Genomic DNA, 115,343 nt, shown 5'->3' on the forward strand with positions numbered 1-115,343 from the left:
TCACGGACGCGTTGTCGTGTTCAGCAATAACCAGGATCGCCATCTTCAGATCACCTTCGCTTCGTTCTTCAGTTTCTCGACGAGCTGCGCGACGTCCGCAACACGCACGCCGGCGCTGCGCTTCGGCGGCTCGGCGACCGACAGGGTCGCCAGACGCGGCGCGACATCGACGCCGAGGTCGGCGGGCTTCACCGTGTCGAGCGGCTTCTTCTTCGCCTTCATGATGTTGGGCAGCCTCGCGTAGCGCGGCTCATTGAGGCGCAGGTCGGTGGTGACCACTGCCGGCAGCTTCATCTCGAGGGTTTCGAGACCGCCGTCGATCTCGCGCATCACGGTCGCGACGCCGTTGCCGAGGGTGACCTTCGACGCGAAGGTCGCTTGCGGCCAGCCCATCAGCGCGGCGAGCATCTGGCCGGTCTGGTTGGCGTCGTCGTCGATCGCCTGCTTGCCGCAGATCACGAGCTGGGGTTGCTCCTTCTCGCACAGCACTTTCAGGAGCTTCGCCACCGCCAGCGGCTGGAGCTCGACATCGGTTTCAACGAGGATGCCGCGGTCGGCGCCAATCGCCATCGCCGCGCGCAGCGTCTCCTGGCAGGCGCCGACGCCGCATGAAACGGCCACGACTTCGGTCGCCGCGCCCGCTTCCTTCAGACGCACCGCCTCTTCCACTGCAATCTCGTCGAACGGGTTCATCGACATCTTTACGTTCGCGATATCGACGCCGGTGCCGTCAGCTTTCACTCGCACCTTGACGTTGTAATCGGCAACCCGCTTCACGGGGACCAGCACCTTCACGATATGTTCTCCAATTCGAAGATTGAGCATTGATGCGCCGCCGGACGGGCAGGCGAGAGCGTGCCGCGAGACCCACTCGGGGCCCCGCTGCGCCCTTCAAACGTATTCAAGAACTACTCGGGAAACTTCACGCGCACGCGCTCGCTCGTCGCCACCGCCTGACAGCTCAGCGTCCAGGCGCGAGCTAGATCGCGCGCGTCGAGTACTTCGTTGTGCCGCAGATGCACGCTCCCCTCCTGTACTTGGCACATGCACGACGCACACATGCCGGCCTGACAGGAGAAAGGCGCGGCCACGCCGCTGCGCAGCATCGCATCGAGCAACGTTTCGCCGGGATCGCAGGCCAGCGTATGTGACTGTCCGTCGAGCGAGACTTCAAGCGTTGCGGCAACGGCGGCACCGTCCGGGACGGCGCTTACCTTGGCGGTGGGGACATCATCCTCGTCCGGCAGTGACACGAATCGCTCGACATGGATGCGCTCGTCGTCCATGCCGATCGCCTCCAGCGCGGCGACCGCTGCATCCATGAAGGGCCCGGGACCGCAGATGAAAGTCTCCGCGCCGCCCCACGCCCTTGCAAGCTCGGCGAGTTGCGCCGCCGCCGGCACGCCCTGTACCGAGTCGAGCCAGTGGATCACGGACAGGCGCCCCGGATGCGCGGCGGCCAGATCCCTCAACCGCTCGCGAAAGATCACCGATTTCTCGTCGCGGTTCGCGTAGACGAGGAGCAGCTTCCCCTGCCCCTGTGCGAGTGCCGAACGCAGGATCGAGAACACCGGCGTAATGCCGCTGCCGCCTGCAAACAGCACGAAGTCACCCTGCAGCGAGCGCGGCGAGAATACGCCGGCGGGCGGTATCGCTTCGAGCACATCCCCCGCGGCGACCTTCTCGCACAGCCAGTTCGACGCCCGCCCGCCGGCGACCCGCTTCACCGTGACGCGCGGCCGCGTATCCAGCGTCGGCGCGCTCGACATCGAATAGCAGCGCAGCACGTTCCGCCCGCCGACCGGCACGCGCAGGGTCAGGAACTGACCGGGGCGGTAGGCGAAGCTCGCGGCGAGCTCGGGCGGGATGTCGAAGACGAAGGACCGCGCATCCGGCGTCTCCTCGACGACTTCCGCGACGCGCAGCGCGTGGAAGCGGGGCTGCGCGGCGCTGATGGCCGGGGCCTCGAGTTCAGACGAAAGGATCTGCATTAGGCATCCCCAGCATCACCATGCCGAACGCGCGGGCGTAGGCGTCGCTGTTGTTGGCGACGTGGCCCCGCGCCTGGTGGATGTCGCGGAACACACGTTCGATCGGATTCGTCTTGTAGAGGCCCGACGCCGCGCAGGCGCGCAGCAGCTCGGCGACGCCCGCCGCACACAGCTTTGGCACGAGCGCGGCCTGCGCGCGCTGCAGCAGGCGCTCCTCGACCGGCATCCGTTCGCCGCTGTGCGCGTATTCGACGATGCGCGCGTAGTTGCGGAAGAGCACGAGCTTCAGCTGGTCGGACGTCATCATCGCCTCGGCCACAACGAGCTGCGCATTCACGTCCTCGGCGGTCTTCGCCCCGTGCTTGCCGACGTGCGCGGCGGAGCGCTCGCGGAAGTGCGCGATCGCTCCGTCGAAGGCGCCGATGCAGGCCGACGACACGGCGCGCTGGAACACCTGCGTGAAGGGGATGCGATACAGCCAGCCGGGATTGGCGGCGCGGCCCGGACAGCCGGCGTCGCTGTGGTCGTTGGTGCGCTGCGTGCGATGCGCCGGGACGAAGGCGTTGTCGACGACGATGTCGTGGCTGCCGGTCGCGCGTAGGCCGAGCACATCCCAGTTGTGCTCGACGCGGAAATCCGACTTCGGCAGCAGGAAGGTCGTATGTTCGAGCGCGTCCGAGCCGTCTGCTTTCGGCAGCAGGCCGCCGAGGAAGATCCAGTCGCAGTGCTCGACACCGCTCGAAAAGCCCCAACGGCCCGACAGCCGGTAGCCGCCCTCGACCGCCTCGGCCTTGCCGACCGGCATGTAGGTCGAGGCGATCAGCGTCGCCGAATCCTGGCCCCACACGTCCTGCTGCGCAGCATCCGGAAAGAGCGGTAACTGCCAGTTATGCACGCCGATTACGCCATAGATCCAGGCCGTCGACATGCAGCCTTCGGCGAGCGCCATCTGCACGCGGTAGAACACCCGCGGATCGAGCTCGAAACCGCCCCAACGCTTCGGCTGCAGCACGCGGAAGAGGCCCGCCGCCTGCATCTCGCGCACCGTCTCGATTGGCACCATGCCGGCGCGCTCGGCGTCGGCGGCTCGTGCAGCAAGACGCGGCGCCATTTCCCTGGCAAGCGCCACGAGTTCGACCGCCTTGTCGGTCATGTACTCCTCCGCGGCGCCCTGCCCCTCGACATTGTTCATCACGCCCATCTGCTCGCTCCTGTGCATGGCCGTCCACCGGACCGTTCCGGCGGGGCTGAACCGTTCATGGCGGCAAGATTTCCACACGCCGTCGAGGCGCTCATCGTCTGAACGGACTAACGCGAACGCACTGCCCACTGCGCGTCGCCCGGTACGTCAATTAACCACTTTGGACGATGCCGGGCCCCGGGCACCGTCGAAGAATGGGCGCCACAACACGGCCATCCGCCATGCAGCGACCGGCCGAATCCCGACGGAGACCAGCCATGAAAACAGTGTTCGGCCTGGGGATCGCCACGCTCGTCGGCCTAGCCGGCGCGTATGCGTTCTCGCCCCGCGACATCCCCCCCCTGCAGGAGACGCGCATCCCGGTCCAGCGGATGCAGATCAACGGCATCGCCCAGACCCGCGCCGGACTCGTCGCCGCGGGCGAGCTCGGCCACATCCTCGTATCCGACGACGGCGGCAAGCGCTGGTCGGACGCCCGCCTCGCCATCGATCGCCAGGCGCTGATCACGCGGCTGGTGTTCGCCGACGACGCCAACGGCGTCGCGGTCGGCCATGAAGGCTGGATCCTGCGCACCGGGGACGGGGGCGCCACGTGGTCCGAAGCCGCGTTCGACGGCAGCGACGGCGAACCGCTGATGGACGCCGCGCGCCTGCCCTCCGGCACCTGGCTCGCCGTCGGCGCCTTCGGCCGCGTGCTGCGCTCCGCGGACGACGGCCGCTCCTGGGAGCGCCACGAGATCCCCAATCTCGGCGACCGCCACCTCAACGGCATCGCCGCTTCCGCCGACCGCAAGCACTGGCTGATCGTCGGCGAATCGGGCCTCGCGATGCGCTCGTCCGACGGCGGCGAGCACTGGACGACGGTCCAGCCCTTCTACGACGGCTCGCTCTACGGCGCGATCAGCGTCGACGCCTCCACCTGGATCGCCTACGGCATGCGCGGCAGCGTCTTCCGCAGCACGGACGGCGGTGCGAACTGGGCGCGCCTGAACGTCCCCGCACCCGTGTCCTTCTACTCCGCCGCGCTCGCGCCGGACGGCGAACTGCTGCTCGCCGGCCAGGGCGGCATCGTGCTCGCGAGCCGCAACGGTGGCGCGAGCTTCAGTCAGATCGGCAAGGACGACCAGGAAAACCTCACCGGCATCCTCGTCCGCAGCGACGGCAGCGTGCTGCTCGGCAGCGACGGCGGCCTGCGCGCCCGCGCCCTCGCCGCGCCCACCGCCCCCGTTTCCTCCCTCCCAACCCGCCAGGAAGCCAGCTGATGACCACCGTCGCCTCCCCCTCCCGCACCGACGCCGTGGTCGCGGTCCTCGCCCGGCTGCTGATCGCCTGGCGCAAGCCGCTGGGCCTCTTCTTCCTGCTGCTGACGCTCGGCCTCGGCGCCTCGGCGCTGCACACGCGCCTCGACCCCGGCTTCAACAAGCTGATCCCGATGAAGCACCCCTACATGGCGGCCTTCCTCGAATACGGGGCGAGCTTTTCCGGTGCCAACCGCATCATGGTCAGCGTGCAGTGGAAGGGCGAAGGCGACATCTACAACGCCGAGTTCCTGCAGGTGCTGCGCAAGGTCACGGACGAGGTGTTCTTCACCCCCGGCGTCAATCGCAGCGGCGTTCGGTCTCTCTTCACGCCGAACGTGCGCTATATCGAGGTCACCGAGTCGGGCTTCACCGGCGACGTGATCATCCCCTCGCGCTTCGAGGCGAACGAGGCGGGCCTCGCGCAGATCCGCTCCAACGTCGCGAAGTCCGGCGAGATCGGCCAGCTCGTCGCCAACGACCTGCGCGCCGCGATGGTGCAGGCCGACCTCCTTGAAGTGAATCCGCAGACCGGCCAGAAGCTCGACTATGCAGAGGTCGCGGGCAAGCTCGAGGCGATCCGCGCCGAATTCGACAACGCGCACATCGACATCCAGATCGTCGGCTTCGCAAAAGTCATGGGCGAAGTGATGGACGGCCTGATGACGGTGGTCGCTTTCTTCGCGATCGCCTTCGCGGTGACCTCGCTGCTGCTGTGGCTCTACTCGCGCTCGTTGAAGCTCACCGTGCTCGCGATCGCCGTCGCGCTCCTGCCGGTGATCTGGCTGCTCGGCCTCCTGCCGCTGCTCGGCACCGGCATCGACCCGATGTCGGTGCTGGTGCCCTTTCTGATCTTCTCGATCGGCGTCTCGCATGCGGTGCAGATGACCAACGCGTGGAAGCAGGACGTGCTCGCCGGCCAGAGCGCGATGCAAGCGGCCGAGGGCGCCTTCCGCAAGCTCGCCGTGCCCGGCACCGTCGCGCTGCTCGCCAACGCGCTCGGCTTCATGGTGATCATGGTCATCGACATCCCGATCGTGCACGAGCTCGGCCTCACCGCCTGCCTCGGCGTCGCGCTGATGATCATGACGAACAAGATGTTCATGCCGATCATCCTGTCGCACCTGCGCCTCGAAAGCATCGCGCTGAAGGGGCCCGCCGAGCACGGCGGACGGCACAGCATGTGGTGGGCCGTCTCCGCGCTGTCGCAGCCGCGCCCGGCGCTGGCGAGCTTCGCGGTGATGCTCGTGCTGCTTGCCGCCGGCACCTGGTACTCGCGCTTCCTGCAGACGGGCGACGTCGGCGCCGGCGCGCCGGAACTGCGCGCCGAATCGCGCTACAACCGCGACAACGCGACGATCATCAGCAGCTACTCGATCGGCATGGACGTGCTATCCGTCTATGCAGAGACGACGAACCTCGAGGAAGCCTGTCTCAACTGGGAGGTGATGAACGCCATCGAGCGCTTCGACCTGCGCCTGCGTGGCGTCGACGGCGTGCAGTCGGTGACGACGGTCGCGGGCGGCGTGAAGCTCTTCGTCGCCGCCAACAACGAAGGCAATCCGCGCTGGGCGGGTCTGCAGCGGGGCGAATCGGCGCTGCGCGCGGGCAGCGGCGCCGCGAACCCGGAACTGGGCCTCAACACCGAAGGCTGCCACACGATCAACCTCGTCGTGTATCTCAAGGACCACAAGGGCGCGACGCTCAAGCACGTCGTCGGCGAGATCGAGAAGTTCATCGCCGAGGAGCACACGCCCAACATCCGCTTCCGCCTCGCCGGCGGCAATGCGGGCGTCGCGGCGGCGACCAACGAGGCCGTCGAGCACGCCGAAGTCCAGATGCTCGCGTCGATCTTCGCCGCGATCACGCTACTGTGCTGGCTCACCTTCCGCTCCTGGCGCGCGGTGCTGTGCGTGATCGTGCCGCTGATCCTCGTCACGATCCTTTGCAACGCGCTGATGGCGCTCCTCGGCATCGGCCTCAAGGTCGCGACGCTGCCGGTGATCGCGCTCGGCGTCGGCGTGGGTGTCGATTACGGCATCTACATCTACGAGCGCATGGCACACGAGATGGACGAGGGCCTGCCGCTGCGCGAAGCCTTCTACGAGGCGATGCGCCAGCGCGGCACGGCGGCGGTCTTCACCGCGGTGACGATGTCGATCGGTGTCGGCACCTGGGCCTTCTCCGCACTCAAGTTCCAGGCAGACATGGGCGTGCTGCTCGCCTTCATGTTCCTCGTGAATGTGCTCGGCGCGATCTTCCTGCTGCCGGCGCTTGCGGTCTGGCTCGACGTGGACCGCCAGCAGCGCCGCGCTGCCGCCCAACCGAAACGTCCGGCCGTCGTAACCGCCTCGCCATCATCCGAACTGGGTATGCGCGAAAAACCCGCGCTTCGCACAATGTCCATGCACTGAACGAGGAGACCTCCATGGCTACATCGAAAGACTACCGGCTCGGCGAATACGCCTTCCCGCGCGGCTGGTTCATGATCGCGGACGCTGCCGAACTCGACACCCACCGCCCGCTCGCGGTGCGCTTCTTCGGCAAGGATTTCGCGCTCTACCGCGGCCGCGCGACCGGCAAGGTCGTGCTGCTCGACGCCTACTGCCCGCACATGAAGACGCACCTCGCGGCGTCGAACGGCACCTCCTACGTCGTGCGCGACGGCGGCGGCACCAACATCGAGGGCGACGCCATCCGCTGCCCCTACCACGCCTGGCGCTTCGGCGCGGACGGCAAGTGCGACGACATCCCCTACCACCAGGGGCCGATCCCGGCGAATGCCTGCGTGAAGTCCTGGACCGTCGTCGAGCGCATGGGCGCCGTCTGGGTGTGGCACGACCCGGAAGGCAGCGCGCCCGAATGGGATCTGCCTTCGCTGCCGCAATGGGACGATGCCGGCTGGGTGCGCTGGAAGATCGACCACCTCGGCATCCTCAACCAGCACCCGCAGGAGGTCTGCGACAACATCGCCGACTACGGCCACCTCAACCCGATCCATGGCTCCATCGTCGAGCGCTACGAGAACGAATTCCGCGGGCACACCGCCGTGCAGCGCCAGTCCGGCCCCCATCGCACGCTCGTCGGTGTCGCGGGCGTCAATCCCGTGCTCGACACCGTCACCACCTACCACGGCCCCGGCGTGCTGATCTCCTACCTCACCGGCATGTTCAACTCGATCATGATGATCGCACACACCCCTGTCGAAGACGGCTCGATCAAGGTCTGGCACGGGCTGATGGTGAAGTCACCCAGCGGCAGCGCCAAGGTGTCGGTCACCGATGTGGTCGCGGCCCGCCAGTTCCAGGCCACCGCGCTCGAAGCCTTCTCCCAGGACTTCGAGATCTGGCAGAACAAGGCCCCCTGCACGAGCGGCCTGTTCATCCCCAGCGACGGCCCCTTCATGAAGGCGCGCCTCTGGTACAAGCAGTTCTACAACCCGCGCGCGATGCGTGCGGAATTCCTCGATCAGTGCGAAGGGACCTACGTCCCGAAGGGCGTCGCGCCCTACTCCGAACCTGCTGCTGTCTGACCTGCTCCTCTCTCCCCAGTCAGCAGTTTTCCCCGGCCTGCCAGTCAGGCCGTTTTTTTGTCCCGACCTGCCCCCCAGGAGCCCCCATGCCCCTCGACCCCCAGGCCCAGGCCGTCGCCGCCGCGCTCGCCGACTTCCCCCAGCCCGACTACGCGACGCTCACGGTGCCCGAATACCGCGCAATGCTCGCGGCCTTCCCGCCCCCGCCGCCCGTCGACGTCCCGCTCTCCGCCGTCGAAAACCGCACGCTGACCGGCGCCGCGGGTCCGCTCCCCTGCCGCCTCTATCGCCCGCAGGCGATCGGCCCGCTCCCCGTCACCGTCTTCTTCCATGGCGGCGGATTCGTCAGCTGCGGGCTCGACACCCACGACACCCTCTGCCGCTATCTCGCCGCCCGCTCGGGCTCGCTCGTCGTCTCGGTCGACTACCGCCTCGCCCCCGAACACCGCTTCCCCGCCCCGGTCGACGACGCCGTCGCGGCAGTGCGCTGGGTGCACGACCATGCCGACGAAATCGGCGCAGAGGCGACCCGCATCGTCGTCGCAGGCGACAGCGCCGGCGGCAATCTCGCCGCGGCTGCCGCCAAGGTGCTGCGCGACGGCGGCCCGGCCATCTGCCATCAACTCCTGCTCTACCCCGTCATCGATAGCGCCTGTGACTCCGCGTCCTTCCGCGAACTCGCGCAGGCGCCGATGCTCACCGCCGAGATGATGCGCTGGTTCTGGCGCCACTACCTGCCGGACGCCGCCGCCGGCAACGACCCGCGCGCGTCGCTCCTCAACGGCAACCTTGCCGGACTTCCCCCTGCAATCGTCATCACCGCCGAGGAAGACCCGCTGCGCGACGAAGGCGAAGCCTACGCGCGCGCGATGGAAGACGCCGGCGTCCGCGTCACGCTGTGCCGCTGGGGCGGCCAGTTCCACGGCTTCGCGAGCCTGCTCGGCACGCTCAACGCCGCGCGCGAGGCGCTCGATTTCACTGCGACGCTACTCGCGAAAGCCCTCGCAAAGTAAGCCACCGTCCTCACCCAAGCGGACGATGTCGTCCCAAAACCCTCGGCCCAGAATGGTCGCAAGACCACCCAGAGGAGACAGCAACATGTCGGAAACACAGCATCGGAAACTCCGCGTCGCCGTCATCGGCGCGGGCATGGCGGGCATCCTGGCCGCGATACGCCTCAAGCAAGGCGGCCGCCACGACGTCGTCGTCTATGAAAAGGCCGACCGCATCGGCGGCACCTGGCGCGAGAACACCTACCCCGGCCTCAACTGCGACGTGCCGGCCCACGCCTACACCTATTCCTTCGCACCGAACCCGGACTGGAGCAGCTTCCTCGCCCCCGGCCCCGAGATTCAGCGCTACTTTGAGAACGTCGTCGACAACTTCGCCATCCGCCCGCTGATCCGCTTCAACCAGGCGATCACCAGCTGCATCCATCGCGACGGCCGCTGGAACATCGAAACCTCCGGCGGGCTGCACGACGAAGCGGACATCGTCATCGCCGCCACCGGCGTGCTGCACCACCCCAGCCCCCCCGCCATCACCGGCCTCGAAACCTTCGCCGGCGACCGCTTCCACACCGCCCGCTGGGACCACTCCGTCCCGCTCGACGGCAAGCGCATCGGCATCATCGGCAACGGCTCGACCGGCGTGCAGATCGTCTCTGCCCTCGCCGGCCGCGCCGCCAAGATCACGCACATCCAGCGCACCCCGCAATGGATCATGCCGATGCCGAACGACCCCTACACCGACGAGCAGCGCGAAGCCTTCCGCCAGAACCCCGCGCTCATCGACCAGATCCGCTACGGCGAGCAATACACCTCGCTCGTCCGCCGCTTCACCGACGGCGTCTCCGACCCCGACTCGACGCAGATGGCCGAGATCGAAACGGTCTGCCGCAACAACCTCGAAGCCAGCGTGCAGGACCCGGAACTGCGCGAAAGACTGCGCCCCAACTACCGCGCCGCCTGCAAGCGCCTCATCTACTCGCCCGACTACTACCAGATGGTCCAGCGCCCCGACGTCGAAGTCGTCGTCGGCCGCATCGAACGCGTCGAACCCGAAGGCGTGCGGATGGTGGACGGCTCGCTGCACGAACTCGACATCCTCGTCCTCGCCACTGGCTTCCACGCCAACCGCTTCATGCGCCCGATGACGATCCAGGGCATCAACGGCGCCGACCTCGAAACCTTCTGGTCCCGCAACCCGACCGCCTACCTCGGCGTCGCCATGCCCGACTTCCCCAACCTCTTCCTGCTCAACGGCCCCACGGGGCCGGTCGGCAACTTCTCCCTGATCGATATCGCCGAGCGCCAGTGGGCCTACATCGAGCAGCTCATCGCCCAGGTCGAATCCGGCAAATGCCGCGCGGTAAACCTCAAGACGGAAGTGATGCAGGACTACGACCAGCGCCGCGTCGAAGCCGCGAAGAAGACCATCTTCGGCTCTGGTTGCGCCAGCTGGTATCTGGATGCGAACGGGGTGCCGGCGACCTGGCCGTGGAACTACGACGCGTTTGCGACCCAGACGGCGGCGCCGAAGCTGGAGGAGTTTGAGTTGATCGGGTGATTGCTGCGCTCGATCATCGAAAACAAGAACGCCCGCGCCTTGTGCCGGGCGTTTTTGTCCCTGGCAGGCGATCTGCGCGGCATGTACGATGTTCCCGTGCAGCAGACCACTCGCCGGTCTGCGCCGATCGGCATGACAGCCAACCAACTCTCCTGCGGCCTCCTGGTGATCAATGAATGCGGTGCCCTTCTTGTCGGTCACTCGACGGGGGCTGCTCATTGGGACCTCCCTAAGGGGCTCATCGAAGCGGGAGAAGACCCGATGACATGTGCCCTCAGGGAGGCACGGGAGGAATTCGGGCTCGACTTCGGTCCGGAGCGCCTCATCGACCTGGGTCGCCACGCATACTATCGGGGGAAAGACCTGCACCTCTTCGCCGTTGGCACTTCCTCCGCCGAGACTCGCCTCGAGCTTTGCCACTGCATCAGCTACTTCGAACACTACACGACGGGGCAACGCGTACCGGAAGTCGATGACTTCGCCTGGGCCGACGATGCGCAGTTGGACACGATGCTCGCGAAAAGCATGCGACGGCTGCTGCTGGACAAGGCCCTACTGTCGCGTGCGCGAAACCTGGTAAGGATTTGATTGAGCCGCCAACGCACGTGCTGACGGAGCGTCTGAACCGCCTGTCGCTTGCGGACAGTGAAGGACGCGTAGTGAATACTTCACTGATGCGGTTCCGGACGAGCCGCATTGAGTCGCAAGGGCTCGTCCGGGGAAAGGCGAAGAACTTCAGCAGACTTGGAACAGACCTGCTGCCCCCATTCCTCCCCCGATGCACATCGACACGACAACATAACGCACCCCACGCCGCCGCCCTTCAAGCAGCGCATGCCCCACCATCCGCGCGCCGGACATCCCGAAGGGGTGGCCGATGGCGATCGCGCCGCCGTTCACGTTCAGCCTGTCGTTCGGGATCTCCAACCGATCGCGGCAGTGGAGGACCTGGCAGGCGAAGGCTTCGTTGATCTCCCACAGCCCGATGTCACTCACCTTCAAATTGTGGCGTTCGAGGAGCGTGGGGATCGCGAAGACGGGACCGATGCCCATTTCGTCCGGGGCGCAGCCGGCCACGGCGATGCCGCGGTAGATGCCCAGGGGGGCGATGCCGCGGCGGTCGGCTTCGGCGCGGCTCATCAGGAGTGCCGCGGAGGCGCCGTCGGAGAACTGCGACGCGTTGCCGGCGGTGACGTATTCGCCTTGCTGCACCCACTGGCCGTCCTTCCAGACGGGTTGGAGCTTGGCAAGGTCCTCAAAGGTGGTCGAGGGGCGGTTGCACTCGTCGCGGGTAGCGACTACGTCCTCGTGGCCGGTCGGCTTGCCTTCCTTGTCGAACAAGAGCTTGTGCGCGGCGAGCGGGACGATTTCGTCATCGAAGAGGCCGGCGGACTGGGCGGCGGCCGTGCGTTGCTGGCTCTGCAGGGCGTATTCGTCCTGGGCGCTGCGCGAGATGCCGTAGCGGCGCGAGACGATCTCGGCGGTTTCGAGCATCGGGATGTAGGCGGCGGGCACGACAGCCTTGGCGGCTTCCGATTGGGCTCGGTAAGTATTCTTGTGCTTGGTCTGCGTCAGCGACAGCGATTCGACGCCGCCGCCGATGGCGATCTTCATCTCGCCGGCAAGGATGTTTTTCGCCGCAACGCCGATCGCCATCAGGCCGGAGGCGCACATGCGGTCGAGCGCCATGCCGGGCACGGTGTCCGGCAGGCCGCCGGTGTAGGCGCACAGGCGGCCGATGTTGTAGGCCTGGGTGCCCTGCTGGACGGCCGCGCCCATGATGACGTCCTCGACGGCGGCGGGCTCGATGCCGGCACGCTCGACGACGGCGCGGACGACGTGGCCGCCGAGCACGGGGGCTTCGGTGTCGTTGAAGGCGCCGCGGAAGGACTTGGCGAGCGCGGTGCGCGCCGTGGAAACGATGACGGCTTCGGTCATGTCGGGTTCTCTCTGCTCAGGAATTGAAGACGTAGCGGCTGATGGTGTCGACGACGCAGCCGGGGCGCTCGCTGCCGTCGATCTCGATCGTGACGCGGACGGTCGATTGCACGGGAGCATCCGCGCCCTCGCCGACGCGCTCGACCTTCAGGACCTCGCCACGGCCGCGGATGCGCGCGCCGACCTTGACCGGCGCGGGGAAGCGCACGCGGTCGCAGCCGACATTGATGCCCATCTTCACGTCGTCGACGCGGATGAGCTGCGGCAGGAAGAGGTTGCCGAGCGCGAGCGTGAGGTAGCCGTGGGCGATGCAGGCGCCGAAGGGGCCGTCCTTGGCGCGGGCGGGGTCGACGTGGATCCACTGGTGGTCGCCGGTCGCGTCGGCGAAGCGGTCGATGCGGTCCTGCGCGATCTCGATCCAGTCAGTCGCGCCCAGGTCGCACCCGGTCGCGGCGAAGAGTTCGTCGGCGCTGGAGAAGACGGTCGTCATCGCGGCCTCCTCAGGCCCGCTGCGAGCTGACCGACAGCACTTCGCCGGTCATGTAGGACGCGTAGTCGCTGGCGAGGAAGACCATCACGTTGGCGACTTCCCACACTTCGGCGGCACGGCCGAAGGCTTCGCGCGACGCGAGCTGGGCGAGGAGTTCCTCGCTGGAGGCCTTCTTCAGGAAGTCGTGCAGCGCGATCGACGGCGACACGGCGTTGATGCGCACGCCATGCTCGGCCGCTTCCATCGCGGCGCAGCGCGTCAGGGCCATCACGCCGGCCTTCGCGGCCGCGTAGTGCGCCTGCCCTTTCTGCGCGCGCCAGCCGAGCACGGAGGCGTTGTTGACGATCGCACCGCGCCGGCGCGCCTCCATGTGCGGCAACATCGCGCGCGTCATGCGGAAGGTGCCGGTGAGGGTGATGTCGAGCACGCGGCTCCATTCGTCGTCGCTCATCTCGGTGACGCGCTTTTCGCCGCCGAGGCCGGCGTTGTTGATGAGGACGTCGACGCCACCTACGCGCGCTTCGGCCGCGGCGACGAGCGCCTGCACTTCTTCCTCGTTCGTGACGTTGCAGAGCTGGCCCCACACCTGCTGCAGGCCGGTCTCGGCCCTGAGGCGGGCGACGGCTTCCTCGAGGCGGCGCGGGTGGATGTCGGAGATCATCAGCGCGCGGCAGCCTTCCTCGGCGCACTTGCGGGCCGCGGCGAAGCCGATGCCGGCGCCTGCCGCGGCGGTGATCAGGACGGATTTGCCGGCGAGGAGCTGGTGGCCGGGGACGTAGGGGGGAGCGGAGGGAGTGTCTTTCACTGCGGGTACCTCGGGGATGGTCGCGGGGTCGCGGGGCGGGCGAACGCTTCAGGCCGGCACGGGCTGGCGCGGTTCGCCGGCGACGGCGGAGATGAGCCGCGTGCGGGTGACGACGATCTTCCAGTGCCCGTTGATGCGGCGGTATTCGTCGGCGTAGACGAGGCCCAGGCGGCGCGTCGCGCCCGTTTCGGCGTCGACGTTGAAGTAGGCGAGCGCCCAGCGTCCGCGTGCGCTGTCGGCGTCGACGAGCTCGATCTCGGGATTCGCGCCGTGGTGGCTGTCGAGCACGCGCGGGTGGCAGGCGAGCGACTGGTAGAGGGCGACGAAGCGGTCGCGGTCCTCGAAGCGGCCGACGCCTTCGTAGTCGACCACGATCGGCCCTTCGGCGAAGCAGTCGCGGATGGATTCGACTTCCTTCAGGTCGCAGGCGTTGAGGTAGCGGTGCTTGAGTTGGCGGATCGCCTCCAGGGCTTCGAGGCGGGCGATGCGGTGTTCGATGTCCATGCGATGCTCCTAGCCGACGCGGGCGGGATGTACGGTTTTCGGGGCGCCGAGCGAGTCGCGCCACGAGGGCGGCTGACGGTCTTCGGTGTCGCGGATGCCGTAGCGCTGGGCGAGTTCGGCGCTGATCAGCGTCTGGCCTGAGAGCATCGCGAGCTCGGGATCGCGCCACAGCGCGTGGATGACGCGGCCGTTGAACTGGGGCGTTTCGGCGACGGCGAGGAACTGCCAGTACTCCTCGCCGCGGTCGCTTCCGGCAAGGGCGCTGCGCTGCGTGAGCTGCGGGCCGAGCCACAGCGAGACGGCCGCGACGTCCCGTCCTTCAAAATCGACGGCCATGTCGGCCGCCATCTTGTCGCAGCCGGCCTTCTGCGCGCCGTAGGCGGGGCCGTGCATGTAGCAGCCGGCACCGTAGGACGAAGTGAAGGCGACCAGCGCCTGCTCGGCGCGCAACAGCAGCGGCGCCGCGTAGTAGCTTGTGACGTAGGCCGAACGCAGGCCGACGTTGAGGATTTCGGCGAGCGAGAGCGGCTTTTCCCAGAAGGGGCCGGGGGCGATCAACGCGTCGTCGATGTGGGCGGCGTTGTTCACGAGGATGTCGAGCCGGCCCTGTTCGCGTTCGATGCGGTCGAAGAGCGCCTGGACTTGTGCGTCGTCGCCGTGATCGCAGCGCACGGCGATGCCCTGCCCGCCCGCGTCCGTGACCGCCTGCGCGCTGTCGAACACCGTTCCGCTCAGCACTTCGCCGCGGAAGCGGCCATCCCCTTCGCTGGTGCTGCGGCCCGTGACGTACACGGTCATGCCCGCGGCGCCGAGGGCTTCGGCGATGCCGCGCCCGACCCCACGGCTCGCGCCGGTGACGAGCGCGACGCCGGCTGTCTTGCTGTTGTCAGTCATCCCGATCTCCCTTCAGCTGCCCCAGACCTTCTGCGCAGGCACCGCCTCGCCGAGGAGCGCCTCCACGGCCGCCCCGGCCTCGGCGGGCGTGAGCCGCGCGCCCTTGTCCTGCTGCGGGCCGGTGCACCATCCGTCGCACACCGAGATGCGCCCGCCCTGGGTCTCGAAGACCTGTCCGCTAACATGCGACGAGGCTTCGCTGCCGAGCCACACGACGAGCGGCGCGACGTTCTCCGGCGCCCAGGCGTCGAAGCCGGCTTCGGGCGCCTTCACGACGTCGGGCATCGCGGTCTCGGTCATCGAGGTGCGGGCCGCCGGCGCGAGCGCATTCGCGGTGACGCCGTAACGGCCGAGCTCGGCCGCCTGCACGAGAGTCAGCGCGGCGATCCCGCCCTTCGCGGCGGAGTAGTTCGACTGCCCGACGGAACCCTGCAGGCCTGCACCCGAGCTCGTATTGATGATCCGCGCGGCGACCGGCTTGCCCGCCTTCGCGAGGTCGCGCCAGCGTTTGCCGAGGATGTTCGCGAGGCAGAAATGACCTTTCAGGTGCACGCGCATGACCTCGTCCCAGTCCTCCTCGGAGAGGCTCACGAACATGCGGTCGCGCAGGATGCCGGCGTTGTTCACGACCACATGCACTTCACCGAAGGCGTCGAGCGCGGCGTCGACGATCCATTGCGCGGTCTCGGTGCGCGTGATGTCGTCGTCGTTGGCGATGGCCTTGCCGCCCGCGGTGAGGATCTTGTCGACGACCGCTTCGGCGGCGTCGCGGCGGATGTCGTTGACGACGACGTTCGCGCCCTCGGCCGCGAAAGCGAGCGCGTAGGCGCGACCGAGGCCACCGCCCGCGCCGGTGATGATGACGGTGCGTCCGTCACAAAGTCCCATGCTGTTCTCCTGTTAAAGCCGTTCGACGATCGTCACGTTGGCTTGCCCGCCGCCTTCGCACATCGTCTGCAGCCCGTAGCGGCCGCCGCTGCGTTCGAGTTCGTGCAGCAACGTGGTCGCGAGCCGTGCCCCGGTAGCGCCGAGCGGGTGGCCGAGGGCGATGGCGCCGCCGTTCGGGTTCGTACGTGCCGGATCGCAGTCGAGTTCGCGCTGCCAGGCCATCACGACGGAGGCGAAGGCTTCGTTGATCTCGACGGCGTCGATGTCGGCCATGCGCATGCCGGCCTTCTTCAGCGCGGCGCGCGTCGCGGGGATCGGCGCGGTGAGGTGCCAGATCGGGTCGTCGCCGAGCACGGTCATGTGGTGGATGCGGGCGCGGGGCGTCAGCTTGTAGCGCTTGAGCGCGGCTTCCGAGACGACCAGCAGCGCGGCCGAGGCGTCGCAGGTCTGGCTCGACACGGCGGCGGTGATCGACGGGAATTCCGGGCCGACCGGTTCGAGTTCGGCCATCTTGTCGAGCGAAGTGACGCGCGGCGTCTCGTCCGTCGCGACGCCTTCGCAGGGCACGATCTCGCGCTCGAAACGGCCTTCGGCGATGGCGGCGAGCGCACGGCGGTGGCTCTCCAGCGCGAAGGCCTCCATGTCGCGGCGGCTCAGCTGCCAGTGGTCGGCGATGCGTTGCGCGGCGTGGAACTGATTCACCGGCGCGTCGCCGAAGCGAGCCTTCCAGCCCTTGCTGCCCGAGAACGGGTCGGGGAAGCCCAGCGGCTGGCCGGCGAGCATGGCGGATGAGATCGGGATCTGCGTCATCGTCTGCACGCCGCCGACAGCGATCACGTCCTGCGTGCCGCTCATCACCGCCTGCGCGGCGAAATGCAGCGCCTGCTGCGAGGAGCCGCACTGGCGGTCGACGGTCGTGCCGGGCACGTTGAGCGGCAGTCCGGCCGCGAGCCATGCGGTGCGGGCGATGTCGCCGGCCTGCGAGCCGATGGTGTCGACGCAGCCGAAGATCACGTCGTCGTAGTCCTCGGCGGGGATCGCGTTGCGCTCGACCAGCGCGCGCAGCACGTGCGCCCCGAGGTCGATCGCGTGGACGTGGGCGAGACCGCCCTTGCGCCGGCCGGTCGGGCTGCGCAGGGCATCGACGATGTACGCTTCGCGGGAAGCCTGGGTCATGCTTGAACCTCGAAAGTGTGGCCGGGGCCGAGTGCGGCGCCGTCGGCCAGGATCGCCTCGGCGAGGCGGGATTTGTGGAAGCCGCGGTCGCCCCAGGACGCATCGAGCGCCCAGGCCCGCTTCATGAACATCTGCAGGTCGACCTCCCACGTGTAGCCCATCGCGCCATGCACTTGGATGCCGTGGCGCGCAGCGAGCCAAGCGGCGTCGCAGCAGGCGAGCTTGGCGTGGGACACGCGCACCGAAGCTCCCGGCTCGCCATGGGCGAGCGCGTAGGCGGCGCGGTAGAGCACGGGCTTCGCGAACTCGATCGCGGTCGCGACGTCGGCGAGGTGGTGCTTGACCGCCTGGAAGCTGCCGATCGGTTTGCCGAACTGCTTGCGCTGTGCGGCGTAATCGACGGCGAGGTCGAGCATGCGCCGCGCGAGGCCGAGCGCTTGGCCGGCGACAGCCAAGGTGCCGCGGTCCAGCGCATCGGCCCACAGCGCGCGCCCGGCTTCGCCGTTGGCGACGCGCGTCGCGGCGGTCGGCGACCAGCTCACGCGGCCGAGCCGGCGCGACAGGTCGATGCTCGCACTCACCGTGACGTCGACCTCGGCGCGCGGCACCGCATGCACTTCGTCGCCGTGTGCGAGGAGCAGCAGGTCGGCCGAACGGGCGTCGGCGACGAGCGGATTGACCGGGTGGCCGACCGCGACACGGATGTCGCCGACGGCGATCTGCGAGAGCCAGCGGTCACGCGCCGGAACCTCGGACGGCAGCGCAGCGACGAGCCCGGCCGCGACGTAGGCGGTGTCCGCGAGCGAGTCGGGGATCGCGTAGTAGCCCAGCTCCTGGGTCATCAGCGCCCAGGCGACGTCGTCCATGCCGAGCCCGCCCTTGTCCTCGGGCACCGACAGCGCGGTGAGGCCCTGCGCCGCGAGCCGGCTTCTCAGTTCGGGCGAACGCCCGGAGTTGCTCTCCCAGACGCTGCGCAGCATTTCGGGAGCCGCCTCGGTCATCAGGAAACGGCCCACCGCGTCGCGGAAGGCGAGCTGATCGTCGGTAAAGGTAAAGTCCATGGCCAGCCTCGGCTTATTTCGGCAGGCCGAGCATCCGCTCGGCGATGATGTTGCGCTGGATCTCGTTGGTGCCGGCATAGATCGAACCGGCCTGTGCGAAGAGGAAGCCGTCGAGCCAGCCTGCGGCGTCCGCATCGGCCGCGTGCGGCGCATCGGTCATCAGCTCGGCGCGCGGGCCAAGGATGCGCATCGCGGTCTCGTGCATCCGCAGGTCGAGCTCGGACCAGAAGATCTTGTTGGTGCTCGCCTCGGCGCCGATCCGCGCGCCCTTCGCGAGGCGCCCGACGGTGTGGTAGGCGGCGAGCGCATAGGCTTCGGTGTGGGTCCAGGCGGAGAGGACGGCGTCGCGGAGGCTCGGATCGCGGTCCGCGGTCGCGCGGTTCGCCTTGTAGAGCTCGACCAGCCGGCGCGCCGTGTATTGGTAGCGGGCGGGCGAGCGCAGCAGCAGGCCGCGCTCAAAGCCGGCCGTGGCCATCGCGACGTGCCAGCCCTCCCCTTCGTCGCCGATGCGGTTATCGACCGGCACCTTCACGTCGTCCAAGAAGATCTCGGCGAAGGCGGGCTTGCCGTTCAGCGCCTGGATCGGACGGATCGTCACGCCCGGCGCGTCGAGGGGCACGAGGAGGTAGGACAGCCCGTGATGGCGGCTCGATGCCGGATCGCTGCGGAAGAGACCGAACAGCCAGTCGGCGAAGATCGCGCGCGTCGACCAGGTCTTCTGGCCGTTGAGCACGTAGTGGCTGCCGTCTTGCGAAAGGATCGCCTTGCTGGTGATCGCCGCCATGTCCGAACCCGCGTTCGGCTCGGACCAGCCCTGCGCCCACATGTCTTCGCTCGCGGCCATCCGCGGCAGGAAGCGGTTGCGCTGGGCCTCGGTGCCGAACTCCATCAGCGTGGGGCCGAGCAGCAGTTGGCCGTTCTGGTTCACGCGCATCGGGGCGCCGGCGCCGTAATACTCCTCCTCGAAGATCAGCCATTCGATGAGGTCGCAGCCGCGCCCGCCGAGCGCTTCGGGCCACATCACCATCGACAGGCGCGCGTCGAAGAGTCGGCGTTCCCAGTCGCGATGCTGCTCGAAGCCCTCGCGCGTGTCGCAGCTCGCGAAGGGCTCGCGCGGCAGGTTGTTCGCGAGCCAGGCGCGCACTTCGGCGCGGAAGGCCCGCTGCTTGGGGGTGTAGGCGAGATCCATGGCGTCCTCAGAACTGGGCTTCGCGCTTCTCGACGAAGGCGCGACGGGTTTCCGCGGAATCGGGGCTGGTGTAGGCCTGCAGCGTGAAGCCCTGCTCCCAGCGGTACTTGTCCTCGAGATTGCCGTCCTCGATGCCGTTGAGCGCCTCCTTCGCGATGCGGATCATCGCGGGGCTCTTCGCGGCGATCTTGCGGGCGATCTCCAGCGCCGCCTCGCGCAGCGCGGCCTTCGGCACGACGCGTTCGATGAAGCCGTAGCGCTCGGCATCGCGCGCGCCGATCTTCTCGCCGGTGAAGAAGAGGTAGCGCACCTTCTGCACCGGGAAGAGGCGTTGCAGATGCGCGCCGCCGCCCATCGCGCCGCGATCGACCTCGGGTAGCGCGAAGGTGGCGCAGTCGGACGCGACGATGATGTCCGCCGCGCCGGTGATGCCGATGCCGCCGCCGAGCACGAAGCCGTGCACCGCGACGACGACCGGCACGGCGCAGCGATGCACCGACTTGAAGGTCGCGTAGTTGCCGGCATTCACGGCGACGATGCGTTCGGGATGGGCGTCGAGTTCCTTGATGTCGACGCCGGCGCAGAAGCCGCGCCCTTCGGCGCGGATCACGATCACCCGCACCTCGGGGTCGGCGCCGAGTTCATCGATGTGCCGCGCGAGCTCGGACCATTCGCTGCTGTCGAGCGCATTCACCGGCGGCTTGTCGATCACCAGCTCGGCGATGCCGTTGTCTGTCGTGGTGTGGAAAGCTTGTCTCACTTGCGTCTCCGGTTTCTGTTTTGGGGTGGCGGCTCAGCGCACGATCTCAGCGACCGACCTGGGCGATGCGGCATCGAGCCGGCCGTAGAGTTCGGCGAGGCAAGCCTGCGCGCCGGCGGCGATGCCGTGGATGACGTCCTCGCAGCTCTCCAACCGGCCGATCGCCGCCGCGACCTGGCCGCTAGGCAGGATTCCCTCGTCGGGACGGCCCTCGACCATCGAGCGCTGCAGCAGCACCGGCTGATTGGCGGACATCACGGTCTGCGAGACCGCGCCCGGGTCTTCCTTCAGCGCACGGCGCAGCACGCCGAGCATGTGACCGGCGCTCATGCCGGTCTGGCGCTTCCACTGCCACGCGCTCTTCAGCGCGATCGCGAGGCGCCCGGTCGGACTCGCCGCTTCGAGCCGGTGGATGAAGGGGTTGTCGATCATGCGGTGGCGCATGCCGTCGACCGCCAGCGTCACGCGGACCTTCTGCGGGTCGTCGACGGCGACGTAGCGCTGCAGCGTCGCGGGCGGCGTCGGCGAATCGGTGGTCATCAGGAAGCGGGTGCCCATCGCGATGCCTGCCGCGCCAGCCGCGAGCGCCGAGGCGAGCCCGCGACCGGTCGAATAGCCTCCCGCGGCGATCACCGGGACCTTCACCGCATCCAGCACCTGCGGCAGCAGGATCGTGGTCGGCACGCCACCGGTGTGGCCGCCGCCCTCGCCGCCCTGGATTGTGATCATGTCGGCGCCCAGCTCGACCGCCTTCACCGCATGCTTCACCGCTCCGACGGTCGGGATGCACAGCACGCCGGCTTGCTTGAAGCGCGCGATCGTCTTCTTGTCCGGCCCGCGGCCGTAGCTCACCGCACGCAGCCGGTAGCGGATCGCGAGATCGACGCACTGGCCGGCGTTCTCCTGGAACATGTGGAAGTTGAGGCCGAAGTTGCTGCCGCCGGTCGCGGCGATCACCTTGCGGATCTCGTCCTCGATCTTGTCGGGAGCGATCGTCGCCCCGGCGAGGAAGCCGAAGCCGCCCGCCTGGGTCGTCGCGATCACGAGATGCGCGTCAGCGACCCAGCCCATCGCGGTCTGCACGATCGGAAAGCGGCAGCCCAGGCGCTCGGTGAGCGGCGTGCGCAGCAGCGCCGAGTAGTCACGGTTGTCGCGGCTCATTTCACGCCCTCCGCGGCCGCTTCCTTGTTCGCGCTCGCCATCGCGCGGGCGTCGTAGCCGCCCAGGTGGTCGCCGGACAGCAGTTCGTTGTGCGTGTGCGCGAAGTGGTGCCACGCGAACGCGGCGTCCATCGCCGTGCGCTTGCCCTGCAGGTCCTCGACGTGGTTCACCGCCTGCTTGGTCAGCGCGAGCCCCATGCGCGGCTGCTGCGCGATGCGCGCGGCGAGCGCGTAGGTCGCCTCCTCCAGCCCGGCGCGCGACACGACGCGGTTCACCATCCCCATCTGCCAGGCGCGTTCGGCCGGCATGCGCTCGCCGGTGAAGAGCAGCTCCTTCGCGAGGCGGGGGTTCAGCTCGTAGGCGTGGGCGAAGTACTCGACGCCGGGGATGCCCATGCGCACGACCGGGTCCTGGAAGAAGGCGTCCTCGGCTGCGACGATCAGGTCGCACACCCACGCGAGCATCAGCCCGCCCGCGACGCACGCGCCCTGCACCATCGCAATTGTCGGCTTCGGCAGATCGCGCCAGCGCCGGCACATGTTGAGGTAGACCTCTTGCTCGCGGGCGTACAGGAACTCGCCGCCCGGCTTGTTGGTGTGATCCCACCAGAGGTGCACGCGCTCGAAGGACTTGCGGACGTCGCGGCCCGGCGTGCCGATGTCGTGTCCCGCGGAGAAATGCCGGCCTTCGCCACGCAGCACGATCACCTTCACCGCATCGTCGTCGACCGCACGGCGGAAGGCGGCATCCAGCGCATAGGTCATCTGCGAGTTCTGCGCGTTGTTGAAGTCCGGCCGGTTCAGCGTGACGGTCGCAATGCCGTCGATGACCGCGTACTTCACCGGCTCGTCGGTCTCGTAGTCGGCGCCGTCGCCGCAGCGGGCGAAGGGCCGGTCGTTGGGGAGGGCAGTCATGTTGTGCGTCCTTCTTGTGACGCCGCCTTACGCGGCGCGGATGCCCGGGGGATTGCCCTTGAGCTGCGCGGCGCGCAGGTCGTGCGGGTCGAGACGGCGGATGATCGCGAGCTGCTCGGCCGTCGGATGCGGCGTCTCCGCGATGTCGGGCGCCGCGATCAGCGGGAAGCCCGTCTTCTCCTGCACCTCGCCGCAGCTCACGCCCGGATGCAGCGAACGCACCCGCGCCGCCCGGCCGGGACCGTCGAAGTCCATCACGCACAGATCGGTGACGACGCGGCGGATGTCCATCAGGTCGCGGCGCACGCCGTCATCCCAGCGCTCGGGCTTGAAACCGACGCCGGACACCATATCCACCTCGCCCGCCACGAACACCCGCGGGCTGTGATTCGGCACGAAGAAGGAATTGACGTGGTTGATGCTGTTGCCGGGCAGGCCGCGCACGCCGAGCATCGCCGCCTTCGGCTTGCGGTAGTCGCCGACCACCGAGAGGTTGGTCTGGCCCCAGCGGTCGATCTGGGTCGGTCCGATCATCGCGTGCCGCCGCCCGCCCCACACGCATTCGAAGATGCGCTCGAAGGACATGTAGCCCGAATACTTCGGCACGTAATCACCACGCGGCCCGAGTGGAACCGGCTCCTCGACGAGGTAGGTCTCGCTGTCGGTCATCAGCAGCGCCGGCCCGTGCGTGAGCTTCGCGAGGCTCGCGCCGAGGCGCGGGATCACGCCGATGCCGGAGGCGAGCACCTCGCCGTCGCCGCGCCACACTTCGGACGCCGCGACAATCATCAGCTCGGCCAGCGAAAATTCGTTCTTGTCGCTCATTCGGCGGACTCCTCAGAAAACCGGCAGCGGCAGGCTGCCCATGCGCTCGACGCCGCCGTTGCGGGCCTGGTACGCGGCTTCGCCCCCGGCTACGAATTCCTCGACATAGGCCGGCCAGCCGCCCTCCTCCGCCGCGCTGGCGACGTAGCGCTTGAAGTGCCCCATGTCCCAGCCGTAGTCGGGCGCGCAGGTCGTCGGATGCGCGCCGCAGGGGGCATGCACGACGCCCTTCACGAGATAGCGCTCGAAGGTGTTGCGCCGCGCCGTGTCGCCGTCGAGCGCGAAGCGTTCCTCGACGCGCTCGGCCGACACATAGCAGGCGTCGGCCGCGCGGGCGAAGAGGTGGTCGAAGTAGGGATCGCCGCCGAGGATCAGCGTGTTGCCGAGCCGGTCCGCGACGTTCACATGGACGAAGGCGACGTCGAGCTTGAGCGCCGGCATCGCGAGCAGCACTTCGCCGTCGTCGTAGGGCGACCTCACCGTGCGCAGCTCGGGGTTGAGCCGCGTCACGTCGGTCGCGAGCCCGCAGCGGGTCGGCAGGAAAGGCAGTCGCATGCCGGCCGCGCGCAGCCCCCACTCGAGCATGCCTTCGTCGAGTTCGAGCAGCTCCAGCCCGCCCGCTTCACGCAGCTTGCGGTACCACGGCTCGAGCGGGATCGCGTCCAGGGTCGCGAAGCCGAAGATCAGCTTCTTCACCTTGCCGGCCGCGCACAGCATGCCGACCTCCGGCCCGCCATAAGCGACCACGGTCAGGTCCTTCACGTCCGAGCGCAGGATCTCGCGCATAAGCGCCATCGGCTTGCGCCGCGGCCCCCAGCCGCCGAAGCCGACCGTCATGCCGTCGCGCAGCCCGGCGACCGCGTCGGCCGTCGTCATCCTCTTGTCCATGTCGTCTCTCCCTCAGGCCGCCTGTTCGCGCCGGCCGGCGCCGAAGTCGTGGCCCCAGATGCTGACGCGCGTGAATTCGAAGGCGTTGTGCCGCTGCCAATCGACCTGCAGCCCGCCGTAGCCGAATTCGAGGTCGAAGCCCGACGGCGTCTTCATATAGAAGGAAATCATCCGGTCATTGAGGTGCTGGCCCAGCGACGCCGACAGCGGCACCTTGTGCGCGATACGGCGGTCGTGGGCGCGCCCAACCTCGGTCATCGAATCGACCTCGACCATCACGTGCACGCAGCCGCTCGGCACCGGGTATTCCGCGATCGCGAGGCTGTGATGGCGCGCGTTGTTGCAGTGGAGAAAGTGAATCCGCAACGCCGGCGCGGACGGATCGGGGCGGAAATTGAAGATGTCCGACAGGCCGAAACCGAACACGTCGCGGAAGAAGGCGATCGTCGCGTCGAAGTTCGGCGCCGGCAGCACGGTGTGGCCCAGGCCCATGTCATCGGTCAGGAAACGCGGCACGCCTTGGGGCGACACGAAGGGCTGCAGGTCCGAACGATGACCCCAGCCGAGTTCGTGGCGATTGCCGGACGGATCGAGCACGACCGCGATTGCCTGCATCCCGCGCTGCTCGACGAGCGCCTTATCCGCGAGCTCGTAGCCGACTTCGGCGCGGTCGAGCGTCTTGAGCGCATCATTGAAGGCGCGCTCGTCGGCCAGTTCCCAGCCCGAGGCGACGTAGCGCCGCTCCGCGCCCTCGACCACCAGCATGCGGAAGGGCCGCTCGTCCATCTTCACGTACAACCCGCCGTCCGGCGCCAGGGACGTCGTCATGCCGAGGACGTCCTCCGCATAGCGCTTCCACTCGCCGAGGTCGTTCGTCTGCGTGACCAGGTAACTCAATGCGCGGATGTCGATCATGCTTGCTCCCTAGGAATTGCCGATACGTGGGAGGCATTGTGCGAAGCCCGCGCAAGCGCCTCATCGTCCATTGGGATTAAGCAGCGGGGGTGGCGAACCTTCAGAATCGATGAGTCTTTCGGACGGACAGCCGCCGCCTCCGACAGCGCCGCAGAAGCGCGCCAGGCAGGACTCGGACGACGCCCAAGCGCCGCGACGTCGACGGGCAGGAACGCGCCGTCGACCTACGTCCGACACTCAAATCGGATCAGATGGATTGCGTCCCGCCGGTGCCTCAGCGCCCGGCCATGCGCTCGAAGAACTGCTGGACCGACGTGGTGGAAGCCAGCATCTCGCCGCCGCAATACGCCGACGGCGAAGCACAGCCATCAGCCGGGAAATCGGAAAGCATGTCGCCCTGTCGCCGCATGGCGCTATCGACGGCATTGAGCAGCATCAGCACCGCTCCAAAGATGAAGAGCCTGGCGATCATCGCACCCTCCTCCGACTCCGCAGAGTCGCTGTCTCTCTCACTGGATTTCTTGTCGTATCGCGCGTCGCCGGCAGCTCGCCTGCCCGCTCGCGGACCCGTTGCGGAGATGTCTGCACGGGTGAAGCGATCTTGTTCCCGCTCGGGTACGGTCGCATCACACAAACGGACTATGGGAGGCCGCCTTCGTCCGAACGGACGATGCCCGCGGGTGGGCGCGGCGGGACGATGCGGTGGAACTCCGCCACAACATCCCTTACCTTCCGGAGCCCCACCGATGTCCCAGCAAGACTTCCCGCTTCCAATCGACCAGTTTGTCGAACTCACGAAAGGCCTGAACAAGGGTTTGCGCCTGCACTACCTCGACGTCGGCCAAGGCCCGGTCGTCGTCTGGCTGCACGGTAGCGGACCCGGCGCCAGCGGCTACAGCAACTTCAAGGGCAACTACCCGGAATTCGCCGCGGCCGGCTTCCGCAACCTCGTGCTCGACCTGCCCGGCTTCGGACGCTCGGACAAGCCCGCCGACATCAAGTACGACCTCGGCTTCTTCGTCGACGCGCTGTCCGGCTTCCTCGACGCCCTCGGCATCGACCGCTGCACCCTGCTCGGCAATTCCCTCGGCGGCGCGATTGCGCTGGGTCTCGCCCTCGAACGTCCAGCCGTCGTCGAACGCCTGATCCTGATGGCCCCCGGCGGCCTGGAAGAGCGCGAAGCCTACTTCCGCATGGAAGGCATCCAGCGCATGGTGCAGACCTTCGCCGCCGGGCCGATGGGCATGGAGGAGATGCGGCACGTCATGAGCCTGCAGGTCTTCGACCCGGCGCTGCTCGAAGACGCCCTCCTCGCCGAACGCGCCGCCGTCGCCCCGACCCAGCCCGCCAACCTCTTCTCGACGATGCTCGTGCCGAACCTCAGCTCGCGACTCGGCGAACTCCAGGCGCCGATCCTTGGCTTCTGGGGCACCGACGACAAGTTCAACCCAGTGCGCGGCGCAATGACGCTACTGGAGAACGCGCCCCACGCGCGCGTCGTCATGCTCAATCGCTGCGGCCACTGGGTGCAGGTCGAACACCGCGAGCTGTTCAACCGGGCCTGCGTTGACTTCATGACAAAAGAGTAATCACAAGCGCACCGGTCACGCCGTCAATACGGCGTCCCATCCTTGTGCGATTACGACAGGCGGTTTGGGCTCTATGCCATAGCTCGGGTTTTTCGGACGTTCCTGATGTATGATATTTGGTTACTCAAACCAGATTGACACGGGGCACTTCGCTGCCCCGGACCGCTCATGAACCGCCTTCTCGACCTGATTGCCGGCGGCGCCGGCTGGCGCCAGACCGACCGCCTGCTGACCCTGACCACACCGCTCGGCCCTGATGTCCTGCTCGCCGAAACGGCCACCATCGTCGAAGCCCTCGGCCCGGTCCTCGATCACGCCGGCTTCCGCATCGAACTGACTGTACTGAGCGCCGATGCCGAACTCCCGCTCACCGCGCTATTGGGCCAACCGGCACGGCTCGATCTGCAGACAAGCGCCTCACGCACACTGCTTCGCCCCTTCCACGGCCACATCACCCGTGTCGCACGGCTCGGTGCCGACGGTGGCTTCGCGCGCTACCGGCTCACGATCGAGCCCTGGCTGAGCTTCCTCGCTCACACGCAGGACAGCTACCTCTTCCAGGACAAAACCCTCGTCGAAATCGTCGACGAACTCTTGGGCGACTGGAACGGAAAGGGCAAGCTCGTGCCCGCCTGGCGCTGGGAGCTGGCCGATCCCGACGTCTATCCAAAACGCGGCATGACTTGCCAGTACCGCGAGAGCGACCTCGCCTTCCTCAAGCGCCTGCTCGCCGAAGAAGGGCTCTTCTGCTGGTTCGAGCATCAGACCGACACCGGCGACACGCTGGGATCCCACACCCTCGTCATCGCCGATCACAACGCCGCCTTCACCGACAACTCGCAGGCCCGCGCGCGCTTCACCCAGTCCGGGGCGACGCTCGCCGAAGACGGCATTGACCGCTGGCACAGCCTCCGGCAACTCGACACAGGCACCACGCAGGCGAGCAGCTGGGACTACCGCAGCCTCTCCACCCGTCCGCAAGCCGCCCCGAGCGCGACCGCAAACAGCATCGCCCGCTCGATCGTCTCGTGGGACGATCCGGGCCCCTACGCATGGCCGACCGCGGCGCACGGCGAGCGGATGATCGAGCGCCGCCAGCAGGCGATCGACGCGCGGCTGGAGCAATACGTAGGCGCCGGCACCGTACGGACCGCCGCTCCCGGTACCAACTTCGACCTCGCCGATCACCCCGAACACGACCGCGACCTGCCCGATCGCCGCCGGTTCGTGATCACCGCGGTGACCCATCGCGCGCGGAACAACCTCGCGACGCCGCCCGAACAAGCGTCGGCCGAACGGAACGCAGTCGACCTCTATCGCAACGAAGTCCGCGCCGTCCGCGCATCCGTGCCGTGGCGCCCTGTCGTCGCTGACGCCCACGGCCGCCGCATTCATCCCCGCCCGACGGTCTCCGGCCCCCTCACCGCCATCGTCGTCGGCGACGGTTTTAACGCCGGCGAGCCCGCCCCCACTCACACCGACCGCGATCTCCGCATCCATGTGCAGTTTCCGTGGCAACGCGGCAGCCGATCGGCGAGCCGGCAGCTGCATCCGAGCGGCGCCGACAACGCGCCGGCCCATGCCGGTCTTGGCGTCTGGCTGCGCGTCCTCAGACCGATGGCCGGCGCCAACTGGGGCGGACACTTCACGCCGCGCCCCGGCCAGGAAGTGCTCGTTGCGTTCCAGAACGGCAACATCGACCGCCCCGTCATCATCGGCGGCCTCTACAACGGACAAGGTCAGCCCGACGCGGCCGGCAACCGCATCGGCAGCACCACCCAGGGCGCCACCGCCAACGCACCGGCGTGGTTCGCCGGCGAAACCGACCCCGCCCACACGCACGGCGCAAGCCTCTCCGGCATCAAGACGCAGCAACTCTCGGCCAGCCGCGACGGACAAGGCGGCTACAACCAGCTCGTCTTCGACGACACCCCCGGCCAGTCGCGCATCGAACTCTCGACGACGGAATACGCGAGCCGCTTACAGCTCGGCCACCTCAAACAACAAGCCGACAACGCGCGCCTCGCGAACCGCGGCCACGGCGCCGAACTCGCGACCGAGGCCGCCATCGCCCTGCGCGCCGGCAACGGCCTTCTCGTGAGCGCCGATGCTCGATCGGGCGGAGCGGGATCGCATCTCGACAGCCGCGAAGCGATCGCTCAGACCGAGGACGCCCAAGCCCTCGTCCTCACGCTCGCCGACGTCGCCCACAAGCAGAAAGCCGCCCTCAAGGGCGACGAAACAGCCGACAAGCTACCGGCAAGCGTCGCGCTGGGCCACGCCGCCAAAGTCCTCGCCGCCACAGAGACCCGGCAGGCCTCCGTTGACACCACCTCCAGGGATTCGAGCAGCTTCGCTGCCACCCGCGGCGGCACCGGCACGGTCGCCGCGTGGTGCGAACCGAGACTCCAGTTCAGCGCCCCGGCGGGTATCGCCCAACTCACCCCCAAGAACCAGATCCTCACCGCCGGCGGCAGCCTCATCGCCGCAGCCGGCCAGGACATCCAACTGGTCACCCAGGGTCGACAGAGCGTCGCCGTCAAGGACGGCCTCGCCCTCTTCACGGTCGGCAAGGCCACCAAGGGCGCCAAGCCCAACACCGAGACCGGCATCCACCTGCACGCCGCGAGCGGCCAGGTCAGTGTCCAAAGCCAGAGCGGCAAGACCCTCGCCGCGGCCGACAAGACGGTCACCGTGGCCAGCACCACCGCCTCGGTGATCGCGAGCGCCAAGCAGCACCTCCTCGCCACCGCCCAAGGGGCCTACCTGCGGATATCGGGCGGCAATATCGAACTGCATGCGCCGGGGAAGGTGGAGCTCAAGGCGAGCATGAAGAATTTGACGGGGCCAGCGAGTGTGGCAGTTGTCCTGCCGAGCTTTCCCGTATCGCAAATGGAAGAGTCCGTATCTCAAACGGACGAGTCCTTCACGGCAGTTTTTGATATCGGAAGTCTGACTCACAACGACCCTTCCTTGCTGCGCACGAACTTTGAGGTTTGGACGCGCGGCGAGCAGCCAGAACTGATTGCCAGGGGCGCTCTGGATGAGCTCTGCCGCAGCTTTGTGGTGCGCACAAAATCTGCTGAACCGGTTGAATTGCTGGCAGGCGAGGGGGAATGGATGGATTTCATCGATAGTCTGGAGAACGTACGCGAATTGGGAGAACTTGCATGAGTGCGTGGGAAGATTTCCTGGAACGGATGGCGCAGGAAATCCGGTCCCGCCTGGATGGCGGCGTCCCTTTGCCTGCCGCAACCGGTGAACCTTCCACCTCCACGCCGGGCAGAGTCATGGTTTGCTTCGTCAATCGATACATGAATCCGCTCGATGGCGTGAAATATAAAATCCGCTTCGACGGCCAGGAGTTGGCCGGAATCACTTCCGAGCAAAGTCATTGCATCGAACTTCAGCCTAGAACGCTCAGACCGATACAGGTGTCGGTCTGGTCGCGGGAGCGCAACGCCTACAAAGCACTGGACCCTGTGACGCCCCTGCAAGGCCAGCCCGTACTGGTTCGCAAGCGCCTCAACACCCTCAAGGTGCTGGGCGAAACGGATGAACCAAACAGCCCGCAGACACCGCAGCCCCGACCGCAGGCTCCGCGGCCGGCGCCGCCGCCGGGAACGTCGCCGGAGAACAACCAGGGTATTCACCCCCCAACCGCAGAGCGCGACGAGCGGGGCAACCCGTTGTTTCCGGCCGAACGGCCCGTGCCTGGCCAGATTACGGTCACGCAGCTGCGCACGATCTTTCCGAAGATCCAAGGTGGAGCGCCGACCGATGCGCACTTACGGGCGGTGGCTGACGAACTCAATGCCGATCTCGCGAAATACAAGCTCGACACGCCTGTGCGGCGTGCGCACTTCTTCGGGCAGATCAAGCGCGAGGCCGGGGCGACGCTTTCCGGTGCGGCGGAGTGCCTCAACTACAGTGCAGACGACCTCAAACGCTTCAGTTACTACAAGCAACACCCTAACGAAGCACAAATCGATGGTCGAACTGTCACCACTCTACCCAACGGTGCCAAGCACACCAAACCCGCTAATCAAGAGACGATCGCGAATAGCATATATGGCGCGCAAGGATTGGGGCCGACCCTAGGCAATGTAGAAGCAACAGATGGTTGGCGCTTCCGTGGGCGGGGGATGAAGCAACTGACGGGACGTGACAACTACGCCAGATTCACCGCTAGGCACCAGGTAATCTGGGGCGGCAATACTAACTTTTGTGCGCAGCCCGAACTGGTTTCCCTGATGCCCTACGCCATCCGTTCGGCGGTCTTCTTTTGGCTTGATAAGAAGTGCTGGCGGCCTGCCGATGATGGCATCACCGATGACGCCATCGATGCCGTCACTCGAATCGTAAACGCAGGTGAAATCGCAAATCACAAAAAAGGCGTCTATAGAGACCCGGGGAAAGACCCGGTACTGCTGCGGCGCAGTTACGTCAAGCTGGCTCACGCCGCATTTATTTGATTGGAGGAATCGCCCTTGCGGCCGCAATATTCAATCGTTCTTCCTTTTGTGCTGATGTGCCTTGCGACTGCTCACTCGAGCGCAGAAGTAGTGCTAGATAAAACTTTTGATGTCAAGCCGGCCATCCTGCCGATCGAGAAATTTATTAAGAGCTACGCTACGCCACGCGCCAAGGGAACGTTCAATTACAACATATGGGTTCAGAACGGCCGCATGCGCGGAGGCAATTCTGTTTTTGGATGGAGGGTTTCCGGGAAGAGGTATGTGAGCGCGATCGCGTGGTATACGTCGAATCTAGATCCTCTACCAGACTGTGATGACAATTCTTACGACTGTGACTGGATAGTAGATCGCCACACTATTTGCCATCTATTCCTATTCGACGCGGACACCTTGACTCTGGCCGGCGTCACCCCACTCAACCTTGCGCGCGACCGCCGCCTGTTGAAAGGCAAGCCCCGTTGCCAAGACGTGAAGGCGATGTCCGTCGCGGAGGTAGTGCCGGACACTATGCTAATTACCCTTGGATATTCCGACAGCGCGGAACCTGCGGAGACCCGTTACGACCCACCGGAGTTCGTCACCACCGTCGCCTTGCACTTCGATCCGACTCCCGGTGTGCTGCGCGTCGAACAACGGGACAAGTGCCTGGGCAACCCGAACGGTTTAAAAACGATTGCCGCAGCTCGCAAGAAACTGCGCGAGTGCGAGGCGGAGAAAGCCCGGGCGCAATAGCACTCCGACAATCGATACCGTCCCAGCGCAAACGGCCCCGAATCTCTCCGGGGCCGTTGTCTCAAGCGCCGATCGCAGGCGCCCCAGTTCTCTGCGAGTAACTACTTCCCCGCCTGCCGCAGCGCATCCACCGTCATCATGTGATCCTTCAGCCGATCCCCGTTGAGGATCGGCGGAGTACCCTCGTTGGTCAGGCGGTCAGCCATGTAGGCGCCCGAGACGAGGTCGTGGTACAGGGCGACACCGGCGTGGAAGACCTTGGCGTCGTAGGCGTAGTAGGTGTTGAGCATGTTGGTGCGCCACAGCTGGCCGCGGGCATCGTAGTTGTCGGCGAGCACGGCGATCCAGCTGTCTTCGTCGATGTACATGACGCGCTTGGCGTACTGGTGGCGATAGCCTTCCTTCAGCGTGCCTTCGAGCACCCACACGCGATGCAGCTCGTAGCGCATGGGCTCCGGGTTGATGCTGCCGGGCTGGAGCATTGCCTTGTAGGTGTACTTCGGGTCCTCCAGACGGTAGGCGTTGTAGGGGATGTAGATCTCGCGCTTGCCGGCGAGCTTCCAGCTGTAGCGTTCGCCCGAACCGTTGAAGAGGCGGTCATCGTCGACGGTGCGGAAGCCGCCCGGGCCGAGCGGCATGTCGAAGCCGTAGCCCGGGGACTGGCGCACGCGGCGGGTGCCCGGGTTGTACTGCCAGGCCACCGTCGGATTGACCTTCTCGTTGAAGAAGGAATGCGACAGGATGACCTCGCCCTTGTTGCGCTCGGGCGCGAGGATGCTCAGCTTCGCGTAGGCGAAGAGTCCGTCGCTGGGCTTGCCCTCGGCATCGGGGTGGTTGGTCGGCGCCATGATTTCGTAGCGCACCTTGCCCCATGCGATGTTGCCGTTCGGATAGACGACGGCCTGCTCGAACGTCGCATCCTCCTGGTACACGCGTAGCGGAAGCTTCATGTTCCACAGCAGCTCGTCGCCGGTCTTGGGGATCGGGAAGGGGATGCCGCCGTTCATCGATTTCACGCCCATCGCGTCATCGACGACTTCGGCCGTGACCGCGTTCTTGCGGGTCGTCTCGCAGTTCCAGTCGGCATAGCGGAAATCGCGATGGCTCGGGTAGACCGGCATGCTGAAGCTGTCCGGGTATTTTTCGAGGAGGGCCTTTTCGCCGGCGGAGAGGCGATCGGCGTACTGGGCCGCGTTCTTCGCGGTGATCGTGAAGAGCGGCTTTTCCACGGCATACGGGTCCGCATAGCGCTTGCCCGCGGCCGCTTGCAGACCGGGCACGGCACCGAGCCATTTGCCGCCGAAAGCGGGAATGGAGGCATCCTTGTTGGCGCCCTTCTCCGCGCCGAAGCACGTGAGGTCCTTGCCGAGCTGGGCGGCTTCAGCCGCGGAGAGTTTCGCCGACGCGCCCTGGGCGAACATGCCGAGCGCCGCTGCCAGCGGGAGTGCGATGCGCAATGTGGTCGAGTTCATGATGTCCGTGCTCCTTGCTCAAAAGCTGTACTTCGCGCTGATTGCCACATAGTCCCGGTCCGCGAGCGGACGGGCGGCGAGGTCCGCCTTGCCGAGGAAGGCGTTGTAGCTGACCCCGAGTTCCAGGTTGTTCAGGTACTTGAAGTTGGCGCCGATGCTCATGCGCTTGTCGCCCTCGCCGACGAGCCCGCCGAAGGCGCCGGCGACGGCCGCCTTGCCCTTGACCTGATGCGCGAAGGACACCGGCAGGGTCATGTCCCAACCTTCGAAGATGTTGTTCCACGTCGGCGTGATCATCAGCTGGTAGGCCCAGGCGTTGCGGTCGTTGGTGAGCTTGTCGAAGCGCATGCCGGCGAACTGGAAGTCCTCGATGTCATTCACGTGCAAGTAGCCGACTTCGCCGACGAAGGTGGTCTGATCGGAGAAGGAGCGCGGGCCAAGGATGTAGAGCGCCGAGAGCTGCGCCTGGGTGGCCTTCGCGCGCGTCGCGACCGGTCCCAGCATGCTGTCGACGAGGACGGGCACGCCATCCTTGTAGCTGACTTCGCCGGCGACGTTGAAGTCGCCCATCCGTGTCGAGAAGCTCGCGCCGGTCAGCTTGATGTCGTCGAAATAGACGATGTTGTAGCTGGTCGGGAACGGCCCCGCGAAGTTCATGACGACGTTGGGATTCTTGTCGTGGTAGCGCAGGTGGTAGAGGCCGATCTCGGTCTCGTCGGTCACCGCCATGCGTGCGCTGAGGCCCCACTGTCCGCTGTCGGAGGGCTTCAGGTCGCGGGCGCGCGGGATGTTGAAGCCCGGTGCGGCGCGGATGAATTGGGCGCCGGGGCCGACGACGTCGGTGTAGGAGAAATAGCTGCCGACGGGGTCGAGCTCGGTCGGCGCGTATTCGTACTGGTAGTACGCGGCGAGGCCGAAACCCGGGGTGATCTGCCACTGGGCGGAGGCCTGACCAACGGGCAGCAGGATGTCCTTGACCTCGGTGCCGGGCACGTTGGCCTTGGTCGCGTCGGCCGGCGATTGCGCGCCGGCGATGTTCGGGAAGAACAGGCTCTCGCCCCACTGCACGACCTGGCGGCCGACGCGCAGGTTGAGCATCGACTCACCACCGGTCTGGAAGCTGCCGTAGACGTAGGTGTCGAGCAGGCGCGAGCGGCTGCCCGAGAGGTAGCGTGCGCGGTTCGTGAACTCGTCGTTGTCGCCGGTCTTGTTGACGGTGCCCGGCGAGTCGTTGTCGTTGCCGTGGCGATAGACGTCGTCGTAGAAGCTGCTCGAACGGACGAAGAGGCCGTAGTTGCGGTACTTGATGTCGGCCTCGGCGAGCAGCGCGACTCGGTTGTTGATCAGGCTGCCGCGCTTGAAGTTGCGGTCGCCGTCGTCGCTGTTCGCCGTCGTCGGCAGGCCGGTCGCGGGGTCGATGGGGCCATCGACCAGCGCACGCGCCGGCTTCTGCGTCCGCACCGCAGCGCCGTAGCTGAGGTTCAGCAGGTAGTCGACGGTGATCTCGTCGCCGATGGTCGTGGAACCGGCCCAGGCGGGCAGGCCGATCGACGTCAGGGCGAGCGCGAGCACGGTGCGCCGGATGCCCGTCTGTCGACCGCGTTGGCCAGGTGTTCCCAGCTCGTAGTTCATTGTCGCTGTCTCCTTCGTGTTGCGTGTGGAATCTGTCGGGGCGAGAGGCAGGGAGTGAATGGGCTCACTGCCCGGTGACGTGCAGCGCGTTGAAACCGGCCATCATTCCGCCGTCGACGACGAACTCCGAGCCGGTGCAGTAGGACGCGTCGTCGGAGGCGAGGAAGGCGATCATCTTCGCGACCTCGTCGGGACGGCCGACGCGCGGGATCGGGATGTGGGCGTGCGCGGCGTCCATGTCGATGCCGGGCGTGCGGACCATGTCGGTGTCGATGCCGCCGGGATGGACGGAGTTGACGCGGATGTTGTAGCGGCCGAACTCGATCGCCGCGCATTTCGTCATGCCGCGCACGGCGAACTTGCTCGCGACGTAGGCGCTCGCGCCTCCGATGCCCTGCAGGCCGCCGACGGACGAGGTGTTGACGATCGCACCGCCGCCCGCCGCCTTCATCGCCGGCAACACGGCCTGCATGCCGAGCCAGCACCCGAGCTGATTGACGGCGACGACCTGGAGGTATTCCTCGGCGGTCATCGCTTCGAGCGCGCCCCAGCGCAGGATGCCGGCGTTGTTGACGAGCACGTCGAGGCGGCCGAAACGCTCCTGCGCGGCCTTGACCGCCGCGGCCCACTGATCCGCCTTCGAGACGTCCAGATGCTGGTACGCGACCGCCGCGCCGAGTTCGTCCGCGAGCCGCTCGCCTTGCGCGTCGAGCACGTCGGTGATCAGCACGCACGCCCCTTCGGCGGCGAAGAGCCGCACCGCTGCATCACCCTGACCGCGCGCGCCACCGGTCACCAACACCACTTTTCCTGCAAAACGGCTCATCAGGTTTCTCCTGTTCGTCAATGAGTCCCCCTGTCGGGGCGAGACCGATGGCAACGCGATGACCACCGATGGGCGCATGTTCCGCAATGCGCCCGGGGCGGACATCACCCATCTGAACTAGTGCGAGCGGAGGAGATGGAGCCGGCCGGGACGTAGTCCGAGCAGACGATGAGGCGGGGTTGGGGTGCGTTCAGGATGCGCCAGGAAGCAACCCCAACCGAGGAGACACAAGATGGAGAAAGTCGTATACGTCGTCTGGCGCGATTCCGCGACCAGCCCCGAAGCCTTTCGCGAGCGCCTGCGCAACGGCGTCGCCGACAAGCTGCTGACGCTCGGCGCACGCGGCGTGCAGGTGAATGTCGCGGACGATGCGGTGCAGCCGGCGGCGGGACTGCGCCAGGTGCGCACGCGGCCGCAGATGGAAGGTCTCGTCAGCGTCTGGATGGACAGCGCGATCGAGCAGTTCCGCAAACCTTTCGACGAGGCGATCGAGGCCGTGAGCGCGCGCATCGCGGGCTATCTCGTCACCGAATCGAACCCGATCCGCAACACGCGCTTTCCGCCGAAGCCGGGCGAGCGCACGGCGGGCTTCTCGCAACTCGCCTTCCTCAAGCGCCCGCCGCGCCTCACGCACGAGGCCTGGCTGGACGTGTGGCACAACAGCCATACGCAGATCGCGGTCGACACGCAGGACAACTTCCAGTACGTGCAGAACGTCGTCGTGCGCCCGCTGACCTACGGCGCACCGGCCTTCGATGCGATCGTCGAGGAATGCTTCCCGGCCGCGGCGATGACCGATCCGCATGCCTTCTTCGATGCCGTCGGCGACGAGGAGAAGTTGCAGCGCAACGTGCAGGCGATGATGGACAGCTGCCACCGCTTCATCGACTTCGACAAGATCGACGTGCTGCCGACGAGCCAGTACGTCGTCAAGGCGCCGGCCGCCTGAAGGGAGACGCCAGTGATCGAATTCCGGAACAAGACGATCCTCGTGACCGGCGGCGGCGCGGGGATCGGGCGGGCGACGGCGGAGCTTTTCGGCAAGGCCGGGGCGCGCGTCGTCGTCGCCGAAATCGATTCGGCGCGTGCCGCGGAGGTGCGGCAGGCGCTGGACGCGGCCGACGTGCAGAACCTCGTCGTCGAGACCGACGTCACGAGCAGCGAGCAGCTGGCCGATCTCGCGCGGCAGATCGATGCGCGCTTTGGCGGGCTCGACGTGCTCGTGAACAACGTCGGCGACTTCCTCGGGATCGCGAAGCCTTTCGACGGCTACAGCGACGACGAGATCGAGCGGCTCTACGCCGTAAACCTGCGCCAGATCTTCGGCGTGACCCGCACGATGCTGCCGCTGCTGCGGCGGAAGGCGCCGGGCGCGAGCATCGTCAGCGTGTCCTCGATCGAGGGCTTCCGCGCGATCCCGAACTGCAGCGTCTACGCGGCCTTCAAGGCGGCGATCACGGGCTTCACGAAGAGCCTCGCGCTCGAGCTCGGGCCCGCCGGCATCCGCGTGAACCTGATTGCGCCCGAGACCACCGAAACGCCGCAGGTGCCGGTCGGCCTGATGATCGCGCCCGAGCATCGGGCGCACATCGAACGCTGGATCCCGCTCGGCCGTTTCGGCACGCCGGCGGACATCGCCGGCACCGCCCTCTTCCTCGCGAGCCCGCTCGCGGCGTGGATCACCGGCACCTCGGTGCACGTCGACGGCGGCGCGCTCGCGGCGGCGGGCTGGTACCGCGACCCAAAAGGCTTCTGGACCAACATCCCCGTTGTCACGGGCAACGGCTTCAACTACTGACGGCATCCCCCAACAAGGAGACACTATGAAGATTCTCGTCATCGGCGGTACCGGCCTCATCGGCGGCCACGCGGCCTTGAAACTGCGTGCCGAAGGCAACACGGTCACCCTCGCGGCGCGCAAGGCGCCCGCCTCCATCAGCCCGCTCGCGGAATTCGATCTGCTGCAACGCGACTACATCGCGGGCGATTTCACGAAGGAAGATCTCGCGCCCTTCGACGCGATCGTCTTCGCCGCCGGCAACGACATCCGGCATCTCCCGCCGGGCACCGACGAAGCCGCGCACTGGGAACGCGCGAACGTCGAGGCCGTGCCGCGCTTCTTCCAGCTCGCGCGCGACGCGGGCGTACGGCGCGCGGTGCTCGTCGGCAGCTTCTACCCGCAGGTCGCCCCGGCGCTCATCGAGTCCAGCCCTTACGTCCGCTCCCGCCATCTCGCCGACGAGCGTGTGCGGGCCCTCGCGACGCCGGAGTTCCGGGTCTGCAGCGTCAACGCCCCCTTCGTCGTCGGCACCGTGCCCGGCCTGCACATCCGCATGTTCGAGGTCTACACGCAGTACGCCGAAGGCAAGCTCACGGGAATGCCGGCCTACGGCCCGGCCGGCAGCAGCAATTTCATCTCGACCAGATCGCTGTCGGAAGCGATCTGGGGCGCGCTGCAGCGCGGCGAGGCGGGCAAGGCCTACCTCGTCGGCGACGCGAACCTGAGCTTCGCGGAGTATTTCGGGTTGTTCTTCCGCGCGGCGGGCAACGAGCAGCCGGTGCCGTCGCTCGACCAGGAGCATCCGCTGCTGCCGGACATGGCGATCTATACCGGCCGGGGGAATCTCGTCTCGTACGAGCCCGATCCAGAGGAGTTGGCCTTGTTGGGCTATGCGCGCAACGACGTCGAACGCACGGTTCGTGAGGTGGTGGCGCAGTATCGGGTGGTGCAGTAGAGGTAGGTCGGCGGCCCTAACAGAAGGGGCCGCCGGTCCTGACTGCTCACAGCGACGAAATCAACTGCGCGTTATCGATCCGCAGCTCCGCCCCGTTGATGAAGCGCGACTCGTCGGATGCGAGGAAGAGCACGAGCTTCGCGACGTCCTCCGGCTGGCACATGCGGGCCATCGGGTTCTTGCCGATGCCGAGCGCCTCGGGGTCGAGGCCGGGGGCGATGGCCTGGGTCATCGGCGTCCAGATGCCGTCGGGGTGCACCGAGTTGCAGCGGATCTTGTAGCCGCTGCGCTTGCAATGCACGGCAACGCTGCGCGCGAGCGCCGTGACCGCCCCTTTCGAGCCGGTGTAGGCGGCCATCATCGGCAGGCCGCCGAGCGCAGCGACCGAGGACATGACGATGATGGAGCCCCCGGCGGCGTTGTGCTTCATCGCCTCGACGCCGTACTTGCAGCCCAGGAAGTAGCCGTCGGCGTTGGTCCGCATCACCCGGCGCCAGGTGGCGAGATCGGTCTCCTCGATCGATCCGACCGGGCAGATCGCCGCGTTGTTGACCAGCACGTCGAGCCGTCCGAAGGCTTGCTGCGTCGCTTCGATCGCCTGGCGCCAGTTTTCCTCTTCGCCGACGTCGTGGCTGACGAAGATCGCCTGCTCGCCGATCTCGCGCGCGAGTTCGCGCCCGGCGTCCTCGTTGATGTCGGCGAGCACCACGCGGGCGCCTTCGGCCGCGAGCAACAGCGCGTCCGCCTTGCCGACGCCGCTCGCCGCGCCCGTGATCAGGGCAACTTTGTCTTTCACTCGATTCATGTGTTCCTTCCCTATTTCGCCACTCATTTCGCCGAACTCCCGCCGCGCGCGATGCCGCGCAGTACGTCCTTCACGGTGTCCTCGCCGTACATCAGGCCCATCGCGTCGTCGAGGACGGGATGCCGGCGCAGCTCGTTGCCGCCATCGACCGCAAAACTCTGACCGGTGACCCACGCCGATTCCGGGCCTGCGAGATAGCGCACGGCGCCCGCGATGTCGGTCGGTTCGCCGAAACGGCCGAGCGGGATCTGCTCGGCGAACTTGTCGAGCAGCGCGGGTGAGCCGAAGAGCGCGCCGGTCGCGTCCGAGCGCGTGAGTCCCGGTCGCACGGCATTGACGCGAATACCGGCGGGCGCGAGTTCTTCCGCCGCGCCACGCACGAAGGCCTCCAGGCCCGTCTTGGCCGTGCAGTAGGCGGAAAGCCAACGGAAGTTCATCCTCGCCGCGGTCGACGAGATGCAGACGATCGCCCCGCCGCCCTTCTCGGCCATCATCGGCGCCGCGTGGCGCACCATCAGGAAGGCGCTGACGATGTTGAGTTCGAGCTCGGCGCGGAAGCTGTCGGCGTCGTGCATCAGCAGCGGCCGGAAGCCGCCGCCTCCTACGGTGGGGACGGCGATGTCGAGGCGATCCTGCATCGCCCAGGCCCGCTGCAGCGCGGCCTGTACGTCGTCGGCCTGACCGGCGTCGCCGGCGTGGCATTCGATGCGGGCCCCGGGCAACTCGTCACGCAGGGCGTCGCGCGTGCGCTCCAGCGCGTCGCGCCGTCGGCCCATGAGCAGCAACGCGGCGCCATCACGTGCCAACGATCGTGCGGCTGCCGCACCGATTCCGCCCGCGCCACCGGTCACGATGGCGGTCTTGCCTTCAAGAGGTCGTTTCGTTTCCATGGCTCACCCCTGCAGCGGAAGATCCTGGGTCCAATCGACGACGAGCTCGCGCTGTGCGAAGCGCCACTCGCCGCCATCCAGTACCAGGCGGTCCTGATAGCGGACGCCCCAGTCGAGCTTGCGCTTGGCGCCGTCACGCTCGTAGATGTGGCTCGCGACGCAGTAGGTCTCGGCGTTCGCCGACGCGCCGTCCAGGGTCACGAGCTGGTTGTGGACGTGATGCTGGGTCGTGCTGTACTGGCCCAGCGCGCCCATGCCTGCGAGGATCGCCACGTGTCCGTCCATGCTGAACCCGGGGCCGCGGATGCTCGCGCCCGGCGCGAACAGCGCCTCCAGCGCCGGCCAGTCGCGCCGGTCGACCGCCCGCGCGTATCGGCACGCGAGTTCGTAGATGTGTTGCTTGTGATCCGCTTCAGCCATGCTTTTGTCTCCTCGATGGGCGCAGATGCGCGAAGTTGTCGGGACGAATCGCGTCCATCCCGTCACTCGCATCGTGGAGTCGTCGGCTTAGGCGGGCATCGCACGTTCGGACTATTAGCCCGCCGACCCAGTACATCCGTTCGCCCTGACCTTGTCGCGGCTCCGCAGGGCTTCGACACCGGGGCTAACGGATGAAGCCACGTCAGGCGCCGTGCTGCGCGCCGACCGCGAGGAAGGCCGGCCGCTCGCCGCCACCGTGCAGCAGCAGGTTCACGCCGCTCGCATAGCTCGCGAGCGGCGAGGCCGCATACAGGCAGGCGTTGCCGATGTCTTCCGGAGTCGCTAGGCGTCCGGCGGGGATCGTGCTGGCGACGGCAGCAAGCCCCGCGTCATTGCCGTAATGCAGATGCGACTGCTCGGTGTGCACGAGTCCCGGGCTCACTGCGACGACACGCACCTTCGGCGCCCACTCCACCGCGAGCGACTGCACGAGCGACAGGATCCCCGCCTTCGCCGCCCCGTAAGCCGCCGTGCCGGGCGACGGGCGGAGCGCGGCGACGCTGGCGATGAAGATGATCACCCCGCCCTCGTCCTGCCGCTGCATCGTCGCGTTCGCGAGTTGCGCGACGTTGAGCGGCGCGATCAGGTTCAGGCGCAGGATGCTCTCGTGGAAGCGCGGCGATGCGGTGTCCGCCAGCGCGAAGGGTGCGCCGCCGGCGTTGTTCACGACGACATCGAGCCGGCCGTGCTTGTCCCGTATGAGGTTGAACAGCGCCTGCAGCGATTCGAGGTCGCGCACGTCGGCCGCGACGAACAGGGCGCGCGCGTCACCCACCGACGGCAGCAAGTCGGGCGCGCTGCGCCCGCACACCAGCACTGTGGCCCCGGCCGCGAGAAAGCAGCGCGCGATGCCCGCGCCGATCCCCTTCGTGCCGCCCGTCACGAGCACGACCTTGCCGTGGTAGTCGAGCGCCTGCTGCGGCGACGGCAGGCTCCCGTTTGATCGATTCGTCATCGATGTCTCCCTTCGGATTTTCACGGCTCGACTCTATCGATGCGCCCGACGCCCCTCGTCGTCTGAACGGACGATGAGCGCGGGCGGCGCCATGCGGAACATGCGAAGTGATCCGATCCGCTCGTTCAGCGGAAATGCGAGGAGACCTTTGACGATGCCCACCTGCCCCGACGACATCCTGATCCTGGAACATCCTTCCGAAGGCGTTGCGCTGCTCCGCCTCAACCGCCCGGACGCCGCCAACGCCCTGAGCCCCGCACTTCAGAAGCGGCTTGCCGACACCTTCACGACGCTTGCAGACGAGCCGTCGGTGCGCTGCATCGTCATCGCCGGCAGCGACAAGGTATTCGCCGCCGGGGGCGACATCGACAGCATGGCGGGCGTCGGCCCGATCGACATCGTCCTGCGGCGCACCGAACGCCTGTGGGCGCCGATCCGCGACTGCCCCAAACCGGTGATCGCCGCCGTGCGCGGCCCGGCGTTCGGCGGGGGCTGCGAACTCGCGATGCTCGCTGACATCATCGTCGCCGGCGAGAGCGCGCGCTTCGCGCAGCCGGAAATCCGGATCGGCATCATGCCGGGCATCGGCGGCACGCAGCGCCTGGTGCGCGCGGTCGGCAAGGCCAAGGCGATGCGGATGGCGCTGAGCGGCGCGCCGATCACGGCACAGGAGGCCTGGATCGCGGGCCTCGTCAGCGAGGTCGTCGCCGACGACAAGGTGATGGAGTCTGCGCTCCAACTGGCCGCCCGCATCGCCGCGATGCCGCCGCTCGCGGCCGAACAGATCAAGGAAGTGATCCTCGCCGGCATGGACGCGCCGCTCGACGCCGCACTCGCGCTCGAACGCCGCGCCTGCGCCCTGCTCTTCGCCTCTCGCGACCAGAAGGAAGGCATGCAGGCCTTCCTCGAAAAACGCCCGCCGCGCTTCGAAGGGCGGTGACCCTCGGGCGGGCCGTCTCAAGCGGCGACGAAGCCCGCCCGCAGCTCGCTCTTCAGCACCTTGTTCGACGCATTGACCGGCAGCGCCGGCAGGAAGCGCACGTAACGCGGCACCTTGTAGTTCGCCATGCGTTCGCGCGCCCAGGCGATCAAGCCGGGCTCGTCGAGTCGCTCGCCCGCCCGCAGCACGACACAGGCGCAGCCGACCTCGCCCATGCGCTCGTCCGGCACGCCGATCACGGCGACCTGCGCGATCGACGGATGGCGAGTCAGCCCCGCCTCGATCTCCGCGGGATAGCAGTTGAAGCCGCCAACGATGAACATGTCCTTCAGGCGATCGGTGATGCGCAGATATCCGCGCTCGTCGAGGATGCCCACGTCGCCTGTGTGCAGCCAGCCGTCGGAGTCGATCGCGTCGGCGGTCGCGGCCAAGTCCTCGAAGTAGCCGCGCATCACGTGGAAACCGCGCACGCAGACTTCGCCCGCCTCGCCGGCCGGAAGGGGCCGATTCTCGGCATCGACGATGCGCACTTCCGTGCCGGTAATCGCGCGCCCGCTCGTCGTCGCGACCGTCTCGGCGTCGTCGGCAGGATCGCAGATCGTCGCGACGCCGCCGCACTCGGTGAGCCCGTAGGCCGTCGTGACGACCTCGAAGCCGAGTTCCTTGCGCATGCGCTCGATCAGCACCGGCGGGATCGTCGCCGCGCCGGTGATCGCGACGCGCAGGCTGCCCAGGTCCGCTTCCGCCAAGCGCGGATGTGCGAGCATCGACAGGTAAAGCGCTGGCGGTCCCGGCAACACCGTGACGCGATCCGCCTCGATGCGCCGGAACACGGCCTCGGCGTCGAACACCGGATGCGGAAGGATCGTCGCGCCGGCGATCAGGCAACTGACCCACCCCGCCTTGTAGCCGAAGGTGTGAAAGAAGGGATTGACGATCAGGTAGCGGTCGCCGGGACGCAAGCCGAGCGCGCCGACGTAGCCGGTGAAGGCGCGCAGCACCTGGCCGTGGGCGCACATCACGCCCTTCGGGCGCCCGGTCGTGCCCGACGTGAACATCAGGTCGGAGAGGTCCTCCGGCGTCACGGCCAGCGCTCGTGAGCAGGCGATGTCCTGCGGCACCTCGTCCGCCCGTGCGACAAATTCGTCCCAATAGAGATCGCCAGCCCGCGCGGGTTTCCCGTCGCCGATCACGACGACCCGCTCCAGCGTCGCCGGGCGCTCCGCTTCGAGCATCGCCGGGTAGTCGCAATCGAGGAACCGACCGACCGCGAACAACAGTCGCGTACGACTCCGCGCGAGGATGTCCGCGGCCTCCAGCCCCTTCATCCGCGTGTTCACCGGCACCATCACCGCGCCCGCGCAGTGCGCGCCGAGCGCCGCGAGGATCCACTCAGCGCGGTTCGGCGCCCAGATCGCGACGCGGTCGCCGGGCTCGATGCCTGACGCGATCAGCGCACGCGTGACCGCGAGTACCCGCTCGGGCAACTCCGCGTAATCGAGGCGCAATCCTTCGTCCTCGATCGCGATCCTGCCCGCGTGTCGGCTCGCCGCCGCGAACACCAGCGCCGGCAGCGTCAGCGCATCATCCGTCGAAGCGCTCTCCGCACGCATCACAGCACTCCCGCGAGATGTCGCGCCGCGAGGTAGCCGAAGGTCATCGCCGGCCCAAGCGTGCCGCCCGCCCCCGGATAGCTCGGCCCCATTACGGCTGCCGAGCAGTTACCGATCGCATAGAGACCGGGGATCGCCGACCCATCACGCAGCAGGACCTGCGCCTCGGCGTTGGTCAGCAGACCGCCCTTCGTGCCGATGTCGCCCGCGTCGATCCGCATCGCGTAGAACGGGCCCTTGGTCAGCGGCGCGAGACAGGGATTCGGCTTGACCTGGGTGTCGCCGTAGTAGCGGTCATAGACGTTGTCGCCGCGGCCGAAGTCCGGATCCTGGCCAGCGACCGCGCCTTCGTTGAACTTCCGCACCGTTTCCTTCAAGCCGGTCGCATCGATACCGATCCGGACGGCGAGCGCGTCGAGCGTCGCGGCCTTCCAGTAGACGCTCCCCGCCCAGCACGGGTCGAGCCGCTCGTCCGGCTGGATCTTGCCCGGCATCAGCGGCCCCATCGCATAGTGACGGCGGAAATGCGCGTCGAAGATCGCCCAGGCCGGCGTCGATTTCCCGCCGCTCGCCGGGTTGTCGGCGTACATCGCGGCGACGAACTCCAGATACGGCGCGGCCTCATTCACGAAACGCCGGCCCTGGCCGTTGACGACGATCGCACCCGGGAAAGCCCGCTCGGCGAACACCGCGCGCGGCTTTTCCTCGCCAGGTACGCGGATCGTCGGCGCCCACCAGCCGTGGTCGAGCAGATCGGTCGCCGCACCCACGGCGATGCCCGCCTCCAGCGCCGCACCGGTGTTGCCACCGGGCGGAGTCGCGCTCCACGCGGCCTTCGTCGGCTGCGGCAGGTACTTGTCGCGCAGGGCCTGGTTCTGCTCGAAGCCGCCGGAGGCGAGGATCACGCCCTGCCGCGCCTGGACCACGACGTCTCGACCCTCGCGCCGCAGCCGCACGCCGGTCACGCGCCCGCCCTCATGCACGAGTTCGCGGAACTCGGTCTGCAGCCACAGCGGCACGTTGCGATCCATCAGTGAGCGGCGCAGCGATGCGACCAGCGCGCCACCGAGACAGGCATGACGATCGCGTCGCGTGCGCCGCCGCCAGCGGAAGTCGAAGTGGTAGCGCGCCATCAGCCCGACCACCGTCCGCACCCAGCCGGGCTCCTTCGCCACGACCTTGTGCGCCTGCCGCGCGGTCCACGACACCTTCCCCATCAGCAACGTCGCCGGGGAAGGCTCGCGCATGCGCTCCAACTCGTCGCCGAGCACGCTGGTGTCGAAAAGCTCGGGGTCGAGCGAACGCCCGCCGGGGAGCGCGCCAGGCAGATGCGGGTAATAGTCCGGATACTTCGGCGCGACCGCGTAGCGCACGCGGCTGTTGCGTTCGAGCTGCTCGATCATCTTCGGCGCGTGATCGATGTAGGCCTGCAGGCGGCTCTCGTCGACGCGTCCCGCGGTCGCGGCCTTCAGGTAGTCGAGCGCCTGCCCGCGGCTGTCCCGCCCGCCGATCGCGGCGAAATGGGGGTTGTTGGGAATCCAGATCCCCCCGCCGGAGATCGCCGAGGTACCGCCGTAGCGGTCGCTCTTCTCGACGACCAGCACCGACAGTCCGTAATCGGCTGCGAACACCGCGGCCGTCATCGCGCCCGCGCCGGAACCGACGACGATCACGTCGAACGCGGTCTGAGTCTCGTTTTGTGCCGCCACGCCAAATTCCTCCGATGGGCAATCTGGCGAGGATGATGGGGTGTGGCCCTCCCCGCCTACATCACCCACGCGGACTATGGCCAGAGCCGGCGAAAGACTTAGTCCCGATGGGTGATGACCGCAAACGCCGGCCCTGCCAGCATCCGTCCACCTGCGCACCACGCTGCGCACAACGTCTGCGAGGAACCCATGCCGGCTAGCGCATCCCCCTTCGATCCCTTGACGCTCGGCCCCGTACGCCTGCGCAACCGCTTCATCCGGGCCGGCGCCAACGAAGGCATGACCGTGGAGGGCGCGCCGAGCAAGGCGCTCGTCAAGCACCACCGCGACGTCGCGGCCGGCGGCGCCGCGATGACCACCGTCGCCTACGGCGCAATCAGCGAAGTCGGCCGCACGTTGCCGAACCAGCTCTGGCTGCGGCCCGAGATCCTGCCCGACCTGCGCGTGCTGACCGACGCCGTGCATGCCGAAGGCGCGGCCGCGTCAGTCCAGATCACGCACGGCGGCTCCTTCGTCACCGGCTGCAAGGTCAAGGGGGCGACGATGAGCGCGTCGTCCGGCATCAACCAGGCCGGACTGCTGGCCGGCAACTGGTTCCAGCGCGCGATGACGCCCGCCGACATGGAGCTCGTGACGCAGCAGTTCGTCACCGCCGCCCGCCTGTGCCGCGAAGCCGGCTTCGACGCGGTCGAGCTGCACATGGGCCACGGCTACCTGCTCAACCAGTTCATCTCGCCGCTGTCGAACAAGCGCCGCGACGCCTACGGCGGTGACGCCATGCGGCGCGTGCGCTTCCCGGCCGAAGTGCTGCGCCGCGTGAAGGACGCGGTCGGGCGCGACATGGCCGTGCTCGCGAAGATCAACGTCGCGGACGGCGTTCCCGGCGGCGCGACCGTCGACGACGCGATCGTCACCGCCCGGGCGCTCGAAGCGGCCGGCGCCGACATGCTGGTGCTGTCGGGCGGACGCAATATCGAATCGGTGTGGTTCATGTTCGGCAGCAATCACGACCTCGACGAGATGATGAAGGTGCTGAAGGCCATCCCGGGCAGCGGGCTCGCGCGCCTCGCCACCAAATTCATGATGGGCCGCGCGCCCAAGGTCGAATTCCGCGAGCTTTACTTCCTCGAGCTTTCGCGCCGCATCCGCGCTGCGGTCAAGGTGCCGCTCGGCTACCTCGGCGGCGTGAAGTCCCTCGCCGCGGCCGAGGCCGCCACCACGGAAGGCTTCGACGCGATCGTCCTCGCCCGCGCGCTGATTCACGATCCGGCCCTGGTGAACAAATTTCGCGACGGCACCCTCGCCGTCTCCGGCTGCACCAGTTGCAACCGCTGCGTGCCCTACATCTACCACCCGGCCGGCACCTGGTGCGTGATGAACCCGCCCAACGAGCTCGCACTCAACCAGCTGCGCGCCTCGGCCTGAAAGCAAAAAGTTACCCCAAGGAGAAAAGACATGGACTTCGCCAACAAGGTCGCCGTCGTCACCGGCGGCGCCTCCGGAATCGGGCTCGCGAGCGCCGAATGGTTCGCCGAACGCGGCGCCGCCGTCGTACTGCTCGACTACAACGACGAAACCGGCCGCGCTGCCGCCGCAGCCCTCACGAACGCCGGCCGCGACGCCAGCTTCATCCGCACCGACATGCGCGACCCGGCCCAGGTCGAACGCGCCTTCGAGGCCGTCAAGGCCCGCCACGGCCGCGTCGACGCCCTCGTCAACGCCGCCGGCGTCAGCCCCGTTCCCACGCCCGTCCACGAATACAGCCTCGATGCCTGGGACCAGGCCATCGGCATCAACCTCAGCGGCACCTTCTATGCGATTCGCTTCGCCGTGCCGCTGATGCTCGCCGCGGGCGGTGGCGCCATCGTCAACATCGCCTCGATGATGGGCGCCGTCGCCCACCCCGGCGGCGCGGGTTACGTCGCCAGCAAGCACGGCGTCGTCGGCCTCACCAAGGCCGCCGCCCTCGACTACGGCCGCCGCGGCATCCGCGTGAATGCCGTCGGGCCGGGTGTCGTGAAGACGCCGATGACGCGCATGGTCACCGACAACGAACAGGTCTCGCAGATCATGACGGCCGCGACACCGCTCGGGCGCTTTGCGGAACCGGCGGAGATGGCGTCGCTGATCGGTTTCCTGTGTTCGGACGGCGCGAGCTTCATCACCGGCGCGTTCTACCTCGCGGATGGGGGATACATCGCGCAGTAACGCGCGCGCGGGCGGTCGTTTGCGGCCGCCCGCCCGAACCGCCTTCACCGCCCTGCCGCACACCTCCCCGCCTGTCGCCCGAAGAAGCTCGCGTCCCCGATCGACATCCCCGAGCTATAACCCTCGCCCCAACGCGGCAGACCGCAGGCAGTACGCCCGGCAGCGTAAAGGCCGGAGATCGCCTCGCCGTCAGCATCGAGCACTTCCCCGGTCGGGCGTGTCGCGAGTCCGCCGAGCGTGAAGGCGCAGGCGGGAAAATCTTCCGGGCAAAAGCTCAGCGCGGCGAAGGGTGCTTCGGTGAGCGGGCGCAGCCATGTCGCGTTCTTGTGGAAATACGGGTCGCGGCCTTCGGTAGCGTGGCGGTTGAACTCGGCGACAGTGCTCGTCAGCGCACCGGCCGGCAGCGCGAGTTCCGCTTCGATGTCCTGCCAGGTCTCGCCGACCGCGGCGATGTGGATGTCGGGGAAGAACTCGGGGCGAGCGAAGATGGGGTTGTCGACGAGGAGCCAGGCGCGGCGGCCCGGCTGACGCAGGATGTATTGGCTGACACGGCCGTGGTAGGCGTCTTCGTTGATGAAGCGGCTGCCGCGCTCGTTGATGAAGATGCCTTTGACGAGGGATTCTGGTGGAAAGAAAGGCAGCGTCGTGAAGAACTGGTCCATGTGGATCGCGGCCGCCCCGACGCCGATGCCCATACGGATGCCCGAGCCGTCGTCGTTGCCGGCCGAGACTTCCATCGTGCAGGAGAGCGCGGCCGGGGCGTAGCGGCCGACCATTTCGCGGTTGCTGATGAAGCCGCCGGCGCAGAGGATGACGCCGCGACGTGCGCGCACATAATGCGGCCGGCCGTCGATGCGCACGACGAGGCCGCCGACGCGGCCGTCCGCCTCGACGATCAGCGCCAGGGCGCGGCTGTTGTAGTGGGCGATGGCGCCGAGCGAAACGGCCTTGTCGACGAGGCGCTCCATCATGACCTTGCCTGCGCCCGCGCCGGGCATCATCGCAGTGTGGCCGCGTGGGGCAGGTTTCGCCGCCGCGGAGAACGGCCAGGCCGTCTCGCTGCCCGACCAGACGAGCGTGTCGTCGGTCATCGGTTCGAGCCATTTGCCGGGCAGGTAGCTGCCCTTGTATGGCACACCCTGCTCCTGCAGCCAGCGGAAGTGCGCGGCCGCGTTCTCGGCATAGAGCCGAACCCGTGCCTCGTCGGCCCCCGGACCGCCCGCCATCATCAGGTACTTGAAGAGATCTTCGGTCGAATCCTCGAAGCCGGCCGCACGCTGCACCTCAGTGCCACCGCTGCCGCCGACGTAGACCTCGCCGCCGGACAGCGCGGCACTACCACCCGCGGCCGCGGCGGCCTCGAACACCACCACCTGCGCGCCGGCACGCGCAGCTTCGATTGCGGCACAGGCACCGGCCGCGCCGAAGCCGACGATGACGACGTCGGCTTCCAGATCCACGTGGGGAACGTCTTCGGCGCGAACGGGACGCGCGGGGGAAAATTTCGTCTGCATGATGGGCCCTCAGCGCGGCATCGCCAGCGCGCGCTCGGCAATGATGTTGAGTTGGATCTCGTTCGTGCCGGCGTAAATCGTGTCGGCGCGCGAGAAGAAGAAGACTTGCTGCAGCCGGCGGACGGCATCGTCGTCGGAGCGCAGATCGCCCGCAGCACCGAGCACGTCCATCGCAAGCTGGCCGAGATCGCGGTGCCAGTTCGACCACGCATACTTGTAGATCAGCGTCTCCGGCCGCGGACGCGAGGATTCGGCGCTGCTCAGCATGCGGGTGGCGTTGTGGCGCAGGCCTTCGAGGCCGATCCAGGCGTCGGCGATACGCTGACGCACGACCGGATCGCGCGCAGCACCATTTCCGCGGGCGACGTCGACGACGAGCTGCAGCTCGTGGATGAAGTGCATCTGCTGGCCGAGCGTCGAGGCGCCGCGCTCGAAGCCAAGGAGCGCCATCGCGACCCGCCAGCCGTCGCCGGGCGCGCCGACGACACAGCCGGCATCGGTCTTCGCGCCGTCGAAGAACACGGCGTTGAACTCCGCCTCGCCGGTCATCTGGCGGATCGGCTGGATCTCGATGCCGTCCTGGGCGAGCGGCACGAGCAGGAAGGTGAGCCCCTCACGCCCGACCGAGCCGGGCGTGCTGCGCGCAAGCACGAAGATCCACTCCGACTCGTGGGCGAGCGAGGTCCACACCTTCTGCCCCTGGATGCGCCAGACGCCATCCTCCTGCCAGCAGCGCGTCGTGATTGCCGCGAGGTCCGAGCCCGCGCCGGGTTCGGAGTATCCCTGGCACCAGAACTCGCGCCCCGCGCGGATGCCCGGCAGGAAGCGACGCTGCTGCTCGGGCGTGCCGAGCGCGATCAACGTCGGCGCGAGCAGGGTTTCGCCGATATGGCCCGTGCGGCCGGGACCGCCTGCGCGGACGTATTCCTCGTGGAAGGCGAGCTGCAGGGATAGCGGCAGCTCGCGACCGCCATGCGCCTCGGGCCAGCTCAGGCCGATCCAGCCGCCGCTCGCGAGCTCCTGCTCCCAGGCCTTGCGCAAGGCGGGGAAAGCTTCCTCGTCGCCCGGGCCGCCGCGATGGCGCAGGCAGGCGAACTCGCCGGTGAGGTGCTCCGTCATCCAGCCGGCGACTTCGGCGCGGAAGGTTTTTTCGTTCATCGATTCCATCCTCATGCGGCGTCGAGCAGGCTGGCAGCGACTTGCTCGCGCCATGCGCTCGCGCCTCCGAACCAGCCGCTGCCCCACTGGGCGCGCTTGAAGTGCAGCTGGGGGTCGTATTCCCAGGTGAAGCCGACGCCGCCGTGCAGTTGCACGGCCTCCTGCGCGCAGAAGCGGTAGGCGTCAGTCGCAAGGACTCGAGCGACGGCGCAATCGCGCTGCAGCGCGCCGTCGTCGAGGCGATCGACTCGTGCAGCGATACCACGTACGGCGGAGCGTGCCGTTTCGAGCTTCACCATCATCTCGGCGCAGCGATGCTTGACTGCCTGGAAGCTCGCGATCGGGCGGCCAAACTGGAGGCGCTCCTTCGTGTAGGCGACGCTCAGGTCGAGACATTGCGCCGCGCCGCCGACCTGCTCCGCCGCGAGATGGAGGGCGCCGACGGCGACAGTGCGGGCGAGCCCTGGATCGAGGAGTTGCGGCGTGTCGATGCGACCCGACGCTTCGAGCCGCACACCGCGGAAGTGCCAGGCGGACTGGGGACGCGTTTCGTCCCAGACGGAAAGAGGCACGCGTTCGAGCCCGACGGCGTCGGCACCGACCTCGAAGAGGCCGGCGCTGCCATCGTCGAAGCGGGCGGCGACGAATGCCAAATCGGCGCTGTCGCCGTCGAGAACCTGCAAGGCGCTGCCGTCGAGCATCCAGCCGGCGCCATCACGGCGCACGCGGATCGGCAGTTCGGCCGGCGCCCACACCATGCCGGGCGCGAGGATCAGCGTCGCGCGCCGTTCGCCGGTCGCGAGTCCGGGCAGCAGCCGGGCACGCGCGGAAGCGTCGGCCGCGTGCAGCAAGGCCGTCTGCGCCAGCACGACGCTCGCGAGAAAGGGCGAACGCAGCAGGCGACGCCCCATTTCCTCCATCAGCAGCGCGAGTTCGACCGCGCCGAGCCCGAGTCCGTCGAATTCCTCAGGGACCTGTACCGCGGGCCAGCCGAGTTCGCAAAGGCGCCGCCACAACTCGCCATCCTCCGACGGCGGTTTGCGGGCGTTGCCGAACTCGGCCAGAAAAGACGCCGCAGTCTCCTGCAGCACGAGTTGTTCGTCGGAAAGAAGCACACCGTTTTCCATGGTCAGAATGGTTCCCGTTTGGGGCTTGTCGGAAACCATTCTGGGCAGGAAGCGCGGCCCTCACATCGTCCGAAAGGGTGATGGGAGCAGCCTCGCCGGTGGCGATCAGGTGAGGTGCGCGACACCGTTCAGCAACAGCCGCACGAGCTCGGTCTGACGCGTGACGCCGGTCTTCGCAAAGATCGCGCGGAGCTGGCAGCGCGCGGTGTTGCGGCTGATCGACAGGCGCTCGGCGGCCTCGTCGACCGTGAGCCCTTCGAGGAGGCGCAGCGCGAGCAGCGTCTCGGCCGGGGTCAGGCCGTAGAGGCGCTTCATCGTGGTTTGCGAGGCCTCGACCTTGGTCTCAGGGTCACGGATCACAACGACTGCAGCGGGACGCACGGACGACTCGGACCACTCGGTCAACGGCGCCGTACGCACGACGATGCCGAGGCTGGGCCGCCCCGAAGGCCGCGTCAGCGACATGCCGGCGACGAGGCTGGGCGTACCGCGCGCACCGCCGATGACCTCTGCGATCAGCTTGTGCAGCTCGCTGTTCTCGTTGCCGTAAGTCGCGTGGAGGCCGTCCTTGGCGACGCGAAGACCGTCATTTTCGGCGAGGATCTCGTCGGCGGCGGCATTGGTCTTGAGCACCCGGCCCTTCTTGTCGAGCAGCACCGCGCCGATCGCGAGCCGCTCCAGCGTGCCGGCGTAGAAGCGCCGCTCCGCCTCGACGAGATCGAGCGCCGAGCGCAACTGCACCGCGGCCTTCAGGTGCGCAAGCAACAGCGTGCAGATCGCCATCTCGCGCTCCTCGAACGGTACTGCCCCCTCGGGGCGAGTGACGCGCAGGCGACAACAGGGCGACTCGCTTCCGCCAAGGTCGGCACCCATGTAGTGGCGGATGTCGAGCGGCTTGAGGAAATCCTGGTAGTAGGCGCTCTCGAGCCATTCCTTCTCGTCGACCAGTTCGTTGAGCTGGACCATGCGGTCGACGGGCAGATTCACGAAGGGATCAAGGGCGTAGAAGTAGGTCTCGTAGGTCGCCGCGATCGCAGGCTGCGCGACCCCCGCGAAGACCACCAGGTAGGGCTGCTCGGACGTCACCGGCCGCAGGATCAGCGTCACGTAGTTCGCGTCGAGATGGCCCATCATCGCGTCGAGCAGGCTCGTCCACGGCACCTCTTCGCGGGCCCCCTCGTAGGTGAGGCGCACGAGTCGGTCGTAAGCCGAAAGTGTCAGCCCGGATCGGGCAAAGGTCTGTTCGAAATCGAACTCGGGCGACGTGACGGCAGGGCGTACTTCCCCTGCCCGGGGCCATGCCGTCCGCGGCATGTAAGCCAGGGCATCGGTGTTCATCGTGTCTCTCCGTTCCACCACGGCGCGGTTGAACCGCGCTCGAATTGTGTCTTTGAAGCTGCGTCCTGCACGTAAGGGACGCCCGGATCAGACGGAGGAAAACCGCTGCCTTCCCACCGATCGAGCTTCCTTAAATTCATTAAATGACCATTTTCGGACGCTCGTCAACACGGCATTGCAGCGACCCGACCGACGCCTTCCGGGTTAATCCATTGGGACGATGCCGCGCGATGTCGCGCCGGGAATACTTGCCTCACAGCGTTTGGCGCACCCGAGGCAAGAAATGACAACGACCTTCGACCGGCAGTCCTTCCGGGCCGCACTCGGCACCTTCACGACCGGAGTGACGATCGTCACGACGCGCGCCGGCGACGGCAGCGCGGTGGGCATCACGGCCAACAGCTTCAACTCGGTATCGCTCGAGCCGCCGCTGGTGCTGTGGAGCCTCGCGAAGAATGCCCGCAGCCTCGCCGCCTTCGAAAGCGCCGGCCAATGGAACGTGCATGTGCTGTCCGCCCAGCAGGAAGCCCTCTCAGGCCGTTTCGCACGCCAGGGCGAAGACAAGTTCGCCGGCATCGAGCTCGACGAAGGCGTCGGCAGCGCGCCGCTGCTCAGGGATTGCACCGCGCGCTTTCAGTGCCGCACGGCGAGCAGCTACGACGGCGGCGACCACGTGATCTTCGTCGGCGAAGTGCTGGCCTACGACCGCAGCGAACACCCGCCACTCGTTTTCCAGGGCGGCCAATACGCACTCGCCGCGCGCAAGCCACGCGACGAAATCCGCCTTGGCGCCGCCCCCTCGCCGGACTGCTGTTACACCGAGGACCTCCTCGGCTACCTGCTCGGCCGAGCCCACTACCAGATGCTGCACCGGCTGCGGCGCCTGCTCGACACCGACGCGCTCGACGAGCGGACCTTCTTCATCCTGTCCGTGCTGTCGATCCGCGACCGGCTGACGCTTGCCCAGATCGACGGCTTCATCGCTTACACCGGCATGCGGGCGAGCGAAGCCGCGATCGGCGCACTCGTCGCCAGAGGCCTCGTCGCGCCTGAACTCGCGGACGGCCAGGTGCGCTACCTGCTGACCGCGGAAGGCCGCGCGGCGTCGCTGCGCCACATTGCGCTGGCGAAGGCCGTCGAGGCCGAGATGACCGACAAGCTCGGCGCCGGCGATGCGATGGCGCTGAAGCTCCTCCTCAAACGGCTGGTCGCGAGCAGCGATCCCGGCGCGCCCGACCTGTGGGCGGCGAACTGAATCCTCCAATCCCTCTTTCCCCGACGAGGTTCCCGATGAAGATACTCGACACATTCAGGCTCGACGGCCAGGCGGCGATCGTCACCGGCGCCGGACGCGGCATCGGACAGGCGATCGCGCTGGCCTACGCCGAAGCCGGCGCCGACGTCGTCTGCGCCGCACGGACGCTAAGCGAGGTCGAAGCGACCGCTGCCCGGATCCGCGCCCTCGGTCGCCGCGCCGTCGCGGTGAGCTGCGACGTGACCAACTTCGGCCAACTCGGACGGCTGGTCGATGCAGCGATGACGAACTTCGACCGCATCACCCACCTCGTCAACAACGCCGGCGGCACCGGGCCGAACGACCCGCTGACCACGACGCCGGAAACCTTCGAGAACGTGCTGCGCTTCAACCTCACCTCGGCCTGCGAGCTCACACGCCTTTGCGTGCCCTACATGCGTGAGTCGGGCGGCGGCAACGTCCTGAACATCACCTCGGTTGCCGCCCGCTACGCCCAGCGCCACTTCAGCGCCTACGGCACGGCGAAGGCCGCGCTCACGCAACTGACGCGGCTCCTCGCGCAGGACTTCGCGCCGATCGTGCGCGTCAACGCGGTCTCGCCCGGCCCGATCCTCACGGATTCGCTCGCAGGCGTCCTCACCGGCGACATGCGCCAGGGCATGGAGCACAACACTCCGATGAAGTGCCTCGGCGAACCGCGCGACATCGCCGCCGCGGCGCTGTATCTCGCGAGCCCCGCGTCGCGCTGGGTCACCGGCAAGATCATCGAGGTCGACGGCGGCGCCGACTCGACCGTGTGGCCGGGCTGAGCCGAGCATGGACCGGAACCTGATCCCCATTCTCGGCGACGAGCTGTACGCCGCATTGCGCGCCCGCCGCACCCTCGCGCCGCTCACCGCGCGCCATCCCGATATCGGCATCAACGACGCCTACCACGTCTCGCTGCATCTGCTCGAACGCCGGCAGGCCGACGGCGAACGGCTCGTCGGCAAGAAGATCGGCGTCACGAGCAAGGTCGTGCAGGAGATGCTGAACGTGCATCAGCCGGATTTCGGCTTCCTCACCGATGCGATGCATTACGCCGACGGCAGCACGATCGATATCGCCGCAGCCGGCCTGATCCAGCCGCGCGCCGAAGGCGAGATCGCCTTCATGTTGAAGCACGACCTCAAGGGACCCGGCATCACGCGCAAGGATGTACTCGCCGCGACGGCTTGGGTCGCCCCCTGCTTCGAGATCGTCGACTCGCGCATCCGCGACTGGCAGATCCGCATCCAGGACACCGTCGCCGACAACGCCTCCTGCGGCGTCTTCGTGATCGGCGAACGACACACCGACCCCGCCGGCATCGACCTTGCCGCGGTGCGCATGCGCCTGTTCCGCAACGGCGAGCCCGCCGGCGAAGGGCTCGGTGCCGCCGTGCAGGGACATCCCGCCGAAGCGGTCGCATGGCTCGCGAACACGCTCGGCGCCTTCGGCATCCCCTTCCTCGCCGGCGAAATCATCCTCTCCGGCTCGCTCGCCCCGCTCGTCACCGCACATGCGGGCGACCGCTTCACGATGGAAATCGACGAGCTCGGCGGCTGCTCGGTGGCCTTCGCGTGATTGTCCGATTGCGGCGCCGCGGCGGGGCCGCTCCCTCCTCCCGCGCCCACCCCGCCGCGCGCCGCAACCCGGACACCACCCGCCAAGACGAACCCCCAACCCAGAGAGAACGATCATGAAAAAAATCCGATGCGCCCTGATCGGGCCCGGCAACATTGGCACCGATCTCTTGGCGAAGCTGCAGCGCAGCCCCGTCTTGGAGCCGGTCTGGATGGTCGGCATCGACCCCGCGTCCGACGGCCTCGTGCGCGCCCGCGAGCTGGGGCTCAAGACCACCGCCGAGGGCGTCGACGGCCTGCTGCCGCACGTCAAGGCGGACAACATTCAGATCGCCTTCGATGCGACGTCCGCCTACGTGCATGCCGAGAACAGCCGCAAGCTCAATGCACTGGGTGTACTGATGATCGACCTCACGCCCGCGGCGATCGGCCCGTACTGCGTGCCGCCCGTGAACCTCAAGGCGCACCTCGGACGCGGCGAGATGAACGTGAACATGGTGACCTGCGGCGGGCAGGCGACGATCCCGATGGTGGCCGCGGTCTCCCGCGTGCAGCCGGTCGCCTACGGCGAGATCGTTGCGACCGTCTCCAGTCGCTCGGTGGGACCGGGCACGCGCAAGAACATCGATGAGTTCACGCGCACCACGGCCGGCGCGGTCGAAAAGGTCGGAGGAGCCGCCAAGGGCAAGGCGATCATCATCATCAACCCCGCCGAGCCGCCCTTGATCATGCGCGACACGGTGCATTGCCTGACCGAAACGGAACCGGATGAGGCCGCGATCACGGCGTCGATCCACGCGATGATCGAAGAGGTCCAGCAGTACGTGCCGGGCTACCGGCTCGTCAATGGCCCGGTCTTCGACGGCAAGCGGGTGTCGGTCTTCCTCGAAGTCGAAGGCCTTGGCGATTACCTGCCGAAGTACGCCGGCAACCTCGACATCATGACGGCCGCGGCCGCCCGCACCGCCGAGATGTTCGCCGAGGAAATCCTCGCCCAGCGCCTCACCCTCGAACCGCGCGCCGCCACCGTGGCCGCCTGACCGGAGACCAACATGAACCTTCGCGGCCAAAAAATCACCGTCCACGACATGACCCTCCGCGACGGCATGCACCCGAAGCGTCACCTGATGACGCTCGACCAGATGAAGACCATCGCCTGCGGACTCGATGCGGCGGGCGTGCCGCTGATCGAAGTCACGCACGGCGACGGCTTGGGCGGCTCGTCGGTGAACTATGGCTTCCCGGCCCACACCGACGAGGAATATCTCTCCACTGTGATCCCGCTGATGCAGCGCGCGAAAGTCTCGGCGCTGCTCTTGCCCGGCATCGGCACCGTCGATCACTTGAAGATGGCGCACGAGTTGGGCGTCTCGACGATCCGCGTCGCGACCCACTGCACCGAGGCGGATGTCTCCGAGCAGCACATCGCGATGGCGCGGAAACTCGGCATGGACACCGTGGGCTTCCTGATGATGGCGCACATGAACAGCCCCGAAGGGCTGGTCACCCAGGCGAAGCTGATGGAGTCCTACGGCGCGAACTGCATCTACATCACGGATTCGGCCGGACACCTATTGCCCGACACGGTGAAGGCGCGCATCAGTGCGGTGCGCGAGGCCTTGAAGCCCGAAACCGAGCTGGGTTTCCACGGCCATCACAACCTCGCGATGGGGGTCGCGAACTCGATTGCCGCGATCGAAGCCGGAGCGACCCGGATCGACGCCGCTGCCGCAGGGCTCGGCGCGGGCGCCGGGAACACGCCGATGGAAGTGTTCGTCGCCGTGTGCGAGCTGATGGGCATCGACACGGGCGTCGACGTCTTCAAGATTCAGGACGTCGCCGAGGATCTCGTCGTGCCGATCATGGATTTCCCGATCCGCATCGACCGCGACGCGCTGACCCTCGGCTACGCGGGCGTCTACGGCTCCTTCCTGCTCTTCGCGAAACGCGCCGAGAAGAAGTATGGCGTGCCGGCGCGCGAAATCCTCATGGAGATGGGCCGCCGCCGCATGGTCGGCGGGCAGGAGGACATGATCGAGGACACTGCCCTTAACCTCGCCCGGCGTCCCCGTGCCCTGGCCTGACTCGTCCGGCGTCTGAACCAGCGGAAGCGCTACTGAAGGAGTTCAGGGAGACGGAGAGGCTTGCCCCCCGGGCACTCGGCGGGGGCTCGGTGCCCACCCCCTTCAGTGCCCAACTGGCTTTTCCGGATGGTAGCGCTCGGCGTGCAAGCAGCCGGTGGCTGCATGAGTCACGGAGCATCTACTCTTCTGCACCAGCGTCCACGTGAGGCAGCAGAAGGATCTTTCCATGCCTGTCTCGACTGAATAGGGCCTGTACAGCGTCTCTTGCGCTAGCGAGGGGAAACGTGATGATCGCGGGTGACAGAAGATGGCCGCGGGCAGCCATTGAAAATAGCGAGCTGCGTATGCGCCGAGCCCGTTCCGGCCGGTTGGACAGGAAATACCGGATATCGACCCCATGCAAGGTGGCGTTCTTGAGGAGTGCCAGGTTGACCGGAAGCGACGGAATCGCTCCGCCCGCGAAACCAATGACGAGATATCGACCGCCTTTGGCCAATGATCGAAATGCAGGCTCGAACATGTCGCCACCTACAGGGTCGAACACGGCATCGATGCCCTCGGGCGCCAGCTGCTTGAGCGCTTCACGCCAATCTGGAAGACTGTAGTCAATCGCATGCACCGCGCCGAGTTCACAGGCCGCCTTGCGCTTGTGTTCGCTGGCAGCTGCGGCAATCACGCGTGCGCCGGCACGCACGGCAAGCTGGATGGCAGCCGAGGCCACTGCGCCTCCTGCACCGAGTACCAACAACGTATCGGCGGCAGTCAATCGTCCCTGATCGAACAGCGCATAGTGTGCCGTCTGGAAATCAACCAGCATGGCCGCTGCGATGGGCAGAGGAAGTTCATCCGGCACCGTATCGACGTCTGCGGCATCGACGACAACGTATTCCGCGAAACCGCCCCCGAGTTGCCACGTGACGACCCGTTCTCCGACGGCCGGCACCGTCACGCTTGGACCGACTGCATCGACGACGCCGGCAATTTCGCCGCCCGGCACATAGGGCAAGGGCGGTTTGATCTGATAGAGGCCCTGCATCATCAAACCGTCGACGAAACCCAGCGCCGTCGCTTCGACGCGAATTCGCAGTTGACCGCGAGCTGGTTCGGGGAGAGCCTGGTCCACGATCGCGAACGAGTCGATATCAAAACGGGTACCCAAGAAACTCTGCATTGCTGACCCCTTGTATCGGATTTTCATCGCCAGTCGCGCAACTAGCCTGCCAATTTCGTAATGGCCTCGCGGCTGCCCGCTTGCTCCCGCAGGCGGAACTTTTGAATCTTTCCTGTGGCAGTCTTGGGCAGTTCGCCGAAAACGACACGACGCGGGCATTTGAAGTGTGCCAGCCTTTCTCGACAGAACGCGATGACGTCTGCGTCCGTTATCCTCGATGCGTCGGCCTTCAGTTCGATGAAAGCACAAGGCGTCTCACCCCATTTCTCATCCGGCTGAGCGACCACGGCGGCATACAATACGCCCGGCATGCTGTAAATGACCTCCTCCACTTCTACGGAGGAAATGTTCTCTCCGCCGGAAATAATGACGTCCTTCGAACGGTCCGTGATTTGCATGTAACCGTCAGGATGGACTACGGCCACATCTCCGGTATGGAACCAACCACCTGCGAAGGCCTTTTCCGTTGCTTCGGGATTTTTCAGATATCCCATCATGACGGTATTGCCGCGGACCAGCAGCTCGCCAGTGGTCTTGCTGTCGGCAATCACCGTCTCAAGTGTTTGAGAGTCGGCCACCGACATGTTCTCCAATGCCGCCGCACGTACGCCCTGACGCGCTTTCAGGCGTGCTTGTTGCTCCGCCGGCAAATCATCCCACTCGTCGTGCCAAGCGCAACTGATGGGGGTACCGGAGATCTCGGTAATTCCAAAAACATGGTCGACGTCGAAGCCCAGGGAGCCCACTGCATCGAGAACTGCCGCCGGCGGAGGCGACCCTGCAGTCAGAACGCGCACACGACGCGGAAGCGGCTTACGTTCCGATTCAGATGTGCTTGCGATGCCCGCCAGAATAATGGGCGCCGCACAAAAATGATCGACCCCATGTTCGGCAATGGCAGCGAGAACCGTGGCAGCATTGACCTTGCGCATGCAGACATGCGTTCCTGCCGCAGCGGTAATCGCCCATGTGAAGCACCATCCATTGGCGTGGAACATTGGGAGTGTCCACAGGTAGATCGGTGCGCGAGGGAGCGGCCAGTTCGTCATCTGGACGAGGCTCATGAGGTACGTTCCCCGGTGGCTAGGAACAACGCCCTTTGGATCGCCCGTCGTGCCTGACGTGTAGTTCAATGCAATCGGTGTCCACTCATCAGTCGGCCAGCAACCGGCGAATGCCGGATCACCGCTGGCCAGCAGCGACTCGTAATCGGTTTCACCGATGGCGGGGCCATCAGGTGCTTCGTGATCGTTGATATCAATCACACGCGGCGGATTGGGGACCGACTGCAAAGCTTTCTGAATCAGCGGAGCAAATTCGCGATCGACCAACAAGAGTTTGCATTCACCGTGGCGCAAAATGAAAGCAACACCGTCGGCATCGAGGCGGCAGTTGATCGCGTTAAGGACGGCGCCGGCCAGGGGAACCCCAAAGTGAGCCTCAAGCATGGCTGGAGTATTCGGCGCGATGATGGATACCGTGTCGCCCGATTCAATTCCCAGTCGAACTAGCGCCGACGCGAGACGATAACAACGCTTACGGGTTTCCGACCAGGTCTGCGTAAAGCTCCCGTGGATGATGGCGGTCCGATTCGGAAAGACGTCAGCGGTCCGGTCGAGGAACGACAATGGCGTCAACGGAACGTGGTTTGCCTTATTTTTCTCGAGGCCGTGAGAGTACGCTCTTGCGCTCATGGTCTTGTCTCCTTTTATTCTGTGTAGAAGGTCGTGAAATCGGTGACCGATGCGCGATCGGTCACCAGAGAGTTCTCAACGCAGTCCGGATCCGCGTAGCCGAGACTCATGCCGCAAACAAGCATGTGCGTTTCGGGAAGGGCTAGTTCGTTGGCAATCACGCGGTGGAACTTGTTGAAGGCCTGTTGCGGGCAGGTATCGAGACCGCGCGCCCGGGCAGCCGTCATGATGTTTTGCATGAACATGCCGATGTCCAACAGGCTTCCTTCGCCCATGACTCGGTCGACGGTGAAGAACAACCCCACTGGCGCGTCAAAGAAGTGGTAATTGCGCCCGTGTTGCGCATGCATCCGCTCCTTGTCACCTTTCTCGATTCCTAGCAGTCCATATAGACTCCAACCGACATTGCGACGGCGCTCCAGATAGGGCGCAACCCATTCATGCGGGTAGTAATCGTAGGGTTCTTCCAAGGCGGAACTGCGTCGCGGATCGTCATTGATCTTTTTGATCGCAGAAGACAGGCGGGACTTCATCACGCCTGTCACAACATGCACATGCCACGGCTGCAGATTGACGCCGGTGGCACTGAAGCGGGCGACGTTGAGGATGGATTCGATCTCCTCGCGAGGAACCGGTGTGTCGAGGAACGCTCGCACGCTGCGTCGCGTGATGAGCGCCCAGTCGACGGCTCGACGCATGTCGTCAAGTGAGGCAAAAGGCGGAGGAGATAGACGGTTCATTTCTTGCTCGCATTCAGAATCAATCTTCACGAAGTGATCCAATGTTTCTGGAGGAGGGAGCGCGTACGTGCCGCACTCCCTCCTCGCGTCGTTGCTGAAGGCGCGATGCGCGGCAGAGACCTCAGTCCCGTAGACCAGCCGTTGCAGTCTCCATCAGCGCCCTGCTTACACGTGATGACTCGGCGCGAGCCTGATTGATCAGCGTCACTGCAAGCGCGCCGAACAGGCCAGCCAGGGCGATCGCCAAGAAGTTTTGCTCAAGCGGCAACTTCAGAGATACGAGCCAACCGATAAGTACAGGCGCCACGATTGCACCGATTCGACCCACACCGGAAGCGAAGCCAACGCCGGTTGATCGAATCGCGGGGGGATAGAAGTCGCCGGCGTAGGCATACGCAAACAACTGAGTACCGAGCGTCGACGCCCCGACAATGAATACGACGACAAACAGCAACTCGGTCGATTTGGTGTACCCCATTGCTGTTAGCGCTACTGCCCCCACGGCATAGAAGGCAATCAGCACACGCTTGATGTTGACCTTGTCACTCAGCCAGCCACCAAGGACTGCGCCAGCGATGGCCCCGACGTTGAAGACAATCACGAAGTTCAGTGCCGAACCCAAGGTGTATCCGGCCATCGCCATCAATTTGGTCAGCCATGAGCTGAGTGCGTAGACCATGAACAGACCTGTCATGAATGCAACCCAGATCATCGCGGTACTAAAGCCGCGCCCTTCTTGGAAGAGGCGTCGGACCGGAGCATCCTTATTGCTGCCCGCTGAGGAGTCAGCAAACTGTTCGCGGCCGCTCAACGGATATTCGGGTAGCAGACGCTTCAACAAGCGGCGCAACTCTTCGTGGCGGCCGTTCTTCGTCAGGAAGGCCATTGATTGCGGCATCCATTTCATGATGAACGGAATCAGCGCCACAGGCAGGCCCGCGGCAAAAAACACCGACTGCCAGCCGTAGCTCTCGATAAGCTGCTTGGCAGTCAGCGCGACCAGAATTCCGCCAATGGAATACCCCGCAAAAACCAGAGTCACCAGTCGTGTCCGCAGGACGTTTGGCGAAAACTCGGCCATCTGAGCGGTGACGATCGGCAAGACTCCGCCGATCCCAAGGCCCGCGATGAATCTCGTTACGCTGAAGGTGATGGGATCGTTGGTGAGCCCTGCGGCTGCCGTGAACAGACTGAAGAGCGCAACGCAAACGCAGATCATTGCAGGGCGGCCAAATCGGTCGGCCAGCGTACCGAGCGAAATGGCCCCGATCATCATGCCAAAGAGTGCGGATCCGGCCATGATGCCGGCACTGGTGGCGTCGACTCCCATGTCCTTCATAATCGATGGAAGCGCCGCGCCGACTACCGCAAGGTCATAGCCGTCGAGGATCAGCATCAATACACACCAGAACAGCACCAAGCCGTGGAAGCCATTGAATTTGGCCTTTCCGGCGAGTGCGTGCACGTCTATTTGGTTCATCTTGCCTCCTTTGGATTGACGTCGTGGGCTTTGCCCACACCGACTCCAACGGCGCCCTCAATGGGACAGTCTTGTGGTGACTCGTATTGGCCGTTGGTTTGTGCTAGCAGAAGTGTCGGCGCCACCGAGCAAGCGGTCGATGTCCAACAACTTCAACTTGGATGAGGTCGTTGAACACCCAGGGTCGTTCGCGCTCGCATCGGAGGAAGCAGAGAGCGGTAATCGACGTCGTGCGCCACAATTCAGGCGCGCAAGCGAACGCAGACCATTACCGGCGGCTCCGGGAGGAAACCGCGCAGTAATTCGGAGAAATCATTTGAGGACGAGCAAGACCCGCTTTGCCGACTTGAAGCGTCGGACGTCCTATTAAGGATCGGTCAGTCTGTCGCCGCCCCCTTGCCATGTCGGTAGATTCCCGGACTTGCTCCAGTCCATTTGCGGAAGGCACGATGAAAGGCGCTGGTCTCCTGAAATCCGGTCTGTGCAGCGACCTCAGCGACCGTGAGCGAACTGTTGGACAGCAGTTCGATGGCGACGTCGCGCCGCAACTCGTCCTTCAGGCGCCGATAGTTCGTGCCATCCGCCGACAGGCGGCGCTGCAGCGTCGCGCATGACATGTTCAGTGATGGCGCCAGCGCGTCGAGATCGGGCCACTCGTCTGGGAGTTGGTTTCGCAACCGGCGCCTTATCAGCGCCGTCGTGCTGGATTCGTTGCGGTACTTCACCAGGATGTTTGCCGGGGTGGCCTGTAGGAATGCGCGCAGGGTAGCTTCCGTTTCCGTCACTTTCAGGTCGAGAAAACTGCGATCGAACCGGATCAGGGTTTCCGGTGCGGAGAAGGTCACTTCTTCGCAGAAGCGCAAGCGGTAGTCGCTGTCGTCGACCGGCGCGGAAGCGCGGAAACTCATTTCTATCAATGGAATTCGCCTGCGTGCGAGCCAGCACGCTAGGCCGTGCACGAGGATGAACCACGTCCCATAGGCGTAGAGGCGGCGTGTCGGTCCTCGATCATGCAGCACGATGAGGGCGTGCTCGCCGTCGCAGCGTAGCTCTCCATACATATCGTCAAGGACTACGCGAAGAAATCTCAGCATTCGACGCAGCGCATGCTCCAGATTTTCGGCATGGAGAGCCGAGTGGCACATCAGCGCGTAACTGCCTCGACGCATTGGATGGCTATCCAAGCCGAAGAATTCGTCGTCCATCAGATCGGCCAGAGCCGCCCACAGGCGGGCAAAGGCTAGCGCCGGTACGCGGGCTCTTGGGGAGTTCAGCAATTCGCCCGCAATACCAGCACGATGCAATGCGGCATTTACGTCCAGATTGCGTTGTGTAGCCGCAAAAATCGCTTCACGCACCAAACTGATCGAGGTTGTGCCTTTGTCTTGAGCCTCAGTCATGGGTGGGTTCCAGCTGCAGAAGTGCAGATGATGTTAATCGCTGTCGTTGGAAAACTCAGCACGGACCGGGGACGTTGCTATCAATCGACCTCCATCGATGGCGTGCTCGAATCTATCAGGTGTCCGAAAGGCTCATGCACGAAGACGTCTGCGGGCATGGGCGGGCTCCAGCCGGCCTCCTAGGATAACGAACAACCGAATGACGACTACGATTGCTTCCGCCATGAGCATCCGGCGGGTTTCAGGTAGAGCGGCCTCAAGGGTGGGAACTCCGAAAAGCAGGGGAAGGACCGGATGTGGCCGTTAGTGCCAGCTCGGTCGTGTCGCTCCAAAGGCCCCGTTGCTACGGCGAGTAGCAGCTTCCCCTTCGGGAATGCGCTGTCCACAGTGCCGATGTCGATGTGGTGGGTGAAATTGTCGGCAGATCGCGCTCCGGCGCAGCGTCGATCGAGCGCTACGACCTGCATGACCGAAGGCCCGCCCAACGATCGGAACGGTCTCCTCATCTGCGCTGACCTGCGTCGCCGCCCGCACGACGCCATCGCCAACAATCCCGCGGCTACCGTCAGCCGGAACCCGCCCGGCCCCCTCACCCGAAAGGCACCACCCCAAACAACACCGCATGCAGGTGGCGCGCAAACACGAACCACATTCCCGCCCCGCCGGCCACCGCCAGCGCATCCCAACCCAGCGCTCCTTCCCCCCGCACCACCCGCTGCGCCCGGTCGCGCCGGCGTGCGGCGACGAAGCTCGCGATCGCCCACACCAGGAAGCAGCCGAACAGCAGCAGGTCGGCGAGCGCGCCGTTGGCGAACAGGTGCGCGAGCGCCCAAAGCTGCACGCCGATCACCATCGGGTGGCCGAGCTTCGCCCGCAGTCGCGTGCCGGGCACGTAGGCGGCGGCGATCAGGATGAAGGCGGGCAGCGTCAGCACCGCAGCCAGGTGCCGCGTCCACGGCGCCGGCGCCCACAGCACGAGCGGGTCGAGCCGCGCCGCGCCGTAGCCCCACACGATCAGGCCGAGGCCGATCGCGGAAGCGAGCGAGTAGGCAAGCTTCCATTTCGCCAGGCCATAGTGGGCGATGTACTGGGTACGGTTGTCCTCGGCGAAGATGCGCGCCGAATGGGTGCTGAAGAACAGCAGCAGTCCGAGGATCAGGGCGGTCATGCGGGGTTCTCCGGGCGGGTTGTGAGGGGGGCGTCGGCGCCGGGCGCCGCGGCCGCAGGCGGCGCTACTTCGCAGACGACCGCGTCGCCGATGCGCAGCACGCCGCCAATAAGGACGCGCGCGGCGACGCCGCCGTGGCCGCGCATCGCATTGTAGCCGCCGGGGCCGAGCGCCTCCTCCATGCGCGAGCAGGGCTCGCAGACGCCGGTGAGCTCGAGCACGACCTCGGCGCCGATGCGAAGCACCAGCGGCTGGTCGCGGAACAGCGTGCGCGCGGCGAGCAGGTTGAGGCCGGAGACCACCAGGTTGCGCCGCAACAGCGCCGGATCGACCTCGTCGCGGCCCGCCAGCGCTGCGACCGCCGTCAGATGCTCGGCCTGGATCAGGGTCAGCTGGCGCTTGCCGCCGCCGCGGCCGGAGGCGGCGCGGTGGTCCCCGGCGAGTCCGCGGCCCGCCAACGCACGCGCCTCGCTCACCGACTGCGCCGCGGCCCGTCGCGCCGCACGCAACAGGATCGCCTCGAGCCGGCCGGCGTGGGCGAAGCGGCGTGTCAGCGTGCGCAGGTAAACAGGCTCGGCAGCGGAGGCGGCGGCGGAACGGGCAGGCGGCATGGCGGTCAGTGCGGATGAAACACGGCGAACGCATCATCCTACTGCACCAGCCGTCCCCCGCCCCCAGCGCACACAATGATTCCAATCCACGCACTGCTCGCCCGCATCCGCTGGGTGGCTGGACCGCGTCGCGAGCCTCGCTTCGCGTCCGGCATTTGAAACGCATTGCCGAGCGCTGGACGCTCGACGAGTTCGCCGTGCCGCCGCTTGTTCGAGGAACTCGTGGAGTTCCTCTACCGCGAGGACCGCTTCATGCGGGGCGAACTCGTGCTACGCGATCGCCTTCTCCTCCCCGGCGACGTCCGCACGCCGCTGCTCGCTGTCTACGATCCCGACAGCCGGATCGTGCCGCCTGCCTCGCTGCTCGACTTATGCGCACTGGCCGGCAGCGAGGAAATAGAGGCGATCCGTTATCACGGCGATACCGGCGCTCGCACTGCGACATGTCGGCGCCCTGGTCGGCGAGAACGCCCATCGCCGCATCTGGCCGGTAGTGTTCGACTGGCAGGAGCGGCTGGCAGCGGGTTGATGGCGAGCCATGAAAAGGACCCCACCCGGCACTCGGACCGGATGGGGTAAGTCGTCCAGCGGCGGGAGAGAGGAGAGGTACCGCCGGTCGAAAGCCTGAACGCGCCGCTTACTTGCGCATATCGACGACCAGCCGCCCGCGCACCCTGCCCGCCAGAATCTCAGGCGCGAGCCCGATCACCTCGCTTAACCCGACTTCGCGGATCATCGATTCGAGCTTGGCCGCGTCGAGGTCCTGCGCCAGTCGTTCCCATGCGCGCTGGCGCAACTTCTGCGGCGCCATGACGCTGTCGACGCCGTACAGCGCGAGGTTGCGCAGCACGAAGGGCAGCACGGTGGCGGGGAAATCGAGCCCTTGCGCGAGTCCGGTTGCCGCGACCGCACCGCCATAGCGCACCGCCGCGCAGACGTTGACCAGCGTGTGGCTGCCCGCGGTATCGATCGCGCCCGCCCAGCGCTCGGCCTGCATCGGTTCGCCGGGGTTGGCGAGTGCCGCGCGGTCGATGATCTCGGCGGCGCCGAGGGCTTTCAGGTAATCCGCCTCGGCGGGACGTCCGGTCGCGGCGACGACGCGGTAGCCGAGCCGGGACAGCAATGCAATCGCCACGCTGCCGACGCCACCGCTCGCGCCGGTGACCAGGATGTCGCCGTCCTCCGGGCCGATCCCATGCCGCTCCAGCGTCATCACGCACAGCATCGCGGCGTAACCAGCGGTGCCGATCGCCATCGCCTGGCGCGGCGTGAAGGCCTCGGGCAGGCGCACCAGCCACTCGCCGCGCACGCGCGCGCGCTGGGCGAGTCCGCCCCAATGCCCCTCGCCGACGCCCCAGCCGTTGAGGACGACGCGGTCGCCCGGGGCCCAATCCGGGTGATCGCTTTGCTCGACCGTGCCGGCGAAGTCGATGCCGGGCACCATCGGAAACTTGCGGATCAGAGGGATGCGCCCGGTGATGAGCAGGCCGTCCTTGTAATTGACGGTGGAGTATTCGATGCGGACGATGACGTCGCCCTCGGGCAGACGTGCATCGTCGAGCTCGGTCAGCGTCGCGACGTGACCGGTTTCGCCCTTGTCGATCAGGATTGCCTTGAACACGTTTGGTTCTCCTCAGACGAGTGCGGCAGTCAGTTCCCTGACGCGCGGTTCGATGTAATCGGGGAAAAGCTGCTCCAACGGCGTGCCCTTGAAGTGCGGCAGGTGCAGCGCATTCCAGTGGGCCCAAAGCGGCATGCCTTCCGGGCATTCGGTCGCGGCGACGCCAATCCCCATGATCGCCTTCATCGGGCCGTCGGGCGTTTTCGCGTAAACCTTTCGCCAGTCCGCATGGCTCATGTAGACGCGCTCGACCTTGCGGCCGAGGATGCGCTCGCGCGCGTCGAGCAACTCGTTCCAGGTGAGGTAGGCGGTCGCGGCGACCGGGCAGACGGCGTTGCGCGACGCCGGATGCGCGAGCACGTGCGGGATGATGCGACCGACGTCCTGAGCCGTGGACCAGGAGATCTTGGTATTGCCATCGCCCATCACGGCGACTGGCTCGGCCATGAAATACTCGATCCACAGCCCCGCGGGGATGATGGTGAAGTCCAGCCCGGCCAACTCGATCACGCGACGGATGAAGGCCTTCTGCCGGGCTGCGGTCTTGTGCGCGTTGTCGGTGGGCCAGAACTGCTCCCAGTCGTAGATGAAGCCGAATTCGGAGGGCACGAAGCGCTCCACGCCGGCCTCCTTCGCGGCCCAGATGAGCGGGTATTGCGATTCGGTCGCAAACAGCGGCACGCAGGACACGAGGTAGTCCGTGCCCTCGAGCGCCGGGATCAGCGAGGCGTGATCGGTGACGTCCGCCTGTTTGACCACCACGCCGCGCCGCTGCCAGTCGTTCCAGCGCTGCTGCTTCGTGTTATCCGAGTTGAGAAGGCCGGAGGAGGACTTTTCCTGCAGCCCCCCGGCTCTCGCGAGCACTTGAACGTTGAACACGTCCTGGCGCAGCAACTCCTCGACGCAGGCGGATCCGGCACTGCCGGTGGCCGCAAAGACGGTGATGGTTTTCCTGCTCATTGTTTGTCTCCGGTTGGCTGCGGTCATGCGCAGCGTTGTTCGAGGTCGTCGGGAGCAGCGTGCAGCCGTGTTGCGGGCACGGGATGCTCGGGGTGGAGCCGGAGGAAGCGCAGGAAGAGGAGCGCCCAGATCAGGTCGCCGCTGACCAGCATGGCGAAAGGCAGGCTCGTCGTGCCGGCGAGGTAGTGGTAATAGCCGACCAGGACCACGAGCAACTTGCCGCAGATACCCATTTCGATCATCACCCGGTTGCGCACCAGATTGCCGCCAACCTTCCAGTAGCCGATCCCGAAGGTGATGACCAACACCGCAAAGAGGTCGGTGTAGAGCGTGTGGTCCGGCACCGGCTCGAAACCGAACATCCGCGACAGTTGGACCGGCGCAAACCACAACGGGAAACCGGCCATCCAGTTGAACAGGGCGGCCGCGCGAAACATCAGGCGCCAGCCCGGCTGCGTTGCTTGGTGAGTCAATTTCTTTCTCCTGATGGATTGCATCGCCGCTCAACCGGCCGTCAGGCCGCCGTCGAGAACGAGCTCGGTGCCATTGACCCAGCGCGCCGCATCCGATGCGAGGTAGCAGACGGCGGAGGCGACGTCCTCGGGGCGTCCGTAGCCCATCGGGTGCATCTGCTGCATCAGCGCCTCTGCGCTGGCCACGTCGGCGGCGAGGCCGAGCGCCGCGATGCTGCGCACGACGTCTTCGCCCATCGCAGTCTTGATCACCGCCGGATGGATCGAATTAACCCGTACGCCGTAGCCGAGGCGGGCCGATTCGAGCGCGGCCGACTTGGTGAGCAACCGCCCAGCGCCCTTCGCGGCACAGTAGGCGCCTAGCCCGACGACGCCGACGAGGCCGGCGACCGAGGACAGGTTGATGACCGCGCCGCCCGCTCCTGCCATCCCGCCCGGGCGCATTGCTCGCATCGCCCACTTCGTGCCGAGGAAGCACCCGTCCGCATTCACCGCCATCACACGGCGAAAGTCGGCGAGTTCGCAGTCGACGAGCAACGCCGCGGTCTCGATGCCGGCGTTGTTCACGACGACGTCGAGGCCGCCGTGGCGCCCGACGGTGGTCGTAACAGCACGCTCCCAGTCGGCTTCGTCCGTGACGTCGTGGCGCATGTAGGTGCCGTCGATCTCGGCCGCGGTCGCCCGCCCGGCGTCTTCCAGGATGTCCGTGACCATCACGCGCGCCCCGCTCCGCGCCAGCGCCCGCGCCGTCTCGGCGCCGAGTCCGCGTGCGCCGCCGGTGACGAGCGCGACCTTGCCATCCAGTCTGTATCCGGAATTCATCGTCATCTCCCGCATGGACTAATCAGAAGTAGACAGTGCCGCGCATGAAGACTTCATTGGCCGACTTCAGGTTGGCGCCGAAGTCGTCGTTGCCGCCGTCGCTGCGCAGCACGTTGCCGTATACGTCGAGCTGGAAGGACTTGTTGGGCTTCCACTTCACCCCCGGCTGGATCAGCCAGCCGCCGCGCAGGTCGGTCATCACGGTGAGGTCGCCGCGCCATTCGAGGGTCGGCGACGGCTGCTGGATCGCCAGCGCGATCGCATTGAAGCTGTTGAGCCCGCGCGGACGTTCGCCCGGCTTGTTGTCCAGGCCGGAGAGGTGGCGCCCGAAGAGATCGCTGGCGGATTTGTGCAGCCATTGCGCGACGATGTAGGTCGCCGGGATCTCGGCGCTGAACTTGTGGTACTTCTCGAGGATGAACGCGAACTGGGTCTCGTCTTCCTTGATGAATTCGCGCGACAGCGTGGGATTGGTGAATTTCTTGTCCGGTGTGTAGGACAGCTCGAAGCGCCCGACCAGCTGATCGAGGAAGGAGTCCGGCTCGCCTTCGAAAACGTGGTTGATGCCGAAGCCGAACACATTCTCGCGCGGATACTCGCGCGCCAAGTGTCCCTTCAGGTTACCGAGGCCGACCACCGGATCGAAGAAGGTATCGAGCACGCAGGAGGCCGCTGCCTTCGTCGGCAGCGAGATGCGCCCGCCGTTGACCGTGCCGCCACAGCCCGCGGCGACCGCCGCCGATCCGAGCCCGAGTGTCGCCGGGAATTCGTTGAGCGCGCTTTCGAGGCCGCCGACGCCATCCAGCCCTACCAGGCTCGCGTAGTGGAACCACTCGGCGGCGCTGTAGACGCCTTGCCCCGTACCGGCTTCGAAGGATGTGCCGGCAAGCATGCCCGCCCTCGAGTCGGTCCAGCGCACCACGCCGTCCGGGTTGCGGCGATTCACGGCCATCAGCTGCACGTCGAAGCCGCCCAGCTTGCCGCGCATCCGTCCGCCGAAGGTCAGGTCGTCCTTCACTTTGTCGTAGCCCGCCTTCTCCTGCACGACGAACTGCGACGGGATCGTGTTGTAGGGCGAGTTGTCGCCGGCGAGGATGGTCGGCTGGAAGCGCTGGGTGAAGCCTTCGACTTCCCAGTCGTTGGTGACGCGGAAGCTGCCGCGCAGCGCGAGCGAGGGCACGCGCTTGTCGGAATATTCCTCGGCGGCGACGTCGAGCACCGAGTGCCGGCGCAGGTCGATGCCGTTGGGCACGTCGAGCACGCGGAAGAAGATCGATTCGCCCCAGGCGATCTGCTGGTTGCCGAAGCGCAGCCACAGCGGACCGTCGCTGTAGTCGAGGTAGGCCGCCGGGATGTCGAGCATCCAGTCCTTGCGCGCGACCTCGAAGGGCGTGCCGCCGCGGCTGCCGCGGAACTCCTGCTCGAAGACGTTCTCGTGCCGGAAGGCGCTGTCGACCTGCCCGACGCCGTCGTAGAAGCCCCGCACCTTGAGGTGGGCCGCCAGCGTCTCGCTGAGCTTGCCGTCGACCGCCAGGTCGAGGCGCGTCGCGAACAAGTTGAAGGTGTTGGAATCCGAGAGGCTCCCGGGCCGGGCGAGCGTCGCCGGCGAAACGCCCGGGGCGAGGAAGGGCCCGAGGCCGGTGTTCGGCACCGACTTGCCGTTGTAGACGTTGCCCTGCTGGTTGGCGGGATTGTCCTCGCCGCCGACGCGCACCGCGATCTCCTCGCGGACGAAGCCCGACACCTGCCAGTCCGCCGCGCCGGCGACGACCGGCGTCAGCAGCGCGGTAAGCCACAAGCTGCTGCGCGAGAAGCCCAATGATTTGCTGTCCATCGTGTCCCCTTCCTTTTGTGTTTTGTGTGCTTACTGCGCCACGTCGAGCAGCGTCGCGGCGGACCCGGTCGTCATCACGCGCGGCTTTCCTGCCTCGCCCGCAGCAGCCGCCACGGCGTTATGCGCGGCCCGCGTCGCGAGCCTGGAGTCCATCGCCCGCCAACTCGCGCCACCGTCCTCGCTGCGCAGGATGGCGTTGATCCCCGAGGCGACGACGCGGCCCCGGCCGTCGCTCCACACGCCCGTGAGGATCGCGGCCGAGCCGGTATGCAGCGCCTTCCAGCTGTTGCCGCCGTCGGTGCTCGCGAGGACGGTGCCGGCCTGCCCGACCGCGTAGGCGGCCCCCTCCTTCACCGCGAGCCCGAACAGCGCCTGTTCGCCGCGATGCACGGTCTGCCAGCGCGCGCCATCGGCGGAACGCAGGATCACGCCGAACTCGCCGACGACCGTCACAGAGCCGGCGTCGCTGACATGGACGTCGTAGAGATGCGGCTCCGCGCCACCGTCGCCGATGCCATGCCAGTCGATCGCGACCGGCGCCCAGGAGAGGCCACCGTCGCCCGAGCGCAGCACGGTGCCGAAGGCGCCGACCGCGTAGGCGAGACCGTCCCGGTTGAGGCTCACCGCCATCAGCCGCGAGCTGTTGCCCGAGGCGACGTTCTTCCACTGCCGGCAGTCGTCGGCGGCGAGCACGGCGCCCATCTGGCCGACCGCGAGACAGCGCCCGGCACGCATCGCCACGCCTAGCAGGACCGGAGTCTTGGCCGGCGCGGGCAGGCTGCGCCAGTTCGCGCCGCCGTCTTCGCTGGCGAGGATCGTGCCGAACGCGCCGACGGCGATCCCCTGCCGGCCCTCGAAAGCGAGGTCGAACAACGCGTCGTGCGCGGCGCCGTTGCGGATGACGCGGGGCGTGGCGGGGTCCGTCGCGGCCTGGCCCGCGACAGCGCCGGCCGTGGCGGCAAACAGGGCCGCGGCAAGGACTCGGCGCACGAACGCATGAGGTTTGCGGGCCGCCATCGTCAGGTCCCCAGCCGCTGGATGGCCTGCTCGGTCAGGTACTTGTCGTACAGACCGGACTGGTTGTAGCCGGACGAGACGCCGCCCGCGACGGTCTTTGCCTGCACGAAGCGCGTCATGCGGTTGGATTGGACGTCGTGGCAATGCACGGCGGACCATGACCACGCGGTGTTCTTGCCGTCGAGCACCTTGTTCGCGCCCTTCTCATACAGGCTGTACTGAGGCTCGAACTGCTTCCAGATCTCGCCGCGGCGGTCGTAGGTGACGTAGGCGATGTACATCATGTTGCGCACATCGATCCACACCCGCTTCTTCGACACCGGTGCCCGCGCGTAGCCGATCGGCTCGGCTTCCACCACCAGCACCTCGGGGCATAGCTCCATCTGCGTTTCGAAGAAGGTCTGACCCTTGGGGCCGCCATGCACCGGGCGCTCCCAGTTCGGATGGTCGCCATACCAGCCTTCGGAAACCGCGCCGAGGAAGGGGCCGCGGCCGACGATCTTGTAGTTGCCCCAGGTCAGCATCGGATCGCCCGCCGCCCACGCGTCGGAGAGATAGAGCGCCATGCCTGCGACCAGGGGCTCGAAGCGCTGGTTGGTGGGGAACTTGCGCACGCGCTTGAAGGCCGGCAGATAGCCGACGAGATCGGGAAACTTGCGCTGGTCGTAATGCCAGGTGTTGAGGTAGGACGTGCCCTTCACGTCGGCGGGCGAGGTGAAGAACACCGACTGGAAGCGCAACTTGTCCTCCAGCCCCTTCAGGTAGGGGCCACCGGGGCCGACGCGCGCGACGGTGTTCTCCTCGACCCACACGAAGTCGTACTGGTAGGAAACGTCGCCGTCGGGGCCGATTTCCCAGTCGCGTACCGCATACACTGAGTTGTCGTGCCGGCCCCAGCACAGCGTCAGGTTCGCGAAGGCTTCGGCGGCGTTCGTCGCATCCGGGAAGGGATTGCCGCCGACCCAAGGCTTGCCGTCCGCGTTGACGACGTTGCCGTCCGCGTCGAACTTCGCCTTGCCCTTGTTGCGCAGCGTCGCCTCGAGGTACTCGTGCGGATACATGCGGGTCACATCGCGCGTCGAAGCGACGATGCGGATGCGCCGGCCCATCTCCTTGACCTGCTTGTACGCGACCGGGTCGAGCAGGTTCTTGACGAGCTCGACGTTGTCGGCGGTGATCACGTCGCCCGTCTTGATCTTGCCCTTGGTGTAGCCCTCGATCGACAGCAACTCGTCCGGATAGGCCTTGGTGATGTCGGCCGCCTGCGCGATGAGCGGCCACAGCGGGGTCAACACGCCGGCCGTGAGGATGCCCTTCGCGGTCTTCTCCATGAAGTTGCGGCGGCTGTAATCGAAATCGAATTTGCGGATATGCATGTCTCACTCCTCCTTATTTTCGGGATCTGTTCCCGTCCTCTTACAGCATGGCCACCGACACCCGCGGCGCCGCCAGCTCCGGCCCGCCCACCGACTCGGAGAGCACCGAGATGTCGGCGTCGAGGAAGCGGGGACGGAACAGGTAAACCAGCAGGGGCACCAGCAGTAGCGCGAGGACCATGTTGATCAGCATCACCACCACCAGCATCAGCCCCATGTCGGAGAGGAACTTGAGCTCCGAGAGGAAGTACCAGGGTGCGATGCCCAGGGTCATCAGGCTCGCGGTGAAGAAGATCGCCTTGCCGCAGGTGGTCAGCGCGCCGCGGATCGCCTGCGGCAGGTCCTTGTGCGCGAGGTGGTATTCCTCGCAGATGCGGGTCAGCAGGTAGATGCCGTAGTCGATGCCGACGCCGATGCCGATGGCGAGGATCGGCAGCGAATTCACGTCGAGCCCGAGCCCCCCGAGCGACATCGCGGCGGTGAGGAACACGTTCGCGAGATTCACCGGCACCAGCAGCGTCAATCCCGCCGCGACCGAGCGATAGGCGAGCGAGCAGCCGATCAGGATCACGAGGTTGAGCGCGCCGAGGATGTACCACTGGTACAGATCGACGGTGTCGTTGATCGACTGCTGCAAGGCGATCGAGCCCGCGCCGAGGCGGATCAGAAAGTTCGGATGGGATTCGCCGACCTGCGCGATGCACTTGCGCGCCTCGACGAGCGCCGCATCCACCGTAGCCTGCTTGTTATTCGGGTACCACAGCGACACCGTGCCGTTTTTCTGCTCGAAATCGGTGACGTGCAGGTAGGCCTTGGCATTGGTCCCGACCATCAGCGCGCCCGCGGCCGCGGCGGCGGACGCGTCGTCCGGGTCCAGCGGCGCCCACTTGGGATTGCCGCCGTTGAACACGCGGTTGGCCTCGGGCGCATAGTCGGCGAAGGACAGGGTCGCTGTCGGCGGATTCGGGCCGCTTTCCAGGCAGTGCTGCAGGGACTGCATCGTAACCATCGTGTCGGCTTGGCGAACGATGCGTCCGGACTTGCCCTCGAAGATCACTTCCAGCGTCATCAGGCCGGGGAAGCTGCGGTTGATCTCCCGCACCGCAGTGTTGAACTGCGAGTCGTCGCGCAGCAGGTTGCTGCCTTCGACCGGATTGCCGACCTGGATGCGGAGCATCTCGACCACGGCGAGCACACTCAGCACGACGAACACCATCGCCGTGTAGCGTGCGCGCCGTCCCGCGGCGAAGCTCGCCACCCCCAGCAGCAGACGTTGCATCGCGCGCTGCAGCGCCCCGCCCTGCCCTGCAGTGGCCAGCAGGTGATCCAGATTATTCGGCCGCGGCAGCAGGCTCAGCAGCACCGGCGTCAGCAGGACGCTCGTCGGCACCAGGTTCATCGCCCACAGGCCGGTGAACAAGGCGAAGCGTTCGAGGGCCGGGATCGGCGCCAGCGCGACGAGGAGCAGGCCGACGACGTCGGTGAAGATGCCCAGCGTGCCCGGCCAGACCAGCGACACGAGCGAAGTCTCGGCCGCCTTGTGCTTGTCGCCGAACTCGTGCAGCAGTTCGTAGTAACGCTCGGTCGCCTGCACACAGTGGCTGAAGCAGCGCGCGATCAGCAGCAGCGGCACCACCATCAACAGCGGCTCGACCGGATGCCCGATCCAGCCCACCAGCCCGAAGCCCCACACGGCCGACACAGTGCTCACGATCAGCGGCGTAGCGATGCCCGCGACGTTGCGCATATGCAGTGCGAGCAGCCCGAACATCAGCGCCAGCGTAACGCCGAAGATCTTCGCCGTGTCCGAGCCGAAGAAATACACCCAGCCGGTGAGCATCGGCCAGCCGGCGACGTACACCTCATGGGCGTCATCGCGCTCGCGCGAGACGAGGTCCTGCACGAAGTGGAAGAGCTCGCCGTAATCCAACAGCCGTTCGATGAAGGTCGCATTGACCACCGCCGCGGTGCCGTCCTCGGAGACGAGGAAGGTGCGCGCACCGGCCGATTCGTTGACGCGCCGGCGCACTTCCGCGAGTTCCTCGGCGGTCACCGGCGGATGGTCGTCCATGATCGGGTTGGAATAGATCCCGTCCGCCGTCACGATCGTGTAGCGCGCCTTCTCCGTCGCGATCGAGAGGATTTGGTCATGATCGACGCCCGGCGCAAGGTCGACCTCGCGCGACATGTCCCAGACCTTCTTCATCGTGTCGGGCTGGAACACGTCCTTCCCGTCCTTGCGCTTGACCATCAGCGTGATCGTCAGCGGATTGCCGAAGTTGGGATGGTCCTTGTACGCCTGGACGAAGGGGTGGTTCTTCGGGAACAGATCCGAAAAGATCGTCCGCACTTCGATGCGCTGCAGGCCCGCGGCGAAGAACGCCGTGGCCAGCGCCATCACGAACAGCATCAGGGCCCGGTGGCCGAGGACGAACCTCGCCAGCCGATGGCGCAATTCCTTTGCCTCCATTTCCGCCTCGCTTGTCTTTGTAGTCATGGGCCGGATGCGCCGCCGTGACGCCCCGGCCGGTGTTGCCAAGTTATCGATTCGCATCCCCGCGCCGAAGCGCGGAAAACGCCGAACGCCGGGTCACGGTCCGGTCACGGAAATCCGTGACGGCTGGCGCGGCGCAACAGGCATCGCCTTCATCGCCCGAGGATCGTGATGCAGGCGACCGCCTCTTCCACGCCGTACAAACCGCCGCCGTTCTCCGCGAGCGCGAGCCGCGCGCCCTCGACCTGACGCAGGCCCGCCTCGCCGCGCAGCTGCGTGACGAGTTCGTGCACCTGCGCGAGGCCCGTCGCCCCGATCGGATGGCCCTTCGATTCGAGCCCGCCGGACGGATTGATCGGGATGCGCCCGCCGATGGTGGTCTCGCCCCGCTCGGCCAGCACGCCGCCGGCACCGGGCTCGCAGAAGCCCAGCACCTCCGACTGGATCACTTCGCCGATCGCAGTCGCGTCGTGGACTTCAGCCACGGAGATGTCCGCCGGACCGACGCCTGCCTGCTCGTACGCGCGCTGTGCGGCCTTTCGCACGAGGTGCTGGTCGAGCGCCGATGCCGCCCGATCGCTTCCGCCCTGCAAGGCGATCCCCAGCACCCGCACGGCCCGCGCATGGGCGCCACCGAGGCGCGCGAGTCCCGCCGCGTTGCACACAATCGCTGCCGCCGCCCCGTCGCTGATCGGCGAGCACATCGGCAGCGTCAGCGGATACGTGATGGGCGCCGCGGCGAGGATCTCGTCGATGCTGTAGTCCTGGCGGTACTGCGACAGCGGGTTATGCACCGAATGGCGATGGTTCTTCGCCGACACCGCGGCGAACTGCCGCTGCGTGCTGCCGAACTCGCGCATGTGCATGCGTCCGAAGGCGGCGTAGATGTCCATGAAGACGCTGTAGGGCTTCGCCGACACGCTGCCCGGAGGCGGCTCGACGCCCTCCCCCATCTGCAGCAGACGGCGCCGCCCGGCATCGACGTCATGCACGTCCCACGCGCCGTCGAAGACGCTGAAGGTGCGCGCCTTGTCCTCGCAGAACATCTTCTCGGCCCCCACCGCCAGCACGATATCCGCCGCGCCGGAGCGCACCTGCGCGACGGCGAGGTGGAAGGCTGTCGAAGCGCTCGCGCAAGCGTTCTCCACATTGATGACCGGCAGGCCCTCGAGCCCCATCGCCCGCAGCGCGACCTGCCCGCGCACCATGTCCTGCCCTTCCATGTGCCCCTGCGCGGCGTTCGCGAAGAAGGCCATCTGCAGTTGCGACGGCGCGCAGCCCGCATCTGCCAGCGCCTGCGTGACCGCCTCGCGGGTCAGCGCTTTCATGCTCTTGTCGAGGTGTTTGCCGAAGGGGGTCATGCCGACCCCGACGACATAGGCGAGTTCGCTCATTGCGTTCATCCCGGTGGTCGTTAATCGGTCAGTGCGAGGAAACCTGCCACGCGAGATAGCCTTCCTCGGCCAGCGCTCCCAGCAAATTGCGCGCGCCGAACGCCTGCGTCGGCGACACGAAACCGACCGCCTGCAACTGCCCGCGCAACACCCGCCGCGCCGCCTCCGCGCCGAGGACACCGGTCTGGATGTAGGGCGAATTACCGCGCAGCACGACGCTCACCGACTGCGTGTTGCCGCGCGCATGGCAGGACAGCACGCAGCGATTCACGTCCGGGTCCTCGCGGCTGGGCTCGGCCGTCGTCAAGTCGGCGCCCCACTGGTTGGTGAGGCGCTCCTGCTCGTCCGGCGGCAGATCGCGGCATTCCTGCTCGAAGCGCTGCAGCATGCCAAACACCGCGCCGAAGGCCGCCTGATTGCGGAAGGACACCAGCACGCGGCAATTGCGCACGCGCGCGTCGCCCTCGTACCACACCGGCTCCCCGCCGCCACTCCACGGCAGGGCATTGAAGGGCAGATGCTCGCCGGGGAGGTTCACCGAGTAACTCGTCGCCTGCGGCCATGCGGCGAGCGCGCGGTTCTGCAGGTAGTACTGGGGCTTCGTGCACATCCGCAGGAAGGATTTCGTCGACGCGACGCTGACCGCGGAATCGGCGAGATAGACGATGTCGAGCGAATCGACGCCGGGCGTCTCAAGCGCGATCTCCGCGGCGAGAAGACCTTCCGTCCACATGTACGAATTGGCCGGACACAGCGCGAGACCGGCCGCCGCGAAACGCGGACCGTATTCGCGCTTCAACAGGAACATCCAATCCGCCTCGCCCGTGGTATCGAAATAGTGGCAACCGGCATCGAGGCAGGCCTGCACCACCGGTTCGCCGAGCTGCATGAACGGCCCGACCACGTTGAGCACGACCTTCCGTCCGCGGAAAAGCTCGGCCAGCGCGCTGCGCTCGTTCTTCACCGCGACGCAGCGGTAGTCGTGGCCCTTCAACTCGGCGATCGCGCCCATTTCGGATTCGAGCCGCCCGAGATCCCGCCCCGCGGCGATGAAGGGGATGCCCCGTTCAGCGAGCTTCCACGCGATGAGCTTGCCGGTGTAGCCGCTGGCACCGTAGATGACGACCTGATATTGCTGATCCATTGCTGCCTCCTCCTATCTATATGTCTTGATGCGCGATGTCACTGAATCGGCGCAGCGGCCCGGGCCTCGGTAAAGACTTCCGCGCCGGGCGCAGCAAAGGCGTTCTTGAGGAAGCGCTCCTGAGGCTTTTCCGATGCGGTCTTGGGAATTTCCGCGACGAGCTGCAGATAGCTCGGCACGCTGCTGCTTTCGAGGCGCTCGCGGCACCAGCGGAACACGGCCTGCGGGTCGAAGGTGGCGCGATCCTCGGGAACGATCGCCGCGACCACGTCCTTCTCACCCGGCGCCCCCGAAGCCGCCGCGACGCCATAGACGAAGACGTCCGAAACCTGCGGGCTCTCCGCCAGCACCTTCTCGATCGCGGCCGGATTGACGAAGTCCCCGTTGTGGCGGATCGCACCACCCATGCGGTGGTCGAAGAAGAGCCAGCCGTCCCCATCGACATGGCCGATGTCGCCCATCCTCAGCCACCCGGCACGTGTCTTCGCAGCCGAGGCTTCCGGGTTGTGCAGGTAGTCGACGACGGGCGCGGAGCCGTCTGCGGGCTGGAAGATGAGCTCCCCCGGCTGGTCGGGCCCGACGTCCTGGCCGTATTCGTCGACGACCCGGAGCCTCAGCACCGACGGCGCCTTGCCGATGCTCCCGACCGGTCCCTCGCCGATCGGCTTGATCGTCAACCCGCCCTCCACCGCGGCGTAGATCTCGAGGATGTCCACCCCGAAGCGGCGCTCGAAGTCCTTCCAGATCGCGGCGGGCATCCCCGCGCTGATCACGAAGCGCACCGGGTTGTCGCGGTCGTTGGCGCGCGGCGGTTCGCTGTAGATCGCGGTCGTCATGCCGCCCAGCAGCGTGAAGGTCGTGCAGCCGTATTTGCGCGCGATATCCCACAGGCGGGATTTCGAAAAGCGGCGGCTGATCACCGCGCGCATGCCGAGCTTCAGCGTGCACGCCAGCGTTAGCATCTGGGCGTTGCCGTGGGTCAGCGACAGCCCGGTGTAGGGCCGGTCGTCCCGCGTATATCCCAGCAGCGGATACCAGGTCGCCACCCCTCCCCAGCGCGCGTGCCGCAGCACGACGCCCTTCGGATCACCCGTCGTGCCGGACGTGTACATGATCTGCATCGGCGCGTTCGGATCGCTCACTGCCAGCTCGACGTCCGGCACCGGCCCCGCCAGTACCTCCGCTAGAGGGCGCACGCCTCGGTACTCCGCCAGCGGTCGCGCCGTCGCAGCGCCCGTCTCCAGCACCCACACCCACTCCAGCTCCGGCAGGCGATCGCGCACCTCGTCGAGCGCGTCCAGCACGTAATCCGCACACGCGACGCCCTTACAGCCGGAGTGGCGCAGCATGTACACCAGCTTGTCGCCGCGCGTCCGGGGGTCGATCGGCACGAAGATCGCACCGCTGACCGAGGCCCCGACCATCGCCTCGACGAACTCCGGATGGTTCTGCATCAGCAGCGCGAAGTAGCCGCCGCGGGCGACGCCGGCCTCCTGCAAGGCCCCGGCGATGCGCCGGCCGTTGTCCCACAGCTGACGGTAAGTGCGGACCTCGTCCGCGCAGCCCGGATGCTCGAAGCTCAGCACGTCGCGCTCGGGCTCGCTCTCGGCGCGATTGGCGACGAGGTGGGCGAGGATCAGCTCGTTTCGTTCGGTCATGGCGTTCTTCCGTCCCCTTGCACTGCGCGACTCACAGCCGCTCCGGGTCCGCGAGGTAGTAGCCGCCCTTGATCGCGAGGATCTCGTTGCAGCCGTCCTCGATCAGCGACGCCCGCGCATCGCGCAGCAGCTTCTCGACCGGGTATTCGCGCGTCAGGCCGTTGCCGCCGAAGATCTGCAGCGCGTCGCTCGCGACCTCGAACGAGCTCTGCGTCGCAGTCACCTTGGCCGTCATCGCGACGTGCAGCGCGGGTTCGGGGGAGACGAAGTTGTAGTGCACGACGCGGTTCGTCAGCGCCCGCGCCGCCTCGACCTTGCGGAACATGTGGAACAGGCGCGACGCGACCGACTGGTGGCGGATGATCGGCACGCCGCCCTGCTTGCGCTCGTGGGCGTAGTCGCGCGCCAGTTCGTACGCGGCCTGCGCGAGGCCGGTGAAGGTCGCACCCATTAGCCCGTTGGCCGCGGTGTGGATCGCATAGACCGCGTCCTGGAACTGGTCCGGCCCCGCGAGCACGTGCGCCCGCGGCAGCCGCACGTTGTCGAAGAAGATCTCGCCCTGGTTGAGCGCACGCTGGCCAAGCTTGTCGAGCGGCTTGCCGCGGGACACCCCCGGCGCATCCATCGGCACGATGACGACACAACCGCGCTTCGCGTCCGGGCCGTCGCCGGTATCGGCCGCGCAATACAGCACGCAGACCTCGGCGATGGTGCCGTTCGACACCCACGCCGCCTTCTGGCCGTTGATGATCACCTCGTCGGCGGTCAGCGTCGCGATGCAGTTGGGGCGTCCGTAGTTGCCTTGGGGATGAAAGATCATCCGGTTCGGGTCGATCGAATCGGAGCCGTGATCGGGCTCGGTGATGCCCCAGCAGCCGAGCATCCCGTCCGGATAGCGCTCCAGCAGATCGGTGCGCCCCATCAGCGCGCACATGTATTGCGGCAGCATCCCCGCGCCGAAGGAGATCGCCAGTCCCGCGTCGCCCCAGCCCAGGGTCTCGAACAGCAGGCACATCATCTGGCCGCGCTCCTCCGGCTCGAACGCGAGCAGCGCCTCGACGCCGAAGCCGAGCTCGACGAATTTCCGGCGCGCCTCCCAGTACGGCGAGTCGGGCGCCGCGACCTCGTCCGGGCTCATGCGATCGAGCTGCGCGCCGATCGGCCGCATCACGTCGCGGGCATAGCGCTGAAGGCTCTGCGCCAACATCGCGGCCGTCTCGGAAAGGGGCGCTTCGGCGCCGCGGGGGCCGAGCGTGGTCTTGAAGGAAGCCGTCCGATCGTTCATCTGCCTGTCTCCGTAGTCTTGTTGGGCACCTGCAGAGCGGTGCTGGTGAGCTGAATTCTGGTCAGCGCCGCCCCCTGCCTCAATCGCGGAGCGCCGTTAGCGGGCACGCCTTTTCCGACCCCGGAAATCCGTGACATTTGCTGCTTTGCACAAGCCGAATGCCTTGCGACGCGCGGCTCTGCGGCGAATCGCGGCCGTGAGGCGCCACTATTTCCTTCGCCCTTTTTTCGCTGCACACTGAACAGACGAACAGCCCCGTCCGACCGCGCGCGACCCCGATGCCAAGCTCTCCCGCCACCCCGACCATTGCCCGTATCAACCCGCTCAAGCTGCGTCCGCCCGTCGCCGGCAGCGGCATCGAACGGGACCGGATCGTGGCGCTGATCGAGCGCACCTCGGCAAACCTCGTGCTGGTGACGGCCACCGCGGGCTATGGCAAATCCACCGCCATGGGGCAGCTGTACCGGCACAAGAGTGAGCGCGGTGACGCAGTGAGCTGGCTCACGGCCGACCGCTCCGACAACGACCTCGGCCGCTTCGCCTTCTACCTGTGGGTGGCCTTGAGCAACGCGCTGCCGGAACTCGGCGCGCCGCCGCTCGCGAGCGAAGGCATCGAAAGCGCCGCGGCCGCGGCGAGCGTGCGCGTGCACCACCTCGTCGAAGCGCTGGCCCTGATCGAAGCGCCCTTCGTGCTCTTCATCGACGACTTCGAGCAAGTGACCGCTAGCGACGCGCTGGCGCTAGTCAACACGCTGGTGTCGGGCCTCTCGCCCGGTCAGACGCTCATCGTCGGCTCACGCCAGAAACCCGAGCTCCCCCTGGGACGCCTACGCGTACAGGGCCGGCTGCTCGAGATCGAAACCGACAGCCTCAAATTCAGCGTCGCCGAAACCCGCAGCTACGTCGCGAGTCGCCTCGACTGCGTGCTCGACGAAACGGAACTCGCATCCCTGCAGGAACGCACCGACGGATGGCCCGCGGCGCTGCAACTGGCTGCAGCCGCGCTCGCCGGACGCTCCAGCGTCGGCGCCCTGCTGCAGGGGCTCGCAGAATCGTCCCGCAGCATTTCGGACTACCTCGCGGAAGATGTCCTCGCCCGCCTGCCCGCGGCACAACGCAGCTTCCTCATCGACACCAGCGTCTTAGAGACCTTCTGCCCCGCGATGTGCGACGCGGTGTTGGAGCGGACCGACAGCCACGCGCTGATCGCGCAGACCGAGCGCGACAATCTCTTCCTGCAACTCATCGACAGCGAGGGGATGTGGTACCGCTACCACCCCCTGTTCCAGGAATTCCTGCGCGAGCAATTCCGCCGCACGACAGATGCCCAACGCATCGTCGTGCTTCAGCTCAAGGCCGCGCGATGGCTCGCCGCCGACGGCAAGGTCGCGCAGGCGATCCCCTACGCGCTCGCCGCGGGCGACCACGAACTTGCCGCTGGGATGATGGCGCAACGCGCGACAGACCTCGTCCGCATCGGCCAGCTCGACACCGTCACGCGCTGGGTCGCAGCCATCCCCGACGCGGTGCTCGCCCGCTGGCCCGAACTGATGATCGCCGGCGCCTACGCGATGACCTACCTGCACCGCTACGCCGACGCGAACCGGCTCGTGGACAAGCTCGCGCCCGCGACGCCCTCATCGCCGAAGATCGCGGCCGACCTGGTGGCGCTGCGAATCATGCTAGGAGCATGGTCCGACCACCTACCCGAAGCCTTCCGCGCCGCAGAATCCGCACGCGAAACGCTCGTCGACGCCGACCCCTACGCGATCGGCCTGATGCACAACGCACTCGCCTTCTTCCGCATCGCCCAGGGACGCTACCTCGACGCCCTGCACGACGCCGCCATCGCCAAGCGCGCGATGGAGCCGATCGGGGCGCTCCACGGGCTCAACTACAGTGTCAGCTTCGAAGGCGCCATCGACCTCCTGCAAGGCAACGCCCGCGAAGCCCGCAGCCGCTTCGAACGCACCCTCGCCGACATCATCGCCGCCGGCTATCGCTACACGACCTCCACGGCCGTCGTCGTCGCCCATCTCGCGGAGACCCTCTACGAACTCGACGAACTCGATGCCGCGGAAGTCCTGCTCACCGACTACCTCCCGCTGATCCGCGAGGGCTGCCTGCCCGACCACCTCATCGTCGCCTACCGCGTCCTCGCACGCATCCAGGCGCATCGCGGCCACCACGGCCGCGCCATCGACACCCTCAACACGCTGCAGGACCTCGGCGACCTCCGCGGCCTTCCGCGCATCGCCGCCGCCGCGCGCATCGACAAATTGCGCCTGGCCCTGCTCGTCGGAGACATCGCTGCCGCCCAACGACTCATCGCCCGCATCAACGACGAATCCATCTGGCAGCCCTTTGGCGACCTCCGCACCTATGCCAACGACCTGGACGACCCCGAGATCGCAGCCTACCGCCTCGCGCTCGCAACCGGCGCCGGCCAGACCGTCATCCCCCGCCTCCAGGACGCCATCTGTCACGCCGACGCCGCCAACCGGCGTCGCCGCGTGCTCAGGCTGCAATGCCTGCTCGCCCAAGCCTTCGAAGCCGCCCGCCGCCGCCCGCAGGCCCTCGAAACCCTCGAACGCGCCCTCGCAGCCTCCCAGGCCGACGGCCTAGTGCGAGTCTTCGCCGATGAACCCTGGCACCTGCAACCCCTCCTGACCGCCCTCGAATCGCGCCACACCGCGGTCGCTCCGGCCTACCTCCAAACGCTCCTCAAAGCCGCCGAACGCCCTACCCCGCGGCCCGTTCCCGCAACCTCGAACGATCTCGCCGCCGCGGACAACCCACTCAGCCAACGCGAAAGCCAGCTCCTCCGCCTCCTCGCCGACGGCAACTCCAACAAGGAACTCGCCCGCAAACTCTTCGTCAGCGAAAACACCGTGGAGACCCACCTGCGACGGATCTACGGAAAGCTTGGGACGCGGAATCGGACGCAGGCGGTGGCACGGGCGCGGGAACGGGGGGTAATTTAGCCATCGCCGTCGGGTGTTCTGAAACGCAAGTGGTTTGCATCGGCACGCCACTGCCATGTTGGAAGCGAGGCAATCCCGCCTCGATTTCTGACAGGAGCAAGTCACGGAAACGCAGAAGCCGGGCATCAATCCGCTGCATTAGTGCATGATCGAGGACATGCGGATTCGCAAGCTGGGCGACAGCACCCGTGCGTTACTTCGTAAGGTATCTTGGCGCTCCCCCGATGCCGTAACCATACCTGACATGAGCATTCCACATGGACCGCACGAGCGGCTCCCCGGGAGCGTCTGCAGGGCGGTTCGGTTAGATTTTTGCTCCTCGCCTAAGGAGACGCTGATTTATTGGGACACCGTCGCCCCGTGCGATCGATGCGTTTGAGATAATTCTGTCAGCCCACGGCCCGCGAGACTGAGCATGCAATCGAGCTCCGCCAGGGCGCGACGGACAGCTTTGGGTCGATGCCGCCAATTCGATGAACTGGAGACCTTCCGTTCTACGGTGCTGAGCGCCGTCCCGTCATCCTGCCGATGCTGTGCCAGAGTTCCACCAGCGCAGCGTCCCAACGATTCCGATGCTCGGTCTCCAGGCACTCCGCGCGGGCTTGAGAAGGCGTCCGGGCGTATGGATGAGACGGTGCCGAACTGACTCCCAAGCTGACAAGTACTGACCCTCAAATATCTGCGCGTTCAGATCGAACCCGGCGCCCACCCTCTCAGCGCCCAACGGGCTTTTCCGGACCGTAGCGCTCGACAGCATCGTCCGCACCTCCACCCTCCTGAAAAACCCGAGAGACCGCTTCGACAAGCTCAGCCCACACCCCCGGCTGCCGCAACACCGGCATTTCCTTGGCCAGCACGTTGCTGAGCTCACCGCGATTCTGTTCGAGCGAGCGCAGCACCCTGTCTGCCTGCTGGTCAGGCATCTCGACCACTTCCTTCAGTGCTGCACGGGCCCGCGCATGGCTGCGCAGGTAACGTGACTCCTCACGCATCTGCTCCGTCAAGGTTCGGCCAATGATATTGGCCAGAAACGTCACATGAGGCCCCAGATCGGGATAGCGCCACAGCGGTCTGGCCTGTTCTGCGCCACGGAAAACGAAGTTCGACACCACGCCATCCGGGTAAGTGGTTTGCACCGGCTCGAACACGATCTGGTTACGGACGGCCTGTATCAAGGGTTTGGACACCTGATCCAATACCCGGTCGTAGCCCCGCCGCTCTCCCATGTCGTTCGTGATGACTGCCGATACAGGCAGGATCACGGGGTCAGGGATCACGCCATCCCGCCGCAGGACGTCATTGACCAGGAACCGATGCACACGGCCATTGCCGTCGGCGAGGGGGTGAATGTAGACAAAGCCGAAGGCCACTACCGCGCTGCGCATCGTGGACGACTGACCCTGTGTTCGCTCGAGGAACACCCGCAACCCGTCCAGCATTGCGGCGACCTCCTCGGGCGGAGGTGCCACATAGTGGACGACCTCTTGGTAACGCACCGTCTCGCCCACGAACGCCGGAGACTGACGCACACCGAAGTGTGTGATCGTTGTCCGGTCGCCCAGGATATCTCGCTGCAACTCGGCCAGCGCAGCATCACTCAGGGGCAATTCGCCCTGCCCGGTGCGCCGTGCCATCACATCCGCAAAACGCTGCACACGCCCCACCCGATCGGCTTCGCCCTCGATGGCAAAGCTGGCTTTGCTCTCCCACAGGGTCATCCATACCGCCGCCCGCATCAGCAGATCTTCGCCAAACTCGGCCGTCAACTCTCCGAACAGGCGTGGCACGTCCAGGCCGGCCGCCCGAGTCACCGCTTCCGTCTTGACCACGATGGGACAGAAGTACCGCGTACCCGGCAGGTTGTCATTCACCCGCCAGCGCTGCACTTTGAGGGCGCGGTCGGCCGAGGCCGCCACCAGCTTGGCCTCGTCGATGGCATCGACGTAGTTGCCACCCAGGCGCTCCGGCACCTCCAGCATCTGCCCGGTCAGCCACTCATAGAGAAATGCCGCCCGACGAGCATACTGCCCGGTGGGCTCGGTCGTGACCCAGGCTTGGACGAAGCCTGGGCCGCTCCGCTCGAAGAGGCGGGCCAGGAATTCCAGATGAGGAACCTCATGCCGCAGATGAAACTGCAGGTGCGCGGCCGGCTCCGCGGCCGGCCGCATCGCCTCCGTATAGGTTTCCAAGCGGAATCCATCATTGACCCGCGTAGCACGTCGCCCTCCCACCTGGCTGATCACGGGCAGTCTCCCCAGAGGCATCACGCCATAGGCGTGAGCGAGCCAAGCGGCGCCTAGGGGCTCTGCGGGCAGGTCAGTCATGCAGGATCTCCTGACAAAACGGCTTTCGCCTGCTCAAAAACGATGATGGGCGTTTGGAGAAAGCGCGCGGTAGGTTACGGGAGCGTCAAAATGATTAAAATGTGTAATAGTTGCTCAAAACCGATTATTACCTGACTTGGCGCGTCCTCCAAGCCCTTCGAAGAGTCCCAAGGCTGAGGAAACAAGAACGCTCCTGCCCCTTGCCTGTCGAGTTGCCTACAGCGCAGCACTCAGCATGGGCACCGAAACGTGCTCCTGCATCAGGGCCGGCATCAGCTTCGGCACATGCGGAGCAACATGCAGTGGTAAGCGTCATAGCGCGACGTCAGCACGAACCTGGAACTGGCCGCGCAGCTATGCAGCGCGACGAAAATGTCCAGCGTCCGGCGCGACAGATAGACCACGTACGGATTGCGCCCCTTCATCCGCTGCTTCGGGGTCGTCCAGGTCGCGTTCTCGAAATCGACCTCATTCGAGTCGCCTCGATCAGTTCGTCCTTGCGAACAAGTGTCATTACCGGATCGATGCCACGACTTAGGAGGTAGCCATGGAACTGAAACCGATCCGCGCCGAAGTCTGCTGAAGCGCACAATCCGCCTGCTCCACTCGGCAAGCCGGTAGATCCGAGGTAGCACTCGGGCTAAGCCACTTTTCCGGGACCGGACCGAAAACTGCATTGGCGCCGGGCGACCCATCACAGTGTTTCAAGCAGGCGGGATCCTAGGTCGCACATGCCCACCGGTTTACCGTCATCCGGGCCGTCCGAGGCTGCCGGTCCCGAACCCCTCTACACGCTTGGGATCCACCGCCAGCCACCGTAAGCGATCGCCATGATTCGCCGTCGGTGACCGGCCTGGTTTACCGTCAACTCGCTCCGCGCTCAATATCTCGGAAACCCTTGCCAGGACTGGGATTGCGACTCGGTATACCGTCAAATATGCCAAACCGGTGGTGACGGTAAACGAGCGATGGCGGGACAGCCCGCGACGGATACCGTCAAAAATACCGTCAATTTGATCCGGCTTGCCTCGATAATTCCTTACACCAGAATGCCGAAACCCCAGCATTCGCGGGGGTTCCAGCTCGTTGATAATTGATTCCGCATTATCAACGAAACGAGCTTAAGATATTGTTTTTATTGAATTTTTTCTCAATTCCGTCACTCCCACTCGATCGTTGCCGGCGGCTTACCCGAGATGTCATACACGACCCGGTTGATACCCCGGACTTCATTGATGATCCGGTTCGACACCTTGCCCAGCAAGCTGTGCGGCAGCTCCGCCCAGTGCGCCGTCATGAAGTCCTGGGTCTGCACCGCGCGCAGCGCGACCACATACTCGTAGGTGCGCCCGTCGCCCATCACGCCGACACTCTTCACCGGCAGGAAGACCGCGAACGCTTGGCTGGTCTTGTCGTACCAGTCGGCCGCACGCAGCTCATCAATGAAGATCGCGTCCGCGCGGCGCAGCAGATCAGCGAATTCCTTCTTTACCTCGCCGAGGATGCGCACGCCGAGGCCGGGCCCCGGGAACGGATGGCGATAGACCATCTCGTGCGGCAGGCCCAGCGCGATACCGAGCTCGCGCACTTCGTCCTTGAAGAGCTCGCGCAGCGGCTCGAGCAGCTTCAGATTCAGCGTCTCGGGCAGGCCGCCGACGTTGTGGTGGCTCTTGATCGTGTGCGCCTTGCCAGTCTTGGAGCCGGCCGACTCGATCACGTCCGGATAGATCGTGCCCTGCGCCAGCCACTTCGCATTCGGCAGCTTCTGCGCTTCGGCCTGGAAGACCTCGACAAACTCCCGTCCGATGATCTTGCGCTTTGCCTCGGGGTCCGAAACGCCAGTCAGGTGGCCCATGAACTGTTCGGTCGCGTCGACGTGGATCACCTTCACGCCGAGATTGCGCGCGAAAGTCTGCATCACCTGTTCCGCCTCGTTCAGGCGCAGCAGGCCGTTGTCGACGAACACGCAGGTCAGCTGATCGCCGATCGCGCGATGCAGCAGCGCCGCGACGACCGACGAATCGACACCGCCGGACAGGCCGAGGATCACCTCCTCCTTGCCGACCTGCGCGCGCACCTTCTCGATCGCCTCGGTGACGTAGTCCGGCATGTTCCAGTCGTGGCCGCAGCCGCAGATCTCGTGCACGAAGCGGGCGATCATCTCCTTGCCCTGGATCGTGTGCGTGACTTCCGGATGGAACTGCACGGCGTAGAACTTGCGCGATTCGTCGGCGATCGCCGCGATCGGGCAGGACTCGTTGCTCGCGATCACCTTGAAGCCCGGGGGCATCTCGGTGACCTTGTCGCCGTGGCTCATCCAGACGTCGAGCAGTCCATGACCCTCGTCGTTCGTCCGGTCCTGTATGCCGCGGAAGAGCTCCGAATGACCGCGGGCGCGAATCTCGGCGTAGCCGAACTCCCGCTTGCCGGAGCTTTCCACCTTGCCGCCCAGTTGCTGCGCCATCGTCTGCATGCCATAGCAGATGCCCAGCACCGGCACACCCAGTTCGAAGACAGCCTGCGGCGCATGCCAGCCCACCGCCTCATAGACAGAGTTCGGGCCGCCGGAGAGGATCACGCCGGCCGGCGCGAAGTTACGCACGAACTCGTCGGTCACGTCGAACGGATGGATCTCGCAATACACCTGCTGTTCGCGGATACGGCGCGCGATGAGCTGGGTGACTTGGGAACCGAAATCGAGGATGAGAATTTTCTGGTGAGCCATGGCGAGGTCTCAGGGGTACGAAAAAAGGAAAGGCGGCCCACCGGGGGCCGCCTTTTAGGTCAGCGAGGAATCAATCCACGTGATAGTTGGGTGCTTCCTTGGTGATCTGAACGTCATGGACGTGCGACTCGCGAACACCCGCCGACGTGATCTCGACGAACTGCGCCGTGCGGTGCATGTCGTCGATCGTCGCGCAGCCGAGGTATCCCATCGAAGCACGCAGGCCGCCGATCAGCTGATGGATCACCGCCGAGACCGCGCCCTTGTACGGAACACGCCCCTCGATGCCTTCCGGCACGAGCTTGTCGGCGTTGCCGTCAGATTCCTGGAAGTAGCGGTCGGCCGCACCCTGCTGCATCGCGCCGAGCGACCCCATGCCGCGATACGACTTATACGAGCGCCCCTGATACAACACCGTCTCGCCCGGCGCCTCTTCGGTACCAGCGAACAGGCCGCCCAGCATCACGACGTTGGCGCCGGCCGCGATCGCCTTTGAGATGTCCCCCGAGAAGCGGATACCGCCATCGGCGATCATCGGCACGCCCGACCCGGCGAGCGCCGTGGAGACGTTGTCGATCGCCGTGACCTGCGGCACGCCGACACCTGCGACGATCCGCGTCGTGCAGATCGAACCCGGGCCGATACCCACCTTCACGGCATCGGCGCCGACATGCACCAGCGCCTTCGCTGCAGCAGCCGTCGCGATATTGCCGCCGATCACTTCGACGTGCGGGAAATTCTTCTTCACCCACTGGACGCGATCGATCACGCCTTGCGAGTGACCGTGCGCCGTATCGACCACAACGACGTCAACACCGGCTTCGACCAACGCCTCGGCACGCTCTTCCGTGCCCGCGCCGACGCCGATCGCAGCACCGACGCGCAGGCGACCGAGATCGTCCTTGGCGGCGAGCGGATGCTCGGTCGACTTCATCATGTCCTTCACCGTGATCAGGCCGCGCAGCTCGCCCGCGTCGTTGAGCACCAGCACGCGCTCAAGGCGATGCTTGTGCATCAGCTGGCGCGCCACTTCGAGACTCTCACCTTCCTTAACCGTCACGAGGCGGTCGTAAGGCGTCATGATCGCAGCCACCGACTGATCAAGATTGGTCTCGAAACGCAGGTCGCGGTTGGTGATGATGCCGACCACGCGCTTGCCTTCGACGACCGGCAGACCGGAGAACTTGTGCTGACGGGTCAGCGACACGACCTCGCGAACGCTCATCGTCGGCGGAATCGTGATCGGATCCTTCAGAACGCCCGACTCGAAGCGCTTCACCTTGGCGACCATCGCCGCCTGCTGCTTCACAGGAAGATTCTTGTGGAGAATGCCGATACCGCCCTCCTGCGCCAGCGCGATCGCCAGGCGGGATTCCGTCACCGTATCCATCGCGGCGGAGACCAGGGGGATATTCAGGGTGATGTTGCGCGTCAGCTGTGCCCGCAGGCTGACATCGCGAGGGAGAACCGTTGAATGGGCGGGAACAAGAAGGACGTCATCGAACGTCAGCGCCTTCTGGATCACTCGCATGGCTTTTTTCCTTTCGGCCAAATCCGTATTATACAGATGCCGACCTCGCATGGTAAGCGGGGCTTACACTCTTCAGGAACCCGGACCGATGTCCCGCGCAAGCCTCCTTCTGCTGAGCCTGCTCTTCGCACTGCCCGCCGCGGCCGACGTCTACCAATGGCGGGACGCCCAGGGCCGCATCAACTACTCGGACACGCCGCCGACAGAAGGCAAGGCGCAGACGATACGAAAGAGTGCGCGGGCCAGCGCGCCGACGACTGAGGAGTCGAAACCCGCGGACGGCGACAAGACTGCCGCGCAAGGAAGCGCCGACGGCAACAAGGGTCAGCCCGACAAGGACAAGGCCGACCCGAGCAAACCGAAGACCACCGCCGAAAAGGAACTCGAATTCCGCCAGCGCCGCGCAGCCGCCGCCGAAGCCGAAGCGAAGGCCGAGAAGCAGCGCGAAGAGGCCGACGAGCGCAAACAAGCCTGCGAACGCGCGCGCGGCCAATTGACGGCGCTGGAAACTTCACGCCGCGTAACGCGCTACAACAGCAGCGGCGAACGCGAACTGATCGACGACGCAACCCGCAAAACCGAAGGCGAGCGCGTCCAGAAATTCGTCGACGCAAACTGCAAGTAAGCCGCGGAGCCGGCGCTGCAGCGGTCAGGTCGCCGTACCGCCGCCTTTTTTCGCGGCCTTTCCTTCCTCCGCCCGCTTCTTGCGCACCTCCTTCGGGTCCGCAATCAGTGGCCGATAGATCTCGACGCGATCCCGCTCGCGCAGCATCGTGTCGAGCCGGGTGAGCTTGCCGAACACGCCCACCTTGTTCGCCTTGTCGAGATCGATTTCCGGGAACCGCGCGAGCACGCCCGATGCATCGATCGCATCTCGCACCGTGGCGCCCTCGGGGACCTGGATGCGCACGAGTTGATGCTGATGCGGCAGCGCATAGACCACCTCGACATTGATGAGGTCTGCCATGCTCATCGCTTCGGGTAGACCTGCTGCGCGCGCTTGATGAAGGACTCGACGAAGGTGTTAGCAATGTGGTTGAACACCGGCCCCAACACCTTTTCGAGCAATCTGCTGGAAAACTCGTAGTGCAGGTTGAACTCGATCTTGCAGGCTTGACTGCCCAACGCCGTGAAGCGCCATGAGCCATCGAGATGAGTGAACGGCCCTTCTTTGAGGCGAATGTGCATCTCGAGGGGAGCAAGCTTGCTGTTCTCCGTCGTGAAATGCGCCTTGATGCCGTGGTAACTGATGTGAAGCGTTGCCACGGTCAGGGTTTCGGAGCGAGCGGTGACTTCGGCACCGCCGCACCACTGCAGGAACTGGGGATAGTCCTCGCAGCGGTCGACGAGCGCGAACATCTGCGCCGGAGTGAATTCGATCAGGACCTGCTTCTTGACGTCAGCCATGAGGGTATGGGGACGGGGGCTCCGCCGAACTGCTAAAATGCGCGATTCTACCGCAAGGCTCCGGCCGCGGCCTCCCGCAGACGTCCGGACGCTCCGCGTCGGTACCCACAGGATTTCCATCACTCATGAGCATCGTCGACAATCGCAAGGCCTTTCACGACTACTTCATCGAAGAGAAGTACGAGGCCGGGCTCGTCCTCGAAGGCTGGGAAGTCAAGGCGATCCGGGCTGGCCGCGCCAACATCAAGGAAGCCTACGTCATCCTCCGGGGCGAAGAAATCTTCATCCTCGGCATGCACATCACGGCTCTCACCAGCGCTTCCAACCACGTCACCCCCGACCCGGTCCGCACGCGCAAACTGCTACTGCATGCAGGCGAAATCGCAAAGCTCATCGGCAAGGTCGAGCGCGCGGGCTACACCCTCGTGCCGCTCGATCTGCACTATGCCAAAGGCCGCGTCAAAGCGCTGATCGGCCTCGCCAAAGGCAAAAAACAGTACGACAAGCGCGAAGACTCCAAGCAGCGGGACTGGGAGCGCGACAAGGCGCGGCTGATGAGGACCAAGGTCTGACGCTGCTCCGGCAACCTCACGAACTGCACGACAACATCGAGCATCCGGCCCGCTGACGCGCCCAGTCGGGCCGTTTCGCGGCAAAACGCTCGCGCCCCGGCTGATCCTCGTAAGGACGACGCATCACGTCGAGCAGTTCCACGATCAGCGTGTCGTCCCCCTGCTCCGCCGCATCGATCGCCTCCTGCGCCAGGTAATTGCGCAACACGTAGCGCGGATTCGTCGCATTCATCTGCTCGCGCCGCACCTCCGGCGGCACACCGTCCCGAATCGCCCGGGCGGCGTAGCGTGCAAGCCAGTCGGCGAATGCAGCACTTTCGCGCTCGAGCAGCGCGTCGTCGTAGAACGCCTCGCGCATAGGCTCGATCGACGGCTGCAGCAGATCGACATCGGCCAGGCCACGGAAGAAGATCGTCATGTCGACTTCGGCGCGCGCCAGCAAGGTATGGAGCGCGTCGACGAGTTCGGTATCCCCCTCGCGAAACGCCGTCAGTCCCAGCTTTCCAGCGAGCGTGCGCTCCCGCTCCTGGGCATAAACGGCGGCATAGCGATTTAGCCCCTCCTGCAGCGGCTCGACCACGCCGAAGGCTGGGTACAAGGCATTTCCCAGCTGCCACAGATTCCATTGCCCAATGCCCGGCTGGTTACCGAAGCGGTAGCGCCGCCCCGACGCGTCGGTGGTATTCGGCGTCCAGTCTGGATCGAAATTGTCGATCCAGCCGTAGGGACCGTAGTCGATCGTCAGGCCGAGAATCGACATGTTGTCGGTATTCATCACGCCGTGCACGAAGCCGACTCGCATCCACTCCGCCATCAAGCGCGCCGTACGTTCGCAAACCGTGTGGAACCACTCGGTCCGCCGCGTCTCGGTCGTGCCGGTAATTTCAGGGAAATCCCGCGCGATCGTGAAATCGACCAGCTGCGCGAGCAAGGCTTCATCACCGCGCGCGGAGAAGATTTCAAAATTGCCGAAGCGGATGAAAGACGGTGCCACACGGCACACCACGGCTCCCGGCTCCGCGCGCGGATGGCCGTCGTAGAACATGTCGCGGACGACGTCCTCTCCCGTGCCGACGATGCACAGCGCACGCGTTGTCGGAATACCCAGATGATGCATCGCCTCGCTGCACAGGAATTCGCGGATGGACGAGCGCAAAACGGCACGTCCGTCGGCGGTACGTGAATAAGGCGTCTTGCCGGCCCCCTTCAACTGCAGCTCATGGCGCTCGCCCTTCGCATTCACCGTCTCGCCCAGCGTGATCGCGCGGCCGTCTCCGAGCTGCCCGGCCCAATTGCCGAACTGATGCCCGCCGTAGCATGCCGCATACGGCTCCATGCCCGGCAACAGCGCATTGCCGCCGAAGACCTGTGCAAACTCCGGCGAACGGACGTCCGCCTCGTCGAGCCCGAGCGCACCCGCCATTTCAGGCGACCACGCGATCAACCGCGGAGCCCGCACCGGCGTCGGCATCACCCGCGAATAGCACGCGCCATGGACTTGGCGCACGTAGGGCGATGGCTCAGGGTCGCCCGGAAGCTCCCGCACGAAACGGTTATCGAATTGAAGGGATTTCATTATTTTTTGGAGTGACGACTGTTGGGCTTGGGACTGCGTTGGTCAGACGCATCGCGCGGCACTTGGTTCGCACCGCGTCGAATGACCGATCAAGCGAGATTCAGCTGCGACGCGGGTCGAACGCATCGCGGACGACGTCCGCGAACAGGTTGGCAGACAACACCAACACGAACATGAAGACGAACGCGGCAAGCAGTGACCACCACACCATCGGATCGCGGGCGAGTTCTGCCCGCGCCATGTTGATCATCGTCCCGAAGCTGATCGTCGTGGGATCCACCCCGATCCCAACATAGGACAACACCGCTTCAGCGAGGACGAGACCTGAGAAATCCATGACCAGCGCGATCAGCACGATGTGCATCACGTTCGGCAGCACGTGACGCCGCATGATCGCCGATGTCCGCACCCCGAAGGCCCGCGCGGCCTGCACATATTCCAGCTCGCGCAATTTCAGCGTCTCACCGCGCAGCAGCCGGCACAAGCCGGTCCAGCTGGTGATCCCGAGAATCATGCACAAGGCCATGAGCCGAGCGTCGGCGCGCTCCGCGGCGGTCGAGAACCACTGCAGATGGGTATCGATGACGACCTGCATCATCAGCACCGCCGCCGCAATCAGCAGCACGCCTGGGATCGCGCTGAGCACCGTATATAGATACTGGATCAGGTCATCGACCCAGCCGCCGAGGTAGCCTGCAAGAATCCCCAAGGCCACGGCGAACGGGAGCATCACGAGCGTCGTCAGCGTCCCAATGATGAGTGCCGTGCGCACGCTCTTCAAGGACAGATAGAGCACGTCCTGCCCAACTTTGTCCGTCCCGAAGACGTGGTAATAGGGCGCGAGCGCCACCAGCACGCCCCCACATAGCAGCAACAACCCCAGTGTGACGAGCGCGGCCCGCCATGCAAGCACCGTCCGACCACCGGCGAGCGCACGAGCCGAATCTACTAGACCGAGCCCCGAGCTTCGAGCCAGCCCCGACATTACCGCCAGCGCGATGCCGCCCCAGACCAGCAAACCCGTGGCAAGGCCCGCAAGCGCCCGTCCGGCGATGTCGCCCGCGCGATCGGTCTCTGTGTTTGCGAGATGGGCACCGCCGTGAGCAAGCCGCGGGTAGATCCGTGACTGTCCGCCACCCGGCAATTCCACCGCTTCTCTCGCATAGAGTTCCGTTGCGAAAGGCGCGGAATAGGTCTTTTCGGTCTGCTTGCGCAAGGACGCGAGCGCCGCATCCAGAGCGCTCAATACTTCCGACGAGTAGGCGACCTTCGCATCCCCCGGGGCGGCCGGCAAGGCCAGACGGTAATGAAGACTGTCGACCACGCCGATCATCAGGAATACCAGCAGTACGCTCGCCGAAGCCATTCCCGTCGCGCGCCTACCCACCTTGCCCCAAGCCTCGCGCAGCGGCGCGCTGCGGCGGACATGGAAGATCATCCCGCCACCTACCACTACGAGCAGAAAGAACAACGCATCCGTCCACAGCACCACGGGCAGGAAATTCATGCGCTACTCCAGCCTCACCCGCGGATCGACCAGCGTATAGGAGATGTCCGTCAGCAACAGGCCGACCATGTAAAGCACCGAGCCGATGAACACCATCGCGCGCACGACTGCGAAATCCTGCGCATTGATCGCATCGATCGTATAGCTCCCCAGACCGGGAATGCCGAAGAAGGACTCCACCACGAGACTTCCCATGAAAAGCAGCGGAATTACGACCACCACCCCGGTCAGAATCGGAATCATCGCGTTCTTCAGCACGTGCCGGAACAGCACCACCAACTCGGACAATCCCTTCGCCCGCGCCGTACGCACATAGTCCTTCGAAATTTCCTCGAGAAAGATCGTGCGATACCAGCGAGCGTTCGACCCGACCCCGGCGAGGACACTGATCGCGACCGGCAAGGCCAGGAAGCGCATCGCATCCAGGCCCGGCGCGTAGCCCGAAATCGGCACCAGCGCCCAGACCTTCGATACCAGCCACTGCCCCCCGATGATGTAGAACAGACTTGAAATCGACATCATCGCCACGCATTGCACGACGCCCCAGAAATCCAGGTAGGTCGCGCGGAAGAACACGAGCATCAGTGCGAACGACACTGAAACGAAAAGTCCCAGCACGAACGTCGGCAGGGCCAAAGCGAGCGACGGCCCCATGCGATCGCGGATCTCCTGCCCGATGTTGCGTCCATCGTCGGATCGACCGAAGTCGAACGCGAACATGCGCAAGGACTTGCGGAAGAAGATCGTGTCGGTGACGCGCTCCGCTCCAGCCGCCTGCACATTGAAAAACAAGGGCTTGTCGTAGCCCCGCTCGGCCTTCCAGCGCTCGATCGCCTCCGGCGTCACGCGCTTCACGCCCAGTTGCATCCGAGCCATGTCGTCGGGCGAATTCACCACGAAGAACAACGCGAAGGTCAGCACGTTCACACCGATCAAGATCGGCCCCGCGAGCAACAGCCGGCGGACGATATAGGCAAACATCAGCGTCCTCCCGCCATCGCAGTCGCGCGTTCGCGGCGCCGGAAATGCACCGCCGCCGGCGCAATGATCGCCGCAAGCAGCAGCGCGACAAGCGCCATCGGCCAGACGACGGGACGATTCCAGGCCGCCCGCGCCGCATCGCGCTTTGCCAGATCGATGCGTTGGTACTTCAAGGTGTTGCGCACCATCGAACCCGCCTTCCGGTTCAGCACCCACCCGTGCTGCAACGAATAGGCTTTAGGATGGAAACCGAACACCCAGGGCGCATCGTGCTGCAGGATAGCCACCATCCGGTCGATCACCTGCTGCCGCGCCGGCCCGTCCGGCATGCTCTTCATCTGCTCGAAGAGGCGGTCGTACTCGGGATTGATGTAGTTGGCGGCGTTCTGCCCCGACTCCTTGACCTTCGCCTGCGCGCCGTGGAGCAGGAACAGCATGTTCTCCGGATCGGGATAGTCGGCATTCCAGCCGAAGAAGAAGAGCTGCGCGCTGCCGTTGCGGATCTTGTCCTGGAAGCGGTTGTAGTCGGTTGCCCGAACCACGAACTGGATGCCCAGTTCGCGAAATTGCTTCGCCAGCCAGTCCGAACGCGCCTTGTCGCCGAGTCCGCCCGGCGTCGTGTCGAGATTGATGATCAGCGGCTCGCCGGTCTTCGCGTCACGTCCGTTCGGATAACCCGCCTCGGCGAGCAATCTCTTCGCAGTCTCGATACCGCGCCGCACCGGATGCCCATCACGCCACTCGTACACGACGGGGTTGATACCAGCCTCCCCCTCACGTGCACCAAAGATCCCCGGCGGAATCGGACTCATCGCCGTCACCCCCCGACCATTCATGAAGATCGACACGAATTCGTCGATGTCGAGGGCCACGGAAATCGCCTGCCTGAGCTTGCGCGCGCGCGCCTTTCCCTCGGCGCTGTCCCCGCCCCCGACCACGCTGTCGAGCATGTTGAAGCCGAGATAGAACACCGACGGCGAGACCGACGTCAACAGCTGAATCCCTTGGGCCCGCATGTCGTCGGAGAGCATCACCTCGCCCTGGCTGGTCATCGTCACCGCCTGGTCGAAGTTATCGGACGACACCCCCGACGCGTCGTAATACCCCTGCAAAAACTTGTTCCAGTACGGAATCCCCTCGCGCTCGCGCGAAAACACGACCTTGTCGACGAAGGGCATCGGCTTGCCGCAATCCTCGAGCAAACCCGCCTCACGATCAGCGGGACTCCCGTCGCACGGGTACGGCTCCCCGCGGAAATTCGGGTTGCGGGCGAGCACCATCCGCGCATTGGGATTGTTCTCGACCAGCATGTACGGCCCGGTTCCGATGGGCCACCAATCGAGCGTCAGATTGCGCTCCGCCATCCCGGGCTGACCGAAGAAGCGGTCGGCCTCCGGTGGCACCGGCGCGAAGAACGGCATCGAGAGCCAGTACAGGAACTGCGGATACGCCCCTTTGAGCGTGATTCGATACGTATAGCGATCGACGACTTCGACGCCGGGCAGATCGAAGCGATTCAGGTCGATCCAGCCGGAATTGCTCTTCGCCTCCTCGGCGAGTTGCTGCTGCAGCGTCTTCAGTCCTGGGAGGTACTCGGCGATCAGTTCAAAGATCGGCGAATGCAGGCGAGGATGCGCAAGCCTCTTCATCTGATACACGAAATCCCCGGCTTCGAGTTCGCGCGTTCCCGTTTCACGGAAATCGGAGACGCCGCGCACCCCTCGCAGATCGGCGCCGCTCAGGTCGAGATAGCGCGGGCTACCGTCCTCGCGCTTCGCGAGGGCCGGATGAGGCTGATACATCACTCCCGGACGTATCCTCACTTCATACACGCTACGTGCCACGCGCTCCGCGGAAGCATCGTCGGGCAACAGCGCGCCGGATGCGTCATAGCGGCGCACTCGCGGCATCTCGACCGCACTGTCTGGAATCAGCGTATAGGGTCGCTTCAGATAGTCATACTGAAGCGGAGGCTCATAGATCTGATAGAGAAATGTCGCCTCGTCTTCGCTATAGGACTGCACGGGATCGAGGTGCTTCGGCCGATCGGTAAAGGCCGAATAAAGGATGTTCTGCCCACGCTCGGCCGCCGGATAAGGATCGTTCCAGACCGGGCCACAGCCCGATAGCAGAACGCCGACGAAGAGGAAGGAAAGCGCGCGCCGAAACATGACTGGCGATTCTACCTGCCCCCGGCCGTTCAATGCTGCGCGCCAGGCGAAGCATTTCCGACACGACAAGATTGACCCCGAAACGTCCCCACCCAACACCAAGCCACCGCGTCACGGACCCCATCGGATATAATCCGCCGATCTTCAAGACGGAGCTTCACCCAAAATGGGCTTTCTCGCAGGGAAACGCATTCTGATCACGGGCTTGCTCAGCAACCGCTCGATTTCCTACGGCATTGCAAAGGCCATGCATCGTGAAGGCGCGGAACTCGCCTTCACCTACCAGAACGAGCGCTTTCAGGAGCGCGTCGCCAAGATGGCCGCCGAGTTCGGGTCCGAACTGATTTTCGCCTGCGACGTGCAGAATGACGCGGAAATCACCGCTCTGTTCGAACAACTGGCGCAGAAATGGGATGGTCTCGACGGCCTCGTCCACTCTATCGCCTTCGCCCCCAGCGACGCGCTCGAAGGCGACTTCCTCGATGGCTTCTCGCGCGACGCCTTCCGCATCTCCCAGGAAATCAGCGCCGCCAGCTTCCCGCTGCTCGCCAAGGCCGCGCGCCCGCTGATGAAGGGCCGCAACGGCGCGATGCTGACCTTGTCCTACCTCGGGGCAGTGCGCACGATGCCCAACTACAACATCATGGGCCTCGCCAAGGCAAGTCTCGAAGCGTCCGTGCGTTACCTGGCGGTCTGCCTCGGCCCTGAAGGCACCCGCGTCAACGCCATCTCCGCCGGCCCGATCAAGACCCTTGCCGCCTCCGGCATCGGCAGCTTCAGCAAGCTCCTCTCCTTCAACGAACACAACGCCCCGCTGCGCCGCAACGTCACGATCGACGAAGTCGGCAACGCCGCCGCCTTCCTGTGCTCCGACCTCGCTAGCGGCATGACCGGCGAAGTCATGTATGTCGACGGCGGCTTCAATACGACGGCCCTCGGCAACGCAGAGCCGCAACAGTAAGTCCGAAGCGACGCAGCAAAAAAGAAAAGCCCGGCATTGCCGGGCTTTGTTTTTGTGCTGCCACCGCGCGGTGCGCCGGCGGCAGCCCGTTCCGCTTACGGCTGCTGCGGACGCAGCGCGGCGGAGTTGATTTCGACCTTGTAACGATCGCGCAGCGAGGTCAGGAAGGCACTGAAGTCGCGTTCGGCGATCAGACGCTGATACTGGCCCGCGAGCGCCTTCACGCGCTTGTCGTCCTTCGCCACATCGGGACGATTCACGCTCTCGATGCGATAGACCACGTAGCCGCCATCGGCCGAGGCAGCACCGGCATAAGAAGGCAGCTTCGCCGTCTCGGCACCGAAAATCGCCGCCATCGCCGTCGGCGGCAGTGTCGGCTTGCCCCGCTGTACTGTCTGGGCGGTGGTCCACTCACCGCTGACCGCCTCGCCCTTGCGCAACGCCGCCAGCGCGGCCTCACCACGCTCACCGGCAAGCCGTGCAGCCTCGTCGGCCCGCAGTTGCTTCTCGATCGACGCCTTCACCTCTTCGAACGGCAGACGCTGAGCGTCCTGGAATTCGGCGACACGCGCCGACACCAAGGTGCCGCGCGTCACTTCGACGGCTTCGACGTTACGGCCGTGCTTGACTGCCTCGTCACCGAAGAGGGCGTTCAACAGCTTGTCGTTCTTGTACTCGCCGAGTGCGCCACCTTGGCGGGTGATCCAGTCGGTCTTGTGGACCTCCAACTTCAGCGCATCGGCCACCGGCTTCAGACTGTCGGACTGCTCGTACACCGTATTCGCAAACATCTCAGCCTGTTCGGCAAAGCGCTTGTTCGCTTCCTGGCGCTTGAGCTCCTCGACGATCTCGGACTTCACTTCTTCGAACGGACGGGCGTGCGACGGCTTGATATCGGTCACTTCGATGATGTGGAAGCCAAAATCGGAACGCACCAGATCGCTGATCTGCCCTTTCGCCTGGCTGAACGCCGCATCCTCGAAGGGTTTCACCATCGTCCCGCGGCCAAATGCTCCCAGATCGCCGCCGCGGCTCGCCGAGCCCGGGTCCTGCGACTCCGCCTTGGCCAGTTCGGCAAAACGTTTGGGGTTCTCGCGCACTTGAGCGAGGATTCCTTCAGCCTTCGCCTTGGCTTTAGCCACCGCCTCCGGGGGAGCATCGGCGGCGACGGCAATCAGGATATGCCGCGCATTGCGCTCTTCCGGCTGGCTGAAACGCTCGGCGTTCGCCTTGTAGAAGGCCCGGGCCGCATCGTCCGAAACCGTCGTCTTCGAGAGCAGCGCGTCCTGGTTGAACACCACGTACTCGGCGCGCAAGCGCGCAGGACGCTCGAAACGTTGAGGATTCTCGTCGTAGAACTTCTTCGCCGCGCCTTCGGCCAGCTTCACCTCATCCGCGAAGCGAGCGACCGGGAAACGCATCTCGCTCACCGTCCGCTCTTCGAGCTGCGACTTCAGAAAACGCTGCGCCGAAACCAGCGACGGAAACGCCGATTCGCCGACCGCTTGAGCCACCTGCTGGATCCGCAGATCCTGCGCCAGACGAGCCTCGAACACCTGCGGCGTCATCCCTTGCGCACGAATCGCGGCCTCATACCGCTCCAGCGAGAAGCGCCCGTCCTGCTGAAAGGCCTCAATGCCGGAGATCATCTGCTGCAAGGCCTGCGGTGTCACGCCGAGTCGCTTGTCTGCCGTATACAACAGCAGCAGCCGCTGATTGACCAGATTTTCAACGACCGCGCGCCGCATCGGCTCCGACTCGAGCATCGCCCGATCGACTTCGCCGCCCATGGACTGCCGCAGCCGATCCTGCTGCTCACGCAAGGCCTGCTCGAATTCTCCGACGGAAATCTTCGACTTTCCGACCGTCGCCACCTCCATGCCGCCCGGACCGCCCTTGAAGTACGAATCCAACCCGAAGAATGCGAAAGGCACGATCAGCGCTGCGAGGATGATCTGCGCTACGCGCTTGTTATTGCGAACTGATTCCAGCATCGTGTTATCCGAGAAGACCCTGTAAAGACGTCATGCGATTTCCATCGCAGACATAAGGGCCGGATTATCGCACTGCCGGCCGGCCAAGGCCAAACTCGGGATACCAAAAGAACGACGAAGTGTGCGAGACCGTCATGGGCGCGGCCGCCGGCGTCCGGCAGCAGCGCCCGAGCTTCATGGGACCGACAGAGCAGCAGCCCTCGGGCTGCGCTCTGCCCTTTCAAGACATCACGCCTTGGCGAACGTGACCCGCCCCCCGGGAGCATCGACAAGGACCTTGTCCTTCGCTGCGAATTGCCCTTCGAGAATCGCCCTCGCGAGCGGATTCTCGATGTGTTCCTGGATCGCACGCTTGAGCGGACGGGCACCGAAGATGGGATCGAACCCGGCTGTGGCCAGCTCGGCCAAGGCGGCGTCGGTGACTTCCAGCGACATGTCGAGTCGTGCGAGGCGACGTTCCAAGTATTGCAGCTGGATGCGTGCAATGCTGGCGATATGCTTTTCGTCGAGCGCATGGAACACGACCACTTCGTCGATCCGGTTCACGAACTCCGGCCGGAAGAAAGTCTTGACCTCGGCCATGACGGCGAGCTTGATCACCTGGTAGTCGTCGCCCGCCATCTGTTGAATCATCTGGCTTCCGAGGTTCGACGTCATCACGATGACGGTATTCTTGAAGTCGACGGTACGCCCCTGCCCGTCGGTCATGCGTCCGTCGTCGAGCACCTGCAGGAGGACGTTGAAGACATCCGGATGGGCCTTTTCGACCTCGTCGAAGAGGATGACCGAATAGGGTTTACGCCGCACCTGCTCGGTCAGGTAGCCGCCCTCCTCGTAACCGACATATCCCGGCGGCGCTCCGATCAGCCGCGCCACGGAATGCTTCTCCATGAATTCGCTCATGTCGATACGGATGAGATGATCTTCCGAATCGAACAGGAATTCGGCGAGCGTCTTGCAGAGCTCGGTCTTGCCGACGCCCGTCGGCCCGAGGAAGAGGAAGGAACCGTAAGGACGGTTCTCATCGGACAAGCCTGCGCGGGAACGTCGAATCGCATCGGACACGAGGCGCACCGCTTCGTCCTGACCCACGACGCGCGAATGCAAGTACCCTTCCATCTTCAGCAATTTCTCGCGCTCGCCCTGCATCATTTTGCTGACCGGAATGCCGGTCGCGCGCGACACGACTTCCGCAATTTCCTCCGTTCCGACCTGGGTCCGAAGCAGTTTGAACTTGCGCTCGCCACCGCCGGCCTCTTCGGCCGCCTTGAGCTGCGCCTCGAGTTGCGGCAACTTGCCATACTGCAACTCGGCGAGCTTGTCGTACTGTCCCTTGCGCTGCATTTCGGCCATCTGCGCGCGCAGCTTGTCGATTTCTTCCTTGATGTGCTGGCTGCCCTGGACGCTCGCTTTCTCGGAGCGCCAGATCTCGTCGAGATTGGCGTATTCCCGTTCCAGCTTGTCGATCTCGTCACGGATCAACAGCAGGCGCTTCTGCGAAGCCTCGTCGGTTTCCCTCTTGACGGCTTCCTGTTCGATCTTGAGCTGGATAAGGCGCCGTTCGAGCTTGTCCATCGATTCGGGTTTCGAATCGATTTCCATCTTGATCCGGGCGGCGGCTTCGTCGATCAGGTCGATCGCCTTGTCGGGCAAGAAGCGATCGGTGATATAGCGATGGGAAAGCTCCGCGGCGGCGACAATCGCCGGGTCGGTAATGTCGACGCCGTGGTGCAGTTCGTACTTTTCCTGCAGCCCGCGCAGGATGGCAATCGTCGACTCCACCGTCGGCTCGTCGACGAGCACCTTCTGGAAGCGCCGCTCCAGGGCCGCATCCTTTTCGATGTACTTACGGTACTCGTCGAGGGTCGTAGCACCGATACAGTGCAGTTCGCCGCGAGAGAGCGCCGGCTTGAGCATGTTGCCGGCGTCGATCGCCCCTTCGGCCTTGCCCGCTCCAACCATCGTATGGATTTCGTCGATGAAGACGATGATCTGCCCTTCTTCCTGCGCGATCTCCTTCAATACCGTCTTCAGACGCTCCTCGAACTCGCCCCGGTACTTGGCACCCGCGAGCAGGGCCGCCATATCCAGCGACAGCACGCGCTTGCCCTTGAGGGTCTCCGGCACTTCAGCATTGACGATGCGCTGAGCCAAGCCCTCCACGATCGCCGTCTTGCCGACGCCCGGTTCGCCGATGAGGACGGGGTTGTTCTTTGTACGGCGCTGCAAAATCTGGATCGCCCGCCTGATTTCATCGTCTCGTCCGATGACCGGATCGAGCTTTCCAGCACGGGCGCGCTCCGTAAGATCGATGCAGTATTTGGTCAGAGCTTCACGCTGCCCTTCAGCATCCTGGCTTGCCACTCCTGCCCCACCCCTCACCGCCTCGATGGCAGCTTCCAGCGCCTTCCGCGAAAGGCCGTGCTCCTTCAGGCTCCGTCCCGTGTCTCCCTTGTCGTCGGCCAGCGCGAGCAGGAACATTTCGCTCGCGATGAACTGGTCGCCGCGCTTCTGGGCCTCGCGATCGGCGAGGTTCAGAATATTCGACAAGTCCCGTCCGATCTGCACCTCGCCGCCATGGCCTTCGACTTTCGGCAGCCGCGCAAGCAGCTTGTCGAGCGATACCTTCAACGGCGGCACATTGACGCCGGCACGCTGCAGCAACGACACGGTACCGCCATCGTCCTGTGCGAGCATGGCGAGCAAAAGGTGGGCCGGTTCGATGAATTGCTGGTCGTTGCCGACAGCGATGCTTTGGGCATCGGACAAGGCCTGCTGGAATTTTGTAGTGAGCTTGTCGAAGCGCATAGGGGAGATCCTTGTAGTGGAGGGCTAGCGCGAAGATGGGGACGCCAGGGAACAATTCAACAGGAGTCCCGAAAACTACTCGATCCTCATTATGGGCAACAAAACGAAGCTTTCCTCGTGATACCGCTCCCGGAGATATTGCTGCATTGCAGCATTCGTGTTGAAATATATGGATGCACCTGAGCGTGGCACCGGAAGTAACGCCAATGTGCTATGTTGTGACAATTAAACGCTGCACGACGGGACTCCCGTGTGCAAAGCGGCATCAACGAGAGCTCTCGGAGGAAGAAAATGGCAAGCAAGCAAGATCAGTTCAACGAACTCCAGAAGAAAAATTTCGAAGCGGCCATGCGTCTTGCGCAGATGTCGATCGAGAATTCTCAGCGCATCATGGAACTGCAGGTTGCAACCGCGAAGAGCCTGTTCGAAGAAGGCGTCGAGAACGCCAAGGCACAATCGTCTGCCACGGATCCCAACGAACTCCTGAACCTGCGTTCGCAATACGCCCAGAGCACTGCTGAAAAGATGCTGGGATGCGCCCGTGAACTGGCCGAACTGACCACGCGAGCTCAGACCGAACTCGGCAAACTGGTTGGCGAACAGCTTTCGAGCGGCGGCAAGGACGTGTTCGAAGCCATGCAGAAGATGTTCTCGGGCATGCCGATTACCGACCAGAACGCGATGACGGCGATCCAATCCGCCATGGACACGACCCGCGCAGCCTTTGATCAAATGACTCGCGCTTCGGCCGAGGCGTTCCAGATGTTTACGCAGCAAGGCGGCAAGGGCAAGAAGTAGGCCCTCGCGGACTGCTCAAATGAATTACGGCGCTTGAGGGCGCCGTAATTTTTTGCTCCGCCGCAGTCGCACTACCGCGTCTACCGGGTCTCCCAGCGCTGGGCCGCGCTGTCGTCGCTATCGCGTGCATCCACCCAACGCGCACCGTCCGGTGTTTCTTCTTTCTTCCAGAACGGGGCGCGGGTCTTCAGATAGTCCATGATGAATTCGCATGCGGCAAAAGACTCGCCGCGGTGAGCCCCGGCAACGCCGACAAAGACGATGCGGTCTCCCGGTTCGAGACGCCCATAGCGGTGAATCACGCGCACGGCGTGAAGCGACCAGCGCGATCGCGCCTCGGCCACGATTTCCTCGAGAGCCTGCTCGGTCATGCCGGGATAATGCTCCAGGGTCATCGCCGCGACGGTCGAACCTTCGCTGATGTCCCGCACCAAGCCCACAAAGCTCGCGACCGCGCCGACCTCGCGGCGATCTTCCGACAAGGCCGCAATTTCGGCCCCGACGTCGAAGTCGGACTCCTGAACGCTCACCGACATCACTAACCTCCGGTCACGGGCGGGAAGAAGGCGATCTCGTCGCCGGGCATCACCGGATCCGACGGCGCAGCCATGCGCTGGTTGCGGGCAGCCCTGACATTGCGGCCTTCTTCGAGGGCCCTCCAGCCCTCGCCGCGATCGGCGAGAAAAGTTCTCAGTTCGCCTACCGTCGAAACTCCCGAAGGCAAAGTGAAGCTTTCCTGTGCACAACCGACGGCATCGCGCAGCGCTGCAAAATAGAGAATCCGTACTGTCATGTGTCAGTCCTGCAGCTCGCCATATGGCAGAAAACGCACGGCTTGGCCGCGCATGATCGGCGTATCCGCCGGCACGTCGACGAGACCGTTCGCCCACACGATCGACGATAGCGCAGCTGCGCCCTGGTTTTCATAGATTTCCACGCCCCCGCTTTCGTTCGTCCGGGCACGCAGAAATTCGCGCCGTCGATCAGGCTTCTTCCAGTCGAAATCTGCAATCAGCGTCAGCGCGCGCGGCCGACAATCCTTGGCACCTTGCAACGCCAGAATGAACGGCCTGACCATCAGCAGGAAGGTCACGAAACTGGAAACGGGATTTCCCGGCAAACCGATGAACGAGGCGGCGCCGACACGTCCGTATGCGAGCGGCTTGCCCGGCTTCATGGCAATCTTCCACAGGTCGAGAGAGCCTTCAGCTTCCACGGCCGGCTTGACGTGGTCTTCCTCGCCCACCGATACGCCACCGCTGGTCACGATGAGATCATGCCCGTCGGAAGCTTCGCGCAAGGCGGCGCGGGTTGCATCAAGCCGGTCGGGCACGATGCCGAAGTCGGTCACGAGGCAGCCCAGTTGTTCGAGCAGCACCCGCAGCTGAAAACGGTTGGAGTTATAGACGCCCCCGGGCGGAAGGGGTTCGCCGGGCATCACGAGTTCGCTGCCGGTTGAAAAGAGCGCGACACGAACGCGTCGGAACACCGGAATTTGGGCGATTCCGACCGACGCGGCAAGTCCGATTTCCTGCGCCCGCAGGCGGGTCCCGGCCTGCAGAATCACGTCGCCGGCCGTAATTTCGCTACCCGCGCGCCGCAACGCTTCCCCGGCGCGCGGCACCTGATTGATCGTTACGCGGCCGTCCGCAAGTTCGCAAAGCTCCTGCATCACGACGGCATCCGCGTCGGCAGGCAATGGCGCCCCGGTAAAGATGCGCGCCGCTGTGCCGGGCTGCAGCGCATGACCGACGCTGCCCGCCGGGATCCGTTGCGACACCGGAAGCGTGGTTCCGGAAGCAGGGACGTCGGCGATACGCAGGGCGTAGCCGTCCATCATCGACGTGTCGAGCGCGGGGACCGAAATCGGCGACCGCAGATCGGACGCCAGGACCCTGCCCTGCGTGACGATCGTATCGGCCATCTCGACATCCGGCACCGGACGCACATGCGCCAGCAGCTTCGCCAGGGCGTCGTCAAACGAAAGCATGTCGTTGTTCATGGCGAGGGGAGTAATTGAGAATGTAATCGGCGATCGCAACCACGTCGTCCAGCGCGAAGCGTGTAAGCGGACATTCGATCTCGACATCGCTGGCGACCGCGACGATATGCGGATTTTCCTGCCAGAGCGGTGTCTTGCCATTCGATGGACGGTGCACCTCGAGCTTCGGAACGGGCGCCGCCTTGAAGCCTTCGATCAGCACCACGTCGCACGGCGACAGCAGGCGCAACTGCTCGTCCAGTGTCGGCTCGGGCGCACCGCGCAGCTCGTGCATCAAGACCCAGCGTTCACCGGACAGCATCAACACTTGGCTGGCCCCGGCTTCGCGATGTCTGTATGAATCCTTGCCCGGCCGGTCGAGGTCGAAGCCGTGATGCGCATGCTTGATCACGGATACCGACAGTCCACGCCCGCAAATTTCCGGGATGAGTTTTTCGATGAGGGTGGTCTTTCCCGAACCGGACCAGCCGGCGATTCCGAATACGATCATCTGTGGCTGAAACTTGAGGGTCAGATAAGACAGGATACAACAGCGCCTATGGCTGCGCGCAAGGGAGTGCAACGACGGCCGCGAAACCGCCGCCCGGCGTGCGGAAATTCGTCGTCTGACCGCGGTACAAACGCGCTGCGGCGAACTGGACTTGTCCACGGTAGGCGTACACACGCAGATCCATCTTGAGGTCGGTCGGCTCTCCGCTGACGCTCAGTCGTCGAGCACTGGGAGGCACCAAGCGCTGGGCGATGTAATCGCCAGCGAGGATCGACTCGAACGTGCTTCGCGTGAGCTTGTCGCCCCGGTAAGCGGCACGGCTACCAAAGCCGGTGGCGGGTTTGAAGAAGAGCTCTCGGCGCTCTCGCCAGAGCGTCTCCGCATCTTCAGGACGAACCTTGCGCGTCTGGGGAACGCCTTCAGTCAGGATCGCCCGGGTCCTGGAATCGATCCCGCACCCTTCCAGGAACGCGTCGTCGCCGAGAAGAACGAGGTTGCGCTTGTCGGCGAATAGCGCGTGCGCTCGCGGGTGAGGCGTGATAACGGCGGCCTGTTCGCGCCACGCGGCCGCAAGCGCGGCACTTTGGGGCTCATCGAGGTCGAAATCGGTGAGTCGGTTGTAGACCAGATCGATTTCCTGCCCATCCAGCCTCAATCGCCCCCCTTCGAAACGCAATGCAGTCGGGTCGCAAATATAAGCTGCACAGCCGCAGCGCTCGAAAAGCCGTTGAAATAACAGGAACTCGGGCAGCAGGTACTGCGACTGCGGCTCCTGATCGACGATCGCAATCGTCCGCAAGGGCGCGTCTCCACGCATTGCGCGCCACTCTTCGCGGAACATCTCGATAAACGCGCGCTCGGGATCCGACGGGCTGCCCTCCGATACCATTGCTCGTAGTGGCTCGACCTCTGCACAGCAGGCGCGCTGGGCCCGCGCCAAGGCAACGTTGAGCAATCCACCGCCTGCGTTCGTGTTGATCTCGATCAGCCGTGGCCCTTCCGGAGAAAGATGGAAATCGTATCCGAGGAAGGCTCCCGCTGCCGCGGAATGAATGCGGGCGTTCGCAGGCGCAGATTCGAGAACCGCCGCCTGCCAAGCCGCAGTCGCCACCACACGCTCCACCGCAGCGACGATCTCCGCGATCCGCTCAAACTGTGGCGCCGCAACGAAGACGACCGAATCGGCGAAGAGATGAGGCCGCGTCGCGTTAATCGTTGCCAAAAGAGCGCCGTCCCGCGGATCTCGTTCCAGTTCGGCGCGCAGGCGCTCGTGGTCGAGCGATATGCACTGGCAGCCGCGGTTGAGCCGCTCAGCGATCTCGTGGCAATCGCCTTCGTCCGCTGTGCGCAGCAGGGGATCACATTCGCTATGGTTGCCTGGCGTCATGGCCTCACTACGGATCGATATACCTGAATTCAGGCGGTTGCCGGCGGTGGCAATTTTTCAAGGAACGCGACCGCATCCGCCTCTGCCCGAGTCCTCCGCATCGCCGGCAGACTGCGCCACACGACTTTGCCGTAAGGCTTTTCGATCATCCGGGGATCGCAAATGCATAGTACGCCGCGATCGCGTTCGCTGCGGATCAGGCGGCCAGCCCCCTGCTTCATGTTGATCACCGTGCGCGGCAGCTGGTAGTGCATGAAGGGATTGCGCCCGCTCTTCTGCAGATGTTCAACGCGTGCTGCCAATACCGGGTCATCGGGGGGTGCAAACGGCAGCTTGTCGATAACGACCAGCGAGAGCGCGTCGCCGGGAACATCGACACCTTCCCAGAAGCTCTGGCTGGCGACCAGTACGGCATTGCCGAGCCGGCGGAAACGGTCGAGCAATTCAGTACGTGAGCCTTCGCCCTGCAAGAGCACGGGCAGTTCTTCGCCTTCCCGCTGGAGCCCATCCACGATCAGACCATGGATCCGCTTCATCGCCCGTAAGGATGTACACAGCACGAAGGCCCTGCCCCGGGCGGCGCGGATCAGCGGGAGCGCCTTGCGTGCGACCGCGTCAATGTAGTCCGCGTGATTGGGATCGGGCATTCCCCCAGGCGCGTACAGCAAGGCCTGCTCGCCGTAATCGAAGGGACTTCCCCACACCGCAGTCATCGGCGGCGCTTCGAGCCACGACAAGCCGAGTTCGTTGCAATAATGGGTGAAGTCCTGACCGACGGCCAAGGTCGCCGACGTAAAGATCCAGGCTCGCGGATGACTTTCGAGCTGACGTTTGAACACGCCCGAAACGTGGAGCGGCGTTGCGTTGAGTGCAGCCGATTGCGCAAAGACCTCGACCCAGCGGATATAGTCGGTGGACTCGGGCGACTGCCATCTGGCCAGCCGCTCCTGCATCTCGGTACTGCGTCGCAAGCAGTTGGCCAAGCCCTCCGAACGCTGGGCCTGGGTGTCGAGAACCTTGTCGAAGCGCTCGAATTCGGCCGAGAGAGCAACCAGCGTCTTGTCGAATTCCGGCAGGGCCGCTGCCTGTTGCGCCGAAAGACGGGCCGACTCGGCGCCGAACGCGAGTCTCAGATCGCGAGCCGCTTTTTCCAACGCACGCGAGGCATCGATCAAGTCACGGCAGTCGCGCGCGGCCGCGAGTGTTTCGGAGCGCGTATCGCGCGCGAGCTCCAGAACCTGGGCTGTCGAGAGGTTTTCCCCGAAGAAAAGACTCGCCGTTTCCGGCAGCTGATGCGCTTCGTCGAAAATCACGGCATTGCATGACGGGAGTAGTTCTCCCATGCCTTCGTCACGCAGCATCACGTCGGCAAAGAAGAGGTGATGATTCACGACGACGACATCCGCGTCCATCGCTGCCCGGCGTGCCGCAAGCACGAAGCACTCCTTCACGTTCGGACATTCCTGCCCGAGGCAGTTGTCCCGCGTCGACGTCGCAGCAATCCAGGCCGGGGAATCCTCCCGCACCTCCGTGCATTCGGCCTTGTCACCGGTCTGACTAGTCTTGGCGAAGCGCGTGATCGCCCTCAGGTCGGCCGCATCCTGGGCAGTGAGGAAACGGCCATCGCGAGCATTGCGCTCCAGATGGTAATGACACACATAGTTCGCCCGTCCCTTGAGCAGCGCAATCGATACCGGCACTCGCAGCGCGTTGCGCACCGTGGGCAGATCGCGATTGAACAACTGATCCTGCAGCGTCTTCGTACCCGTCGACAGGATTAGTTTCCCCCCCGACAGCAAGGCGGGAACGAGATAGGCGAAGGTCTTCCCGGTACCCGTACCCGCCTCCGCGACCAGCACGCGATTTTCCTTCAGCGCCAAGGCAATGAGCCCCGCCATTTCAAACTGCTGCGGGCGAGGACGGAAGGACGGCACCGCGGTCGCAAGCGCCCCCTCAGGCGAAAACGCTTCTTTCAGATCGATCATCAGGCGGCGCTCTCCGCCACACGCAATTCACGACAGCGCTGGGCAATCATCCCGCGCGAGCTATTCGACACGATGGGCTTCGGCAAGATAGTCGCGACTGCGCATCTCCATTAGTCGGCTCACTGTACGGACGAACTCGTGCGCATTGTGGCCTTCGGTATACAAGTCCGAAGCTTCGACCTCCGCACTCGCAATCAGTTTGACGCGATGGTCGTAGAGTACGTCGACGAGCCAGGTAAAACGACGTGCTTCCGATGCGTTGCCGGCATTCATGCGCGGAATTTCGGACAACAGCACCGTATGGTGCTCACGCGCAATTTCGAGATAGTCGTTCTGGGAACGCGGGCCGCCGCATAGCGTCGCGAAGTCGAACCAGATGACGCTTGGCGCGTGTCCCAGGACGGGCAGCTTGCGTTCGAAAAGCTCGATATCGCCTTTCAGCGCGTCGGCGCCGGACAAACGGCGGAAGTCCTGACGCATCTTACGTTCGGCTCCGGCGTCCGCCGGAACGAGATAGATCTCCATCTTCTCCAGCGTACGCAGCCGATAGTCGGTTCCGTGGTCCACTTCGAACACATCGAAGCGCCGCTTGATCATCTCGATCGTCGGCAGGAAGTTGATCCGCTGCAGCCCGTTGGGATAGAGCCCGTCCGGCGGGTAATTGGAAGTCATCACGAAGATGACGCCGCGCGCAAACAAGGCATCGAGCAGGCGCCCGAGAATCATCGCGTCGGCGATATCCGAGACATGGAACTCGTCGAAGCACAGGAGACGCGTCGCACGAGCGACACGGTCGGCCACCCGTTGCAGCGGATCGGGCTCGTTGTTGAAATTCTTCAGATCGTTCTGCACTTCCTGCATGAAGGCATGGAAGTGCACCCGGCGCTTGCGCTGATAGGGGACGGCGTCGAAGAAGCAGTCCATCAGGAAGCTCTTGCCGCGCCCCACGCCGCCCCAAAAATACACACTGCGCGGTAGCCTCGGACGCGTGAACATCTTGCGCAGAGTGCCCCGGCGGGCCGCCTTGAAACCGACCAGTTCGGTGTACAACTCCTGCAAACGTTGTGCGGCGGCACGCTGCTCGGGATCGGACTTGTAACCACGGGCCTTGAGTTGGGCCTCGTAGGCTTCGAGCATCCCGTGCTGCGGGACTTTCAGGACACGATGGGGCATGCGAAACAGCCTGATGCGAGATTCAAAATGAAATGAGGGGCGGCCCGGGATTATCCCGCACCGCCCCTCGCGAGACCAGCCTTCTATCAGAAGTGCAGCGGACGCTTATCGACCGCCAACGCGGCCTCGTGCACGACTTCCGACAGCGTCGGGTGAGCGTGGCAGATCCGCGCGAGGTCTTCTGACGCAGCGCCGAACTCCATCGCCACCACGGCTTCGGATATCAGCTCCGAAGCGTTCGCGCCGATGATGTGCACGCCGAGAATGCGGTCCGTCTGCGCACAGGCAAGCATCTTCACGAAACCAGTCGGGTCACCCGAACCCAGTGCACGACCGTTGGCCATGAACGGGATCTTCCCGGCGCGGTAGGCAACACCTTCGGCCTTCAACTGCTGTTCGGTCTTGCCGACCCATGCGATTTCCGGCGAGGTGTAGATCACGCCCGGAACAAGGTCGAGGTTGCAGTGACCGGCCTGGCCCGCAATGATTTCGGCAACCATCACGGCCTCTTCCATCGCCTTGTGCGCGAGCATCGGGCCACGAACCACATCGCCCACCGCGTACACGTTCGGCAGGTTGGTCGCACAATGGCCGTCAACCAGGATCTGACCGCGCTCATTGACGTTCAGGCCTACCGCGACGGCATTGAGGCCATCGGTATTGGGCACACGGCCGACGGAGACGATCAGGCGATCGCACTCGAGCGTGAGTTCTTTGCCGTCCTTGTCGGTGTAAGCGATGGAGACGCCGTTCTTGCCGACCTTCGTTTCGCCGATCTTGACGCCCGTCTTGATGTCCAGCCCTTGCTTGCCAAAGACCTTCAGCGCTTCCTTCGCGACGTCCGCATCCGCAAAGGGCATGAAGTCGGGCAGCGCTTCGAGCACGGTCACTTCGGAACCGAGGCGACGCCACACGGAACCCATTTCCAGACCGATCACGCCGGCGCCGATCACGCCCAGCTTCTTCGGCACGGAATCGAAATCCAGCGCGCCCACGTTATCGCAGACGATCTTGTTGTCGACCGGGATGCCCGGTAGATGACGGGGCTTCGAGCCCGTCGCAATGATCACGTGCTTGGCTTCGACGGACTCGTTGCCAACCTTCACGACGTAGCCGCCGGGGCCCGCGCTTTCGAACGAACCGTGCCCGGCCAGGAAGGTCACCTTGTTCTTCTTGAACAGGCCCTTGATGCCTTGCGTCAGCTGATCGACCACCTTGTCCTTACGACCAATCATCGTCGGGACGTCGATGCTCACCTTACCGCTGACCTTGATGCCCTGACCTTCGAACGAGTGCTCAGCCTCTTCGAAAAGGTGCGAGGTATGGAGCAGCGCCTTGGAGGGGATGCAGCCCACGTTCAGGCAGGTACCGCCCAGACGCGGCTCGCCCTTCGGGTCCGCATACGGATTGGATTCGGCGCATGCAGTCTTGAAGCCGAGTTGTGCAGCGCGAATCGCCGCGACGTATCCGCCCGGCCCGCCGC

Annotated in this window: 97 protein-coding genes (1 of these 97 running past the window's edge); 27 read left to right on the forward strand and 70 right to left on the reverse strand. The window is 65.7% G+C overall.

Annotated elements, in window-relative coordinates:
* Positions 1 to 45: 45 nt before the first annotated feature.
* The 3 genes from VJ673_RS18225 to VJ673_RS18235 all read right to left on the reverse strand — a co-directional run bounded on the left by VJ673_RS18225 (position 46) and on the right by VJ673_RS18235 (position 3,210).
* Entirely contained in the window at positions 46 to 795 is a 750-nt protein-coding gene (locus VJ673_RS18225) for an electron transfer flavoprotein subunit beta/FixA family protein (protein ID WP_324127587.1), read from the reverse strand.
* 113 nt (positions 796 to 908) lie between these two features.
* On the reverse strand, positions 909 to 1,991 hold the full coding sequence (locus tag VJ673_RS18230; protein ID WP_324127588.1) for a ferredoxin--NADP reductase: 1,083 nt from the start codon (positions 1,989 to 1,991) through the stop codon (positions 909 to 911).
* Positions 1,972 to 3,210 (reverse strand): acyl-CoA dehydrogenase family protein, encoded by a 1,239-nt coding sequence (locus VJ673_RS18235; RefSeq protein WP_324127589.1) that lies wholly within the window; start codon positions 3,208 to 3,210, stop codon positions 1,972 to 1,974. Before VJ673_RS18235 ends, VJ673_RS18230 begins: the two co-directional genes overlap by 20 nt.
* 239 nt (positions 3,211 to 3,449) lie before the next feature.
* On the opposite strand from VJ673_RS18235, the gene VJ673_RS18240 reads away from it, so the two are divergent.
* From VJ673_RS18240 to VJ673_RS18265, 6 genes are all read left to right on the forward strand, one after another.
* Positions 3,450 to 4,454 (forward strand): WD40/YVTN/BNR-like repeat-containing protein, encoded by a 1,005-nt coding sequence (locus VJ673_RS18240; protein ID WP_324127590.1) that lies wholly within the window; start codon positions 3,450 to 3,452, stop codon positions 4,452 to 4,454.
* The gene (locus VJ673_RS18245) at positions 4,454 to 6,904 is read left to right on the forward strand and encodes an efflux RND transporter permease subunit (protein WP_324127591.1); all 2,451 of its coding nucleotides are present in this window, start codon (positions 4,454 to 4,456) and stop codon (positions 6,902 to 6,904) included. Before VJ673_RS18240 ends, VJ673_RS18245 begins: the two co-directional genes overlap by 1 nt.
* Before the next feature lie 14 nt (positions 6,905 to 6,918).
* Positions 6,919 to 8,022 carry a 3-ketosteroid-9-alpha-monooxygenase, oxygenase component gene (locus tag VJ673_RS18250; RefSeq protein WP_324127592.1) on the forward strand — a complete coding sequence of 368 codons (1,104 nt, stop codon included), beginning with the start codon at positions 6,919 to 6,921 and terminating at the stop codon, positions 8,020 to 8,022.
* A gap of 86 nt (positions 8,023 to 8,108) precedes the next feature.
* A complete protein-coding gene (lipP1, locus tag VJ673_RS18255; RefSeq protein ID WP_324127593.1) occupies positions 8,109 to 9,035 on the forward strand; it encodes a LipP1 family hormone-sensitive lipase in 927 nt (308 codons plus the stop codon).
* A gap of 85 nt (positions 9,036 to 9,120) precedes the next feature.
* A complete protein-coding gene (locus VJ673_RS18260) occupies positions 9,121 to 10,590 on the forward strand; it encodes a flavin-containing monooxygenase (protein ID WP_324127594.1) in 1,470 nt (489 codons plus the stop codon).
* Positions 10,591 to 11,178, forward strand: a complete 588-nt coding sequence (locus tag VJ673_RS18265) for an NUDIX domain-containing protein (protein ID WP_324127595.1) — start codon at positions 10,591 to 10,593, stop codon at positions 11,176 to 11,178.
* Positions 11,179 to 11,325: 147 nt separating this feature from the next.
* Here the strand turns inward: VJ673_RS18265 and VJ673_RS18270 are convergent, their stop codons facing one another.
* The 16 genes from VJ673_RS18270 to VJ673_RS18345 all read right to left on the reverse strand — a co-directional run bounded on the left by VJ673_RS18270 (position 11,326) and on the right by VJ673_RS18345 (position 25,470).
* Complete coding sequence (locus VJ673_RS18270) at positions 11,326 to 12,528, reverse strand: acetyl-CoA C-acyltransferase (protein WP_324127596.1); 1,203 nt, start codon at positions 12,526 to 12,528, stop codon at positions 11,326 to 11,328.
* A 16-nt stretch (positions 12,529 to 12,544) separates the two neighbouring features.
* Positions 12,545 to 13,018, reverse strand: coding sequence for a MaoC family dehydratase (locus tag VJ673_RS18275; RefSeq protein WP_324127597.1), 474 nt, complete (start codon positions 13,016 to 13,018; stop codon positions 12,545 to 12,547).
* A 10-nt stretch (positions 13,019 to 13,028) separates the two neighbouring features.
* Positions 13,029 to 13,823, reverse strand: a complete 795-nt coding sequence (locus tag VJ673_RS18280; RefSeq protein WP_324127598.1) for an SDR family oxidoreductase — start codon at positions 13,821 to 13,823, stop codon at positions 13,029 to 13,031.
* Between the two features lie 48 nt (positions 13,824 to 13,871).
* Positions 13,872 to 14,327, reverse strand: a complete 456-nt coding sequence (locus tag VJ673_RS18285; RefSeq protein WP_324127599.1) for a nuclear transport factor 2 family protein — start codon at positions 14,325 to 14,327, stop codon at positions 13,872 to 13,874.
* A gap of 9 nt (positions 14,328 to 14,336) precedes the next feature.
* The gene (locus tag VJ673_RS18290; protein WP_324127600.1) at positions 14,337 to 15,221 is read right to left on the reverse strand and encodes an SDR family NAD(P)-dependent oxidoreductase; all 885 of its coding nucleotides are present in this window, start codon (positions 15,219 to 15,221) and stop codon (positions 14,337 to 14,339) included.
* Positions 15,222 to 15,233: 12 nt separating this feature from the next.
* Positions 15,234 to 16,109: an SDR family oxidoreductase gene (locus VJ673_RS18295; protein WP_324127601.1), complete on the reverse strand. Its 876-nt coding sequence runs from the start codon at positions 16,107 to 16,109 to the stop codon at positions 15,234 to 15,236.
* A gap of 12 nt (positions 16,110 to 16,121) precedes the next feature.
* A complete protein-coding gene (locus VJ673_RS18300; RefSeq protein WP_324127602.1) occupies positions 16,122 to 17,285 on the reverse strand; it encodes an acetyl-CoA C-acetyltransferase in 1,164 nt (387 codons plus the stop codon).
* Positions 17,282 to 18,346: an acyl-CoA dehydrogenase family protein gene (locus tag VJ673_RS18305; protein WP_324127603.1), complete on the reverse strand. Its 1,065-nt coding sequence runs from the start codon at positions 18,344 to 18,346 to the stop codon at positions 17,282 to 17,284. The genes VJ673_RS18300 and VJ673_RS18305 overlap by 4 nt, the downstream gene beginning before the upstream one ends.
* Before the next feature lie 13 nt (positions 18,347 to 18,359).
* Positions 18,360 to 19,535 carry an acyl-CoA dehydrogenase family protein gene (locus tag VJ673_RS18310; protein ID WP_324127604.1) on the reverse strand — a complete coding sequence of 392 codons (1,176 nt, stop codon included), beginning with the start codon at positions 19,533 to 19,535 and terminating at the stop codon, positions 18,360 to 18,362.
* A 7-nt stretch (positions 19,536 to 19,542) separates the two neighbouring features.
* Positions 19,543 to 20,295 carry an enoyl-CoA hydratase family protein gene (locus VJ673_RS18315; RefSeq protein WP_324127605.1) on the reverse strand — a complete coding sequence of 251 codons (753 nt, stop codon included), beginning with the start codon at positions 20,293 to 20,295 and terminating at the stop codon, positions 19,543 to 19,545.
* Between the two features lie 33 nt (positions 20,296 to 20,328).
* Positions 20,329 to 21,456, reverse strand: coding sequence for an NAD(P)H-dependent flavin oxidoreductase (locus tag VJ673_RS18320; protein ID WP_324127606.1), 1,128 nt, complete (start codon positions 21,454 to 21,456; stop codon positions 20,329 to 20,331).
* The gene (locus tag VJ673_RS18325; RefSeq protein WP_324127607.1) at positions 21,453 to 22,370 is read right to left on the reverse strand and encodes an enoyl-CoA hydratase; all 918 of its coding nucleotides are present in this window, start codon (positions 22,368 to 22,370) and stop codon (positions 21,453 to 21,455) included. Before VJ673_RS18325 ends, VJ673_RS18320 begins: the two co-directional genes overlap by 4 nt.
* A gap of 27 nt (positions 22,371 to 22,397) precedes the next feature.
* Complete coding sequence (locus VJ673_RS18330; protein ID WP_324127608.1) at positions 22,398 to 23,195, reverse strand: CoA-transferase subunit beta; 798 nt, start codon at positions 23,193 to 23,195, stop codon at positions 22,398 to 22,400.
* Positions 23,196 to 23,207: 12 nt separating this feature from the next.
* Entirely contained in the window at positions 23,208 to 24,083 is an 876-nt protein-coding gene (locus VJ673_RS18335) for a CoA transferase subunit A (protein WP_324127609.1), read from the reverse strand.
* Between the two features lie 12 nt (positions 24,084 to 24,095).
* Positions 24,096 to 24,998 carry a VOC family protein gene (locus VJ673_RS18340; RefSeq protein ID WP_324127610.1) on the reverse strand — a complete coding sequence of 301 codons (903 nt, stop codon included), beginning with the start codon at positions 24,996 to 24,998 and terminating at the stop codon, positions 24,096 to 24,098.
* A gap of 274 nt (positions 24,999 to 25,272) precedes the next feature.
* On the reverse strand, positions 25,273 to 25,470 hold the full coding sequence (locus VJ673_RS18345) for a hypothetical protein (protein WP_324127611.1): 198 nt from the start codon (positions 25,468 to 25,470) through the stop codon (positions 25,273 to 25,275).
* A gap of 274 nt (positions 25,471 to 25,744) precedes the next feature.
* Here VJ673_RS18345 and VJ673_RS18350 point away from each other — a divergent pair, with 274 nt between their 5' ends.
* The 4 genes from VJ673_RS18350 to VJ673_RS18365 all read left to right on the forward strand — a co-directional run bounded on the left by VJ673_RS18350 (position 25,745) and on the right by VJ673_RS18365 (position 31,797).
* Entirely contained in the window at positions 25,745 to 26,587 is an 843-nt protein-coding gene (locus tag VJ673_RS18350) for an alpha/beta fold hydrolase (RefSeq protein WP_324127612.1), read from the forward strand.
* A gap of 168 nt (positions 26,588 to 26,755) precedes the next feature.
* Positions 26,756 to 29,761: a type VI secretion system Vgr family protein gene (locus VJ673_RS18355; RefSeq protein ID WP_324127613.1), complete on the forward strand. Its 3,006-nt coding sequence runs from the start codon at positions 26,756 to 26,758 to the stop codon at positions 29,759 to 29,761.
* A complete protein-coding gene (locus tag VJ673_RS18360) occupies positions 29,758 to 31,062 on the forward strand; it encodes a glycoside hydrolase family 19 protein (protein WP_324127614.1) in 1,305 nt (434 codons plus the stop codon). Before VJ673_RS18355 ends, VJ673_RS18360 begins: the two co-directional genes overlap by 4 nt.
* A 15-nt stretch (positions 31,063 to 31,077) precedes the next feature.
* Positions 31,078 to 31,797 (forward strand): hypothetical protein, encoded by a 720-nt coding sequence (locus VJ673_RS18365; protein ID WP_324127615.1) that lies wholly within the window; start codon positions 31,078 to 31,080, stop codon positions 31,795 to 31,797.
* Positions 31,798 to 31,898: 101 nt separating this feature from the next.
* On the opposite strand, the gene VJ673_RS18370 is transcribed toward VJ673_RS18365, so the two are convergent.
* The 3 genes from VJ673_RS18370 to VJ673_RS18380 all read right to left on the reverse strand — a co-directional run bounded on the left by VJ673_RS18370 (position 31,899) and on the right by VJ673_RS18380 (position 35,727).
* A complete protein-coding gene (locus tag VJ673_RS18370) occupies positions 31,899 to 33,269 on the reverse strand; it encodes a DUF1329 domain-containing protein (protein ID WP_324127616.1) in 1,371 nt (456 codons plus the stop codon).
* Positions 33,270 to 33,287: 18 nt separating this feature from the next.
* Positions 33,288 to 34,901 carry a DUF1302 domain-containing protein gene (locus tag VJ673_RS18375; protein ID WP_324127617.1) on the reverse strand — a complete coding sequence of 538 codons (1,614 nt, stop codon included), beginning with the start codon at positions 34,899 to 34,901 and terminating at the stop codon, positions 33,288 to 33,290.
* Positions 34,902 to 34,965: 64 nt separating this feature from the next.
* Positions 34,966 to 35,727 carry an SDR family NAD(P)-dependent oxidoreductase gene (locus VJ673_RS18380; protein ID WP_324127618.1) on the reverse strand — a complete coding sequence of 254 codons (762 nt, stop codon included), beginning with the start codon at positions 35,725 to 35,727 and terminating at the stop codon, positions 34,966 to 34,968.
* Positions 35,728 to 35,959: 232 nt separating this feature from the next.
* On the opposite strand from VJ673_RS18380, the gene VJ673_RS18385 reads away from it, so the two are divergent.
* From VJ673_RS18385 to VJ673_RS18395, 3 genes are read left to right on the forward strand one after another with little or no spacing between them, the layout of a single operon-like run.
* On the forward strand, positions 35,960 to 36,676 hold the full coding sequence (locus VJ673_RS18385) for an EthD domain-containing protein (protein ID WP_324127619.1): 717 nt from the start codon (positions 35,960 to 35,962) through the stop codon (positions 36,674 to 36,676).
* Between the two features lie 12 nt (positions 36,677 to 36,688).
* Positions 36,689 to 37,525 carry an SDR family NAD(P)-dependent oxidoreductase gene (locus tag VJ673_RS18390; protein ID WP_324127620.1) on the forward strand — a complete coding sequence of 279 codons (837 nt, stop codon included), beginning with the start codon at positions 36,689 to 36,691 and terminating at the stop codon, positions 37,523 to 37,525.
* 25 nt (positions 37,526 to 37,550) lie between these two features.
* A complete protein-coding gene (locus tag VJ673_RS18395; RefSeq protein WP_324127621.1) occupies positions 37,551 to 38,462 on the forward strand; it encodes an NAD-dependent epimerase/dehydratase family protein in 912 nt (303 codons plus the stop codon).
* A 46-nt stretch (positions 38,463 to 38,508) separates the two neighbouring features.
* On the opposite strand, the gene VJ673_RS18400 is transcribed toward VJ673_RS18395, so the two are convergent.
* The 4 genes from VJ673_RS18400 to VJ673_RS18415 all read right to left on the reverse strand — a co-directional run bounded on the left by VJ673_RS18400 (position 38,509) and on the right by VJ673_RS18415 (position 41,592).
* Positions 38,509 to 39,267: an SDR family oxidoreductase gene (locus VJ673_RS18400; protein ID WP_324127622.1), complete on the reverse strand. Its 759-nt coding sequence runs from the start codon at positions 39,265 to 39,267 to the stop codon at positions 38,509 to 38,511.
* A gap of 23 nt (positions 39,268 to 39,290) precedes the next feature.
* Positions 39,291 to 40,157, reverse strand: coding sequence for an SDR family NAD(P)-dependent oxidoreductase (locus tag VJ673_RS18405; protein ID WP_324127623.1), 867 nt, complete (start codon positions 40,155 to 40,157; stop codon positions 39,291 to 39,293).
* 3 nt (positions 40,158 to 40,160) lie between these two features.
* Positions 40,161 to 40,577, reverse strand: a complete 417-nt coding sequence (locus VJ673_RS18410; protein WP_324127624.1) for a nuclear transport factor 2 family protein — start codon at positions 40,575 to 40,577, stop codon at positions 40,161 to 40,163.
* Positions 40,578 to 40,779: 202 nt separating this feature from the next.
* Positions 40,780 to 41,592, reverse strand: coding sequence for an SDR family oxidoreductase (locus VJ673_RS18415; protein WP_324127625.1), 813 nt, complete (start codon positions 41,590 to 41,592; stop codon positions 40,780 to 40,782).
* Between the two features lie 154 nt (positions 41,593 to 41,746).
* Here VJ673_RS18415 and VJ673_RS18420 point away from each other — a divergent pair, with 154 nt between their 5' ends.
* Positions 41,747 to 42,532 (forward strand): enoyl-CoA hydratase, encoded by a 786-nt coding sequence (locus VJ673_RS18420; RefSeq protein WP_324127626.1) that lies wholly within the window; start codon positions 41,747 to 41,749, stop codon positions 42,530 to 42,532.
* A 17-nt stretch (positions 42,533 to 42,549) separates the two neighbouring features.
* On the opposite strand, the gene VJ673_RS18425 is transcribed toward VJ673_RS18420, so the two are convergent.
* Together VJ673_RS18425 and VJ673_RS18430 are read right to left on the reverse strand one after the other, a co-directional pair.
* Positions 42,550 to 44,145, reverse strand: a complete 1,596-nt coding sequence (locus VJ673_RS18425) for a FadD3 family acyl-CoA ligase (protein ID WP_324127627.1) — start codon at positions 44,143 to 44,145, stop codon at positions 42,550 to 42,552.
* Positions 44,145 to 45,854, reverse strand: a complete 1,710-nt coding sequence (locus tag VJ673_RS18430) for an FAD-binding protein (RefSeq protein ID WP_324127628.1) — start codon at positions 45,852 to 45,854, stop codon at positions 44,145 to 44,147. Before VJ673_RS18430 ends, VJ673_RS18425 begins: the two co-directional genes overlap by 1 nt.
* 189 nt (positions 45,855 to 46,043) lie before the next feature.
* Here VJ673_RS18430 and VJ673_RS18435 point away from each other — a divergent pair, with 189 nt between their 5' ends.
* Together VJ673_RS18435 and VJ673_RS18440 are read left to right on the forward strand one after the other, a co-directional pair.
* The gene (locus VJ673_RS18435; protein ID WP_324127629.1) at positions 46,044 to 47,279 is read left to right on the forward strand and encodes an NADH:flavin oxidoreductase; all 1,236 of its coding nucleotides are present in this window, start codon (positions 46,044 to 46,046) and stop codon (positions 47,277 to 47,279) included.
* Positions 47,280 to 47,309: 30 nt separating this feature from the next.
* Entirely contained in the window at positions 47,310 to 48,062 is a 753-nt protein-coding gene (locus tag VJ673_RS18440) for an SDR family NAD(P)-dependent oxidoreductase (protein ID WP_324127630.1), read from the forward strand.
* A gap of 44 nt (positions 48,063 to 48,106) precedes the next feature.
* Here the strand turns inward: VJ673_RS18440 and VJ673_RS18445 are convergent, their stop codons facing one another.
* The 4 genes from VJ673_RS18445 to VJ673_RS18460 all read right to left on the reverse strand — a co-directional run bounded on the left by VJ673_RS18445 (position 48,107) and on the right by VJ673_RS18460 (position 53,199).
* Complete coding sequence (locus tag VJ673_RS18445; RefSeq protein ID WP_324127631.1) at positions 48,107 to 49,576, reverse strand: FAD-dependent oxidoreductase; 1,470 nt, start codon at positions 49,574 to 49,576, stop codon at positions 48,107 to 48,109.
* 9 nt (positions 49,577 to 49,585) lie between these two features.
* On the reverse strand, positions 49,586 to 50,734 hold the full coding sequence (locus tag VJ673_RS18450; protein WP_324127632.1) for an acyl-CoA dehydrogenase family protein: 1,149 nt from the start codon (positions 50,732 to 50,734) through the stop codon (positions 49,586 to 49,588).
* Positions 50,735 to 50,745: 11 nt separating this feature from the next.
* Positions 50,746 to 51,861 carry an acyl-CoA dehydrogenase family protein gene (locus VJ673_RS18455; protein WP_324127633.1) on the reverse strand — a complete coding sequence of 372 codons (1,116 nt, stop codon included), beginning with the start codon at positions 51,859 to 51,861 and terminating at the stop codon, positions 50,746 to 50,748.
* A 105-nt stretch (positions 51,862 to 51,966) separates the two neighbouring features.
* Positions 51,967 to 53,199: a helix-turn-helix transcriptional regulator gene (locus VJ673_RS18460; protein ID WP_324127634.1), complete on the reverse strand. Its 1,233-nt coding sequence runs from the start codon at positions 53,197 to 53,199 to the stop codon at positions 51,967 to 51,969.
* 283 nt (positions 53,200 to 53,482) lie between these two features.
* Here VJ673_RS18460 and VJ673_RS18465 point away from each other — a divergent pair, with 283 nt between their 5' ends.
* From VJ673_RS18465 to dmpG, 5 genes are all read left to right on the forward strand, one after another.
* Complete coding sequence (locus VJ673_RS18465; protein WP_324127635.1) at positions 53,483 to 54,454, forward strand: flavin reductase; 972 nt, start codon at positions 53,483 to 53,485, stop codon at positions 54,452 to 54,454.
* Between the two features lie 35 nt (positions 54,455 to 54,489).
* On the forward strand, positions 54,490 to 55,263 hold the full coding sequence (locus tag VJ673_RS18470; RefSeq protein ID WP_324127636.1) for a glucose 1-dehydrogenase: 774 nt from the start codon (positions 54,490 to 54,492) through the stop codon (positions 55,261 to 55,263).
* A 7-nt stretch (positions 55,264 to 55,270) separates the two neighbouring features.
* Positions 55,271 to 56,059 carry a fumarylacetoacetate hydrolase family protein gene (locus tag VJ673_RS18475; protein WP_324127637.1) on the forward strand — a complete coding sequence of 263 codons (789 nt, stop codon included), beginning with the start codon at positions 55,271 to 55,273 and terminating at the stop codon, positions 56,057 to 56,059.
* A gap of 112 nt (positions 56,060 to 56,171) precedes the next feature.
* Complete coding sequence (locus VJ673_RS18480) at positions 56,172 to 57,098, forward strand: acetaldehyde dehydrogenase (acetylating) (RefSeq protein WP_324127683.1); 927 nt, start codon at positions 56,172 to 56,174, stop codon at positions 57,096 to 57,098.
* Positions 57,099 to 57,110: 12 nt separating this feature from the next.
* On the forward strand, positions 57,111 to 58,142 hold the full coding sequence (gene dmpG, locus VJ673_RS18485; RefSeq protein ID WP_324127638.1) for a 4-hydroxy-2-oxovalerate aldolase: 1,032 nt from the start codon (positions 57,111 to 57,113) through the stop codon (positions 58,140 to 58,142).
* Between the two features lie 178 nt (positions 58,143 to 58,320).
* Here dmpG and VJ673_RS18490 read toward each other — a convergent pair whose 3' ends face one another.
* From VJ673_RS18490 to VJ673_RS18520, 7 genes are all read right to left on the reverse strand, one after another.
* Positions 58,321 to 59,340: an NADPH:quinone oxidoreductase family protein gene (locus VJ673_RS18490; protein ID WP_324127639.1), complete on the reverse strand. Its 1,020-nt coding sequence runs from the start codon at positions 59,338 to 59,340 to the stop codon at positions 58,321 to 58,323.
* A 14-nt stretch (positions 59,341 to 59,354) separates the two neighbouring features.
* The gene (locus VJ673_RS18495) at positions 59,355 to 61,007 is read right to left on the reverse strand and encodes an AMP-binding protein (RefSeq protein ID WP_324127640.1); all 1,653 of its coding nucleotides are present in this window, start codon (positions 61,005 to 61,007) and stop codon (positions 59,355 to 59,357) included.
* A 14-nt stretch (positions 61,008 to 61,021) separates the two neighbouring features.
* Entirely contained in the window at positions 61,022 to 61,777 is a 756-nt protein-coding gene (locus VJ673_RS18500; protein WP_324127641.1) for a nitroreductase, read from the reverse strand.
* Between the two features lie 91 nt (positions 61,778 to 61,868).
* Positions 61,869 to 63,227, reverse strand: coding sequence for an MFS transporter (locus VJ673_RS18505; RefSeq protein ID WP_324127642.1), 1,359 nt, complete (start codon positions 63,225 to 63,227; stop codon positions 61,869 to 61,871).
* Positions 63,228 to 63,604: 377 nt separating this feature from the next.
* Positions 63,605 to 64,627, reverse strand: a complete 1,023-nt coding sequence (locus tag VJ673_RS18510) for an AraC family transcriptional regulator (RefSeq protein WP_324127643.1) — start codon at positions 64,625 to 64,627, stop codon at positions 63,605 to 63,607.
* Positions 64,628 to 65,216: 589 nt separating this feature from the next.
* Positions 65,217 to 65,795, reverse strand: a complete 579-nt coding sequence (locus VJ673_RS18515; RefSeq protein WP_324127644.1) for an NnrU family protein — start codon at positions 65,793 to 65,795, stop codon at positions 65,217 to 65,219.
* Complete coding sequence (locus VJ673_RS18520; protein WP_324127645.1) at positions 65,792 to 66,406, reverse strand: MOSC domain-containing protein; 615 nt, start codon at positions 66,404 to 66,406, stop codon at positions 65,792 to 65,794. The genes VJ673_RS18515 and VJ673_RS18520 overlap by 4 nt, the downstream gene beginning before the upstream one ends.
* A 207-nt stretch (positions 66,407 to 66,613) precedes the next feature.
* On the opposite strand from VJ673_RS18520, the gene VJ673_RS18525 reads away from it, so the two are divergent.
* Positions 66,614 to 66,985, forward strand: a complete 372-nt coding sequence (locus tag VJ673_RS18525) for a hypothetical protein (RefSeq protein WP_324127646.1) — start codon at positions 66,614 to 66,616, stop codon at positions 66,983 to 66,985.
* 58 nt (positions 66,986 to 67,043) lie between these two features.
* On the opposite strand, the gene acuI is transcribed toward VJ673_RS18525, so the two are convergent.
* From acuI to VJ673_RS18585, 12 genes are all read right to left on the reverse strand, one after another.
* Positions 67,044 to 68,027, reverse strand: coding sequence for an acrylyl-CoA reductase (NADPH) (gene acuI / locus VJ673_RS18530; RefSeq protein ID WP_324127647.1), 984 nt, complete (start codon positions 68,025 to 68,027; stop codon positions 67,044 to 67,046).
* A 12-nt stretch (positions 68,028 to 68,039) separates the two neighbouring features.
* Positions 68,040 to 68,987 carry an NmrA family NAD(P)-binding protein gene (locus VJ673_RS18535; RefSeq protein WP_324127648.1) on the reverse strand — a complete coding sequence of 316 codons (948 nt, stop codon included), beginning with the start codon at positions 68,985 to 68,987 and terminating at the stop codon, positions 68,040 to 68,042.
* 23 nt (positions 68,988 to 69,010) lie between these two features.
* Positions 69,011 to 69,460, reverse strand: coding sequence for a hypothetical protein (locus tag VJ673_RS18540; protein WP_324127649.1), 450 nt, complete (start codon positions 69,458 to 69,460; stop codon positions 69,011 to 69,013).
* A gap of 30 nt (positions 69,461 to 69,490) precedes the next feature.
* Positions 69,491 to 70,282 carry a glucose 1-dehydrogenase gene (locus VJ673_RS18545; RefSeq protein WP_324127650.1) on the reverse strand — a complete coding sequence of 264 codons (792 nt, stop codon included), beginning with the start codon at positions 70,280 to 70,282 and terminating at the stop codon, positions 69,491 to 69,493.
* Positions 70,283 to 70,304: 22 nt separating this feature from the next.
* Positions 70,305 to 72,116, reverse strand: a complete 1,812-nt coding sequence (locus VJ673_RS18550; RefSeq protein ID WP_324127651.1) for a DUF1302 family protein — start codon at positions 72,114 to 72,116, stop codon at positions 70,305 to 70,307.
* A gap of 30 nt (positions 72,117 to 72,146) precedes the next feature.
* Positions 72,147 to 73,133 carry a WD40/YVTN/BNR-like repeat-containing protein gene (locus VJ673_RS18555; RefSeq protein WP_324127652.1) on the reverse strand — a complete coding sequence of 329 codons (987 nt, stop codon included), beginning with the start codon at positions 73,131 to 73,133 and terminating at the stop codon, positions 72,147 to 72,149.
* 2 nt (positions 73,134 to 73,135) lie between these two features.
* Positions 73,136 to 74,509: a DUF1329 domain-containing protein gene (locus tag VJ673_RS18560; RefSeq protein ID WP_324127653.1), complete on the reverse strand. Its 1,374-nt coding sequence runs from the start codon at positions 74,507 to 74,509 to the stop codon at positions 73,136 to 73,138.
* A 40-nt stretch (positions 74,510 to 74,549) separates the two neighbouring features.
* Positions 74,550 to 77,006 (reverse strand): efflux RND transporter permease subunit, encoded by a 2,457-nt coding sequence (locus VJ673_RS18565; protein WP_324127654.1) that lies wholly within the window; start codon positions 77,004 to 77,006, stop codon positions 74,550 to 74,552.
* A gap of 149 nt (positions 77,007 to 77,155) precedes the next feature.
* Positions 77,156 to 78,397, reverse strand: a complete 1,242-nt coding sequence (locus VJ673_RS18570) for a thiolase family protein (protein WP_324127655.1) — start codon at positions 78,395 to 78,397, stop codon at positions 77,156 to 77,158.
* A 28-nt stretch (positions 78,398 to 78,425) separates the two neighbouring features.
* The gene (locus tag VJ673_RS18575; protein ID WP_324127656.1) at positions 78,426 to 79,541 is read right to left on the reverse strand and encodes a saccharopine dehydrogenase family protein; all 1,116 of its coding nucleotides are present in this window, start codon (positions 79,539 to 79,541) and stop codon (positions 78,426 to 78,428) included.
* Positions 79,542 to 79,579: 38 nt separating this feature from the next.
* Positions 79,580 to 81,199 carry an AMP-binding protein gene (locus VJ673_RS18580; RefSeq protein WP_324127657.1) on the reverse strand — a complete coding sequence of 540 codons (1,620 nt, stop codon included), beginning with the start codon at positions 81,197 to 81,199 and terminating at the stop codon, positions 79,580 to 79,582.
* A 31-nt stretch (positions 81,200 to 81,230) separates the two neighbouring features.
* Positions 81,231 to 82,484, reverse strand: a complete 1,254-nt coding sequence (locus VJ673_RS18585; protein ID WP_324127658.1) for an acyl-CoA dehydrogenase family protein — start codon at positions 82,482 to 82,484, stop codon at positions 81,231 to 81,233.
* A gap of 278 nt (positions 82,485 to 82,762) precedes the next feature.
* On the opposite strand from VJ673_RS18585, the gene VJ673_RS18590 reads away from it, so the two are divergent.
* The gene (locus tag VJ673_RS18590) at positions 82,763 to 85,468 is read left to right on the forward strand and encodes a winged helix-turn-helix domain-containing protein (protein ID WP_324127659.1); all 2,706 of its coding nucleotides are present in this window, start codon (positions 82,763 to 82,765) and stop codon (positions 85,466 to 85,468) included.
* 713 nt (positions 85,469 to 86,181) lie between these two features.
* Here the strand turns inward: VJ673_RS18590 and VJ673_RS18595 are convergent.
* The 3 genes from VJ673_RS18595 to guaB form a co-directional block, all read right to left on the reverse strand.
* Entirely contained in the window at positions 86,182 to 87,792 is a 1,611-nt protein-coding gene (locus tag VJ673_RS18595) for a Fic family protein (protein WP_324127660.1), read from the reverse strand.
* A gap of 1,159 nt (positions 87,793 to 88,951) precedes the next feature.
* Positions 88,952 to 90,517, reverse strand: a complete 1,566-nt coding sequence (gene guaA, locus VJ673_RS18605; RefSeq protein WP_324127661.1) for a glutamine-hydrolyzing GMP synthase — start codon at positions 90,515 to 90,517, stop codon at positions 88,952 to 88,954.
* A gap of 70 nt (positions 90,518 to 90,587) precedes the next feature.
* Positions 90,588 to 92,048, reverse strand: a complete 1,461-nt coding sequence (gene guaB, locus VJ673_RS18610; RefSeq protein ID WP_324127662.1) for an IMP dehydrogenase — start codon at positions 92,046 to 92,048, stop codon at positions 90,588 to 90,590.
* Between the two features lie 88 nt (positions 92,049 to 92,136).
* Between guaB and VJ673_RS18615 the strand changes: the two genes are divergently transcribed.
* A complete protein-coding gene (locus tag VJ673_RS18615) occupies positions 92,137 to 92,673 on the forward strand; it encodes a DUF4124 domain-containing protein (RefSeq protein WP_324127663.1) in 537 nt (178 codons plus the stop codon).
* Positions 92,674 to 92,697: 24 nt separating this feature from the next.
* Here VJ673_RS18615 and VJ673_RS18620 read toward each other — a convergent pair whose 3' ends face one another.
* Complete coding sequence (locus VJ673_RS18620) at positions 92,698 to 93,015, reverse strand: RnfH family protein (protein WP_324127664.1); 318 nt, start codon at positions 93,013 to 93,015, stop codon at positions 92,698 to 92,700.
* Positions 93,016 to 93,017: 2 nt separating this feature from the next.
* Positions 93,018 to 93,455: a type II toxin-antitoxin system RatA family toxin gene (locus VJ673_RS18625; protein WP_324127665.1), complete on the reverse strand. Its 438-nt coding sequence runs from the start codon at positions 93,453 to 93,455 to the stop codon at positions 93,018 to 93,020.
* Positions 93,456 to 93,580: 125 nt separating this feature from the next.
* Here VJ673_RS18625 and smpB point away from each other — a divergent pair, with 125 nt between their 5' ends.
* Entirely contained in the window at positions 93,581 to 94,027 is a 447-nt protein-coding gene (gene smpB, locus VJ673_RS18630; RefSeq protein WP_324127666.1) for an SsrA-binding protein SmpB, read from the forward strand.
* Between the two features lie 16 nt (positions 94,028 to 94,043).
* Here smpB and VJ673_RS18635 read toward each other — a convergent pair whose 3' ends face one another.
* The 4 genes from VJ673_RS18635 to VJ673_RS18650 form a co-directional block, all read right to left on the reverse strand.
* On the reverse strand, positions 94,044 to 95,603 hold the full coding sequence (locus VJ673_RS18635) for a protein adenylyltransferase SelO (RefSeq protein WP_324127667.1): 1,560 nt from the start codon (positions 95,601 to 95,603) through the stop codon (positions 94,044 to 94,046).
* 100 nt (positions 95,604 to 95,703) lie between these two features.
* Positions 95,704 to 97,110, reverse strand: a complete 1,407-nt coding sequence (locus VJ673_RS18640) for an ABC transporter permease (protein ID WP_324127668.1) — start codon at positions 97,108 to 97,110, stop codon at positions 95,704 to 95,706.
* A gap of 3 nt (positions 97,111 to 97,113) precedes the next feature.
* The gene (locus VJ673_RS18645) at positions 97,114 to 98,091 is read right to left on the reverse strand and encodes an ABC transporter permease (protein WP_324127669.1); all 978 of its coding nucleotides are present in this window, start codon (positions 98,089 to 98,091) and stop codon (positions 97,114 to 97,116) included.
* Positions 98,091 to 100,262 carry an ABC transporter substrate-binding protein gene (locus VJ673_RS18650; protein WP_324127670.1) on the reverse strand — a complete coding sequence of 724 codons (2,172 nt, stop codon included), beginning with the start codon at positions 100,260 to 100,262 and terminating at the stop codon, positions 98,091 to 98,093. The genes VJ673_RS18645 and VJ673_RS18650 overlap by 1 nt, the downstream gene beginning before the upstream one ends.
* A gap of 166 nt (positions 100,263 to 100,428) precedes the next feature.
* Between VJ673_RS18650 and VJ673_RS18655 the strand changes: the two genes are divergently transcribed.
* Positions 100,429 to 101,223: an enoyl-ACP reductase FabI gene (locus tag VJ673_RS18655; protein WP_324127671.1), complete on the forward strand. Its 795-nt coding sequence runs from the start codon at positions 100,429 to 100,431 to the stop codon at positions 101,221 to 101,223.
* Between the two features lie 95 nt (positions 101,224 to 101,318).
* Here the strand turns inward: VJ673_RS18655 and VJ673_RS18660 are convergent, their stop codons facing one another.
* Together VJ673_RS18660 and clpB are read right to left on the reverse strand one after the other, a co-directional pair.
* Positions 101,319 to 103,217 carry a SurA N-terminal domain-containing protein gene (locus VJ673_RS18660; RefSeq protein WP_324127672.1) on the reverse strand — a complete coding sequence of 633 codons (1,899 nt, stop codon included), beginning with the start codon at positions 103,215 to 103,217 and terminating at the stop codon, positions 101,319 to 101,321.
* 228 nt (positions 103,218 to 103,445) lie between these two features.
* Positions 103,446 to 106,025, reverse strand: a complete 2,580-nt coding sequence (gene clpB / locus VJ673_RS18665; protein ID WP_324127673.1) for an ATP-dependent chaperone ClpB — start codon at positions 106,023 to 106,025, stop codon at positions 103,446 to 103,448.
* A gap of 291 nt (positions 106,026 to 106,316) precedes the next feature.
* On the opposite strand from clpB, the gene VJ673_RS18670 reads away from it, so the two are divergent.
* Positions 106,317 to 106,823 (forward strand): phasin family protein, encoded by a 507-nt coding sequence (locus VJ673_RS18670; RefSeq protein ID WP_324127674.1) that lies wholly within the window; start codon positions 106,317 to 106,319, stop codon positions 106,821 to 106,823.
* 80 nt (positions 106,824 to 106,903) lie between these two features.
* Here the strand turns inward: VJ673_RS18670 and moaE are convergent, their stop codons facing one another.
* The 8 genes from moaE to lpdA all read right to left on the reverse strand — a co-directional run.
* Positions 106,904 to 107,359 carry a molybdopterin synthase catalytic subunit MoaE gene (moaE, locus tag VJ673_RS18675; RefSeq protein ID WP_324127684.1) on the reverse strand — a complete coding sequence of 152 codons (456 nt, stop codon included), beginning with the start codon at positions 107,357 to 107,359 and terminating at the stop codon, positions 106,904 to 106,906.
* 2 nt (positions 107,360 to 107,361) lie between these two features.
* Positions 107,362 to 107,616: a molybdopterin converting factor subunit 1 gene (gene moaD / locus VJ673_RS18680; protein ID WP_324127675.1), complete on the reverse strand. Its 255-nt coding sequence runs from the start codon at positions 107,614 to 107,616 to the stop codon at positions 107,362 to 107,364.
* Positions 107,617 to 107,619: 3 nt separating this feature from the next.
* Entirely contained in the window at positions 107,620 to 108,825 is a 1,206-nt protein-coding gene (locus tag VJ673_RS18685) for a molybdopterin molybdotransferase MoeA (protein ID WP_324127676.1), read from the reverse strand.
* Positions 108,800 to 109,315 carry a molybdopterin-guanine dinucleotide biosynthesis protein B gene (gene mobB, locus VJ673_RS18690; protein ID WP_324127677.1) on the reverse strand — a complete coding sequence of 172 codons (516 nt, stop codon included), beginning with the start codon at positions 109,313 to 109,315 and terminating at the stop codon, positions 108,800 to 108,802. The genes VJ673_RS18685 and mobB overlap by 26 nt, the downstream gene beginning before the upstream one ends.
* A gap of 46 nt (positions 109,316 to 109,361) precedes the next feature.
* The gene (locus VJ673_RS18695) at positions 109,362 to 110,702 is read right to left on the reverse strand and encodes a hypothetical protein (RefSeq protein WP_324127678.1); all 1,341 of its coding nucleotides are present in this window, start codon (positions 110,700 to 110,702) and stop codon (positions 109,362 to 109,364) included.
* 29 nt (positions 110,703 to 110,731) lie between these two features.
* The gene (yoaA, locus tag VJ673_RS18700; protein ID WP_324127679.1) at positions 110,732 to 112,687 is read right to left on the reverse strand and encodes a DNA repair helicase YoaA; all 1,956 of its coding nucleotides are present in this window, start codon (positions 112,685 to 112,687) and stop codon (positions 110,732 to 110,734) included.
* 60 nt (positions 112,688 to 112,747) lie between these two features.
* On the reverse strand, positions 112,748 to 113,860 hold the full coding sequence (gene zapE, locus VJ673_RS18705) for a cell division protein ZapE (protein ID WP_324127680.1): 1,113 nt from the start codon (positions 113,858 to 113,860) through the stop codon (positions 112,748 to 112,750).
* Positions 113,861 to 113,946: 86 nt separating this feature from the next.
* A protein-coding gene (lpdA, locus tag VJ673_RS18710) for a dihydrolipoyl dehydrogenase (protein WP_324127681.1) crosses the window boundary here: on the reverse strand, positions 113,947 to 115,343 show its 3' portion. Its footprint extends 34 nt past the window's final position; only the last 1,397 of its 1,431 coding nucleotides appear in the window; its start codon lies off the right edge, out of view; the stop codon is at positions 113,947 to 113,949.

Origin of the sequence: Aromatoleum sp. (assembly GCF_035254505.1) — a bacterium.
Classification (GTDB): domain Bacteria; phylum Pseudomonadota; class Gammaproteobacteria; order Burkholderiales; family Rhodocyclaceae; genus Aromatoleum.

Excerpts from the sequence above, each read along its gene's own strand:
- VJ673_RS18420 (WP_324127626.1), top strand. The coding sequence starts at position 41,747 with ATGCCCACCTGCCCCGACGACATCCTGATCCTGGAACATCCTTCCGAA.
- VJ673_RS18370 (WP_324127616.1), bottom strand. The coding sequence starts at position 33,269 with ATGAACTCGACCACATTGCGCATCGCACTCCCGCTGGCAGCGGCGCTC.
- VJ673_RS18625 (WP_324127665.1), bottom strand. The coding sequence starts at position 93,455 with ATGGCTGACGTCAAGAAGCAGGTCCTGATCGAATTCACTCCGGCGCAG.
- VJ673_RS18660 (WP_324127672.1), bottom strand. The coding sequence starts at position 103,217 with ATGCTGGAATCAGTTCGCAATAACAAGCGCGTAGCGCAGATCATCCTC.
- VJ673_RS18335 (WP_324127609.1), bottom strand. The coding sequence starts at position 24,083 with ATGGACAAGAGGATGACGACGGCCGACGCGGTCGCCGGGCTGCGCGAC.
- VJ673_RS18325 (WP_324127607.1), bottom strand. The coding sequence starts at position 22,370 with ATGACTGCCCTCCCCAACGACCGGCCCTTCGCCCGCTGCGGCGACGGC.
- VJ673_RS18330 (WP_324127608.1), bottom strand. The coding sequence starts at position 23,195 with ATGAGCGACAAGAACGAATTTTCGCTGGCCGAGCTGATGATTGTCGCG.
- VJ673_RS18285 (WP_324127599.1), bottom strand. The coding sequence starts at position 14,327 with ATGGACATCGAACACCGCATCGCCCGCCTCGAAGCCCTGGAGGCGATC.
- VJ673_RS18375 (WP_324127617.1), bottom strand. The coding sequence starts at position 34,901 with ATGAACTACGAGCTGGGAACACCTGGCCAACGCGGTCGACAGACGGGC.
- moaE (WP_324127684.1), bottom strand. The coding sequence starts at position 107,359 with ATGTCGGTGAGCGTTCAGGAGTCCGACTTCGACGTCGGGGCCGAAATT.
- VJ673_RS18305 (WP_324127603.1), bottom strand. The coding sequence starts at position 18,346 with ATGGACTTTACCTTTACCGACGATCAGCTCGCCTTCCGCGACGCGGTG.
- VJ673_RS18395 (WP_324127621.1), top strand. The coding sequence starts at position 37,551 with ATGAAGATTCTCGTCATCGGCGGTACCGGCCTCATCGGCGGCCACGCG.
- VJ673_RS18695 (WP_324127678.1), bottom strand. The coding sequence starts at position 110,702 with ATGACGCCAGGCAACCATAGCGAATGTGATCCCCTGCTGCGCACAGCG.
- VJ673_RS18405 (WP_324127623.1), bottom strand. The coding sequence starts at position 40,157 with ATGGAAACGAAACGACCTCTTGAAGGCAAGACCGCCATCGTGACCGGT.
- VJ673_RS18240 (WP_324127590.1), top strand. The coding sequence starts at position 3,450 with ATGAAAACAGTGTTCGGCCTGGGGATCGCCACGCTCGTCGGCCTAGCC.
- guaB (WP_324127662.1), bottom strand. The coding sequence starts at position 92,048 with ATGCGAGTGATCCAGAAGGCGCTGACGTTCGATGACGTCCTTCTTGTT.
- VJ673_RS18320 (WP_324127606.1), bottom strand. The coding sequence starts at position 21,456 with ATGAGCCGCGACAACCGTGACTACTCGGCGCTGCTGCGCACGCCGCTC.
- VJ673_RS18655 (WP_324127671.1), top strand. The coding sequence starts at position 100,429 with ATGGGCTTTCTCGCAGGGAAACGCATTCTGATCACGGGCTTGCTCAGC.
- VJ673_RS18475 (WP_324127637.1), top strand. The coding sequence starts at position 55,271 with ATGGACCGGAACCTGATCCCCATTCTCGGCGACGAGCTGTACGCCGCA.
- VJ673_RS18635 (WP_324127667.1), bottom strand. The coding sequence starts at position 95,603 with ATGAAATCCCTTCAATTCGATAACCGTTTCGTGCGGGAGCTTCCGGGC.
- VJ673_RS18295 (WP_324127601.1), bottom strand. The coding sequence starts at position 16,109 with ATGGGACTTTGTGACGGACGCACCGTCATCATCACCGGCGCGGGCGGT.
- VJ673_RS18670 (WP_324127674.1), top strand. The coding sequence starts at position 106,317 with ATGGCAAGCAAGCAAGATCAGTTCAACGAACTCCAGAAGAAAAATTTC.
- VJ673_RS18385 (WP_324127619.1), top strand. The coding sequence starts at position 35,960 with ATGGAGAAAGTCGTATACGTCGTCTGGCGCGATTCCGCGACCAGCCCC.
- guaA (WP_324127661.1), bottom strand. The coding sequence starts at position 90,517 with ATGGCTCACCAGAAAATTCTCATCCTCGATTTCGGTTCCCAAGTCACC.
- VJ673_RS18415 (WP_324127625.1), bottom strand. The coding sequence starts at position 41,592 with ATGACGAATCGATCAAACGGGAGCCTGCCGTCGCCGCAGCAGGCGCTC.
- VJ673_RS18445 (WP_324127631.1), bottom strand. The coding sequence starts at position 49,576 with ATGCAGACGAAATTTTCCCCCGCGCGTCCCGTTCGCGCCGAAGACGTT.
- VJ673_RS18470 (WP_324127636.1), top strand. The coding sequence starts at position 54,490 with ATGAAGATACTCGACACATTCAGGCTCGACGGCCAGGCGGCGATCGTC.
- VJ673_RS18545 (WP_324127650.1), bottom strand. The coding sequence starts at position 70,282 with ATGAATTCCGGATACAGACTGGATGGCAAGGTCGCGCTCGTCACCGGC.
- lipP1 (WP_324127593.1), top strand. The coding sequence starts at position 8,109 with ATGCCCCTCGACCCCCAGGCCCAGGCCGTCGCCGCCGCGCTCGCCGAC.
- VJ673_RS18450 (WP_324127632.1), bottom strand. The coding sequence starts at position 50,734 with ATGAACGAAAAAACCTTCCGCGCCGAAGTCGCCGGCTGGATGACGGAG.
- VJ673_RS18565 (WP_324127654.1), bottom strand. The coding sequence starts at position 77,006 with ATGACTACAAAGACAAGCGAGGCGGAAATGGAGGCAAAGGAATTGCGC.
- VJ673_RS18535 (WP_324127648.1), bottom strand. The coding sequence starts at position 68,987 with ATGAGCAGGAAAACCATCACCGTCTTTGCGGCCACCGGCAGTGCCGGA.
- VJ673_RS18555 (WP_324127652.1), bottom strand. The coding sequence starts at position 73,133 with ATGGCGGCCCGCAAACCTCATGCGTTCGTGCGCCGAGTCCTTGCCGCG.
- VJ673_RS18360 (WP_324127614.1), top strand. The coding sequence starts at position 29,758 with ATGAGTGCGTGGGAAGATTTCCTGGAACGGATGGCGCAGGAAATCCGG.
- yoaA (WP_324127679.1), bottom strand. The coding sequence starts at position 112,687 with ATGATCGATCTGAAAGAAGCGTTTTCGCCTGAGGGGGCGCTTGCGACC.
- VJ673_RS18590 (WP_324127659.1), top strand. The coding sequence starts at position 82,763 with ATGCCAAGCTCTCCCGCCACCCCGACCATTGCCCGTATCAACCCGCTC.
- VJ673_RS18615 (WP_324127663.1), top strand. The coding sequence starts at position 92,137 with ATGTCCCGCGCAAGCCTCCTTCTGCTGAGCCTGCTCTTCGCACTGCCC.
- VJ673_RS18560 (WP_324127653.1), bottom strand. The coding sequence starts at position 74,509 with ATGCATATCCGCAAATTCGATTTCGATTACAGCCGCCGCAACTTCATG.
- VJ673_RS18595 (WP_324127660.1), bottom strand. The coding sequence starts at position 87,792 with ATGACTGACCTGCCCGCAGAGCCCCTAGGCGCCGCTTGGCTCGCTCAC.
- VJ673_RS18440 (WP_324127630.1), top strand. The coding sequence starts at position 47,310 with ATGGACTTCGCCAACAAGGTCGCCGTCGTCACCGGCGGCGCCTCCGGA.
- VJ673_RS18230 (WP_324127588.1), bottom strand. The coding sequence starts at position 1,991 with ATGCAGATCCTTTCGTCTGAACTCGAGGCCCCGGCCATCAGCGCCGCG.
- VJ673_RS18290 (WP_324127600.1), bottom strand. The coding sequence starts at position 15,221 with ATGACTGACAACAGCAAGACAGCCGGCGTCGCGCTCGTCACCGGCGCG.
- VJ673_RS18250 (WP_324127592.1), top strand. The coding sequence starts at position 6,919 with ATGGCTACATCGAAAGACTACCGGCTCGGCGAATACGCCTTCCCGCGC.
- VJ673_RS18245 (WP_324127591.1), top strand. The coding sequence starts at position 4,454 with ATGACCACCGTCGCCTCCCCCTCCCGCACCGACGCCGTGGTCGCGGTC.
- VJ673_RS18650 (WP_324127670.1), bottom strand. The coding sequence starts at position 100,262 with ATGTTTCGGCGCGCGCTTTCCTTCCTCTTCGTCGGCGTTCTGCTATCG.
- VJ673_RS18465 (WP_324127635.1), top strand. The coding sequence starts at position 53,483 with ATGACAACGACCTTCGACCGGCAGTCCTTCCGGGCCGCACTCGGCACC.
- VJ673_RS18580 (WP_324127657.1), bottom strand. The coding sequence starts at position 81,199 with ATGACCGAACGAAACGAGCTGATCCTCGCCCACCTCGTCGCCAATCGC.
- VJ673_RS18645 (WP_324127669.1), bottom strand. The coding sequence starts at position 98,091 with ATGTTTGCCTATATCGTCCGCCGGCTGTTGCTCGCGGGGCCGATCTTG.
- VJ673_RS18350 (WP_324127612.1), top strand. The coding sequence starts at position 25,745 with ATGTCCCAGCAAGACTTCCCGCTTCCAATCGACCAGTTTGTCGAACTC.
- VJ673_RS18585 (WP_324127658.1), bottom strand. The coding sequence starts at position 82,484 with ATGAACGATCGGACGGCTTCCTTCAAGACCACGCTCGGCCCCCGCGGC.
- clpB (WP_324127673.1), bottom strand. The coding sequence starts at position 106,025 with ATGCGCTTCGACAAGCTCACTACAAAATTCCAGCAGGCCTTGTCCGAT.
- VJ673_RS18575 (WP_324127656.1), bottom strand. The coding sequence starts at position 79,541 with ATGGATCAGCAATATCAGGTCGTCATCTACGGTGCCAGCGGCTACACC.
- VJ673_RS18410 (WP_324127624.1), bottom strand. The coding sequence starts at position 40,577 with ATGGCTGAAGCGGATCACAAGCAACACATCTACGAACTCGCGTGCCGA.
- VJ673_RS18495 (WP_324127640.1), bottom strand. The coding sequence starts at position 61,007 with ATGAGCGCAAGAGCGTACTCTCACGGCCTCGAGAAAAATAAGGCAAAC.
- VJ673_RS18355 (WP_324127613.1), top strand. The coding sequence starts at position 26,756 with ATGAACCGCCTTCTCGACCTGATTGCCGGCGGCGCCGGCTGGCGCCAG.
- VJ673_RS18455 (WP_324127633.1), bottom strand. The coding sequence starts at position 51,861 with ATGGAAAACGGTGTGCTTCTTTCCGACGAACAACTCGTGCTGCAGGAG.
- VJ673_RS18520 (WP_324127645.1), bottom strand. The coding sequence starts at position 66,406 with ATGCCGCCTGCCCGTTCCGCCGCCGCCTCCGCTGCCGAGCCTGTTTAC.
- VJ673_RS18260 (WP_324127594.1), top strand. The coding sequence starts at position 9,121 with ATGTCGGAAACACAGCATCGGAAACTCCGCGTCGCCGTCATCGGCGCG.
- VJ673_RS18310 (WP_324127604.1), bottom strand. The coding sequence starts at position 19,535 with ATGGATCTCGCCTACACCCCCAAGCAGCGGGCCTTCCGCGCCGAAGTG.
- VJ673_RS18270 (WP_324127596.1), bottom strand. The coding sequence starts at position 12,528 with ATGACCGAAGCCGTCATCGTTTCCACGGCGCGCACCGCGCTCGCCAAG.
- VJ673_RS18515 (WP_324127644.1), bottom strand. The coding sequence starts at position 65,795 with ATGACCGCCCTGATCCTCGGACTGCTGCTGTTCTTCAGCACCCATTCG.
- VJ673_RS18510 (WP_324127643.1), bottom strand. The coding sequence starts at position 64,627 with ATGACTGAGGCTCAAGACAAAGGCACAACCTCGATCAGTTTGGTGCGT.
- VJ673_RS18235 (WP_324127589.1), bottom strand. The coding sequence starts at position 3,210 with ATGCACAGGAGCGAGCAGATGGGCGTGATGAACAATGTCGAGGGGCAG.
- VJ673_RS18640 (WP_324127668.1), bottom strand. The coding sequence starts at position 97,110 with ATGAATTTCCTGCCCGTGGTGCTGTGGACGGATGCGTTGTTCTTTCTG.
- VJ673_RS18620 (WP_324127664.1), bottom strand. The coding sequence starts at position 93,015 with ATGGCAGACCTCATCAATGTCGAGGTGGTCTATGCGCTGCCGCATCAG.
- VJ673_RS18400 (WP_324127622.1), bottom strand. The coding sequence starts at position 39,267 with ATGAATCGAGTGAAAGACAAAGTTGCCCTGATCACGGGCGCGGCGAGC.
- VJ673_RS18435 (WP_324127629.1), top strand. The coding sequence starts at position 46,044 with ATGCCGGCTAGCGCATCCCCCTTCGATCCCTTGACGCTCGGCCCCGTA.
- VJ673_RS18490 (WP_324127639.1), bottom strand. The coding sequence starts at position 59,340 with ATGAAAATCCGATACAAGGGGTCAGCAATGCAGAGTTTCTTGGGTACC.
- VJ673_RS18570 (WP_324127655.1), bottom strand. The coding sequence starts at position 78,397 with ATGAGCGAACTCGCCTATGTCGTCGGGGTCGGCATGACCCCCTTCGGC.
- mobB (WP_324127677.1), bottom strand. The coding sequence starts at position 109,315 with ATGATCGTATTCGGAATCGCCGGCTGGTCCGGTTCGGGAAAGACCACC.
- dmpG (WP_324127638.1), top strand. The coding sequence starts at position 57,111 with ATGAACCTTCGCGGCCAAAAAATCACCGTCCACGACATGACCCTCCGC.
- VJ673_RS18345 (WP_324127611.1), bottom strand. The coding sequence starts at position 25,470 with ATGATCGCCAGGCTCTTCATCTTTGGAGCGGTGCTGATGCTGCTCAAT.
- VJ673_RS18425 (WP_324127627.1), bottom strand. The coding sequence starts at position 44,145 with ATGCGTGCGGAGAGCGCTTCGACGGATGATGCGCTGACGCTGCCGGCG.
- VJ673_RS18340 (WP_324127610.1), bottom strand. The coding sequence starts at position 24,998 with ATGATCGACATCCGCGCATTGAGTTACCTGGTCACGCAGACGAACGAC.
- smpB (WP_324127666.1), top strand. The coding sequence starts at position 93,581 with ATGAGCATCGTCGACAATCGCAAGGCCTTTCACGACTACTTCATCGAA.
- VJ673_RS18380 (WP_324127618.1), bottom strand. The coding sequence starts at position 35,727 with ATGAGCCGTTTTGCAGGAAAAGTGGTGTTGGTGACCGGTGGCGCGCGC.
- VJ673_RS18550 (WP_324127651.1), bottom strand. The coding sequence starts at position 72,116 with ATGGACAGCAAATCATTGGGCTTCTCGCGCAGCAGCTTGTGGCTTACC.
- VJ673_RS18505 (WP_324127642.1), bottom strand. The coding sequence starts at position 63,227 with ATGAACCAAATAGACGTGCACGCACTCGCCGGAAAGGCCAAATTCAAT.
- VJ673_RS18300 (WP_324127602.1), bottom strand. The coding sequence starts at position 17,285 with ATGACCCAGGCTTCCCGCGAAGCGTACATCGTCGATGCCCTGCGCAGC.
- VJ673_RS18460 (WP_324127634.1), bottom strand. The coding sequence starts at position 53,199 with ATGAACACCGATGCCCTGGCTTACATGCCGCGGACGGCATGGCCCCGG.
- moaD (WP_324127675.1), bottom strand. The coding sequence starts at position 107,616 with ATGACAGTACGGATTCTCTATTTTGCAGCGCTGCGCGATGCCGTCGGT.
- VJ673_RS18275 (WP_324127597.1), bottom strand. The coding sequence starts at position 13,018 with ATGACGACCGTCTTCTCCAGCGCCGACGAACTCTTCGCCGCGACCGGG.
- zapE (WP_324127680.1), bottom strand. The coding sequence starts at position 113,860 with ATGCCCCATCGTGTCCTGAAAGTCCCGCAGCACGGGATGCTCGAAGCC.
- VJ673_RS18685 (WP_324127676.1), bottom strand. The coding sequence starts at position 108,825 with ATGAACAACGACATGCTTTCGTTTGACGACGCCCTGGCGAAGCTGCTG.